The sequence below is a fragment of the Lentzea sp. NPDC051213 genome (assembly GCF_044455585.1).
In the GTDB taxonomy this organism is placed as follows: domain Bacteria; phylum Actinomycetota; class Actinomycetes; order Mycobacteriales; family Pseudonocardiaceae; genus Lentzea.
In genome coordinates this window covers 1,434,668-1,545,330 of the sequence record NZ_JBITEX010000001.1, presented here as the reverse complement: position 1 = coordinate 1,545,330, position 110,663 = coordinate 1,434,668, and the positions used below count along the sequence as shown (strand labels likewise).

The following is a 110,663-nucleotide window of genomic DNA, read 5'->3' as shown; positions in this document are numbered from 1 at the left end:
GGTTCCAGTACTCGGCCGCGGTCACCTCGCCACGGTCGTAGGCGGGCCGGTGAGCCCAGTACGCGTCCCAGAACTCGGGCGAGTCGCTCATGGAGGCCATGACCGAGGGGGACTGATCGCGGGCGATCACGCCGAACATGTCGAACAGCACGATCATGCGGTCACCACCGTCACGCCGGCCTCCTCCAGGTCCGCGGTGTCCTCCGCGTCGGTCACCACGGCGTCCAAAGAGGACACCGGCGCGACGAACGCCAGGGCGGTGCGGGTGAGTTTCGAGGCGTCGACGGCGGCGATGACCCGCCGGGCCGACGCGATGGCGGCGCGTTTCACGGAGGCGTCCTCCAGGTCGAACGCCGTCATGCCGTGTTCGGCCGACAGGCCGCAGCACCCGATCACCGCGGTGTCGAAGCGCAGTGCGGTGATCGACGCCAGGGTCAGCGGGCCGGTCAACGCCAGTTCGCCGGCGCGTGGGCGGCCGCCGGGTACCAGCAGGGTCAGCGACGGGCTCGACGACAGGGCGTTCACCGAGTGCAGGGACAGCGGCATCACGGTCATGCGGCGGTCGTGCAGCAGGCGGGCGATCTCCAGGCAGGTGGTGCCGCTGTCCAGGACGACCGATTCGCCGTCCGCGAGCAGGCTGGCGACTGCGGTGGCGATGCGGCGCTTGGCGGTGAGGTTCTCGTCGGTGCGCAGGGCGAACGGGGGTTCGGAGCCGCGCAGCAGCAGGCTGCGGGCGCCGCCGCGGAAGCGTTCCAGGACGCCCTGGGCTGCCAGGGTCTCCAGGTCGCGGCGGATGGTCATCTCGGACGCGCCGGTGAGCGACGCCAGTTCCGCCACGCCCAGGGAGCCGGCGTCGCGGACGGCCTCGGTGATCTGCCTCAGTCGGGTCACGGCCGTGATTGAACAACAGTTGTGTTCGTTACTCAAGCTTTCAAACACGGAAGTTGTTCGTTAGCGTGCAGCGTGTGAACGCTCTCAGGGCCGCGCGGGTGGCCACCTTCACGTACTTCGCGCTCAACGGGTTCCTGCTCGGGCTGTGGCTCGTGCACATCCCGACGGTCGAGCAGCGCACCGGCATCAGCCACGCCGAGCTCGGCCGGCTGCTCCTGCTGCTCGGGCTGGGCGCGTTCATCGGCATGCGGATCGGCGGCAGGATCACCGATCGCGTGGGCGTGAAGCTGGTGGTCCCGCTCGCGGGAGTGCTGTGCAGCGTCACGGCGGTGCTTCCTGGCCTCGCCACGAACCAGTGGACGCTCGGCGGCGCGCTACTCCTCTTCGGCATTGGCAACGGACTGATCGACGTCAGCATGAACGCGCACGCCGTGGTGGTGGAACGGCACTACAAGCGTCCGGTGATGTCGGCGTTCCACGCGACGTGGTCGCTCGGTGGTGTCGCGGCGGCGTTGACTGGCGCACGGACGTTGAGCTGGGAGCTCTCCCCCGCCATCACACTCGCCGTGGCGGGAGCGCTCGGCATCGTGGTCAGCCTCGTCACGGCGCGGGCGCTGCTCAACGAGAAGGAAGAGCACCACGCCGTGCAGCAGACCGGCAAGCGCAAGGTGCCGCGGCGGATCTGGGTGATGGCGGCGCTCGCGGGCATGGTGATGCTGAGCGAGGGCGCGGCGAACGACTGGAGCGTGCTGCACCTGCAGGACATCCTCGACGCGTCACCTGAGATCGCGGCGCTGGGGTATGGCGCGTTCGCCACGACGATGACGGCCGGACGGCTGCTGGCGGACCGGATCACGGCGAAGGCCGGGCCGATGGCGGTGTTGCGCTGGGGTTCGGCGATCGGTGCGGCCGGCATCCTGACCGCGGCGCTCTCGCCGTGGATCTGGCTCGCGCTGGTGGGCTGGGCGATCGCGGGCGCCGGACTGTCCGGCACGGTGCCGCAGCTGTTCAGCGCTGCCGGGCACGCGGAACCCGGTGCCGCGGCGGCCAACGTCTCGCGGGTCGCGGGGCTCGGCTACCTCGGCGTGCTGGCGGGACCTGCGGTGATCGGCTGGATGACGCACATCATGCCGCTCAACATCGCGTTCCTGCTGCCGGTGGTGTTCTGCGTGGCGACGGCGTTCGCGGCGGGCGTTCTGCGGACCGAATCCGCCGAGGAGCGCGTGTCGGCGTAAGACTGTCGGCATGGATCTGACCGAACTGGATCTCACCACCGCACACCTGGCCGACGCCTGCATCCGGGCGAACATCCCGGTCCGCACGGCCACCCTCGCGCCGGTCGTCCCCGGCACGAAGACCGCGGGCCGCGTCCTGCCCGCCCGGCACGCGGGCAGCGTCGACATCTTCCTGGAGGCCATCGACCGCAGCGAGCCCGGTGACGTGCTCGTCGTCGACAACGACGGCCGCACCGACGAGGCCTGCGTCGGCGACCTGATCGTGCTGGAGGCCAAAGCCGCTGGCCTGGCCGGCGTCGTGGTCTGGGGCCTGCACCGCGACACTCACGACATCCGCACGATCGGCCTGCCGGTGTTCAGCCTCGGCGCCAACCCGACCGGCCCGTTGAGCCTGCGCGACCGTGCGCCGGAAGCTCTCTCGACGGCCGAGGTCGGCCAGTGGACCCTCACCACTGACGACGTGGTGTTCGGCGACGACGACGGCGTGCTGTTCGTGCCCGCCGCGGAAGCCGAGGCTCTGCTCGCCAAGGCGGCGGGCATCCGCGATGTCGAACGAGCGCAGGCCGAGCGCGTCAGGCAGGGTGAGTCGTTGCGCGACCAGCTCCGGTTCAGCGAGTACCTGGCGAGCGGGCTCACCTTCCGCGAGCATCTGCGCAAGATCGGCGGCGCCGTCGAGGAGTGAAGCCATGATTGCCGAGAGATACCGAGCAAGGGCCGACGCGTTCGAGGCGAAGGTCGCGAACGTGCGGAGCGACCAGTGGGACAACCCGTCGCCGTGCGCCAAGTGGACCGCGCGAGGAGTGGTGGACCACGTCATCGACATGCACGGCGTGATGCTCGGCCATCAGATCCCACGCACCGATGACCCGCTCACGGACTTCCGTGAAGCACGACGCCAGGTCCAGGAGGCGCTCGCGTCCGACCGGGCCAAGGCCGAGGTAGCCACACCGGGTGGCGCGATGACGCTGGAGGACCACATCGACCAGGTGGTGAGCGACGACATCGTGCTGCACGGCTGGGACCTCGCCCGCGCCACCGGCCAGGACGAGACGATCTCGCAGGCCGACCTCGACCGTCTCTGGGCAGCGGCAACGTCCGTACCGCCTGAACTGATGGAACGCTTCCGCACGCCCGGCGCGTTCGGTCCCGGCATCGAGGTCTACGGCCGGGAGATCCCGGTGGCCGAGGACGCCCCGCTGCAGGACCGGCTGCTCGGGTATGTGGGCAGAGACCCCGTGTCGAAAAGTTCCTGAGGCCTTCGACGGGTCCGTAGACAAGGCAGCCGTGGAGAGGAACACAAGATGGACTGGACCCTGGAAGTCATCGTGGTGCCGGTGTCGGACCTGGACCGGGCGAAGCTCTTCTACTCCGAGCAGCTCGGCTTCAAGGTCGACCACGACACGACGTTCAACGAGGACACCCGCGTCCTGCAGCTCACCCCGCCCGGTTCCGGGTGCTCGATCGTCCTGGGCAAGGGCATCGTGAAGGGTGAGCCCGGCACGTTGAAGGGTGTCCAGCTGGTGGTGTCGGACCTCGAGAAGGCCCGCGCGCAGCTGATCGAGCGCGGCGTCGAGGTCGGCGAGATCGTGCGGATGAACGAGGCGGACGGAGGGTCGTTCATCTTCTTCGACGACCCGGACGGCAACAGCTGGGCCGTGCAGGAGATCAAGGCCCGCGCGACCGGTGGGGAGTGGAAATGAAGTACATGCTGGTGACCTTCGGCGGCGACCAGGAGGCCTGGGAGGGCGTCGCCGCGTGGTCGGACGAGGACATGCACCGCATGGTCGACCACATGAGTGCGCTGAACGCCGAGCTCGAGGCCAATGGTGAGCTGCTGCAGGCCGAGGGACTGAGCGGCCCGGCGCGGGCATTCGTGGTGCGCGGCGGTGACGACGGCAAGCCGATCGTGGTCGACGGGCCGTTCGCGGAATCCAAGGAGGTCATCGCCGGCTACTGGGTGGTGGACGTCGACAGCCACGAGCGGGTGGTGGAGATCGCCCGCAGGGCCTCGGCGTGCCCCGGTCCCGGCGGGAAGATCCTCAACGCGCCGATCGAGGTGCACCCGATCATGGGCGCACCCACCGAGGACCCGGAAACCTTGGCACCGTACAAGAAGTAGCGGTGAGGGGCCGGGCGGGCCCGGCCCCTCACGCCGTCACTTCAGGTCGTACGCGCGGATGATGGTCTGCTGGACCTCCCCGCCCGCGTCCGCCGCCTTCGCCTTGAATGACACGTTCTTGGCTCCGTGCGGGTGGAACAGCGTGACCTGCCAGCCGGTCCTGGTCTCGCGGGCCGACGTCGGCTTCCACGTCTTGCCTTCGTCGTAGGACACCTGCACCGCGGGGTCCTTGATGTCGGTGACGTTGCCGCCTCCGTTGCGCTGCACCGTGATCGGCACGGTCAGCACCCGACCGGCCCGGTTGTACTCGTCCAGCTTCGGTTCGAGCCGCACCGCCAGCAGCGGCACCGACTTGTGCACCTCGCCCGCGACGTGCTCGGACGTGAACGACCAGTCGGCGGTGATCTGCGAACCGACCGAGTCGCGATTGCCCTCGATGTGCAGCTGATAACGGCGCTTCTCCGCTGGCACGTCCAGGAAGCCCGTGTGACCCGCCTGGGCGTCGTCGAAGATCACCTTGCCGTCGAGGCTCAGGACGGTCCTGCCCGTGTGCTCGCTGCTGCCGACGGCACCGATCGGGCTGAACATCCCAATGCCCATCCACAGCTCGTTGCCCAGACGTACGGCGTTCATCGCCTGCGCCGGATCCGTTGGCAGGGACGGGCCGTAGACGGCACTGTTCCAGTGCTCGGTGGTGTGGCCGCGTTTGAACCTGCGCGGCACGGTGGTGCTGTAGTAGCCGAGTTCTGGCCCCTCGCCGAGCTTCTCGACCTCCCTCAGGTAGCCGTCCCACGGCACGCCGGGCGTGTAGAACTCCTTGAGCCGCAACGGCAGCGGACCCGAAGCACCGAAGTCGAGCTGGGCGATCGTGCCCGGTACGCGGGCGTGCGTCACGGAGTCGACCTGAGCGAGTTCGGAATCGCGCACCGACTGCTGGACGTTGGCGGGCGCGCGCCCCTTCCCCGTGATCCGGACGTGGTACTGGTACGGGCTCAGGTGGAAACGGCCGTTGCCGTCGGGCTTGGCCTGCACGCTCGACAGCTCGTACGTCAGCGTCGGCGACGAGGTCTTCGACGGGCGGACCAACAGGCCCTCGAAGTCGCCTCGCCGGTAGTAGTAGACAGACATCAAGCCCCAGTCGGTCGTCCTCTCCATTTCCAGCTCGGAGCTCACGGACTCGGCATCCGGGCGTTCGACCTTCATCGACGGCTGGGTGCCGTCCCGCGCGTCGAGGACGAGTTCGGACGGACCGGTGACGACGATGCTGGGCTCGGTCACCTGGGTGACCCTGCCCGGGTCCGGCGTGTAGATCAGGCCGTCCAGGTGGTACGTGCCCTTCGGCAGACGCTGGACGAATGTGCCCGACGGGTCGGCCCCGCTGTACAACACGGGCTTGACGACGTCGACGAGCCGGTGGGCGTATTCGGACGTCGGCTCGCCGTGGTGGTTGAGGAACGTGAACTTGACGTCGTAGCTCTCGATCTCCTTGACCACACCGATCGCCGCACGGGTGCCGTCCGAGGCGGTGATCATCGCGCCGTAGGTCGCGTCCGGCACCGGCGCGCGGGTGTCGGCGGTGATGCCGGCGTCGGCGGTGCCCCCGGCCGGAACCGTCAGCCTGGCCGGCGACACGCTGAACAGATCCGCCCCTGCCGGCTTCACGTCCGTGACGCTGAGGTCGATCGTCACGTCAGACGAACCGTTGTTGCGGTAGGTCAGCTTCTTCGTGATCGGCTTGTCGTCGTTGTGCGGCCACAGCGCCGTACCGAACGAGAGGCTGCCGCGGGTCGTGGACACGCCCGCGGCCACCGCGCGGCCGACGTCGAGGCGTCCGGCGCCCTGCTCGTAGACGGTCAACGACGGGTTGGGCTTGGCGCTGTTCATCAACGCCGCCTTGATGTCCCCGGCCTTCCACCGCGGGTTCTTCGAGGCGAGGATCGCCGCCGCTCCAGCGACGTGCGGCGTGGCCATCGACGTGCCCGACAACGAGACGTGCCCGTCACCCACGGGCGTGCCGATCCGGCCGTTCTTCGCCTTCGCCGCCACGATCCCGACGCCCGGCGCGGTGATGTCGGGCTTGACCGCACTGTCGCCCAGACGCGGACCGCGCGAGGAGAACGGAGCCAGCGCGTCGGCTCGGTCCACGGCGCCGACGGTGAGGGCCGCGTCCGCGGACGCGGGTGAGCCGATCGTGGTACCGGAGTTGCCGGCCGCCACCACGAACAGGGCGCCGGTCTGCTCGGTGAGGGCGTTGACCGCCAGCGACATCGGGTCGCTGCCGTCGTCCGGCAACGAGCTGCCCAGGCTCATGTTGATGACCTGGGCCTTGGCCGCGGCCCACTCCATGCCGGCGATGATGTCGCTCTCGGTGCCGGTGCCGTTGTCCGCCATCACCTTGCCGTTGATGATCTTGGAGTCGGGGGCGATGCCCTGGTACTTGCCACCACCGGTGACCGTCGCCGCCACGTGCGTGCCGTGGCCGAGCCGGTCGTCGGTCGTGTCGCTGGAGCTGAAGTTCTTGGACTCCACGACCGCGCCCGCGAGGTCCGGGTGCGTCTCGTCGACACCGGTGTCCAGGACCGCGACCGTCACGCCGGACCCGGTGAAGCCCTTCTCCCACGCCTGGGGTGCGCCGACCTGTGCGGCACTGCGGTCCAACGTCGCGGTGACCTTGCCGTCCAGCCAGATCTTTCCGGTGCCCGCCGCCCGAGCACCGGAGAAGAACCCGCTGTCCTTGCCGATCGTGAGGGCATGAGCGTTGATGCTCGGCAACGATTCCGCGTGCTGAACGCTGGCCGGCTGCCCCTGCACGATCAGCGGAATGGTCTTCGTGGACGCGTCGTCGTAGCCCGATCTGGCGAGCAGCGAGACGTCGAACAGCCGCTCGTCCAGCAGACCCGAGTTCAGGCTTCCCTGGACGTCGAACGGGACGACGTGCAGGTCACCCCTGAGGTCGTTGAACGAGCGGAACCCGATGTCCTCTCGTCCCTTCCCGCCTCTGGCGTGGACCCTGCCGTTGACGACGGTGACCTCGTCACCGGTGATGAGCGTGACCTTGGTGGTCAGCCCATCGGCACGTGCCGATGGTTCCGGTGCCGCAAAAGCAGGAACGGCTGCCGTGGCGGCAACCACGACAGCCGTCAGTCCTGCGGCGACATGTGATCGTTTCAACGCGATCCCCTCAGTTCGTGGGGCCAATAGCCACGAGTAGCTATACCGCGCAAAACGAGAACAGCGTTCTAGTTTGAGCCCTTCAACGTTTCACAGAACCGTCATTTCAGGTCGTACGCGCGGATGATGGTCTGCTGGACCTCACCACCCGCGTCCGCCGCCCGCGCCTTGAACGACACGTTCTTGGCGCCGTACGGGTGGACCAGCGTGACCTGCCAGCCCGCCCTGGTCTTGCGCAGCGGCAGCGGCTTCCACGTCGTGCCTTCGTCGTAGGACACGTGCACCGCCGGGTCCTTGATGTCGGTGACGTTGCCCGTTCCGTTGCGCTGCACCGTGATCGGCACGGTCACGACGCGGCCGGCCCGGTTCTGGTCGTCGAGCTTCGGGTCGAACCGCACCGCGAGCAGCGGAACCGACTTGTACTCCTCACCCGCGACGAACTCCGACGTGAACGACCAGTCGGCGATGATCTTCGACGACGTCGTGTCACGGGTCGCCTCGACGTGCGCCTGGTAGCGGCGCTTCTCCGCCGGCACGTCCGGCACGCGCGCCGAACCCGCGTAGGCGTTCTCGAAGAGCACCTTGCCGTCCATGGTCACGACGGTCTTGCCGGTGCTCGCGGTGTTGCCGATGGCACCGGTCGCGCTGAACATCGGCACGTCCAGCCGCAGCAGGTTGCCCACGCGGCCGGCGAACCGCACGTAGTTCGGGTTGTGCGGCAGTGCTGGGCCGAACGCGGCGCTGTTCCAGTGTTCCTCGGTGGTCCTGCCGAGTTTGAACGACCGCGTCGTGCCGGACGCCTGGTAGCCGAGGCTCGGGTACTCACCGAGCTTCGTGAACTCGGTCAGGAAACCGGACCACCCCACGTTCGGCGTGTAGAACTCCTTGAGCCGCAACGGCAGCGGGCCGGAGGCACCGTTGTCGCGCTGGCCGATCGAGCCCGGCACGCGGGCGTGCGTCACCGAGTCGACGCGGGCCAGCTCGCGGTCCTTGACCGAGCGCTGGAGGTTCTCCGGCACGCGGTCCTTCTCGCTGATCCGCACGTGGTACTGGTACGGGCTCAGGTGGAACGCGCCGTTGCCGTCCGGCTTGGCCAGCACGCTGGACGCCGAGAACTCGAACTTCGGCCACGAGGTCTTCGACGGACGGACGAAGAGGCCCTCGAAGTCGCGCATGCTCCAGCTGCCGCCGCTCGGACCCCAGTTGGTCTGCATGTCGAAGACCAGCTCCGAGCTCGCCGGTGCGGCGTCCTTCTGCTCGACGGCGATCGCCGGCTGGATGGCCTGCCGTGCGTCGAACACCAGCTCGGACGTACCGCTGACGACGTAGGCCGGCTCGGTGAGGATCGCCGTCCGCCAGCGCTTCTTCGGGTCGGGGTCGGGCGTCTGGACGTGGCCGTCCAGGAAGAACGTGCCCTTCGGCAGGCGCTGGACGAGCGTGCCCGACGGGTCGAAGCGGAAGTGCGCCACGGGCTGGTTGACGTCGACGAACCGGTAGAAGTAGTTCGGCGACGGCTTGCCGTCGTGGTCGAGGAACGTGAGCTTCACGTCGTAGCTCTCGACCTCCTTCACCACACCGACCGGCACGCGGGTGCCGTCGGACGCGACGACCGCCGCCCCGTAGGTGGCGTCCGGCACCGACGCGCGGGTGTCCGCGGTGACGGTGGCATCTGCGGTGCCGCCGGCCGGGATGGTCAGCTTGGCCGGTGACACGGAGAACAGGCCGGTCGCCGCGGGCTTCACGTCCGTGACGCTCAGGTCGAGCGTGACCGGCTCGGTGCCGGTGTTGCGGTAGGTCAGCTTCTGCGTGATGGCCTTGTCGTCGTCGTGCGGCCACAACGCGGTGCCCAGCGAGAAACTGCCGTGGTTCGTGCTGACCGCGGCCGAGGCGGCGCGGCCCACGTCGAGTCGTCCCGCGCCCTGCTCGTAGATGCTCAGCGACGGGTTGGGCTTGGCGCTGTTCATCAGCGCGGCCTTGATGTCCTCCGCCTTCCACGCCGGGTTCTTGGCCGCGAGGATCGCCGCGGCTCCCGCGACGTGCGGCGTCGCCATCGACGTGCCGGACAGCGAGACGTGCGCGTCACCGACGGGCGTGCCGATCTGGCCGTTCTTGGCCTTGGCCGCCACGATGCCGACGCCCGGCGCGGTGATGTCGGGCTTGACCGCGTTGTTCGACCAGCGCGGGCCGCGCGAGGAGAACTCGGCGAGCGTGTCGTCCCGGTTCACGGCGCCGACGGTGAGGGCCGCGTCGGCCGATCCCGGCGAGCCGATCGGGCCACCGGAGTTGCCGGCCGCGACGACGAACAGGGCACCGGTCTGCTTGGTGATCCGGTTGAGCGCCAACGACATCGGGTCGGTGCCGTCGTCGGGCCACGAGCTGCCCAGGCTCATGTTGATGACCTTGGCCTTGGCCGCGGCCCACTCCATGCCGGCGATGATGTCGCTCTCCCGGCCGCCGCCGAAGTCGCCGAGCACCTTGCCGTTGATGATCTTCGAGTCGGGCGCGATGCCCTTGTACTTGCCGTCACCGGTGACGGTCGACGCGACGTGCGTGCCGTGGCCGACGCGGTCGTCGGTGGTGTCGCTGTCGCTGAAGTTCTTCGACTCGAGCACCGCTCCCGCGAGGTCCGGGTGCGTCTCGTCGACGCCGGTGTCGAGGATGGCGACGGTGACGTCCTTGCCGGTGAAGCCCTTCTCCCACGCCTGGGGCGCGCCGACCTGCGCGGCGCTGCGGTCCAGTGACGCGGTCACCTTGCCGTCCAGCCAGATCTTGCCGGTGCCCGCCGCCCGAGCACCGGACCAGAAACCGCTGTTCTTGTCGACCGTGATGGCACGGGCGTTGATGCTCGGCAACGCCTCGGCGCCCGCTGCGCTGATCCCCTGCCCCTGCACGATCAGCGGAATGGACTTGCTCGACGCGTCGTCGTAGCCGGATCTGGCGAGCAGCGAGACGTCGAACAGCCGCTCGTCGAGCTCACCGGAGTTGAGTCCGGCCTGGACGTCGAGCGGGACGACGTGCAGGTCACCGCGCGTGTCCTTGAACGTGCGGAACCCGACGGATTCTCGGCCCGCTGCCCCTCTGGCGTGGACCTTGCCGTCGGCGACGGTGACCTCGTCACCGGTGATGAGCGTGACCTTCGTGGTCAGCCCGTCGGCACGGACCCCTTGTTGTTCCTGCGGTGCCGCTGAAACAGGAACGGCTGCCGTGGCGGCAACCACGACAGCCGTCAGCCCTGCGGCGAGATGCGATCGTTTCAATGCGAACTCCCCTGGTTCACGTGGAGGTAGCCCTCGGTGACTAGGACACTTCCCAGGGTGGCCGCGTTGTACGGCCGATCACATCAACGGTTCACAGAATGGCCCGCTCAACGGCAGCCTCGACGTGCAGCCGGGTCGTCGGGAACACCGGCAGCGGCACGTCGGCCTGGCCGATCAGGAGCTCGATCTCGGTGCAGCCCAGGATGATCCCCTCGGCGCCGTCGAACCGGGCGATCACGTCCTGGTAGGCGCGGCGCGACTCGTCGCGGACGATCCCGAGGCACAGCTCGTCGTAGATGATCCGGTGCACGGTCGCTCTGTCCTCAGTGGACGGCAGCAGCACCTTCAACCCGTGCGACTCCAGGCGTTCGCGGTAGAACGGCTGGTCCATGGTGAACCCGGTGCCGAGCAGGCCGACGGTGGTCAGGCCGGCGGCCCTGATGGCGATCGCGGTGGTGTCGCCGAGGTGGATGATCGGGATGTCGAGGGCGGCCTGGACCTGGTCGAACACCTTGTGCATGGTGTTGGTGCAGATCAGCAGGAAGTCCGCGCCGCCTGCCTGCACCTGTGCGGCGGCGTCCGCCAGCGCTTTGCCGGCGTCGTCCCACCTGCCCTCGACCTGCATGCGTTCGATCTCGGCGAAGTCCACGGAGTGCAGCACGATCTTCGCGGAGTGCAGGCCGCCCAGGCGTTCCCGCACGATGGTGTTCGCGAGCCGGTAGTACTCCGCGCTGCTCTCCCAGCTCATCCCGCCGAGCATCCCGATCGTCAGCATGCCGCCCAGTCAAGCACTTCGGCGCGGGTCACGTCCCGTGGCCGCCAGGAGCTCCTCGAACGCCGACGCGTCCTGCGGTGCCTCGACGGGTTCCTTGAACACGTTCATCTCGATGGCCATGGGACCCATCTGGGTCACGAGGTTCGAGACCTCGGTGAACACCTCGGGGTCGGGCTCGAAGCTCTGCCCCGTCGCCTGCGCGAGGTCCCAGGCGTGGACGGTCAGGTCGAGCAGCACCAGCCCGCCGACGACGGTCGCGGGCATCTTCATGCTGCCGGCGATGCCCTCGTCCGCGCCGGGCTGTGCCCACGCCTCGACGAGCTTCGCGGTCTCGCCGGGGTACTGGGCGCGCCAGTCCGGATAGGACGGTGTGTGGCTGAAGTCGGCGTCCTGCTTGGCCGCGAGCTTCTGGAACTCCACGACGACGTGCAGCAGGTGGTCGAGCAGGGCGCGGACGTCGTAGTCCGAGCACGGGGTGGGCCTCGTCAGGTCGTCGTCGGCGATGTTCTCGATGACGGGCAACGCGTGGTCGCGGGCGCGGTCGAGCAGGACGCTGAGCTTCATGACGCCGACGCTATGCGCCACCCGATTCGGCGTTCTTGAAGAAACGCGCCAACCTAGGATCTGCGGTGTGCATGGGCCACGCCGCGACACTCGGGGGATCGTCGACGCACGCGAGCTGTTCGCCCGCGTGCGGTTCCGCCGCCGCCTGCCCGCACCCGAGTTGCAGCCCTATCTGGAGCACTACTGGCTGATCGACGGCTCGCTCGACGCGCCGTACACCTCACACGTCGTGCCGCATCCGTCCGTGAACGTCGTCTTCGAACACGGGTACGCGCACCCGGAGATCGCCGGGGTGGGGCTCGGGTTGTTCAGCCGCGTGCTGGACGGGACCGTGCGCGTCGCGGGGGTGCAGTTCCGGCCGGGCGGGTTCCGGCCGTTCCGCGCGGAGCCGGTGTCGCGCTGGACCGGGCGGCACGTGCGGCTCACCGACGTGCCGGCCGCTCTCGTGCTGGACGTGGAGGACGAGGACGAACGGGTCGCCGCGCTCGACACGTTCCTGCAGTCGTGGGGACCGACGCCCGATCCGCAGGCCACGTCGGCGATGGAACTGGTGCAGCGCATCCGCGACGACAGGGAGATCCGCAGGGTCTCGGACTTCGCGCGGTCCGAGGGTGTCGCGGTGCGGACGATGCAACGGCTGTTCGCGGACTACGTCGGGGTGAGCCCGAAGTGGGTCATCCTGCGGTACCGCATCCACGAGGCGTTGGAACGCGCCGAATCGGAGGTGGAGTGGGCGCGGCTGGCCGCTGATCTCGGCTACAGCGACCAGGCCCATCTCGTGCGGGACTTCACGCAGACCGTGGGCGTGTCTCCGACGGCCTACGCGAAGGCGCTCACCTGAGCTCTTCGGCCAGCTCGACGAGGATGCCCTCGGGACCGCGGACGTAGCAGAGCCGGAAGATGTCCTCGTACTGCTCGAGGTGGCCGACGATCTCGGCGCCGTGCGGCGCGAGGCGGGCGAGGGTGTCGTCGAGGTCGTCCACGATGAACGCGACGTGCCGCAGGCCCAGGGCGTGCACCAGAGCGTGTGAGCTGCCGTCGATGCTCTGCGGAGCCTCGAACTGACTGAACTCGATCTTGTACTGGCCGTCCGGGGTGCGCATCATCGCGATCTCGCTGCGGGAACCCTCGATTCCGATCACCCGGTCGACGAGGTCGCCCTCCATGTGCATCTTGCCTTCGAGCTCCATGCCGAGCTCCTCGAAGAACGCGATGGCGGCCGCGAGGTCGGTGACGGTGATGCCGAGGTGGTCCATGCGCTTGATGCTCATGCTCCAGGGACGGTGCCACCGGCGGATTCTCGACGTCAAAGGTGGACCAACTTCGAGGGCGAGTTGTGGCTCTGTTGGGTGGACCGCTTCGGTGGCAGGGTGAGGGGTATGAGCCTTGCATTCCTGGTCACGACGTTGATCGCGGTCGCGACACCCGGCACCGGTGTGCTCTACACGTTGTCCGCGGGGCTGGCACACGGGCGGAAGGCGAGCGTGATCGCCGCGTTCGGCTGCACGCTGGGGATCGTGCCGCACGTGCTGGCCACCGTCACCGGGCTCGCGGCGTTGCTGCACGCCAGCGCGCTGGCGTTCGAGATCGTGAAGTACCTGGGTGTCGCGTACCTGGTGTACCTGGCGTGGATCACGTTGCGGGACAAGAGCGAGCTGGTGGTCGACGCCGAGGCCGCTCCGGCGTCGGCGCGCAGGATCGTGGTGTCGGCGGTGCTGATCAACCTGCTCAACCCGAAGCTGACGATCTTCTTCGTGGCGTTCCTGCCGCAGTTCGCGACCGGTTTCGGGCCGATGGTCCAGCTCAGCGCGGTGTTCATGGCGCTGACGTTCCTGGTGTTCGCGGTCTACGGCGTGTTCGCGGCGTCGATGCGCGACCGCGTGCTGGCCCGGCCGCGCGTGATGGTGTGGCTGCGCCGGTTCTTCGCGGCCTCGTTCGCCGCACTGGGCGTGAAGCTCGCGCTCACCTAGCAATTGGAGGCGCGCTCCAGCAGCAGTGCCTTCTCACGTTCGTTGCGGGTGAGCGAGGCGGCCTTCTCGAACTCGGCCTTCGCCTCCTCGGTGCGGCCGAGCTTGGCCAGGAAGTCGCCGCGCACGCTCGGCAGCAGGTGGTAGCCCTGCAACGCCTTCGCGCCGGCGATCTCGTCGACCAGGGCGAGGCCGGCGGCCGGTCCGTAGGCCATCGACAGCGCGACCGCGCGGTTCAGCTCGACGATCGGGGACGGCGAGATCTGCGCCAGCACCTGGTAGAGCGTGGCGATGCGCTGCCAGTCGGTGTCCTCGGGCCGGCGGGCCCGGCCGTGGCAGGCGGCCAGCGCGGCCTGCACGTAGTAGGGGCCGGGCGGCTGGTTCAACGCCTCGGCGCGTTCGAGGGCCGCCAGGCCGCGGCCGATGAGCAGCCAGTCCCACTTGCCGCGGTCCTGTTCCAGCAACAGCACCGGTTCGCCGCCGGGGCCGGTGCGGGCCTTGGAGCGGGAGGCCTGGATCTCCATCAACGCCACCAGGCCGTGGACCTCGGCCTCCTTGGGCGCGAGCTCGGCCAGCACCCGGCCGAGCCGCAACGCCTCCACGCACAGTTCGGGGCGCATCCAGTGGTCGCCCTGGGTGGCGGAGTAGCCCTCGTTGAAGATCAGGTAGAGCACTTCGAGCACCGACGCCAGCCGTGGGGCGAGCTCGGGGCCTTCGGGGACCTCGAACGGCACGCCCGCGTCGGCCAGGGCCTTCTTGGCGCGCACGATGCGCTGGGCCACGGTCGAGTCGCTGACCAGGAACGCGCGCGCGATCTCCTCGGTCTTGAGACCGCCGAGCATCTTCAACGTCAGCGCGACGCGGGCCTCGGTGCCGAGCACCGGGTGGCAGGCGGTGAAGATGAGGCTCAGCAGGTCGTCGCCGATCTCGTCGTCGATGCCCTCGCTCGCGTCCGGCGTCGTCTCCTGGACGTCGCGGCCGATCTCCTCGACCTTGCGGTTGAAGTTCTCGCGGCGGCGGATCTGGTCGATGGCGCGGCGCTTGGCGGTGGTCATCAGCCAGGCGCCGGGGTTCTTCGGCACGCCTTCGGCCGGCCACTGTTCCAGGGCGGCGACCAGCGCGTCCTGGGCCATCTCCTCGGCGAGGCCGACGTCGCGCACGTACCGGGCGAGCGCGGCGATGACCTTCGCCGACTCCATCCGCCAGACCGCGTCGATGGTGCGATGCACCGAGGTGGTTGCCCCCATGGGGGCATCAGACCACAGCCACCTGACGTATTTCCACGACGCACGCCGAGAGGGGAATGCGCCGCACCCGTTCGACGGCTTCCTCGTGGTTGCGCACGTCGATCAGCCAGTACCCGGAGACGCCGCAGACGTTCACGCACAGATCGCCCGCGTCGAGCAGGACGCCTCCGCGCAGCAGCACGTCGCTGTGCTGTGCCGCCAACGCCTTCGGACTTCGCAAGAACACCATGAACCGCACCGCGGCCTCCTTCACGTCCCCTTGCAGAGACGTCGAACGAGGTACCGCCTAAATCGACGCGAGGAGATCTTCGAGTGCGACGGCGACGCCGTCCTGCTCGTTCGTCAGCGTCCGGCGGTCCGCGGCGGCGAGCACCGCCTCGTGCGCGTTGCCCATGGCGTAGCCGAGCCCGGCCCACTGCAGGATCGTCAGGTCGTTGGGCATGTCACCGAACGCCACGACGTCGTGAGCCGTGATGCCCCGCCCGGCGCACAGCTTCGCGAGCGTCCCGGCCTTGCTCACGCCCAGCGCGCTGACCTCCAGCAGGCCGTGGCCACCGGAGTGCGTGAACTCGGCCTCGCCCGCGGCGACCGCCTCCGCCGCGGCCACCATGAAGTCCGCGGTGTGCTCCGCCGAGTACGCCAGCAGCTTGACGAACGGCACCTCCCACAGCGCGTCCATCGACTCGACCGGCAGCTCACCGGCGGCGTCCTCGGGCATGCGCAGCACGTAGGAGGGCTCGTACCGCAGGTTCCGGCCGGTCTCCACGCCGAACCCGACCGACGGCACCGCCGCCCGCAGCGAGGCCGCCACCTTCCGGGCGGCGGCCACCGCCAGCGGTCGGATCTCGACGACCTCACGTGCCCCGATGTCGTAGACGATCGCGCCGTTGCTGCACACCGCGGTGCCGACGAGACCGAGCGCGTCGACGAACCGCGGTGGCCGGGCCGTCATGAGCACGACCTCGGCGCCGGCCTCGGTGGCTGCGCGCAGCGCGTCGAGGGTGCGGCGCGACACCGTCCTGTCGTTGCGCAGGAGCGTGCCGTCGAGGTCGGTCGCGATCAGCTTCACCCGGTCATTGTGCGGTGAAGTGGGTGCAGGCCCGGTCAGGGTGAGCAAGACTGCTTCGATGGTTTCGGAATACGCCCAGAGCGATCAGTTCCGCGGTGCTCGTATCCACCTGTGCGACCTCGCCGGCCTCGAGATCCGCGATTGCGAGGTGACCGGTCTGAAGATCGTCGACAGTTACGGCAGCGACGTCTACCTCGGTGGCGACTTCAAGCGCCTCGTCGTCAACGACGTCGACGTGACCGCCTACGTCGAGGCTGAGCTCGACCGCCGGCACCCCGTGCGGGCGCTGGCGCGGGAGGCGGAGTCTCCCGAAGACTACCGGGCTGCTTGGGACGCCATCGAGACTCTGTGGGGCGCGACGCTCGACCGGGCGAGGCTGTTGCCCGACGCGAAACTGCACGAGCAGGTCGACGGCGAGTGGTCCTTGGTCGAGACACAACGGCATCTGCTGTTCGCCTGCGATGCCTGGCTGGGCAACGCGGTGCTGGAGGAGGAAGCGCCCTACCACCCGTTGGGCTTCCCCGCCGGCGGGATGCCGCCCGACGAGGCGGCGAAGCTAGGCCTCACCCTCGACGCCACCCCGACGCTCGACGAGGTGCTCGCGCCGCGGCTCGCCCGCATGACCGCGATGCGGCGTGTCGTCGACGGGCTCACCGCGGCCGAGCTCGACCGGGTGTGCGGTCGCAAGCCGGCGGACCCGTATCCCGACCAGGAGTACGTCGTGCGCCGCTGCCTCAAGGTGGTGCTGAAGGAAGAAGCCGAGCACCACCGTTACGCGGTGCGCGATCTCGCGGTGCTCGAGGCAGGCGTGCCTGAACCGCACCCGGTCATCGTGCGGTGAAGTCGGCGACGTGATCGCGGGCCCACCGCGCGAACGTCCGATACGGCTTGCCGGTGACGGCCTCGTAGTCAGGCGAGACCGCGAACTCGTAGTCGGCGAAGTCGTCCGCGTCGCCACCCTCGTAGCCGCCGATCCCGAGGATGTAGCGGGCGATCTCCTCCGGCCAGCCGAGGCTCACGTAGTACGCGAGCGCCTCGGCCACGGTGACGTCGACGAACCGCAGGTCGCGGCCGATCACCTCACCGATGGCCGCGGCCATCTCGCGCTGGGTGAGCTGCGGCGGCCCGGTCAGCGTGTAGGCCCGGCCGGCGTGCCCGTCCTCCAGCAGCACCTTGATCGCCACGTCCGCGATGTCGGCCTCGTGGATCGGCTGGCCGAACTCGTCCGGGTGGGGGTGCACGATCGTGCCGTCCGCGCGGATCGACGGTCCCCACAGGTCGATCTTGTTCGCGGCGAACTCGCCGGGCCGCACGTGCGTCCACTCGGCCCCGGACGCCTCGACGGCCTGCTCGACCGGCAGGTGGTGGGTGTGGTCGTAGCCGTGGGTCACCGCGCCCGAGGACAGCGTCACGATCCTGCGCACGCCGGCTTTCACCGCCCGTTCCACGACCTCCTGCGCGGTCGGCGGGTGCACGAACAGGTACAGCTTCTCCACGCCGTCGAACGGGATGCTCTCCGGATCGTCGAGGTCGCCCTGAACGACCTCGACGTGCGCCGGGAAGTCCGCCTTCGACGGCGTGCGGGTCATCGCCCGCACCTCGCCCGTGAGTCCTCGCACCACCAGCCGGCCGACGTTGCCCGTCGCACCGGTCACCAGGATCGTCATCTCAAGCCCCCTTCGATTCCGTCCAGCAACTTGTCCAGCCCGTAGTCCCACGACCCGCGTTCCCGTTCCGCGAGCGTGCCCTCGGTGTCGTAGGCGCCCGCGTTCCACAGGTTCGTCATCGTGGGATACCGCTCCACGTCGAAGTAGTCGTCCCAGAACAGCTGCCGCGCGTGCCACCACGAGTCGCCGGACTCGCCGGTCGCCGCCTCCAGCTGTTGATCGTCCACTTCGGACGCGGCCGCGCCGTGCACGAATCCCTCGACCGCGATGTGCGCGACCGTGACGTGCCTCGGCTCCAGTCCGGAGTCGGCCAGCGCGGCCAGCACGAACTCCTGGCCGTCCATCAGGCCGGGTCCGAGCGGCGGCCGCACCATCGACACGTCCCGCATCCACGGATGCGCCTGGTACACCGCCCGCGTGCGGTCCGCGTAGTGCTTGATGCGCGCGCGCCACGCGCCCTCGGGCACCAGTTCGCGTTCCTGCAGCACGATGTCGGCCATCAGGTCGATCAGCTCGGCCTTGCCGGGCACGTGCGTGTAGAGCGACATCGTGCCGACGCCCAGCTCCTGTGCGACGCGAGCCATCGACATGGCGCCGAGTCCTTCGCGGTCGGCCACCGCGATCGCCGCGACGACGATCTGGTCGACGCTCACCTTCGGCTTCCTGCCGACCGCCTTGGGTTCCTGCGGCTTGCGCCAGAGCAACGCGAGCGTCCTGGCCGGGTCTCCCCCGCCGCTGCGTTCGGCGGCCATCCGCCCACCTCATTTCCGTAGGCCATACGGAAACAATACCGTACGTCGTACGGAAATGGCCAGCGCGTGGTTCCCAGCAGGTGAAACGCTCGTCCGAATCGATCACGGCGAGAGGTACCGTCCGTCGCCTAGGGGGAAGACCAGGGAGGAGACGAGCCGTGCGCCGTCATATGCGTGGCACCGCTGTAGCCGCGATCGCGCTGAGCAGCCTCATGGTGGTGAGTGCCTGTGCGAAGGATTCCGGTGGTGGCACCACCGGGTCGACCAGCGCCGCCGGTGCCGGGTGCGAGTTCGCGTCGCCGCCCAGCGTGCCCGCCACCTCGAGCACCAGTGCCGTCAACGGCGAGAAGGTCGACGGCAGTGCGTTGAAGATCGGTCTGGCCTACGACATCGGTGGCCGTGGTGACGCGTCGTTCAACGACCTCGCCGCCGCCGGGTTCGACCAGGCGATCAAGGAGATGGGGGTGAAGAAGGAGAACACCCGCGAGCTCTCCGCCGCCCCGAACGAGGACGAGTCGGTCAAGCAGGGCCGCCTGCGCCAGCTCGCGTCCGAGGGCTTCAACCCGATCGTCGGTGTCGGGTTCGCCTACACCGAGTCGTTGAAGGTCGTGGCGCCGGAGTTCCCGAACGTCAAGTTCGGCCTGGTCGACTCGGCCGTCGAGGGCGCGGCCAACGTGACGCCGCTGGTCTTCGCCGAGCAGGAGGGGTCGTTCCTGGCCGGTGTGGTCGCCGCGTACCAGAGCAAGAACTGCCACGTCGGGTTCGTCGGTGGGGTCGACATCCCGTTGATCCAGAAGTTCGAGGCCGGCTTCGTCCAGGGCGCGAAGACCGCGGCGCCGAAGATCGAGGTCGAGAAGAAGTACATCACCCCGGCCGGTGACTTCACGGGCTTCCAGGATCCGTCGAAGGGTCAGGAGGCGGCGAAGGGCCTGATCGACAAGGGTGCGGACGTCGTCTACCCCGCCGCCGGCGCGTCCGGCATCGGCGTCTTCGCCGCGGTGAAGCAGGCGGGCGTGCTGGCGATCGGGTGCGACGCCGACCAGTACAACCAGCCGGCGCTCGTGAACACCAGGGACGTCATCGTCGCGTCGAGCCTCAAGCGGGTCGACGTCGCGGTGTTCGACTTCTACCGGGCGGCCGCGAAGAACGACCTCGCGTCACTGCCGAAGGTCTTCGACCTCAAGGTGAACGGCGTCGGGTACGCCACCTCGGGCGGCAAGATCGACGCGAAGCTGCAGGGCATCCTCGAGGGCTACAAGGCCCAGATCATCGAGGGCAAGATCAAGGTCGCCGACAAGCCGTAACCCCCGAGATGCGGAAACGCCGCCCCGGAGGACGGCGTTTCCGCATGTGGTGGGAGCTGGTGTCAGGCTGCCGAGCGCCACGCCAGGGTGGTCAGCATCTCCTTGCCGCGCTCGGCGTTGCGCGGCTGGCTGAGCACGTCGTAGCGACCGGCCACGAGCTGGGTGGTCGAGGCGAAGTCACGACGGCCGCGCTGGCCCGAGTAACGGATGGCCGCGGACGTGAGGCCGAAGATCGTGCCCATGACCAGGCCCGTGATGATCGGCACGAGGGCGCCGCCGGTGGAGAACAGGCCCAGCAGCAGACCGACGAACAGACCGAACCAGGCACCCGACGCGGCTCCGGCGCCGAGGACGCGGCCCCAGGTCAGGCGGCCGGTGACGCGTTCGACGATCATCGCGTCGACGCCGACGATGGTGACGTCGGCGACCGGGAAGTCGTTGTCCGCCAGGTGGTCGACGGCGCGCTGCGCCTCTTCGTAGGTCCCGTAGGAACCGATCGGCCAGCCCGTGGGCAGTGTGGGCAGTGCGTTGACGCCAGTGGAGCCGGCTCCTGTGGCGAACGGAGTCGCGGTGGTCATTTCCAACACCTCCGGAAAAGCGATCCCCTGTATCCGCTACTACGAACGGGCGCCCACCGGTGTTCCCAAAGTTGAGCGGATGTGACTCAGCTCCCCCTCGGTAAGTGCGATGTCCAGCGATTCCAGCGTCGCGGCCAGATCGCCGACCTCCGACACCTCCGGCTCTTCACCGGCGCGGTCGATCGTGAGCTTCGAGCCGACGAGGCGGCGGCTCAGGCCCGGTTCCAGGCGCATGACGACGAGCTGGCGGCTGAACGGCGAACGCTCGTGCGTGGCGACGTAGTAGTTGGCCATCGTGTAGTCGATGGGCTGTTGCTCGACGGCGTCCTCGAACGCGTGCATGCGCTCCCAGTCATCGGCGGTGTGCTTCTCCAGCACCCAGCGCGTCCTCTCGCGCCGCAGCCGGTGCGGCCAGCCGGCCTGGTCCACGATCGCGCCCTCGGCCAGCGGCATCGGGTGCAGCATCCCGGCGCCGAAACCGACGTCGACGAGGTGGCCGTCGACGATCGACATCATGTGCGTGCGCGGCCCGGTCTTCACCCGGCTCATCCGCCGCGCCACCGTGTACCCGAGGCGTTCCAGCACAGCCGTGAACAGCAGCTGGTGCTCGTAGCAGTAGCCGCCACGACGGCGTGCGACCAGCTTGTCCTGGATGTCGACGAGGTCCAGCGACGGCACGCGGCCCAGCATCACGTCGATGTTCTCGAACGGGATGGCGCGCACATGTGCCTCGTGCAGCTCCGTCAGCGAACTGGACGCGGACGCTCCGGTGCGCGCGAAGTACGCGTCCAGATCGACGAGGTCTGCCTGCCACATGTGTTCCCCCTAAGCTCACCGGCCATGACGACCGAGCTGACCAAAGTCCTCTACACCGCCACCGCGCACGCGCAGGGCGGTCGCAGCGGCACGGTCGCCACCGACGACGGCAGGCTCGACGTGCGTCTGGCCCCGCCGCGCAAGAAGACTCCCGGCACCACCAATCCCGAACAGCTCTTCGCCGCCGGTTATGCCGCGTGCTTCACCAGCGCGCTCGCGGAGGTCGCCGCCGAGCACGGCGTGGACGCCACCGCGGCCCAGGTGACCTGCGAGGTCGATCTCGGCACCACCGAGCACGACTACGGGCTGGCCGTGCGGCTGACCGTGGGCGTGCCGGGCGTGGACGCCGATCGGCTGCAGAAGCTGCTGCACGCCGCGGACGCGACCTGCCCGTACTCGGCGGCGGTGCGCGGCAACATCCCGGTCACGCTGACCGCCACTGTTCTCTAGTCAGCGCGTACTCGACCTCGCCGTGCTCGGAGCCGGGCAACGGGTCCGGCCAGTCGACGTGGAACGTGCGGACGTGGATCAGGCCGCACTTCTCCATGACGCGGCGGGAGCCGGCGTTGACGAACATCGTCGTGGCGACGACGCGCTGCACCCCGCCGGTGGTGAAACCGCGTTCGATCAGGGCTTTCCCGCCCTCGGAGGCGTACCCGCGGCCCCAGAACTCGCGGTGCAGCCGGTAGCCGAGCTCGACCTCGCCGGTGCCCTTGAACTCGAACCAGCCGAGGAACCGGCCGTCCTCGCGGCGGATCGCCGCGTAGAAGCTCTCGCCGAGGTAGTCCTCGATCGGGCCGGGGTCGAGGAACCGCATCACCTCGGGGTCGGCGTGCAGCTTCTCCAGTTCGTCCACATCGGACGCCGTCATCGGACGCAGCGTCAGGCGTTCGGTCTCCACACCCGAAATCCTGACGCTGCTGTCCAGCCGATTACCGGGTCGGCGTGATGGTCTCCAGCACCGCACCGGCGGCGTCCCGCACGACCACACGGCCCTCGGGGTGCGGCTCGTTGAGCGGCCCGGCCAGCACGAACGTGCCGTTGCCGAGCGCGGCGGGCACGTCGGCCGCGCCGGGCGCGGTGTAGGTGATCGACGCGACGCGCGGGTCGCGCACCAGGCCCACCGCGGCGAGGTTCGAACTGCTGGAGGCGCCGTCGGGCCGCGTGGTGAAGTCGTAGAACGCGCGGACCGCCCCCACCGTCTTGCCGTACACGACGTCCATGCCGTCCGGGTCCTGGATGTCGTAGACCCGGCCGCGCAGCGGGCCACCGTCGTCGAGGCAGTAGATCATCAGGTCGCCGAAGCGGCCGAGCATGATCGTGCTGGTGGGGCTGACCTTGGCCGTGACGCCGAGGGCGAACTGGTCTGCGTCCGGGATCGGCCGGTCCTTCAGGCACTGGGCGAACCGCTGCGCCTCGGGCGTGCTGCGATCGGCGGCCGCCAGCGGGCGGTCGACCACGGGCGCGGTCGGCCTGGGCACGCCCCGCACGGCGAACTCGTTGCCGTTGGCCAGCGCCATCGTGCCGTTCTCGGCCTGCGTGTAGCCGCTCGGTGCGAGCAGGAGTCCCTCCACGAGCGCGGGCATGGTGTTGTTCCAGCCCTGGTCACCGATCCGGGACAGGCTGAGGAACTTCACGTCCGGCGAGACCAGACCGGCCAGCGCGCCGCTCGGCGTGGTGAAGAGGATCTTCACCTGGCGCCGCTCCGCCTCGACCTTGGTGTCGTCCGGCGCGGAGATCGTGGTCGTCGTGGCGGTGTTCGCGCAGAAGAACAGGCCGGTCGGGGCCCGGAACGCGGTCAGCACCGTGCCGTCCTTGTGGCTGGTGGCGAGGGGCTGCCACTGCGCGGCCGGCGGATGGGCTTTCGCCGCGGCGACGCAGCGGGCCAGCGCGTCCGGGTCGACCTTGCCGAGCTCGACGTGGTTGACGACCGCGCGGTCCTTGCCGACGAACTGGTTCGGCGGCGCCTGCGACGGCGCCGCGACTTCGGCGTTTCCGCCGTAGAGCAGCTGGGCGCCGAACACGGCTCCGGCGGCGAGCAGGCTGACGCCGGCGGCGATCAGCGCGGGTGTGCGGTTGCCGGCGCCGGGGTTCATGCCCTCGGAGAGACGGCGGCGTGCCCGCATGCGGACGTCGGCGGGCAGCGGGCGGTGCTCGGGCAGCTGGTCGATCATCGCGGGTCCTCTGAGGTCAGGGCGCGCAGCCGGGCGCGGGTGCGGGCGACGCGGGCGCGGACGCTCGACTCGGCGATCCCGAGGAGCGCCGCGGCGTCGGCGGTCGAGACGTCGCCGAGCAGGCACAGCTGGGCGATCTCGCGTTCGGACGGCGGCAGTTTCACGAGGGCCTCGACCACGACGGCCAGGCGGCGCTGGGCGTCGGTGCGGGCGGCGACCTCGTCGGCGTGGTCGCGTTCGTGCTGCGGGGCGAGCCTGGCCACCAGCCGCAGCGCTCTGCGCGAGGCGCGCCATTCGGTGCGGGCGCGGTTCGCGGTCACGGTGTAGAGCCACGGCAGCGCCGAGTCGCGCACCAGCTGGGCCTCGCCGCGTTTGCGCCACGCGGTCAGGAAGGTCGCCGAGAGCAGGTCCTCCGCCTGCGACCAGGAGGCGGTCAACCGGTAGGCGTAGTTCCACACCGCCTCGGCGTGGCGTTCGAACAGCTCGGTGAACGCGGCGTGGTCGCCGTCGGCGATGCGCTTCCACAACAGCGTGTCCGGCGGCGGCCCCACGTCCGCGCGCTCGGTCGTTTCAGTCATCACACTCCGCCTGGGGCCGTCATGGCCCAGTGTGCTGCGTGACCCGCATCACGATGCACGCGGAGGCGCCCCTCGCTGGAGGCGTGGAGGGCAGCGATGGCAAGATCTTCGCGTGCCGATCGAGCAGCCCGGCAGTGTCGAGCCGGAAACCCAGGTGTTCTCGAAGATCACGACCGAAGAATCGGAAGCAGCGACTGTTCCCGCGGTCGTCCCCGCGGTTCCCAAGCCCGCTCCCGCGAGCAAGTCGCTCACCCGGCGGCTCGCCCGCAGAATCCTCGGCCCCACTCTGATGACGAGGAAATAGCCTCAGTCAGGGCTAGCGATCGGGGACCTGGCCGATCCCACCGCACACCCGGCAGGCGGTCCGGTCCTCGTTGAGCCCTGAGCCAAGGCAACGGCTGCACTCTTTCACGAAAGAACAGTGTCCGCTTCTACTTTCAGTGGACGCAGCCGCCAAGCAGGGACCCTCCCGGCAATAATGGGTGACCCCCATCGTTCACGCTCGGTGATCACACCGGGGTGGACGGTCCGGCTGGAATCTCGTTGGCACGTGCGACATTGCCTGCGACGATCCCTTTGCGTTCGGCGTTCGGGAGGCGCCACCAACCCGAGCAACCACGCGGGCACGGATGCGACATCTCGTGCAGCACAAGGCCTTCCGGTCCGGGAACGGGTTGCTGCCACGACATTGTTCCGGACCCCTCGCACAGCAGGCAGGTGTCCTCTTCGCACTCCACGCACAGTAAGTACTCCACACGGGACACTGAGGGCAATCGCTGGATCGAGGGGAGAACACCGATGTCGGTCGCGGTCGTGACGGGAGCGGGTTCGGGGGTGGGTCGCGCCGCGGCGCGAACCCTGCTGGCTGCGGGATTCCAGGTGGCGTTGGCTGGCCGCCGCGAGGACGCGTTGCGGGAGACCGCGGACGGTTTTCCCGACGCCACGGTGGTCGTACCGACCGATGTGTCGCGTGAGGACTCCGTCGTCGCGCTGTTCGACGCCGTGGTCTCCCGGTGGGGCCGTGTGGACGTGTTGTTCAACAACGCGGGCACGAACGTGCGGGCCACGCCGATCGAGGACTTCTCGCTCGGGCAGTGGGAGAAGGTCGTGGGCGTGAACCTCACCGGCGCGTTCCTGTGCGCCCGCGAGGCGTTCCGGGTGATGAAGACGCACGGCGGCGGCCGGATCATCAACAACGGCTCGATCTCGGCGTCGGTGCCGCGCCCCCACGCGGTGGCGTACAACGCGACCAAGCACGCGATGACCGGGCTGACCAAGTCGTTGTCGCTGGAAGGCCGTGCGCACAACATCGCGTGCGGGCAGATCGACATCGGCAACGCCGCGACGGCACTGACCGAGCGGATGGGTCAGGGCGTGCTGCAGGCGAACTTCGAGACGGCTCCGGAGCCGACGTTCGACGTGCAGCACGTGGCCGACGCGGTGCTGTACCAGGCTCAGCTGCCGCTCAACGCGAACGTGCAGTTCATGACCGTGATGGCGACAGCCATGCCGTTCATAGGCCGCGGGTAGCGCCCTACATCGGGAGAGGAGGGGACTGCTTGGCCTGGTAGAGGCCGCCACCGCGTTCCAGCAGACCGAGGTCCACCAGGTAGCGGCGGATGGTCACGTGGTCGAGCTCTCCCCCGTCGCACCACGCCCGCAGCCGCTCGTTGATCTCCTTCTCCTCGTAGTACGTCTGCGCGACGAACGCCTTCGACGCGACGTGTTCGAGGATCTTGCGGCGGCGGTCGGCCGCGACCGGTAGCGAGACGAGCTTGTCGCCGCGCACGAACGGCGCGAGGCCGTCGGCGGGCATCCGCTCGGTGAGCGTGGCGGCCAGCGCCTTGAGGTCGGCCGGCCGGGCCGGCTCCCCCTCGACCAGCCCGGCCTCGCGGAGCTTGCGCAGCGCGGTGCCGGCGTCCTTGACCGTCAGCCCGGACGCGGCCGCGATGTCGGCCAGCGTTCCCGCGCCGAGGACCACGGCGGCATAGGCCCGCAGCCTCGTCGGTTCGGCCAGCACGCGCACCACGGTCTCGGGAGAGGTCATGCCAGCGACCGTAACTCCGCAGTCCACTTGTTTTCAGCGTGACGGGGCTCCCTGCCACTCGCTCATGCCGCGCCCACCAGCCCTTCCGGAAGGGTGTCCGCGAGGTAGGCGGCGAAGTCCGGCTCGTCGGGCGTGAGGACGTGCCGCACCCACGCGTCGCGTTCGTGCGACAGCGGCGGCAGCTCCCACACGCAGCCGATGAGGTCCTTCGGGATGACGCTGAAGTGTGTGAGGTCGGGGTCGGTGGAGCCGAGGAACGGCTGGTCGCCGGACACCGCGGTGCGGCAGTGCAGGACGTTGTCCCAGACCCAGTTGTAGGCGTTGAGGTACATGCCCGCGGCGCTGCGGTGCAGCACGGTCACCGTGGCGGGCGGGGTGGGGTCGGCGAAGTCCGGGTAGATCTTGGGCAGGAACTCGTAGGCGGCCGCGCGGATGTCGTCGGTGATCTCCAGCCCCGGCGTGACGACCTCGTAGCGCTTGACGTGCCTGCCCGCGATGACCAGCGGTTCCCGCACCGCCAGCTCCTTCTCGTAGAAAGCCATGTGTCGAACATATGAGCTATCACTGACACCCTGTGTCAGTGGTTTCGCCTAAGGTTCTCGCATGCGCGCGAGCCGGTTGGTGTCCCTGCTGCTCCTCCTGCAGACCAAGGGGCGGATGACCGCGCAGGCGCTGGCCGACGAGCTGGAGGTGTCGGTCCGCACGATCTACCGGGACGTGGAGTCGCTGCACACGGCCGGGGTGCCGCTCTACGGCGACGCGGGCCCTCAGGGCGGCTATCAGCTGCTCGCCGGCTACCGCACGAAGCTGACCGGGCTGACCGAGCAGGAGGCGGAGTCGCTGTTTCTGGCCGGGTTGCCGGGGGCGGCGGCCGATCTGGGGCTCGGGGACGCGGTGTCGGCGGCGCAGCTCAAGCTGATGGCGGCGTTGCCGTCGTCGATGCGGGACCGGGCCGAGCGGATGGCGACGCGGTTCCACCTGGACGCGCCCGCCTGGTACGCCGATCCGGAGCGCTCGCCGTTCCTGGAGGTGGTGGCGGACGCGGTGTGGCGCGACCGGTGCCTGGAGGTCAGCTACCGGCGGTGGCGGGCGCCGGAGGAGGTGACGCGCGTGCTGCGGCCGTTGGGTCTCGTGCTCAAGGCGGGGCGCTGGTACCTGGTCGCGCAGGGCTCGACGCGCATCTCGACCTACCGGATAACGCAGATCCAGGCGGTGACCGTGCTGGACGAGTCGTTCGAGCGGCCGCCGGGCTTCGACCTGGCGGCGCACTGGGCGGAGTCGCTGGAGGACTTCCAGTCGCGGCAGTACACCGGCGAGGCGGTGATCAGGGTGTCGGCGCGCGGGTGGGAGTCGTTCGCCTCGCACGTGCTGCCCCTGGTGGCACGTGCGGCGGAGGAGTCCGCCGTGGACGACGGCGAGTGGGTGCGGGCGACGATCCCGATCGAGTCGATCGCGCACGCGGCGGGCATGGTGCTGCGGATGGGCGGCGAGATCGAGGTGCTGGAGCCGGACGAGTTGCGCTCGCGGGTGACGTCGGAGGTGCGGCGGCTGGCGTCGATCTACGGCGTGACCGGTGGGGCTCTTCCGGTGAGTCCGGAAAAGCCCCACCACGAATCTACTTGGCCTTCTTGATGGCCGTTGCGAGATCGTCGAGCGTGTTCGGCTTCCCCCACGCGGGCGCGAAATCCTCGCGGTGCGCGGCGCTGTTCACCATCGCGTTGTCATTCGCGCCCTGCATCCACAGGCCGTCGGTGAACGCGAAGTAGAGCGGAACGTTGCCCGGAATACGATCCGGACGTGTCACGGTCGCGTTCGGCGCGGGTTTCCAGTCGGAGATGTCGTCCAGAATCAGCACCGCCTGCGCCTTCGGATTCGCTTTCGCGAGATCCCCGGTCGAGGTGGTGCGGCTCTTCGACACCTGGACGTACACGGTGCGATCCTTGACCGCGTCCGCGGGCCCGTCCAGGACTTCGCTCACCGAGACCCGGAATGTGACGTGGGAACCCTGAGCCCGTTCGGTGCTCATCTTGTCCGGGTAGGTGGTGGAAATGCCGTCGAACACTTCCTCGACGGTGCCGCGCACGATCAGGTCGCTGAGGTCGAGTGCCTGGCGCGGTGACGCCAGCGGGTCGTAGTCCGCGTGGTAGTCGGCGCCCAGCCGGGCGGCGAAGGCCTCGGCCGAGCCGCCTTGCGGAGCGTCGGCGGGCTGGGTGGTGCCGCACGCGGACAGCAGGAGGCCTGCCGCCGCGATCACGGTCACGATGGTGGTTCGTCGCATGTCAGGCTCCTCTCAGTACTGGGCGTTGAGGTGGGCGAGGTCGTGGGCGCTGTAGCGGCGCCACTGCAGTGCGGTGCTGGGGACCTCGCCGGAGATCATGGCGCTGATCGTGTCGTGGCCGAGCCCGACGCTGTGCCCCAGTTCGTGCACGGAGGTCTTGCGGCGGTCCTCCCAGTCGTTGCCGCCGATGTCGAGCTGCGCGTAGTCGAGCTTGACGTCGGAGGAGTCGCACACCCCAGGACTGCTGTGCGAGAAGCAGGAACGTTCACCGCGCAATGTGCCGGGGAGGTCTTGCTGCCACCACCACACGTCGGTCGAGACACTCGAACAACCGCCCAGATCGGAATCCGTCATGTCGGTCGTGATGTCGAGGACCGACATCGCGTAAGTGGCGACGGTGCGGTCGGTCGTGAATCCCGTGGTGGTGCAGAAGGTGTGCAGCGAACTGTCCGCCACCGCGCTGTCGTAGTTGTTCGGGAACGGGTTGGCCTGGCTCACCCCGGTGGTGACGAGTGGCAGTGCCGCCACCAATGGCAACAGCCAGAATCTTCGGAATTGTTTCATTCTGAAATTCCCTCCCCTGTTTGAGCGGTCGAACTCCCGCACACCCCTAAGTCGTCGACCGGACCGACTCCGTAACTGGGCCGATCGGGTGACAACGAAGAAATTGATCTCCTTGTGTGTGATCGACATTCGGCCACTTGGCTTAGGTGTGCGTGATCCCAAAACGGGCGAGGTGGTGCCACAGGTGCTTCACGACCTGTGGTGCCGCTTCGGCGCCGGCGAGCATCCGCGGGTCGAGGAAGCCGTCCTCGGCGATCGCGAGTCCGAGCGCGACCGCCTCCGGGGTGCGGTAGGCGGCGTTGCGCTGGAGGTCCTGTGTGGACAGCCGGAATCCGCCGTGCCACTCGACCTTCGTGCCGAGGCGGGCGGCGAGCTCGTCGACCTCGGTGCCGCGGAAGGACGGGTCGAGGACGAGTGCTTCGACGTCGTGCAGCGTGACGGGGCCGTGGACGTGGGCCTCGACGTAGTCGTCGAGGGGGTCGCGGTCGTCGGCGTCGGCTAGCTCGGTCAGCGCCATTTTTGCGGCGGTGCCGAAGTCGGCGGGGTCGAAGACGCTGTCCGGGTAGCAGAACGTGGTGCGGTCCAGCACGTCCTCGGTGAGCCGCAGGTGCGCCGAGCCGAACCTCGGTGCGCCGCCGCAGGGCCGCCGGCGGTGGTTGAGGGCGCCGTATTTTGGCCGGTCGGCGGGGCCGGCGCGGTCGTAGGCGCCGTCGAAGAGGCGGCTCTCCCACTCCCAGCGGGCGCCGCCGGGGTGGGCGGTGAGGCCGCCGTTGCTGGTGCCGGTCTCGAACTGGGATCGGTAGACGCCGTCTTTGGCTAGGCGCGCGAGGACGCCGCGGCCGGGGTGGAAGTTGAGCGTTACCCGCAGGTCGCGGGGCATTGGGCCGCCGGTTGAGCGGGCGGCGACGTGGGCGAGGGCGCGCTCAGAGCTCACGGACCACCCGGCACGGGTTGCCGACAGCCAGCACGCGAGGCGGGATGTCACGGGTGACAACACTGCCCGCGCCGATCACGCAGTCATCCCCAATGGTGACCCCGGCACACACGATCACCCCACCACCAAGCCACGCGTTGTTCCCGATGGTGATAGGAGCGGCCGTCTCGAACCGCTGCCGCCGAGCCTCGTGGTCCAAAAGAGGGTGCAGCGCGGTGAGCAACTGAACGCGCGGCCCGATGGACACGTCGTCGCCGATGGTGATCGCGGCGCAGTCCATCAGGATGGCGTCGTAGTTGAGGAAGCTGTTGGAGCCCATCCGGATCTGGTAGCCGTAGTCGCACTGGAACCGCGGCATGACCCACGAGCCCTCGCCGATGGCACCGAACAGCTCCTTGATGACCGCGTCGGAACGGGTGGCGTTGAACTCGTCGACGAGCTGCTGCGCGCGGCGGCGTTCCGCGACCAGTTCGGGGTCGGAGTCCTTGTACAGCTCGCCGGTCATCATCTTCTGCTTCTCGGTGATCACCCCTCGAGAGTGCCCGAACGCAGCAACGCGCGCGCCCGGTCAGCGGCGATCTCCATCAACGCGGCGAGTTCCGCGGCGTCGTACCCAGGCGGCGGTTCGACCGCGAGCACCACAGGTGTGGTGGCCGGGAGCCCTGGTTTGGCAGGCAGTTGACCTGCGGGTTCGTCCAGGACCACCACAGGTGTTCTGGTTCCGACCGGGCCTGCGACGCGTTGTTTGAGGGCGTCGAGGAGTTCCTGTTCCGGTTTGCCCTTGAGCAGCAGGAGCACGAACGGGTCGGCGTCGAGCAGCCAGCCGACCTGGAACGCGAGTGCGGCGGCGTGGCGGCACGGCAGTTCCCAGCCCTCGCAGTCGCATTCGGGTTCGAGGTCGCCGATGCCGGGTAGTAGGTCCACACCGGACTCTTCCGCGGCCGCGACGAGATCGCGTGGCATGTCGTTGTCCAGCAACGCGGCGATGTGGCCCGGCTGTTCGGCGACGCGGTCGAGGAACTGTCCCCATTGGACCTCGGTCAGTTCCGGCACGCGCACGGTGGTGCTGTGGACGGTGTCGTCGTCGTGCACCTGTGCGTGGAGCAGTCCGGGGCTGACGGTGATCGGGCCGACGACGCCGGCGTGGGCGTAGCGGCGGCCCAGTTTGAGCATGCCGAGGTCGAGGGCGGTGTCCTTCAACGCCCTGTCCCACGCCTTGCCCCACCACGTGGTGGCGATGCGGCGTTTCACCTTGGGGAACGCGGCGAATCCGCGTGCGGTCATCCGGCGCTCCTGAGCTGGACGAGCTCCGCGAGCTCGGCGTCGGTCAGTTCGGTGAAGGCGGCCTCTCCCCCGTGCAGCACGGCGTCGGCGAGGTCGCGTTTGTCCTGCAGGAGCGCGGCGATGCGTTCCTCGACGGTGCCTTCGGTGACGAGTTTGTGCACCTGCACGGGCCTGGTCTGGCCGATGCGGTAGGCGCGGTCGGTGGCCTGGTCCTCGACGGCGGGGTTCCACCAGCGGTCGAAGTGGATGACGTGGTCGGCGCGGGTGAGGTTGAGGCCGGTGCCGGCGGCCTTGAGCGACAGCAGGAACACCGGTGCCTTGCCGCTCTGGAAGTCGTCGACCATCTGCTCGCGCCGGGGCACGGGGGTGCCGCCGTGCAGGAAGCGGGTGGGTTGCTTGATGTGCTGTTCGAGCAGCCTGGCCATGCCGACGTACTGGGTGAAGATCAGCGCCGACCCGTCCTCGGCGACGATCGTGTCGAGCAGTTCGTCGAGCAGCTCGAGCTTGCCGGACGTGCCCTGCAGCGTGGGGTGGCCGAGGTAGTGCGACGGGTGGTTGCAGATCTGCTTGAGGCCGGTGAGGAGTTTGAGCACGAGGCCGCGCCGTGCCATGCCGTCGCTGTGCGCGATCTGGTCGAGGGTCTCCCTGGTCAGGGCCTCGTACAGGGCCGCCTGCTCGGTGGTGAGCGAGACGGGCAGGTCGGTCTCGGTCTTGGCGGGCAGCTCGGGTGCGACGCCGGGGTCGGACTTGCGGCGGCGCAGCAGGAACGGTCTGACCACCTTGGCGAGGGTGTCGTCGGGGTGCGGCCAGCGAGTGCGGAACGCGCGGTGCGTGCCGAGCAGGCCCGGTGTCGTCCAGTCCAGGATGGACCACAGCTCCGACAGCGAGTTCTCCACGGGCGTGCCGGACAGGGCGACGCGGGCACCGGCGGGCAGCGAGCGCAGTGCTTTGGCGGTGCCGGAGTGCGGGTTCTTGATGTGCTGGGCCTCGTCGGCGACGACCATGCCCCACGTGTGGCCGCGCAGCGCTTCGGCGTCCAGGCGCATGGTGCCGTAGGTCGTGAGCACGATGCCCTCGGCCGGGAGGGTCCGTTGTGGACCGTGGTAGCGGGTGACGGCGGTGCCGGGGGCGAAGCGGTGGATCTCGCGTTCCCAGTTGCCCAGCAGCGAGGCCGGGCATACCACCAGGGTGGGGTGCTCGGCGGCCTTGTGCAGGTGCAGGGCGATGAGCGTGATGGTCTTGCCGAGGCCCATGTCGTCGGCCAGGCAGGCGCCGAGCCCGAGTCCGGTCATGTGGGCGAGCCACCGCAGGCCGTGCAGCTGGTAGTCGCGCAGGTGGGCCTTGAGGGCGGCCGGCTGCGGGAACTCCGGGATGGCCGTGATGGCGGTGGTGAGGCTGTGCGGGGCGACCTCGACGTGTTCGCCGTCGATGAGCACGGTTCCGGTGAGGGCGGCGGTGACGGCCTGCACGGCGGTGATGCCGGTGAGCTGCTGGCGGGCCTTCTTCCGGAACCTCGGGTCGACGAGCACCCACTGGTCGCGCAGCCGCACGACCGGGCGGCTGGCCTCGGCGATGACGTCCATCTCGGCGTCGGTCAGCGGGTCGGTGCCGAGGGCGAGCTGCCAGCGGAACGTGAGCAGGTCGTCGGCCCGGAACTTGCCGCTGGGTTCGCCGATGACGGCCTTCGCGGTGAGGCCGGTGGTGAAGTTCTTGGGCCAGTGGACCTCGATGCCGGTGTCGAGGAGTTCCACGACCTCGCCGTCGGTGAGATCGCCCCCGTCGAGCAGGCGCTCCAGGGGTGGCCAGGTGGCGCGGCCGATCGCGCGGATCGCGTCGAGCTCACGGCCGGAGCCCCGCACATCGCGCGGGTAGGGGTCGGTGATGCCGCGAACCTGGACGATCGCGCGGAACCGCATGTCCTCGGTGGTGTCGACGCGCAGGGACAACGTGACCTGCTCGTCGGCCCACGCCTTGAGCTCCGGCACGTGGTGGGGCGTCACGCTCGAGAACGCGCCCTCACCTCCGCGTGGCAGCACGTCGGCGACGGCGTCGAGGAACTGGCGCAGCTCGTCGTAGTCGCCGTGTGCGGCGAGCCGCCGCAGGTGCAGCTCGTCGGCGTGGTCGAGCGGGCCGATCCGCCAGGTGTCGTGGTGGCCCTGCGACACGCCGGGCACGATGCGGCCGCGGGCGATGAGGTTGAGCGCGGTCGCGGTGGCCACTCCCCAGTAATCGTCGTCCTTCAACGCGTCCGGCAGGGCGTCCAGCAGGGGCCTTCCGTGGAGCTGGCCGAGTCGGGGCGGGTCGGCAGGCACGAACATACTCTGTACCGTACACCATACGGTACGGTAGTGTCGCGGGCGTGATCGAACACACGGGCAGCGGTGACCCGGCGCGCACCCTGGCGTTGCTGTGGCGGACCCAGGAGCGGGCGAGCCGCAAGGGCAAGCCGGACCTGAGCGTGGACCGCATCGTGCAGGCCGGCATCGCGCTGGCCGACGCCGACGGGCTCAAGGCGCTGTCGATGCGCCGCGTCGCGGAGGCATTGGGTGTGGGGACGATGTCGCTCTACACCTATGTGCCCGGCAAGGGCGAGCTGATCGACGTCATGGTCGACACGGTGCAGGCCGCGACCGGACGGCAGGCGGCCGAGGGCTGGCGCGAGCACCTGACGTACGTGGCGCGGGAGAACCTGGCGCTCTACCGGCGGCACCCGTGGTTGCTGCAGGTGGCGCCGTCGCGCACGGTGCTGGGGCCGCAGGTGGCGGCGAAGTACGACTTCGAGCTGTCCGGTCTGGAGGGCGTCGGGCTGTCCGACGTGGAGATGGACTCGGTGCTGAACCTGGTGCTCGGGCACGTGCAGAACTCGGCGCGGAGCCTGACCGCGGCGGCGGTGACCGAGCAGGAGACCGGGCTGACCGACCAGCAGTGGTGGGACGCGGCCGTGCCGGTCCTGATGACGGTGTTCGACCCGGCGCGGTACCCGGTGGCGGCACGGGTCGGCAACGCCGTCGGGGAGGCGCACCAGAGCGCGTTCAGCCCGGAGCACTCGTTCGAGTTCGGCCTGGAGATGATCCTCGACGGCGTCAATCGCCTGATCGCGGCACGCCGGTAGTTGCACGCGGGTGACACCTCGCGGGGATGCGTCGTTAATTCCCACGCGGTGTCCTTCGGGTGCCTACAGTTACGCCACGCATCGTGACGATCAACCGCCACAGGGAGGGCCGCACGTGGTGATCGACTCGCAGCCCCGGCAGGCGCTGGTGCGCCGGGTCACCGGTCTCGCGCGGTCGACACCGGGGCGGTTGAGCCTGATCATCCTGGTGCTGGCCCTGGCGAGCCTCGCGAGCGGATCGCTCACGACGTGGAGCGTGATCCGGCAGGGACAGTCACTCGACGAGCTGGCGACGCGGTCCGAGCCGCTCGCGCACGCGGCGCAGGAGGTCTACCGGGCGCTGCAGGACGCGGACGCGACGGCGTCGAGCGCGTTCCTGTCCGGCGGACTGGAGCCGGCGAAGCTGCGGGAACGCTACGAGGCGGACATCGCGCAGGCGCAGGCGGCGCTGTCGGTGGCGACGGCCTCCTCCCCCGACCTCACCGCGACGCTGGCCGCGCAGCTGCCGGTCTACACCGGACTGATCGAGACGGCGCGCACGAACAACCGGCAGGGTTTCCCGGTGGGCGCGGCGTACCTGCGCGAGGCGTCCGGGTTGATGCGCACGCAACTGCTGCCCGCGGCGCAGGAGCTGTACCGGGCGGAGACCGACCGGGTCGCGCGGGCCCAGGACGACGCGTCCTTCCCGATCGCCGAGATCCTGGTGGCGCTGGCGTTCGTGATCGCGCTGGTGCTGGTGCAGCGGTATCTGACCCGCAAGACGAACCGGCTGCTCAACGTCGGGCTGCTGGTGGCGACCGGGGCGGCGGTGGTGTCGCTGCTGTGGGTGACGACGGTGTCGGTGCTGGTGATGCGCGACGTCTCGGACAGCAGAGCGGCCTCGCAGAAGGTCGACGTGCTGGCGCAGGCGCGGATCGCGACCCTGACGGCGCGGGGCGAGGAGACGCTGACGCTGGTCGCGCGCGGGGCGGGCCAGGCTTACGAGAAGAACTTCGTCGAGGTGTCCGAGCGGCTGGAGGGGCAGCTGGACCAGGCGCAGCGGCTGGAGCACACCGAGGCGATCGACCAGGCGATGCGGCACTTCCGGCAGTGGCAGCAGGTGCACCAGCGCATCCGGGAGGCCGACGACGCCGGCCAGTACAACGACGCGGTCGCGTTGATCGACAACCCGTACTTCGACTCGCTGGACCAGGACCTGGTGCGGGCGATCGGGGAGGCGCGGCAGGGGTTCAGCGACGAGGTCGCGGTGGCGCGGGCGTCGCTGGCGGGCACGGTCGTGGGTGTGCTGGTGCTCGCGCTGATCAGCGCGGCCGGGTCGACAATGGGGTTGTGGCGGCGGCTCAAGGAGTACCGATGAGGCGACTCGCACTGGTGGCCCTGATGTTCGTGTCGGCCTGCTCGGCGGGCCCGGCGCCGAGCGAGGTCGTGCCGCGCAGCGCCCCGGTCCCGCAGCCGGCGAACGCCAGCACGGTCACCGCGGCACCGAGCGGCACGGCGGGTCCCGCGCCGTCGTGCGACGCGACGGCGAGCCTGCGGCCGGGCCCGCTGCCACCGGCGGGGCAGATGCCGGCGGGTTCGAACATGGAGCGGATCCTCAAGCGCGGCCGGTTGATCGCCGGTGTGGACCAGAACTCGTTCCTGATGGGGTTCCGCAACTCGTTCACCGGCGAGATCGAGGGTTTCGACGTCGATGTGGCGCGGCAGATCGCGCGGGCGGTGTTCGGTGACGAGAAGAAGGTGCAGTTCAAGGTCGTCACCGCGGCGGAACGGATCGGGATGCTGCAGCGCGGCGAGGTCGACGTCGTGGTGCGCACGATGACGATCACCTGCGAGCGGCTCAAGGACGTGGACTTCTCGTCGGTCTACTACCAGGCGGGGCAGCGGGTGCTGGTGCGCCGCAACTCCGGCATCACCGGGGTGGAGAGCCTGGCCGAGAAGACGGTGTGCGTGGCGTCGGGGTCGACGTCGCTGGGCAACGTCGTGAGCAGGGTGAAGACGACGGTGAGCGTGCCGAACTGGACGGACTGCCTGGTGATGCTGCAGCAGGGGCAGGCGGACGCGATCTCCACCGACGACACGATCCTGGCGGGGCTCGCGGCGCAGGACCCGTACACCGAGGTGGTGGGGTCGCGGTTCACCGAGGAGCCCTACGGCGTGGGGATCCCCAAGGGGCAGGAAGACCTGGTGCGGTTCGTCAACGGCGTGCTGGAGCGGATGCGCGCCGACGGGTCGTGGAGCGGGATCTACCAGCGGTGGCTCAACACGCTGGGTCAGGCACCAGCGCCGCCCGCCGCGCGTTATCGGGACTAGGGAGGGGGTCGCGATGAGTGAGGAGCTGGATCTGCCCGCGACCGGGCCCGCGACGTCGCCGGGCACGGCGCCGTGGTCGGTGTCGCAGGAGGGGTCGCGGTCGAGTTCGGGGCGGTCGCGGCGGGGCAGCGCGCGGTCGATGAGCCGTGGCCGGTTGGGGGCGGGCCTGGTCGAGGTGCCGCGGGTGCCGTACCGGGATCCGAAGACCGCGGTGCTGGAGCACCCGGAGGTCCCCGAGGCGAAGCGGTTCTGCTCGAAGTGCGGCAAGAAGGTCGGGCGGCGCAAGGACGGCAAGCCGGGCCGGGTGGAGGGGTTCTGCCCGCAGTGCGGGCACGCGTACTCGTTCACGCCGAAGCTCGATCCGGGCGAGGTGCTGCACGACCAGTACGAGGTGCTGGGGTGCCTGGCTCACGGCGGTCTGGGCTGGCTGTACCTGGCGCTGGACCACGCGGTGAGCGACCGGTGGGTGGTGCTCAAGGGCCTGCTGGACTCCGGTGACGCGGACGCGATGGCGGCGGCGCTGGCCGAACGGCGGTTCCTCGCCGAGGTCGAGCACCCGAACATCGTGAAGATCCACAACTTCATCCGGCACGAGGGCCGGCAGAGCGACAAGCTCGTCGAGTACATCGTCATGGAGTACGTCGGCGGCGAGTCGATCAAGGACATGATCACGCACCGGCGCCGGGAGGGCCGCGGCGACGAGGCGTTGCCGCTGGCGCAGGCCATCGCCTACGTGCTGGAGATCCTGCCCGCGGTCGGCTACCTGCACGGGGTCGGGCTGTTGTACTGCGACTTCAAGCCGGACAACATGATCCACACCGAGGAGCAGCTCAAGCTGATCGACCTGGGCGCGGTGCGGCGCATCGACGACCACCACTCCCCCATCTACGGCACGATCGGCTACCAGGCGCCGGAGATCGGCACGATCGGGCCGTCGGTGTTCTCCGACGTCTACACCGTGGGCCGGGCGCTGGCGGTGATGAGCTTCCCGTTCGACTTTCGCGGCCGCTGCAAGGACCGGCTGCCCACGGTGGACGAGGAACCGCTGCTGGGACGCTTCGAGTCGTTCCACCGGTTGCTGCTGCGCGCCACGAACCCGAACCCCGAGCTGCGCTTCTCCAGTGCCGAGGACATGGCCGAGCAGCTCACGGGGGTGCTGCGCGAGGTGCTGGCGATCGAGGACGGCGTGGCGCGGCCGGGCCTGTCGCGGCAGTTCACGCCGGAACGCCGCCGTTTCGGCGTGGAGGGCGCGCTGGACCTGGCCGAGGTGGCGCTGGCGTTGCCGGCACCGTCCGTGAGCACGTCGGACGCGGCGGCGTCCTGGCTGGCGACGGCGACGACGTCGGATCCGGCCGGGCTGCGCAAGGCGCCGGAGTTCACCGTCGAGGTGCGGTTGCGGATCGTGCGGGTGCTGATCGAGTCCGGGGACACCGAGGCGGCGCTGAGCGAGCTGGAGGCGGTGACGGCGCCGTCGTTGTTCGACGAGTCCGAGCTCGATCCGGAGGACTGGCGGCCCGACTGGTACCGGGGTCTCGCGGCGGTGCGCGACGGGCGCGCGCAGGACGCGCTGGGGTTCTTCGACGCGGTGTGCTCGGCGGTGCCGGGCGAGGCGGCGCCGAAGCTGGCGCTGGGCGTGTGCACGGAGGCGACCGGGGATCTGAAGGCGGCGGCGGGCTGGTACGAGCTGGTGTGGCGGACCGACCACGCGTACGTGTCGGCGGCGTTCGGGCTGGCGCGGGTGCTGCTGGCGTCCGGTGACCGGGCGCGGGCGGTCGAGGTGCTGCTGTCGGTGCCCGACACGTCGTCGCAGCACCTGGCGGCGCAGATCGCGGCGGTGCGCGCGCAGCTGGGCGACTGCGGTGCGGAGGAGCTCGTCGCGGCCGGGGAACGGTTGCACGCCTTGGACATCGACGTGCACTCGCACACGCAGCTGTCGGCGGAGGTGCTGGAGGCGGCGTACGACTACGTGACCCGCAATCAGGCCGCCGAGGGCAAGGTGCTGGACTGTGCACTCTCCGAACACGAGCTTCGGCTGGGTCTCGAGCGGCGCTACCGCACGCTGGCCCGGTTCGCGGCCACGCCGGAGGAACGGATCGCATTGGTGGACCGCGCGAACGCGGTAAGGCCTAGGACGTTGGTTTGATGGACACCCTGAAGTGCCCGGAGTGCTTCGCGCCTGTCGCGCCCGAGGACCGGTTCTGCGAGGCGTGCGGCCGCAACCTGCTGGTCAGGCGCACGCCGCTGGGCGGACCGACCGGTCCCGCGCAGGCCTCGTGCATCCTGTGCGGGTCGCCGGACATCGATGACGAGGACTACTGCACCCAGTGCGGCCGCCACCAGCCTTCGGCGCGTGACCGCGTGGAGTACACGCTGGGCACGGTGTCCGGGGTGAGCGACCGGGGCAAGCGGCGGGCGCGCAACGAGGACTCGATGGCGTTCGGGCAGGTGGCGGGCAAGGGTGTCGCCGCGGTCGTGTGCGACGGCGTGGCCTCCTCCGAGCGCGCCGAGCAGGCGTCGCAGGCCGCGGCCGACGCGGCGGTGGACGTGCTGCTCAACGCCCTGATCGACACCGCGGACCCGGAGCAGGCGATGGTCGACGCCGTGGCGGCCTCGTGCTTCGCGGTCGAGCAGCTCGTGGAGGCCGAACCGCTCGAGGCGGGCGGCCGGGGCGTGGCGCCGTCGTGCACGTTCGTGTCGGCGCTGGTCACGGAGTCGTCGGTGACGATCGGGTGGGTCGGTGACAGCCGCGCGTACTGGTTGTCGGAGGAGGGCTCGAAGCAGCTCACGACCGACGACACGTGGGCGGCGCAGCTGGTCGCCGAGGGTGTGCTGACCGAGGAGCAGGCGCGCACGGACCGCCGCGCGCACGTGCTGTCGCGGTGGATCGGCGCCGACGCCGGCCGGGTGGTGCCGCAGGTCGTGACGCTGCAGCCGACGTCGCCGGGCCTGTTCCTGCTGTGCTCGGACGGGCTGCACAACTACCGGCCGCAGCCGGAGGACCTGCAGCCGCTGCTGCCGTGCGGGCCGGAGGAGTTCGTGAAGGTCGCCCTGGAGGCGGGCGGCCACGACAACATCACCGTGGTGCTGGTGCCGTTCGGGCCTGCGGACTGACGCCTCGGCACTTCGCCACCACGGGCGAACGCTGCTGAAATGAGCGGATGTGGAGGCCGGTGTTGGTCGTGCTGGCGGTGGTTGTCACCATCGTCGCCGTGGTCTTCGCCTTTCAGCGCAAGCTGGTCTACTTCCCCTCGCCCGGTCCGCTGCCGTCCGCCGACGACGTTCTGCCTGGTGGGCGGGACGTCCGCCTGGTGACGGCGGACGGTCTGATGCTGGAGGGCTGGCACTTCGAGCTGCCGGACGCGCTCGCGACGGTGGTGGTGTTCCCCGGCAATGGCGGCAACCGGATGGGGCGGGTGCCGCTGGCGCGGGAGCTGACCTCGCGCGGGTTGTCGGTCCTGCTGTTCGACTACCGCGGGTACGGCGACAACCCCGGCAAGCCGACCGAGGAGGGCTTGACCTACGACGCGCGGGCGGCGCTGGACCTGATCGACGGTCCGGTGATCTATTTCGGTGAGTCGCTGGGCGCCGCGGTGGCGGTGGAGCTGGCGACCTATCGCGCGCCGAAGGGCATGGTGCTGCGCTCGCCGTTCTCGTCGCTGGCGGCGGCCGGGTCGCACCACTACCCGTGGCTGCCGGTGAAGATGTTGTTGCAGGACAAGTACCCGGTGCTCGAGCGGGTGTCCGCTGTGGACGTTCCGACCGTCGTGGTGCTGGGCACCGCGGACTCGGTCGTGCCGCCCGCACAGAGCCGTGAGGTGGCCACAGCGGCTCGGGCGCGGCTGGTCGAGGTCGAGGGCGCCGATCACAACGACGAGGTGCTGCTGTCCGGGCCGCAGGTCGTCGACGCGGTGGTGTCGGTCAGCTGACCGGCGGGGTGATCTCGCCTGAGCCGCGGCGCACGAGGGCGGCGGGGACGACGGCGTGCACCGGGGGTGAGGTGTCGCCGCCGATGCGGGCGAAGATCAGTTCGGCGGCTTTGCGGCCCAGGCCGGGGACGTCCTGGCGGACGACGGTGACGGCGGGTTCGAGCATGTCGGCGAGCGGGAAGTCGTCGAACCCGATGAGCGCGACCCGGTGCTGCAGGCCGTGGTCGCGCAGCACGCGCATGGCGCCGACGGTGACGAGGTTCTGCGCGGTGAACAGCGCCGTGGGTGGCCGGTCGAGGCCGAGCAGTGTGGTCGTGGCGGTCGCGGCGAGGTCGGCGCCGTGCAGGCCGGTGCACACGAGTTCCTCGCGCAGGGTGAGTCCGGCCTGGGCGAGGCCTTCGAGGTAGCCGGTGTAGCGCTCCTGGCTGGTCCACAGGGTGCTGCGGTCGCCGAGGAACGCGATGTCGCGATGGCCAAGGGAGGCGAGCTGCAGGACGGCCTCGCGGGAGCTGTCGCGGTTGGTGGTGGTGACGCAGTCGGTGCCGCCGAAGGTGGGCGGCCGGTCGACCAGCACCATCGGGGTGCCGCGTTCGCGTTCCTGCTGCAACGCGTCCTGGTGGCCGCCGGCGGCCATGACGACGACACCGTCGACGCGGCGCGCGGACAGCGAGACGAGTAACTCGTGTTGCAGGGCGGGGTCGTCCTCGCTGCTGCCGGCGAGCACGAGCACGCCGCTGTGGCGGGCGCGGTCCTCGACGGCGCGCAGCAGGGCGGAGTCGAACGGGTTCGAGAGGTCTTCGAACAGCACGCCGATGGTGGCGCTGCGGCGGTCGGAGCGGCGCAGGCTGCTGGCGGTGAGGTTGGGGCGGTAGCCCAGGGTGCGGGCGGCGGCGCGGACGCGGTCGACGACCTCGGTGCCGGCACCGGGCAGTCCGTTGATCACGCGGGAGACGGTCTTGGTGCTGACCTTGGCCAGTGCCGCGACGTCGCGCATCGTGGGCTCGCGTCTTGTGCCTGCTTCATCCATGACCCGGCGCGCCCACTTCCTAGGACTCTTGCGTCAACGATGACGTAAGGGTATACCCGTTTGGTAGCTCGCGTAGCCGCTCCCCCGTTCAAGACTCAGGGACTTAGGACGGGCGGTTACGTCAACGTTGACGTAGGAGTTGTCATGCGTAGAACGGTCGGGGTCACCGCGGCGGCGTTGCTCACCTTGGTCACCGCGTGCGGGGGTGGTGGGTCGTCGGGTGGCACGACGCTGGTCGGCCTGGTGACGAAGACGGACACGAACCCGTTCTTCGTGAAGATGAAGGAGGGCGCGCAGCAGGCGGCCTCGTCCTCGGGGGCGACGGTGCAGTCGTTCGCCGGCAAGCAGGACGGCGACAACCAGTCGCAGGTCGACGCGATCGAGAACCTGATCGCCTCGGGCGCGAAGGGCATCCTGATCACGCCGAGCGACTCGAAGGCGATCGTGCCGTCGGTGGACAAGGCGCGGGCGGCGGGGCTGCTGGTGATCGCGCTGGACACGCAGCTGGAGCCGGCGAGCGCCGCCGACGCGACGTTCGCGACCGACAACTACAAGGCGGGGCTGCTGATCGGGCAGTGGGCGAAGGCGAAGTTCGCCAAGGAGGGCAAGCAGGCCAAGATCGCGCTGCTGGACCTCAACCCGAACCAGGTGTCCGTGGACGTGCAGCGCGACCAGGGTTTCCTGGAGGGCTTCGGCGTCGACGTGAAGGACAAGGCCCGCATCGGTGACGAGGCCGATCCGCGGATCGTCGGGCACGACGTGACCAACGGCGATCCGTCCGGTGGCCGCACGGCGATGGAGAACCTGCTGCAGAAGGACCCCGGCGTCAACCTGGTCTACACGATCAACGAGCCCGCGGCGGCCGGTGCGTACGAGGCGTTGAAGGCGGCGGGCAAGGAGAAGGACGTCGTGATCGTCTCCGTCGACGGCGGATGTCCTGGCGTGAACAACGTCAAGGCAGGGGTGATCGGGGCGACGTCGCAGCAGTACCCGCTGAAGATGGCGCAGCTGGGCGTGGAGGCGGTCACGAAGTTCGCCAAGGACGGCTCCAAGCCGAAGGACACCGACACGGGCGTCACGTTGATCACCGATCAGCCCGCGGACGGGGTCGAGTCGAAGGACTCGGCGTTCGGCCTGCAGAACTGCTGGGGCTGAGCGATGACCGCGGTGGTGGAGGAGCGGGACAGTTCGGTGTTGACGCGCGTGCAGCACCTGCTGCACGCGCAGGCCACGATCGGTCCGGCGGTGGTGCTGCTGGCCTCGGTGGTCGTGTTCGCGTTGCTGTCGGAGCGGTTCCTGACGCCCGGCAACATCTCGCTGATCCTGCAGCAGGTCGCGGTCGTGGGCACGCTCGCGGTGGGGCAGACGATCGTGATCCTGACGGCGGGCATCGACCTGTCGTGCGGCGCGATCATGGTGCTGACGTCGATCGTGATGGCGAAGGTGGCGTCGGAGACCGGCCTGCCGGGGTTGCCGGCGCTGCTGCTGGGGTTCCTGGTGGGCACGGTGTGCGGGCTGCTCAACGGGATGCTGGTGACGCGGCTGAAGTTGCCGCCGTTCATCGTCACGCTGGGCACGTTGAACGTGTTCTTCGCGCTGAACCTCTGGTACTCGGGCAGCGCCACGATCCGCGGCACGGACATGCCGTCGTTGCTGCTGTTCACCGGTCAGACGTTCACGATCGGCGGCACGCGCATCACCTACGGCTCGATCATGCTGGTGCTGCTGGTGGCGGCGATGGCGTTCGTCTTGAAGAACACGGCGTGGGGCCGGCACGTCTACGCCACCGGTGACGATCTGGAGGCCTCGCGCCTGTCGGGCATCCGGACCGCGCGGGTGCTGCTGTCGGTCTACGCGACGGCGGGGCTGATCTACGCGGTGGCGGCGTGGACGTTGATCGGCCGGATCGCCTCGGCCAGCCCGCAGGCCGGGCAGACCGACAACCTCGACTCGATCACCGCTGTGGTGATCGGCGGGACGTCGTTGTTCGGCGGCCGCGGTGCGGTGGTGGGGTCGCTGATCGGGGCGTTGATCGTCGGTGTGTTCCGCAACGGCCTGGCGCTCGCGGGCGTGGACGTGCTGTGGCAGACGATGGCGGTCGGTGTGCTGATCATCGTGGCGGTGTCGCTGGACCAGTGGATCAGGAAGGTGAAGGCATGACCACGCCGGTGCTGCAGGCCCGTGGCCTGGTCAAGCGGTACGGGAAGGTGACCGCGCTGGCGGGCTCGGACCTGGAGTTGCTGCCCGGTGAGATCCTCGCGGTGATCGGCGACAACGGCGCGGGCAAGTCGTCGCTGATCAAGGCCCTGTCGGGGGCGGTCATCCCGGACGAGGGTTCGGTGTTCCTCGACGGCTCCCCTGTGTCGTTCTCGACGCCGATCGACGCGCGCGAGGCCGGCATCGAGACGGTGCACCAGTCGCTGGCGGTGGCGCCGTCACTGGACATCGCCGCGAACCTGTTCCTGGGCCGCGAACGACGCCGTTCCGGTGTGCTGGGGTCGGTGTTCCGGATGCTCGACCGCAACGGCATGCGCGACGAGGCGCGCCGCCAGCTCGACGCGCTGGGGATCATGACGATCCAGAATCCGGGCCAGGCCGTGGAGACCCTCTCGGGTGGCCAGCGCCAGGCCGTGGCGGTGGCACGCGCGGCGGCGTTCGGCAGCCGGGTCGTGATCATGGACGAGCCGACGGCGGCGCTGGGTGTGCGGGAGTCACGCGCGGTGCTGGACCTGATCCTGCAGGTCCGCGACCGGGGTCTGCCGGTGATCCTGATCAGTCACAACATGCCGCACGTGTTCGAGGTGGCCGACCGCATCCACATCCAGCGCCTCGGGCGGCGCAAGGCGGTGGTGGACCCGAAGTCGGTGTCGATGTCGGACGCGGTGGCGATCATGACCGGGGCGATGGAGCCGCCCGCGGCTTAGCGCGTGTGGACCCGCAGTGCGTGGGTGTTGTACTCGTACTGCGGGTCCACGGCGTGATAATCAGTGCATGAGCTCGCGGACAACTGACTCCAGCGGCGCGATGACATAACGGGAACCCATCAGTTCCTCGGACACGAGCACCCGGTCCCGCGTGAGCCGACGCCAGAACTGCCCTTCGACCGGGACCTGGACCACGTCGAGCGTGAAGATCGGCCGGTGCCCCAGTTCCTGCTCGAGTTCGATGACCAGTTCGCGCAGCGAGTTCGAGAAGGTGCCGCGCAGCTCGTCGCGCCGGCGGGTGGCTTCCGGCGTCGAGAAACCCTGCCAGCGCGTGTAGGCCTCGCGCAGCTGTTCGGGCAGGCCGACCGGCTCACGGCCGTGGCCTCCCGAGCAGGACTCGAGCCACCAGCGGTCCCAGTCCCGCGGGAACTCCTGGGGCACCAGGACACCGGTCAGCCGCTCGACCGGTGGGGTCAGGCGCGGCACGGAGTCCGCCGCCGGTGTGCTGATGCCGAGCGCGTCACGCACGAACAGGGCGAAGGTGCCGCCGTCGCCGCTCGAGATCACCCACGTGGAATCCCCCTGGAAGTCCATGCTCCACGGTAGCTCCTCACAGCGGCACGGCGTCGAGCGCTTTGAAGATGCGTTTGTCGCTGACCGTGTAGCGGGTCCCGATGGTCTGGGCGAAGTACGACAGCCGCAGTTCCTCGATCATCCAGCGGATCTCGTCGAGCTCGGGCGCGGGTTCGTCGGCCGGGCTCTGAGCGCGCAGGTCGCGGTACTCGGCGTGGACCTGGTGGACCTTGTCGGTCCAGTCGAGGTCGCGGCGCGGGTTCTCGGGCAGTTTCTCGATGCGCCGCGAGATGCCTTTGAGGTAGCGCACGAGGTCCGGGAGCCGGTCGTAGCCGGTGCGGGTGACGAATCCCTTGTACACCAACGAGTTGAGCTGGCCGCGGATGTCGTTGACCGAGTCCGGCGCCCCCTTGAGGCCGCTGAGCTTCAGTTCGGCCTCGTGGGCGGCTTCGAGGACCTTGCGGACCTCCTGGACGACGACCCACGTCGTCTCGTTGAGCGCGGCCTGCACCTTGCGCAGCTGTGCCTCGTAGGACTTGGCGTCCCACGCCGGTTCGCCCATGAGCCGGTCGACGGCGGCCATGATGCAGTCGGCGAGCAGGTTCGCGACGCCGCCGTGCGGGTTGCGTGTCAGGGCGAGCTTCGCGGCGTTGTCGAGGTGGCGCTGCAGGTGCTTGACGGGCGAGTTGATGCCCAGCAGCAGCAACCTGCGCACGCCGCGGCGGTGGGCGTAGTCCTGCCGGCCGGGGGTGTCGAGGACCTTGATCGCGACGGCGCTGCTCTGATCGACCAGTGACGGGTAGGCGGTGACGGTGATGCCGGACTGCCGTTGCTCGATGGTGCGGGGCAACGCGTCGAAGTCCCAGGTCGTGAGGCCGGTGCGTTCGAGGTGGCCGGCGGCCTGGGACAAGGACTCGCGGACCTCGTCGCGCAGCTTCTCCTTGAGCGCGGCGATGTCCTTGCCTTCGGCGAGCGTGCGGTTCTGGTCGTCGACGACCTGGAAGGTGAGCTTGAGGTGGTCGGGGACGGCGTCGAACTGCCAGTCTTCGCGGTGCACGGTGACGCCGGTCAGCGCCTTGAGTTCGCGTTCGACGCCGTTGAGCAGGCTGGTCTCGGCGGGTTTGATGCGGGCCAGGACGGCGGTGGCGACGTCGGGCACGGGCACGAAGTTGCGGCGGATCTGCTTGGGCAGTGAGCGGATGAGCGCGACGACGAGGTCGTGGCGCAGGCCGGGGATCTGCCAGGAGAACGCGTCGTCGTCCAGCGTGGTCAGCGCCGGGAGCGGGAGTTGGACGGTGACGCCGTCGTTCTTGGTGCCGGGTTCGAAGTGGTAGCTCAGGGGGAGGGTGAGCTCGCCCTGGCTCCACTGGTCGGGGTACTGCTCGGGGCTCACGTCGGCGCGGTCGTTGACCAGCATGTCCTTCGTGAAAGTGAGCAGGTTCTTGTCATTCTGCTTCTTCCACCAGGAGTCGAAGTGCCGTGCGGAGACGACCTCGGGGGCGACGCGCTTGTCGTAGAACTCGAAGAGGGTCTCCTCGTCGACGACGATGTCGCGGCGCCGCGCGCGGTTCTCGAGTTCCTCGACCTCGTCGAGCAGGGCGCGGTTGGTGTGGAAGAACCGGTGGTGGGTCGTCCACTCCCCCTGCACGAGGGCGTGGCGGATGAACAGCTCGCGGGACAGTTCCGGGTCGATGCGGCCGTAGCTGACCTTGCGGCCGGCGACGATCGGCACGCCGTAGAGCGTGACCTTCTCCAGGGCGACGACGGAGCCGCGTTTGGCTTCCCAGTGCGGTTCGGAGTACTGGCGTTTGACGACGTGCTCGCCGAGCCGTTCTGCCCATTCGGGTTCGATCTTGGCGGCGATGCGGCCCCACAGGCGGCTGGTCTCGACGAGTTCGGCGGCCATGACCCACTGCGGCGGCTTCTTCGCGAGCACGGAGCCGGGGAAGATCGCGAACTTGGCGTTGCGGGCACCGAGGAACTCCGTCAGGGGGCGGCGTTTGTCGCCCGGTGCCTGCTTTTTGAGGATGTCCTTGACGCCGACGTGGCTGAGCAGGCCCGACAGCAGGGCGATGTGGATGTTGCGGGCGTCGCCGGGCTGGTCGCTCAGGTGCATGCCGAGCTGTTTGGCGACCTGGCGCAGCTGCAGGTAGATGTCCTGCCACTCGCGCACGCGCAGGTAGTTGAGGAACTCGTTCTTGCACAGCTTGCGGAACTGGTTGCCGCTCAGGGCCTTCTGCTGCTCTTTGAGGTACTGCCAGAGGTTGAGGAACGTGACGAAGTCGGATTCCTTGTCCACGAACCTGGCGTGCTGCTGGGTCGCCGCTTCCTGGTGGTCCGCGGGGCGTTCGCGGGGGTCCTGGATGGACAGTGCCGCGGCGATGATCATGACCTCTTTGAGGCAGCCGGTGGTGTCGGCTTCGAGGACCATGCGGCCCAGGCGCGGGTCGACGGGCAGCTGGGCGAGCTTGCGGCCGGTCGCGGTGAGCTTCTTCTCGGCGGCGTTGATGGCGCCGAGCTCCTGGAGCAGGCCGATGCCGTCGTTGATGTTGCGCGAGTCCGGCGGGTCGATGAACGGGAACCGCGCGACGTCGCCCAGGCCGATGGCGGTCATCTGCAGGATGACGCTGGCGAGGTTGGTGCGCAGGATCTCGGCGTCGGTGAACTCGGGGCGGGCCTCGAAGTCCTCCTCGGAGTACAGCCGGATGCAGATGCCCTCGCTGACGCGGCCGCAGCGGCCTTTGCGCTGGTTCGCGCTCGCCTGGGAGATCGCCTCGATGGGCAGGCGCTGGACTTTGAGGCGGTGGCTGTAGCGGGAGATGCGGGCGTTGCCGGGGTCGATGACGTATTTGATGCCCGGCACGGTGAGGCTGGTCTCGGCGACGTTGGTGGCGAGCACGACGCGCCGGCCGGTGTGGCGCTGGAAGACCCGGTGCTGCTCGCCGACGCTCAGGCGGGCGTAGAGCGGGAGGATCTCGGTGTTTCTGAGGTCCTCGGATTTGAGGGCCTCGGCGGTGTCGCGGATCTCGCGTTCGCCGGACAGGAACACCAGGACGTCGCCGGGGCCCTCGGCCTGCAGTTCGTGGACGGCGTTGATGATGCCCTGGGTCTGGTCGTCGTCCTCGTCGAGCGGCCGGTAGCGGGTCTCGACGGGGTAGGTGCGGCCGGAGACCTCGATGACCGGGGCGTCGCCGAAGTGCTGGCTGAAGCGCTGCGGGTCGATCGTCGCGGAGGTGATGACGATCTTGAGGTCGGGCCGCTGCGGCAGCAGCTGCTTGAGGTAGCCGAGCAGGAAGTCGACGTTGAGGCTGCGTTCGTGGGCCTCGTCGATGATGATCGTGTCGTAGCGGCTCAGCGTCCTGTCGGTCTGGATCTCGGCGAGCAGGATGCCGTCGGTCATGAGCTTGACCAGGGTGTCGTCGCCGGACTGGTCGGTGAACCGGACCTTGTAGCCGACGGTGTCGCCGAGCTTGGTGCTCAGCTCCTCGGCGACGCGTTCGGCGACGGTGCGCGCGGCGATGCGGCGCGGCTGGGTGTGGCCGATCTGGCCGATGACGCCGCGGCCGAGCTCCAGGCAGATCTTGGGCAGCTGCGTGGTCTTCCCGGACCCGGTCTCACCGGCGACGATCACGACCTGGTGGTGCGCGATCAGCTCTTTGATCTCGTCCTTGTGCTGGCTGACCGGCAGCTCTTCGGGATAGGTGATCTTGGGAACGGACTCCCGGCGCAGCGCGACCTTGAGGGCGGCCTCGTCGATCAGCGCGGCGATCTCGTCGGTGATCTTGCGGCGCGCCAGGGGGTCTTTGACCTTGCGTGCGCCGTCGAGGCGCCTGGCGAGCCGGCGTTGATCACGCGGCATGAGCTCGGGCAGGCGTTTGTGCAGTTCAGCGAGCGGGGTGTCCATTTGGGCTCAAGGATATCCAGACGGCCGCGATCGCTCGTGTCAATAACCGTCGGACCCCGTCGCTAGCGTTGCCGGTATGGACGCTGGGGGCTTTTGGAAGCTGGTCGACCACCCCGTCGCGGCGACGCCTGACCTGGAGCAACGCCGGGTGTGGCTGTCCGGCCGGCTGGCGTTGCTGCCGGCGGGTGAGATCGCCGACTTCGCGGCGCTGCTGGACGCGCAGCGGCGCCGGGTGGACACGTGGGCGCATTGGCAGGCGGCGACGTTGATCTGTTCCGGGTTGTGCGGGATGGACTCGTTCTTCTACTTCCAGGCGTGGCTGGTCGGTCAGGGTCGCGCGGCGTTCGAGGCGGTCGCCGCGTCACCGGACGCGTTGGCCGACGTGGCGGCTGTTCGGCGCTTGGCTGCGCTGAACGACTGGTCGGATGCCGACTGGCCGGACTGGGAGGCGTTGTACCGGGTGCCGGACGACGCCTACGCCGCGGTGTTCGGCGGCGAGCTGGAGGACCTGCTGGAGTCGCGGGGGCAGGTGCGGGCGTGGGACGTGTCGCCCGGCGGTGAGGATGTGGAGATGGAGGATCCGGCCGACATCGCGCGCCGGATTCCGCGGTTGTGGGCGTTGTTCGGTAAATCGGCGTGATGCCCCGATCGGCTCAGCCCGAAAATTGTCAGACCCCTCCGATAACGTCGCGGGTATGGACCTCGACCTCTTCTGGGGACTTCTCGACCGATCTGCCTCTGTCGCCTCTGACCAGCCGGAACGTTCTTCGTGGCTGACTACGCAGCTGGCTTCGCTGCCGCCTGCTGACATTTGTGGTTTCGAGACGCTGTTAAACGCCTCACGTGGTCGCGTGAACACGTACTCACACTTCCACGCGGCTTATGTCGTGTGTGACGGTTTGTGTTCCGCGGAGCAATTCCTGGCGTTTCAGTCGTGGGTGGTGGGCCTGGGCCGGTCGGTGCTGGCGTCGGTGGCGGCGTGCCCGGACGCGCTGGCCGAGGTGCCGGCGGTGCGGACGTTGCTGGCGGTCGGCGCCGAGTCGTGGCCCGATGGCGCGTGGCCGTTGTGGGAGGGCCTCGGGCAGGTGGCGCACGACGCGTTCTTCACCGCGACAGGCCGGTCGCTGGAGAACGCGCTGGCGGTGCTGGGCCGGGTCCGGGTGACGGACGCGGATCCGTTCACCGGCGCGGTGTGGGACTTGGACTCGCCGCTGGAGGCCGCGGTGCGGTTGCCTCGGCTGTGGGAGCTGGCTGGCGGGTTGGAGGAGGCGGCCTGATCCGCGGCGGCTGCGAGAGCCGGTCCTCAGCCGAGGCGGCCAGTGCCTCCGGAAACCGTGCACCGGCCTGCCTCCGCCGACGATGGTCCGGGAGCTGCCCGCAGCCCACTAGCGGCGGCCTGACCTGCGCCGATGCGTGGGCGTCAAAAATTGTCAGACCCCCTCGCTAGCGTGCTGTGCATGGACCTGAACGCGTTCTGGGCCCTGGTCGAGAGGTCGGCTGCCGAGACTTCTGACCAGGACGAACGGCTGGAGTGGCTGGCCGCCGCCCTGGCTGCTCTGCCACCTGCCGATGTGGTCGACTTCGCGGTGCGACTGGACGAGCTGCGGCGTCGTGTCGACACGTGGGAGCACTGGCACGCGGGGTGGCTGATCTGGGACGGGCTGTGCTCGGACGACGGGTTTTTCTACTTCCAGGCCTGGCTGGTAGGGCTTGGACGGTCGGTGTTCGAGTCCGTTGTCACCTCACCCGACGCGTTGGCGGACGTGCCGCAGATCCAGACCCTGGCTTCGCGGGGCATGTCCGCGTGGACCCGCGATGACGAGCCGGACTGGGAGTGCCTCGACTACGTGGCGGTCGACGCGTTCGACGGTGACCTCGCCGAGGTGCTGGCGTCGCGTGGGCTGGAGGTACTCGTGTCGCCGGATCCGGCGGGTGCGCACTGGGATTTCGCCGATCCGGTGGAGATCGTGGCGCGGCTTCCGAGGTTGGGTGCGTTGTTCGGGAAGGTGGCGTGATGGACGTCCCGATCGATGTGGTGCTGTGGCGTGCCCCCGGCCCGCTGTCGTCCGCGGAGGCGGCGGCCCGGTACGCGGAGCTGCGCGCCTCGCCGCTGGGTGCGTTCGATCCGGCGGTGGCGGCGTTCGTGCGCGAGTTGCGGCAGACCTCACCCGATCCGGCGTCGCCGGTGTCGTGGAACGAGGCGCTGACGGTCGGCACGGACGCGGTGATCGTCCACGTGGTCTGGCCGGGCCGCGGCCTGCTCGACCTGGTGGCGTTGCTGGCCGAGCGGCACGGCCTGGTGTCCTACGAGCCGGCGCGCCAGGTGGCGATGTCCTGACGCAGCTTCACCTTCGTGTCTTCCGGCGCGAAGGAGGCGTCGACGGCGTTGGTCGCGATCGAGGCCACGGTGTCGTCGTCGAAGCCGAACGTGTCGCGGACCATCCGGTACTCGCCGGTCAGCGTGGCGCCGGTCGAGGAAGGGATGTCGGTGCTGAGGGTCACGATCAGCCCGGCGTCCACGAGTTGTGGCAACGGATGAGAGGAGACGGATTCGACCAGTCCTAGTGCGACGTTGGACGACGGACACACTTCGAGCGGAACTGCACGGTCTTTGAGCAGCGCGACGACCCCGGGGTCGTCGAGTGCCCGGAAGCCGTGCCCGATCCGGTCCGCGAGCCCGACGGTCACCGCTTCAGCGACGCTCGGCGCCCCGCAGGTCTCACCGGCGTGGTGCACGAGCCCGATCCCAGACTCTCGCGCGGCACGAAACACAGCGGCGAACGGGGTGAGGGGGTAGTCCTCCGCACCGGCCGTCCCGATCGCGACAACCTGTGGGTGCACAACCGCGAGCCGAAGCGAGTCCGCGAACCGCTCGACCGACCGTTTCCTCGGGTGGTCCACGATCACACGGCATTCGATGCCGTGGGCGGCCTGTCCTGCGGCGAGCCCGGAAAGCACCGCCTCGAGCGGCATGTCCGGATCACCGAGCCGTTCTCCGTGCGCAGCCGCGGTGAACGTGACCTCGGCGTAGCGGGTTCCCTGCGCTGCTTCCTCGGCGCAGAACTCGTACGCGATCCGGGTGAAGTCCTCGGCTCGCCGCAGGCAGTCCCGCACGAGCCCGTTGTGGGCGGCGAACTGCCGGAAGTCGCTGAACGGCCCGGTGTTCGCGGTCACCTCGACGCCGTGGTCGTCCGCGAGGTCGCGCAGGGTGTCCGCCCGCACGGTGCTCTCCAGGTGCACGTGCAGGTGTGCCTTGGGCAACGTCGCAAGATCGCGCATGGGCGCGACGCTACCCATGCCCGCCGCGGTCCCGCCCGGCATTTTCCGGGCGGTCACTCGGTGCGGTAGCGGGTCGGTTGCGGTATTCGCCGCGACAGCGTGAGCGGGCCGCCGTTATGTTGCGCTGCATGCCTGATGTTGTGCAGACGCGCCATGGCGCGAGGGTCCTGATGTGCGCGCCGGACGGTCCGCCGATCGCCGACGAACAGTCCGCTGTGGACCTGATGGCCACGTTGTGGGGTCAGGACGTGCAGTGGCTGGTGCTGCCGGCCGCGCGGTTGACCGACGACTTCTTCCGGCTGCGCACGCGGGTGGCTGGCGGGATCGTGCAGAAGTTCCAGCAGTACGGGTTCAAGGCCGTGGTGGTCGGTGACATCGCCGAGCACGTGGCGGCGAGCACCGCGTTGCGCGACTTCGTCTACGAGTCGAACCGGGGCCGGCAGTTGTGGTTCGTCACGGATGAGGCGGAGCTGGACGCGCGGTTGAGCGCGGCCGCCTGAGTACTATTGCAAGTTATTTGCAACACGTAGGCTCGTGGGATGGACATCCGCCGCTCGCTGTCGAATCACGCCGGTCCGCGCCGGTCGCCGCACGAGGTCCTGCGCCGTCTCGCTGAGCGGGTCGCGCCGGGCACGAGGCCGGAGGATCCGGTGCGGGAGCTGGAGGAACGGGTCGCGGGCCTGCTCGGGAAGGACAGCGCGCTGTTCTTCCCGTCGGGGACGATGGCGCAGCAGGTGGCGTTGCGGGTGCATGCCGAGCGGACCGGGCGGCACGCGTTCGCGGGGCATCCGCAGTCGCATCTGCACGTGTGGGAGAACCAGGGGTACAGCGCGGTGCACGGGCTGAGGTTTCACCCTGCCGGTGACCGCAACGCGCTGCTGGGTCTCGAGGACCTCGAGGCGGTGCGGGAGCCGCTGGCGGCGGTCGTGATCGAGTTGCCGCAGCGCGACATCGGCGGTCAGTTGCCTTCGCTGGAGGATCTCGCCGCCCAGACCCGCTGGGCCAGGGAGAACGGTGCGAGGGCGCATTGTGACGGTGCGCGGCTCTGGGAGGCGCAGACCGGGTTCGACGTGACGCTCGCGGAGATCGCGGGTCTTTTCGACACGGTGTACGTGTCGCTCTACAAAGGACTCGAAGGTGCCAGGGGTGCTGTCCTCGCGGGTGATGGCGCCACGATCGAGCACGCGGCGGTGTGGCGGCGCCGGTTGGGCGGGTCGATCGCGGACGCGTGGCCGCTGGCGGCGATCGCGTTGATGGGCATGGACGAGAACCTGCCGCGGATGGTCGAGTTCCGCGACCACGCCCGTGCGCTGGCCGAGGCGATCAACGCCGGCGGGTTCGCTCACACGGTGCCAGAAAGCCCGGCCACTCCCCTGTTCCACGTGCATCTGCCGATGTCGCGGGAGCAGGCGCAGCGGGCCGCGCGCAACCTCGAGGAGCAGGCGGGGATCACGCTGTTCCTGTACGCGCGGTCCAACCCGGATCCCCGGCGGTGCAGCTTCGAGATCAGCGTGGGGATCAACGCGCTGGAGTTCACGCCGCGGGAGGTCGCGGAGTTGATCAGAGGGCTACCATCGCGGGTGTGAGCCTGCCCGAACCTGTCCAGCACGCGCTGGCGCGGGTCTCGCACTCGGTGCTGATCGATCTTGAGGCGCTCGCGCGGGTGCGCGAGCGGTTCGACGACGAGCAGGCGGCTTCGCTCACGAGTTATCTGCGCAACGCGCAGTCGCCCAACACGGTCAGGGCGTACCGGTCGGACTGGATCGCGTGGGCGGGCTGGTGTCAGGCGGAGCGGCGGCAGGCGTTGCCGGCGGATCCGCTGGACGTGGCGGTGTACCTGGCGGCCGCAGCGGACACGCGCAAGCCGGACGGGTCGCCGGCGTTCGGTGCCTCGACGTTGGAGCGCAAGTCGGCGGCGATCTCGGCGGTGCACGCGGCGAACGGGGTGCCGAGCCCGACCCGCAGTGATGTCGTGCGGCTGACGTTGCGCGGTATCCGCCGCAGCAGGAAGTCGCAGCCCCACCGCAAACGGCCGGTGCTGCTCGACACTCTGGAAGCACTCCTTCACGAGCGTCCCGAGGAGGGTCCGGCGCGGGCCCGGGACGCGGTGCTGCTCCTGGTGGGGTTCGCCGGGGCGCTGCGGCGCAGTGAGCTCGCGGGCATCGAGTTCGAGGACGTCACCGTCGACGTGGATCCGCGCACGCACGAGCCGTTGCTGCTGATCAGGCTGGGGACGACGAAGACGGATCAGACGGGCAAGCACCAGCAGACGGTGGTGCTGCCGCGCGGGAGCCGCCGGCCGACGTGCCCGGTGTGCGCGTTCGCGGACTGGTCGGACGTTCTCGACGGCACGCCGGTCAGCGAGACGGGCCTGCATCGCTGTCACGGCTACCAGAAGACGCGGCACGCCGGTGCGGTGTTCCCGGTGATCAACCGGCACGGCGGCATCGGCGGGAAGGCGATGTCGGGGCGTGCGGTGGCGGAGCTGGTGAAGCGGTACGCGGTGAGGGCGGGGCTGGATCCGGCGTTGTTCGGCGGGCATTCGCTGCGGGCGGGGTTCGCGACGCAGGCGGCGCTGGGCGGGGCGAGTGATCGGGAGATCATGCGGCAGGGGCGGTGGACCAACCCGCGGACCGTGCACCGGTACATCCGGACCGCGAACCCGCTCGAGGACAACGCAGTCACCCGTTTGGGCCTGTGAATTTGTGACCCAGGTCTCAGGCAACTGAGTTAACAGTAAACAAGATCCCCTCCAGTAGGGCTGTGCCAGTCAGGGCATTGGACTAGTCCATCCGCATCAGCGACGCCTCGTGTTTCCGCCGCGTTTCCACGCCGTTTGAGCTGCTCTTTTGTTCCACCATTCGGACAAAAGGCGATCTCCTGACCAGCGAAGCAGCTCAATTCGTGAAGCAATCTCGCATCCTGGGAGTGGCGCGTCCCATGCACTCTGCGCAATACGATCACCACGCCCGGTCATCGAGACGAAGGTCGGGCTGTTCCACGGTGTTCGATCCGGCACCCCTGTAACGCCGGAGCGAACGCCCCCTGCACCGGAACAAGGAGCGTTCATGAAGCGCAAGACCCTGGGCATCACCACCGCCCTGGTGTCCGCGGCGGCATTGGCCGGCGCGGGCACGATCGGCGCCCACGCGGCACCCGAGCCGGCGAATCCGCTGCTCGCCAAGCAGGAAGCACTGCACTCGGCAGCCGAGCAGGCGGGGACGATCTCCTCCGCCCTCGGCCTGTCCGGCGGCGAGCAGCTCGTACCGCGCGACGTCCTGCGCGACGCCGACGGCACGCACCACCTCCGGTTCGACCGGACCCTCAACGGCCTGAAGGTCATCGGCGGCGACATCGTCGTCGCGCAGAAGGCCGGCCAGGTCACGGGCGTCACGAAGGCATCCGAGGCCTCCCTCGCCGGCCTCGACACCTCGGCACCCGCCATCCAGGCCGCGGACGCGAAGCTCGTCGTGTTCGCACTCGACCGCGCACCCGTGCTCGCCTGGGAGACGGTCAAGAACAGCGTCAAGGACGACCAGACGCCCAGCGAGCTGCACACGTTCACCGACGCCAAGACCGGTGAGACGCTGATGACCTACGACGGCATCCACGTCGCCGAGGGCACCGGCCAGTCCACCTACAGCGGCACCGTCGGCCTGAGCACCACCCAGTCGGGCACCACGTTCCAGCTCAAGGACGGTGCGCGCGGCAACCAGGCCGTGAACAACCTCAACAACGGCTCGGGCACCGGCACCCTGTTCACCGACGCCGACAACAAGTGGGGCAACGGCACCTACACCGACAAGGCCACCGCGGGCGTCGACGCCGCCTTCGGCGCGGCCAAGACGTGGGACTACTACAAGAACGTCCACGGCCGCAGCGGCATCAAGAACAACGGTGTCGGCGCGCTGAGCAAGGTCCACTACGGCAACGCCTACGTCAACGCGTTCTGGTCGGACTCCTGCTTCTGCATGACCTACGGCGACGGCGCGCAGAACCGCAACCCGCTGACCTCGATCGACGTCGCGGCGCACGAGATGTCGCACGGCGTCACCTCCGCGACCGCGGGCCTGGTCTACTCCGGCGAGTCCGGCGGTCTCAACGAGGCCACCAGCGACATCTTCGGCTCGACCACGGAGTTCTACGCCGGCACCACCGCCGACGTCGGCGACTACCTGATCGGCGAGAAGATCAACATCCGCGGCGACGGCAAGCCGTTGCGCTACATGGACAAGCCCTCCAAGGACGGCAAGAGCCTGGACTACTGGTCCTCCACCGCGGGCAACGTCGACGTGCACTACTCCTCCGGCATCGCCAACCACTTCTTCTACCTGCTGTCCGAGGGCAGCGGCCAGAAGACGATCAACGGCGTCGCCTACGACTCCCCCACCTTCGACAGCCAGCCCGTCACCGGCATCGGCCGCGACAAGGCCGAGAAGATCTGGTACCGCGCGCTGACCACCAAGTTCACCTCCAGCACCAAGTACGCGGCGGCCCGCACGGGCACGCTCGCGGCGGCGACCGACCTGTACGGCGCGAACAGCGTCGAATACGCGGCGGTCAACCGGGCCTGGGCCGCGGTGAACGTCAAGTAACGCGCCGCCCCTAGCGCCGAGGCCCGGACCGCACCCCTGCACGGTCCGGGCCTCGGCATATTTCTGTCGCGGCATCCCCATGGCGCTGGTTTCCTGTGCGCCATGGGGATGTTCAGCTATGTGAAGGTCACCGCCTCGTCGTGACACCTGGGTACGACAGCGCCTGCCGCAGCTGCGGTGGCCCCTATGACCCCGCCGAGGTCGAAACCGAGCTGTTCGACGTCTACATCGAGAACGACCCGAAGACCCAGTTCATCGTCCTCGACGCTTGGCCGCCCGGCCGCGAACCCACCGCTCAGGGCTCCAGATCGGTAGCCGCGAGGAACGACCCGTCCATGTAGAACGGCACCGACTGGTGCTCATGCGTGACCAACCACCGCCCGCCACGGCGCCGCAGCCCCACGGTCGTGCGCATCCACATGGAGAACCCCTCGGGGTAGCCGACCGGCACCGCCGCCATCCGAGCCAGCCCATGCACGAACGCCACATCACCCGACACGGCCACCGACAGGTCCCGGTGCTCGACGGTGATCGGCCCGGTGAACCCCGCCATCCACCCCGCCAAAGCCTCCGGGTCACGCGCGTCCAGCCCGGTGTTGCGCAGCGGCGGCGCCAGCGTGAACGTCACCGCGTCCTCGGCGTACCGGGCGACGATGCGAGCAGGCTCCCGCAGCCGCATGCCTTCCTCGAACTCGGTGAACAGCGCCAGGATCGCGGTCTCGTCCTGCACCAGCGTGCTCGTCATCGCAAACCTCCAACTCGAAGTGACACTCCGGTGTCGAGGCACGGCCGACGGTCTCGACATGGCGGTGAGAAGATTTTTCGAGCCAGCCGACGAGCATGGAGGCCGGAAGTGAAGTACCTGATCCTGATCTACAGCAACCCGAAGTCGCGCGCCGCGTGGGAGAAGCTGACCGACGAGCAGCAGATGCAGTTCGGGCAGGACCACTACGACCTGACCGACAAACTGCGCGCCTCCGGTGAGCTGGTCGTCAGCGAGGGTCTCGCGGGGCCGGAGACCGGTAAGGGTGTCAGCATCCGAAACGGCGAGGTCGTCGTCACCGACGGGCCGTTCGCCGAGGCCAAGGAGTACCTGGCCGGGTTCTACCTGGTCGAGGCCGACACGATCGACCAGGTCATCGCCCACGCGGCGACGTTGCCTGACGCGCACAACGACGGCATCGAGATCCGGCCCATCTTCGACATGAGCATGCTGGACCTGTGAGAAGCACGCCGGAGATCGACGGCCTGCTGCGCGAGCTCGCGCCGCAGGTCCTCGGCGTGCTCGTCCGCCGGCACGGCCAGTTCGACGTGTGCGAGGACGCCGTGCAGGAGGCGCTGCTCGGTGCCGCCCAGCAGTGGCCGGTGGAAGGCGTGCCTGCCAACCCCAAGGGGTGGCTGATCACGGCGGGGAGCCGGAGGTGGATCGAGCAGTACCGGTCGGACACGGCACGGCGTCAGCGCGAGGAGAAGGTCGTCGCGCTCACGCCCGCCCCGCCGGATCCGGTGCCGGCGCAGGACGACACGCTCACGATCCTCGCGCTGTGCTGCCACGAGAGCCTCACCACGGCCTCGCAGATCGCCCTGACGCTCCGCGCGGTCGGGGGCCTGACGACGGCGGAGATCGCGCGGGCGTTCCTCGTGCCGGAAGCGACGGTGGCGCAACGGATCAGCCGCGCCAAGCAGAAGATCAAGGGAGCCGGATTCCGGCCACCGCGGGACCTGACCGCGGTGCTGCACGTGCTGTACCTGATCTTCACCGAGGGCTCCACCGCGAGCTCCGGCGACGACCTGGTCCGCGTCGACCTCACCGCGGAGGCCATCCGCCTGACCAGACAGCTCCACCGCAGGCGCCCCGGCGACGGCGAACTCACCGGGCTGCTCGCGTTGATGCTGCTCACCGACGCCCGCCGGCCCGCCCGCACCGACGAGCAGGGCGCCCTGATCCCGCTCGCCGAGCAGGACCGCCGGAAATGGGACGAGCACGCCATCGCGGAAGGCACCGAACTCATCCGCCACGCGCTGCAAACCACGACAGTCGGCCCGTACCAGCTGCAGGCGGCGATCGCCGCCGTCCACGCGGACGCGAAAGCCGCCGACGACACCGACTGGCCCGAGATCCTGGGCCTCTACGACCTGCTCACCGTCACCGCGCCCGGCCCGATGGTGGCGCTGAACCGCATCGTCGCGGTGGCCATGGTCCACGGCCCGCAACAAGCGCTCGACGAACTGTCCACACTGGACCTTGAGCACTACCGCGTGCACGCTGTCAAGGCACATCTCCTTGACCTGCAAGGAGAACACGAAGCAGCCCGGCAGAAGTACGAGCAGGCGGCGAAGCTGACGCTGAGCGCGCCGGAGAAGCGCTACCTCAGCTCCCGGTCGCGCCGCCCACGGTAGCGTCCGACGACGGCTCCTCCTGCGGCGGCGCCTTCGGCACCACACCCGCCAGATCCCCGCCGTTGTCGTTGGTCCGCAACACGAACGGCCGCGTCAGCGTGTACTGCACCACCGAGATCGAACACGGATCCACCACGATGCGCTGAAACCCGTCCAAATGCACGCCCAGAGCATCGGCCAGCACCGACTTGATCACATCGCCGTGCGAGCACAACACCCACACCGCACCAGGACCGTGCTCCTCGGTGATCCGGGCGTCGTGCGCACGCACCGCCGCGACCGCGCGCGCCTGCACGTGCGCCAGACCCTCACCCTCGGGGAACACCGCGGCGGAAGGATGCTGCTGCACAACAGCCCACAACGGCTCGTTGTACAGATCCTTCAACGCCTTACCGGTCCACGCGCCGTAGTCCACTTCGGACAGATCCGGCTCCGCGACCGCCTCCAGCGAACGATCCGCCAGCAACGGCGCCAGCGTCTCCTCACACCGCTGCAGAGGAGACGACACCACCGCCGCGACCGGGATGTCCTTCAACCGCGACACCAACGCCGCGGCCTGCGCCTGCCCGCGCTCGTCCAGCCCGACACCCAGGGAACGCCCGGCGAGCACACCGGAACCATTGGCGGTCGAACGCGCATGTCGAAGCAGGATCACCGTGGCCACGGCACCCACCTTAGATCGGCTGCAGCAACCCCATCGACAGCAGCCCCATCAGCACGAGACCCAGCATCAACCGGTACCACACGAACGCCGAGTAAGAGTGCTTCGAAACGTACTTCAGCAACCACGCGATCGTCGCGTACCCGACCACGAACGAGATCACCGTCGCCACGATCATCTGCGGAATCGACGCCTGCACACCCGTGCCCGACCGCTCCAGCACGTCCGGGATCGAGAACAACCCCGCCCCGAACACCGCCGGAATCGCCAGCAGGAACGAGTACCGCGCCGCCGCCTCCCGGTTCAACCCCAGGAACAGACCCGCGGTCAGCGTGCCACCGGAACGGGACACGCCCGGGATGAGCGCCAGCGCCTGCGCCAGCCCCATCCCGATCGCGTCCTTCATCCGCAGCTCGTCACGCTGGTGCTTGGCCAGCTGGTCCGCCAGACCCAGCAACAGACCGAACACCACCAGCATCGTCGCGGTGATCCACAGGTTCCGCGCCGACGTCCGGATCTCGTCCTTCAGCAGATAGCCGAGAACCGAGATCGGCACGGAACCGATGATCACGTACCACGCCAGCTTGTAGTCCTTCTCCTTGCGCGCCTCCGCGCTGAACAACCCGCGGAACCAGGCGGAGATGAACCGCCCGATGTCCTTCGCGAAGTAGATCAGCACCGCCACCTCGGTACCCAGCTGGATGACCGCGGTGAACGACGCACCCGCATCGTTGCCGAAGAACAGCGTCGACGTGATGCGCAGGTGCGCCGAGGAAGAAATGGGCAGGAATTCCGTCAGTCCTTGGACAAGTCCGAGAACCAGAGCCTGCAACCAGCTCAACTACCCACTCCTGCCAGATCCAGAGCTTCGGCCGCGGTACGAAGACCCGCGATCCCCTGCTCCAGATCTTGCAGCATCGGCGAAACGGACAGCGTGGTGACCCCCGCGGCAGCGAGAGCCTTCATCTTGTCTGCTATGCGCTCCTTCGGACCCAGAAGCGACGTCGCGTCCAGGAACTCCAGCGGGATCGCCGCCATCGCACCCGCGTAGTCACGGGCCAGGTACTTGTCCTGGATCTCCTCCGCCTGAGCGGGGAAACCCATCCGCACCATCAGGTTGTTGTAGAAGTTCTGCTTACGAGAACCCATGCCACCGACGTACAGCGCCGTGTACGCGCGCACCGGGTCCGCACACGCCTTCCAGTCGTCACCGACGATCAACGGCACCGTCGCCGCCACGTCGAAGCCGTCCAGTGTCTTGCCGACCATCTCCCGACCGGCCTTCACACTCGCCAGCGACTCGCTCGAGTGATCCGGCGAGAAGAAGATCGCCAGCCACCCGTCCGCGATCTCACCCGTGAGCTCCAGGTTCTTCGGACCCACAGCCGCCAGGTAGATCGGAATCTGCTCCCGCACCGGGTGCACCGTCAGCTGCAACGCCTTACCGGGACCATCCGGCAGCGGCAACGTGTAGTGCTCACCCTCGTACCGCAGCTTCTCGCGGGTCAGCGCCTTCTTCACGATCTCGACGTACTCACGCGTCCTGGCCAGCGGCTTGTCGAACCGCACACCGTGCCAGCCCTCAGACACCTGAGGACCCGACACACCCAGGCCCATCCGGAACCGCCCACCGGACAACGTGTCCAAAGTGGCCCCGGTCATCGCGGCCATCGCCGGCGTCCTCGCCGGAATCTGGAAGATCGCGCTACCGACGTCGATGCGTTCGGTCTGCGCGGCCACCCACGCGAGCACCGTCGGCGCATCGGAGCCGTAGGCCTCCGCGGCCCACACCACCGAAAAGCCGAGGCGGTCGGCCTCTTTGGCCAGCTCAAGGTTCGCGGCGTCGTTGCCGGCGCCCCAGTATCCGAGGTTCAGTCCGAGCTTCACACGGCGAGACCCTACCGGTCAGTAACACCGATTGCCAGGCTCAGCCGATGATCACCCCTTAGCATCGCGCACGTGGAACAGCGATACCTCGGCCGCAGCGGCCTCCGCGTGTCCAGGACGGCACTGGGCACGATGACGTGGGGCCGCGACACCGACGCGGACGAGGCCGCCACCCAACTCATGGCCTTCGCCGACGCCGGCGGCACCCTCATCGACACCGCCGACGTGTACACCGACGGCGAAGCCGAACGCATCCTCGGCAGCCTGCTCAGCGAAGTCGTCCCCCGCGAAGAACTCGTCATCGCCACCAAAGCCGTCGCGCGCCGCACCGAAGGCCCCTTCGGCGGCGGCGCCTCCCGCGGCGCACTCCTCACCGCCCTCGACGGCTCACTTCGCCGCATCGGCGTCGACCACATCGACCTCTGGCAACTCCACGCCTGGGACGCAGGCGTCCCCGTCGAAGAGACCCTGTCCGCCGTCGACCACGCCATCACCTCCGGCAAAGTCCGCTACGCCGGCGTCTCCAACTACAGCGGCTGGCAACTGGCCACCGCCGCCATGACCCCCACGACCTACCCGATCATCTCCACCCAGGTCGAATACTCCCTGCTCGAACGCGGCATCGAACGCGAAGTCGCCCCCGCGGCGCTGCACCACGGCATCGGACTGCTGCCCTGGGCACCCCTCGGCCGCGGCGTCCTCACCGGCAAATACCGCAACGGCACCCCACCCGACTCCCGCGGCGCCTCCGCCCACTTCGCCGGCTACGTCGAACAGCACCGCACCGAGCGAGCCGCCCGAATCGTGCAAGCCGTGACCACCGCAGCCGACGGCCTGGGCTCCTCCGCACTGTGCGTCTCCCTGGCCTGGGTGCGGGATCGGCCCGGAGTCATCGCACCGGTCGTCGGTGCACGCGACACCAACCAGCTCATCGCCTCGCTCGAGGCCGAACAACTGACGTTGCCGCCCGCGATCAGGGCGGCATTGGACGACGTCAGCGCCATCGAACTGGCCTACCCCGAACGCCCCATGCCCTGAAAACGACCGTGGGGCACAGGCCGAAACCCGTGCCCCACAACCTCGAACTCACTCAGTCACCCGGACAAACCGGGATCGCGGACTCGCAGTGAATCCGCCAGTACTGGTCCAGGGTCTTGTGACCGTGGAAGTGGTACAGCATCACCCGAGAACCCGCGGTGTCGGTCGGCGCGTGAACCGACAACACGAAGTTGCTGTCGAACGAGCGCACAACCTTCGCGTGATCCTCCTTGTAGATCTGCCACCGCTGGGCAGAGTGCGTCGGAAGACAGTCCCACTGCTCCACGTACTGCACATCCCTCACCCTGCCCTCGTTGGGCCAGAGGCACAGCTGACTGTTCAGGTTGACCAGCGCGTTCGGGTCTTCCCTCGGCGCGACGCCCCAACGCCAGAACTGAGCGGGATCATCCAGGCAGTACGTCTGGATCGCTCGGCCCTTCCTGGTCGTCTGATTCCCGGAGATGTCCAGGCACATGTTGCTGAACGTGTTCTGGATCTTGAAGTAGCCAGGTGGTGCCGCGAACGCGGCCGGGCTGACCGCCACCACCGCACCGGCGGCGAGCACCGTCGACACGGCCACGCCGCAAAGCTTCCGAATGAATCCCATGACGAACACCATTCAGTCACGGTGAGTAGTCCGCCAAAACGAGTTCCACTGTTCAGCGACCACGGAACGAACAATCCCAAACGATTGACACCGCCACCCCGAACAGTGATCAACACGGCACTTTGACCACCCCGAGACATTAGGCCGAACGGAGTAGGTCTACCTTGCGCGCCGTGCCCGAATTAACACGCCGCGCATTCGTCGGCCTCTCCGCAACCGCCCTGGTCAGCGCACCCGCCGCCAGCGCCCACCCCCGCGCGGCCGACGACGCCTGGAACCGCCTCCTCGAAGGCAACGCCCGGTTCGTCGAAGGCCGCCAGATCCACCCCCACGCCACCGGCCACTGGCGCGAAACGCTCGTCGACGGCCAGCACCCCTTCGCCTGCGTGCTCGGCTGCGCCGACTCCCGCGTCCCACCCGAGATCGTCTTCGACGACGGCCTCGGCGACATCTTCACCATCCGCGCCGCCGGCGAGGTCCTCGACTCCAGCGTCATCGGCAGCATCGAGTACGCCGTCGAACACCTCCACGTACCGCTCGTCGTCGTGCTCGGCCACGCCAGCTGCGGCGCCGTCAGCGCCACCATCGACGTAGTACGCGGAAAAGGCCACGTCACCGGCGACATCAGCACACTGGTCCGCACCATCGAACCCGCCGTCCGCGCCACCGCTCCGCACGCCGACGAACGCTCCTTCCTCGCCGCGTGCGTCGCCGAACAGGCCCTCCGCACCGCCGCGATCCTGCAAGAACGAAGCGTGATCATCCGATCCGCCATCAGCCGAGGCGCCCTCGGTCTCGTTGCGGCTTCGTACGACTTGAGCTCGGGCCGGGTAGTACGACTCGACAAACCTTAGTTTTAGCCTGCACTGAAGCAATAAAGATAACTGCATCGAGGCGTCCGAACGGGGTTTCACACCACCCCTTACGTGACCTATGACCGCCTGTCAGGGATGCTGGAGGGCCAGTACCTCGGGAAGGGAACCGATCTTGCGCCGGCTCGTAGCTCTGATCTTGACCACCGCCACGCTGGCAGCGTGCGGCCAGAGCGAGGGGTCACAGGATCCGCTGCAGGTCGCCGAGACGCTCGAGGCGGCCAAACCCGCCCACTCCCCCGCCCAGAACGGCACCCCGCCCGGCGACATCACGCCGGGCGGAAGCTTCACCGAGGGCGACACCACGCTGAAGTTCCAGGTCAACGGCCGCAACGTCCAGCTCGACCGGCTGCGCAGCGCGGTGTTCGAGATGACCACAGACGACAAGGGCGCCGAGGTCCGCGGCCCCGGCCTGCGTGCGGGCGACGGCGCCACCAACGGCGTCCCCGACCGCTTCGGCCGCCTGCTCGTCGTCGACACGCGCGGCGGGGAGTTCATCGCGTTCTCGATCAACCCGCTGATCATGCGCCAGCGCTTCCCCATGCCCGGCACGCCGTACGGCATCGCCTACGACGCCAAGCGCGACATCGCGTGGATCACCCTCACCGAGCGCAACGAGGTCGTAGGACTCAACGTCGCCGCTGGAGAACCCACCGAGAAGCACCGGTTCTCCACCGTGCGTCAGCCGAACACGGTCAGCGTCGACCAGGAATCCGGACGGGTCACGGTCACGTCCGGCGACAACGGAGGGATACAGGTGATCTCACCATGAACGAAGGGGTGATCGACGGGGACTGGGAGTACCGGCCGCTGCGTCTGCCGCCCGGTGTCTCCCGCCGCACCGCGACCACGCAGTTGGCCATCCAAGCCGAGTTCGCGGGCTGGGAACTGTCCCGCACGCTGCTCTTCGGCGACGGCTCCCGCAAAGTCTGGCTCCGCCGCAAAGTCCAGCCCGCGTTGCTGCCAGGCCTGATCACATAACCACGCCGGAACCGAACGCGAACGGGCTCGCCTCGCACTCCGCGATGAAGTCCGCCGGAAAGCCCCGCTCGAACGGGGCCGCCGCCTCCAGGCGTGCGACCGATTCCGGCGGCAGAACAAGATCCAGCGCGCCCAGGCAGTCGCTCAGCTGCTCCGGCGTGCGCGCCCCCACCAGCGGCAACACCCCATCACGCCGCACCCACGCCAGCGCTACCTGCGCCGGAGTCGAGCCCAGCTCCTCCGCCACCGCCCGCACCGCCGACGCCACGCTCCCCTCCCGCTCGGTCAGCTGATCGAACCGCTGCGTGCCACCGGACAACTTCCCCGCGGCCAGCGGCGCCCACGCCGCCACGCTCAGCCCCAGCGCGTCCGCCATCGGCAACAGCTCCCGCTCGACATCGCGCTGCAGCAGGTTGTACGGCACCTGCAACCCCGAGAACGGCGTCCAGTCCCGCCACTCCGCCAGCGTGTTCGCCCGCGCCACGAACCACGCCGGCGCGTCCGACACCCCGACGTAGAGCACCTTCCCCGCCCGCACCACGTCGTCCAGCGCCCGCATCGTCTCCTCCGCCGGCGTGTGGCGATCCCACAGATGCACCCACAACACGTCCACGTAGTCCGTGCGCAGCCGCCGCAGGCTCTGCTCCAGCGACAGCACCAGGTTCTTGCGATGGTTGCCGCCCGCGTTCGGATCAGCGGCGTCCCTGGTCAACGTGTACTTCGTCGCCACCACGAACCGGTCCCGCCCGCGCAGCACCGCACCCAGGACCTCCTCGCTCTCCCCGTACGCCGACGCCGTGTCGACGAAGTTCCCGCCCGCGTCGGCGTACACGTCGAGCACGCGCCGCGCGGTCTCCTCCGAGCGCAACGTCATGGTGCCCAGCAGCAACTCGGAGACGCGCAGGCCGGTCCGGCCGAACAGTCGGTATCGCATGATCCACAGCATCACCCGGGACCGCGCGACGAAGGGAGTCCCGCTCAGGGCCCCTCTAGACTCGCCGATCATGGCCGACAACGCCCTGGGCCGGTTCCTGCGCGCCCGCCGCGAAGCCACCACACCACCGGACACCCACCGCCGCCGCACCCCCGGCCTGCGCCGCGGTGAGCTCGCCGACCGCGCGGGCATCAGCGTCGAGTACCTCACCCGCCTCGAACGCGGCACCGACCGCTCCCCCTCCGGCCAGGTCCTCGCCTCCCTCGCCGACGCACTGGACCTCAGCCCGGACGAGCGCGTGCACCTGTACCGCCTCATCAAGGCGGACAGCACTTGTGGCGCACCACCGCCGTCGCGGCTGCGACCGACCGTCACGGCCGTCCTGGACGCGCTCGAACCGACTCCCGCGTGCGTCCTCTCCCCCGCGGGCGACGTCCTCGCGTGCACCACCGGGTTCCGCGAGATCGCGGGACCGCTCATGGACGACGAACCCAACCTCGTCCGCTTCGCGTTCAGCCCCGAGGCCAAGGCCTACCACCCGGACTGGGAGCAGATCGCGAACGACCGCGCCGCCGGGCTCCGCGCGGCCGCGGACCTCGGAGACCACGCCGCCACCGTGCTCGCGTTCGAGCTCTCCATCACCGCCGGCGCCACCTTCACCGACCGCTACAACGCCGCCGCGGCCCTGCCACCGGCGCACGGGACCGAACTCTGGGGCCCCTTCCTCGTGGCGTTCGAGACGCTTTTCCTGCCAGGTGAGGACGAGCATCGGGTGATGATTTACTTCATTCAACACTGAAGCTATAGAGAGTGACGAGCCGAAGACGGATGGAACAATCTTCGTCATGCCTCGCCCGGAACGACCGCTCGACCCCTTCGCCGGGCCTGTCGAACAATTCGCCTTCGACCTCCGCAAGCTCCGCGAGAAGGCCGGCTCCCCCGGCTACCGCGACCTCGGCAAACTCAGCCACTACTCCGCCAGCACCCTCGCCGACGCCGCCCGCGGCCAGCGGCTGCCGAGCCTCGCCGTCACCCTCGCGTTCGTCCGGGCCTGCGGCGGCGACGAGGAGCAGTGGGAACAGCGCTGGCGCGAGATCAGCGAGACCGACACGGAGCTACCGGCCGGCGACTCCCCCTACGTGGGCCTCAAGGCGTTCACCGAGCAGGACGCCGACCGCTTCTTCGGGCGTGAGCGGCTCGTCGGCAAGCTGCTGGGCAAGCTCGAGCACCACGACACGGTGCTGGTCATCGGTGCGTCAGGGTCAGGCAAGTCCTCGCTGCTGCGGGCCGGGCTGCTGGCGCGCAAGGACGGCGAGCTGATCACCCCCGGCACGCACACCGACGTCCCCCAGACCGGCGGACTGCTGGTCGTCGACCAGTTCGAGGAGATCTTCGCGCTGCCGGACCGCGACCGGTTCATCGACGACCTCACCGGCCGCGAGGGCCAGACCGTCATCGGCCTGCGCGCCGACTTCTACGGCCACGTCGCCCGCTACCCCGCCCTGGTCACCGCGCTCGAGGACGCCCAGGTCGTGGTCGGCCCGATGACCACCGACGAGCTGCGCAAGGCCATCACGCAGCCCGCCGTCGAGGTCGGCTGCGCGCTCGAGACCGGTCTGGTCGCCCGGCTCATCGCGGACGCCACCGGCGAACCGGGCGTCCTGCCCCACGTCAGCCACGCGCTGCTCGAAACGTGGCAACGCAAGCGCGGCAACACCCTCACCCTCACCAGCTACCACGAGAGCGGCGGCATCGCCCGCGCCGTCGCGAACACCGCCGAGAACGCCTACACCGGCCTCGGCGAGCCCGAGCAGGCCAAGGCCCGCCAGGTGTTCCTGCGGCTGGTCAACCCCGGCGAAGGCACCGAGGACACCAAACGCCGCGTCCAGCGCTCCGAACTCGCGGCCGACGACGTCGTCGAACACCTGGCGAACGCCCGCATCCTCACCGTCGACGACGACGGCGTCGAGATCAGCCACGAGGCCGTCATCCGCAGCTGGCCCCGGCTGCGCGACTGGCTCGCCGAGGCACGCGACGACCTGCGCGTGCACCGCAGGCTCACCGCCGCGGCCGCGGACTGGGAAGCGCACCACCGCGACCCCGGCTCGCTCTACCGCGGCGTGCCGCTCGAACAGTCCACCGACTGGGCCCAGCGCGAGCCCGGCGCCCTCAACCCCCAGGAGCAGGCGTTCCTCGACGCCAGCACCGCCGCCGCCGAACACGAACGGGCCGCCGAGAAACGCCGCACCACCAACCTGCGCCGCGTGGTGGCCCTCCTGGCCGTGCTGCTGCTCGTCGCCACCACCGCGACCGTGTTCGCCGTGCGCGCGCAGCGTCAGACCGACGAACAGCAGGTCCTCGCCCTCGCACAGAAGGCCATCGCAGAGGCCAACGGACTGCAGGACAGCGACCCCGGCCTCGCCTCCCAGCTCCGCCTCGCCGCCTACCGCCTCACCGGTCTCCCGGCCGCCCGCGACGCGCTGCTCAGCACGTTCGCCGCTCCCCAGGTCACCCTCGTCAAGGGCCACACCGACGCCACCTCGTACGCGTTGTTCCGGCCGGACGGCAAGGTCATGGCCACGGCAGGCGACGACAAGGTCGTGATCCTGTGGGACTTCGCCGACCCCCACCACCCCGCCGAGCTCGGCCGCGTCCCCGCGGGTGACGACGCCACCCACCACATGGTGTTCAGCACCGACGGCAAAACGCTGGTCACCGCGAACTGGGACGGCATCGTCCGCCTCTACGACGTCGCCGATCCCCGCAAACCGGCGGAGAAGGCCAAGCTCAGCGGCCACATCGGCCAGGTCCAGGCCATCGCGCTGACGACGGACGGCCGCACCCTCATCAGCAGCGGCGACGACAAGACGGTCCGGATGTGGGACCTCTCCGCCTCCCCCGCGACCCTCGTCCGCACGATCCAGGCCCACGACGACAACGTCCACGGCCTCGCCCTGAACCCCGCGGGCACCACCGTCGCCACCGCGTCCTGGGACGGCTCCGCCAAGCTCTGGGACCTCGCCACCGGCGAGCACCTCAGCACCGTCGATCCCAACAACGGCGACTTCTCCTCCGACTCCGTCGGCTTCTCCCCCGACGGCCGCGTCATGGCCACCGGTTACGACAACGGCGAGGTCCGGCTCTGGGACGTCACCAACCCGCGTCAGCCGAACCAGATCGGCACGGCCACCGGCCACGTCTTCTCCGTGCACACCTTGGCCTTCTCCCCCGACGGGCGGTTCCTCGCGACCGCGGGCGGTGACAAGAGCACCCGGCTGTGGGACGTCACCGACCCCGCGAAAGTCCGGCTCGCCGCCCAGCTGTTCGGTCACACCGACACCCTGTGGTCGCTGACCTTCAGCCCCGACTCCAAGCACCTGGCCACCACCAGCACCGACACGAACATCCGCGTGCTCGACCTCGCCAACCTCACCTACGGCCACCACTCGTGGACGGTGTGGGAGGTGAGGTACGACCCGCGCGGCCGGTTCTTCGCCACGGTGTCCTCCGACGGCACCCTGCGGCTCTGGAAGCCGGAGGACCTGCACGCCCAGGAGGTGGCCAGCATCCCCCCGGAGGCACCGGGGCGCGAGGCGGTCACCGTCGCCGTCCACCCCCAGCGCGACATCATCTTCGGGGGCAGGTTCGGGGCGACCCCAGGACAGGGCGAGAACGCGCTCTGGGACGTCAGCGACATCACCAAACCCCGCCAGCTCGCACCGGTGCCGACCCAGGCCGACTGGACCGCCGCCAGCACCTTCAGCCACGACGGCAGGCTGCTCGCCCTCGCCGAGCACACCGGCATCATCCAGCTCTGGAACGTCGCCGACCCGGCCGTGCCGACGAAGATCGGCCAGTTCACCATCCCCTCCGCCGAGACGATCCAGCAGATCGCGTTCAAGGACGACGACAGCACGCTCGCCATCGCGAGCGGCGGCCGTGAGCTCCAGCTGTGGGACGTCGCCGATCCCACCAAGCCGCGCGCCTATCCCGCGTTGCGCACCGACGACAACTCCCGCCCCATCCAGCGCGGCGGCCAGTCAGGCCGCTCGGAGGTCCTGGGGGTCGTGATGCACGGCAACATCATGGCGTTCTCGAACATGGACGGGACCGCCGTGGTCTACGACATCAGCGACCCGGCTCAGCCGCGCAGGCTCAGCAGCCTGCCGAACAGCGGCGCGCCGTTGCAGCGCCTCACCTTCTCCCCCGACGGCACGTTGATCGCCGCCGGCACGACCGACGACGTGGTGCGGATCTGGGACGTCCGCGACCCTCGCAACCCGGTCGAGCACGCTGTGCTGAGCGGCCACGCGGACCGGGTCTGGGGCGTCGACTTCGGACCGGACAGCCGCAGCCTGGCGACCACCGGCGCCGACCGGACCGTGCGCGTCTGGGACATCGACGTGGAGGCGACCGCCTCCCGCGTCTGCAGGATTACGACGGCGCGCCTGTCCACTCAACGCTGGGAGCACTACTTCCCCGGTGTCGACCCGAGGCCTCTCTGCTGAACAACATCCTCACCGTTCCTCTCTCGACCCCATTTGTAGTGCGAAAACGTTGTGTGGTGTCGATGCGCCGGTGTCGTACAACAACCTTTGTTCAACTGAGGCGGGCAACCGGGTGAAGGTGAGTCTTCAGTCAACACTGAAGCAATAAAATGCACCGGAATGGTTGCAGATATGATCAGATTCTCTGTCATGGAGCTCGTGCCGCATGAAGTCGGGGTTGCGCACAGCGCACTGCCGCACGACGAAACGTCCGCCCGCGCCCTCCTCGCCGAGGCCGCGGCGCAGGGCCTGCACACCGTGGTCGTCACCGCCGAGGAAGGCGACGCGCAGGCCCTCGCCGTGCTGCGTGAGTTGCGTGCCGAGTGGCACACAGAAGGCGGGCGGGTGACCGCCCAGCTCGACACGGACGCGCAGGGTCAGCTCGCGCACCTGTGGGGCCTGTCGGCGGAGCAGCGGGCCGCGTGGCTCGCCGCGTTCCCCCGCCACGACGATCCGAACTGGTGGATGCACCGCCTCCTGGTGCTCAACCACCACCCGGAGTGGGCGCCGTTGAAGGAGTGGCTGATCGAGGAGCACGTGCGGCTCTTCGGCAGGCCACCCGGCCGGCGGCGGGCTACCGCGGCAGACCGCTGAAATCGGGCTGATGTAGCCGCTGGATCCACGGGATCGGGTCTTCCTTCGGGGTGTCCCGATCCTTTTGCACCGCGGCGAACGTCAGCACGGGCACCCTCGGCACACCCACCGCGATCACGTCCCCGTGGGTGCCGGCGACCCACATGACGCCGGTGTCGGCGATGTTCGCGATCACGTCCAGGTTCGAGATGACGAACTGGACCAGCGCGAGCCCGCCCGGCAGCTGCGCGAGCCCGGCGACGTGCTGGTTGGGCCGCCACGGGAACAGCGTGATCGGCACCGGCGTCCACTGCCACGAGTTCTCGACGGCGGCGACCGCGTCGCGGTACCAGCGACCGATCTCGATCGTCGCCGGGATGCCGAGCAGTGCCGGGACCAGCAGCAGTCCGCCGACGAGCAGACCTGTCGGTGCGAGCGGGAAGAGGCTGAGCAGGATCAGCACTCCCCCGAGGCCGGCGGGCACGGCGGACCACAGCCACGCCTTGACACCCCAGCGCAGACCCTTGTGGGCGCGCAGCACCGCCTCGTCGTCCAACGGGCGCATGAGCGGGCGCTCGACTCGTTCCCTGGCCGAATACTCCCCTGTGCAAGCCTTCGCGTTGTGCCACTTGGCGAACCCGGCGGCACGGACCACGGCCCTGCCCTTCGCGTCCGGGCCGCAGACGAAGACCTCCTGCCGCTCCAGCACCATGTCCGGCAGGTCGTAGAACCAGCCCTTCAGCACCAGCCCGTCGAGCAGCAGCCGGTCCGTCGTGCTGTCGTTGTCCTCGTGTTCCGCGACCGTGGCCGGGAGGCGCCGCCACGGCTGGTCGAGCAGGCCGCGCCGGCGAGGACGGGTCTCCACCCGGTAGATCAACGGTGACAGCGCGAACGTCAGCGTGACCAGGCACAGCACGACCAGCGCACCCACGTTGCCGGGCGTCATCGGCAGGAAGAGGCACGCCGCCGCGGCGGCACCGGTCACGAGCGCGATGCCACCGAGCGTGCGGGCACCCCAGCGCAGGTCCTGGATGATCAGGCCGGTCGACCAGTCGTCCTTCGCGGGCACGTCCGTCCGCGGTTCGAGGTACTGCACGCGCTCCCCCAAGCTACGTCTTGGCCACCTCGCGGATCAGGTTCGCGAGCTCGGCCGGTCGTTCCAGGGGCAGCATATGTCCGGCGTCGGCCAGGACGACCGAGGTTCCGCCGAACTTCACCGCGTCCGACTCGGGCACCAGGCGATCTTCGTCGCCCACCACCGCGACCACGGCCTTCTCCTTGGCCACGGTCAGCCCCGCCTCCCGGTCGTAGCGGTCGACGGCGGGCCGGAACAACGCGACCGTCTCCGGCCAGTGCCCCCACACCATGTCCGCCGTCAGCTCCACGTCCGCGGGATCGGGCTGGTCACCGAAGAGCCACCACCGCAGCCCGGCGGTCTTCGTCGGCTCGATCTTCTCCCGCACCGCCCGCACGATCGGCCCGAACGCCCGCTCCAGTTCCCGCACGAGCTTCCCGACCGCCTTGGGCCACGCCAGCGACGTCTCGGACATCCCGCTCGCCGCCGTGGACACGAACACGTTGCCCAGTACCCGTTGCCGGAAGAGCCGCGGCCTGCGCTCGGCCATCGCCAGCGCCGCCATACCGCCCATCGAGTGCCCGGCGATCACGACGCTGCCGCTCGGCACGGCTCGTTCGATCAGCTCCCCCAGGTCCTCGCCGAGCTGTTCGATCGTGGCGGTCTCCTTGGTGGCACTCGCCGACCGGCCGTGCCCGCGGTGGTCGTAGGAGATGACCTGGAAGTCCTGCGCGAGCTGCTCGACGACCTTGTGCCAGCTGCGGTGGTCGAGCGCGTAGCCGTGCGCCAGCACGATCGTGATGTCCGCGTCGGGATTGCCCGCCCGCACCACGTGGAGCTCGGTCCCGTCCTCCAGCCGCACCATGGGTTTCCTTTCGCCGTGCCGTCTCATTGTCCTAACGAGACGGCACGGCGAAAGGACACGCACTAATGGCTGCCCAGCACCACATCGGGTGGCACCTTGCCGCCGGCGCCGGGCACACCGCGGAACTGGTACACCGATGCCTGCCCGCCCGGCTGCATGATCCAGGCTTCTCCCGGCGCACCCTCGCCGAGCACCGTCTGCAGCGCCTCCGCGATGTCGTCGGGCGTGAGCAACGGGAACCCGGCCGCCGCGAACTCCTCCTTCGCCCCGCCCAGCAGCAGGGTGTCCACGAAGCCGGGACACAGCGCGGTGACCGTGATGTTGTCCTTGGCCACCGCCTTGCCCGCCGCCCGCGCGTACCCGACCACGGCGTGCTTGGTCAGCGTGTACAGCGGATCCGCCGGCATCGCCGCGATGCCCGCCAGCGAGGCGGTGATCACGATCTTGCCGCCGCCCTGGCGCCGCAACGCCGGGACGGCCGCGCACAGCCCGTAGACCACGTGGTCGACGTTGACCCCGACGAGCTTGCGGTACCGGTCGACGTTCAACGCGTCGTCGATCCCCGCCTGCCCGCCGCCGATACCGGCGTTGAGGTGCACGACGTCGAGCCGGCCGAGCTCCTTCTCCACCTGTGCCACCACTGCCGGCATGGTCTCGGGATCGGTCACGTCGCCGGCGATGGCGATCCCGCCGACTTCCGAGGCGATCCGCTGCGCACCGGCGGCGTCGAGGTCGAGCACCGCCACGCGGGCGCCGAGCTTCGTGAGCCGGCGGGCGACGGCGGATCCGATGCCGCCCGCGCCGCCGGTGACCAACGCGACCTGACCGGTCAAGTCCACAGTGGACACGACTTTCTCCTCAGCTGTTGCGCAGGAAACGGTCCAGAACGCGGACGCCGAACTTGAGCGCGTCCACCGGCACGCGCTCGTCCACGCCGTGGAAGAGGCCGGAGAAGTCGAGGTCCGGCGGCAGCTTCAGCGGTGAGAAGCCGAAGTTGCGGATGCCGAGCCGCTGGAACGACTTGGCATCCGTGCCGCCGGAGAGCATGTACGGCAGCACTCGGGAACCGGGGTCCTCGGCGATGATCGACGCGGTCATCGCGTCCACCAGGGCGCCGTCGAACGTCGTCTCCACCGGGGGCAGGCCGACCCACTCGCGTTCGACGTCCGGGCCGAGGAGCTCCGCGAGCTCGCGGTCGAACGCCTCCTCGCGGCCGGGCAGGATGCGGCAGTCGACGGTGGCCTCGGCGCTCGACGGGATGACGTTCGCCTTGTACCCGGCCGAGAGCATCGTCGGGTTCGCGGTGTCGCGGATCGTGGCGCCGATCATGCGGGAGAGGGCACCGAGCTTGCCGATCGAGCCCTCGATGTCGTCGTCCGGGAAGTCGAGGCCGGTGATCTCGCTGACGCCGTCCAGGAACTCCCGCACGCTCGGCCGGATGATCATCGGCCACTTGTGCTGGTCGAGCTTGGTGACGGCGGCGGCGAGCTTCGCGACCGCGTTGTCGTGGTGGATCATGCTGCCGTGTCCGGCGGTGCCCTTGACCCGCAGCGTGAGCCAGCGGATGCCCTTCTCGGCGGTCTCGATCAGGTACGCGCGGACGTCGTCCTTGAGCGTGATCGAGAAGCCGCCGACCTCGCCGATCGACTCGGTGACGCCCTCGAACAGCTCCGGCCGGTTCTCGACCAGCCACTTCGCGCCGAAGAGACCGCCGGCCTCCTCGTCCGCGACGAACGCGAAGACGATGTCGCGCGGCGGCACGATGTTGTTGCGCTTGAAGTGCCTGGCCAGCGCGAGCGTCATGCCGACCATGTCCTTCATGTCGACCGCGCCGCGTCCCCACACGTACCCGTCCTGCACCGCGCCCGAGAACGGGTGCACCGACCACTCCGAAGCGTCGGCGGGCACCACGTCGAGGTGGCCGTGCACGAGCAGCGCGCCCCGCGACGGATCCGAGCCTGCCAAGCGTGCGATGACGTTGCCGCGGCCTTTGGCACCCGACTCGACGTACGTGGTCTCGTAGCCGACCTCGGACAGCTTCTCCGCCACCCACTCGGCGGCCTCGCGCTCCCCCACCACCGTCGCGGGATCACCCGTGTTCGTGGTGTCGATCCTGATCAGCTCGCTGACCAGCGTGACCGCCTCGTCCTCTGCCAGCGTCAACGCGTTCCCCAATGTGCTCACCCAGTCTTCCTACCACCAGTCAGAAGACAGACCACCCCGTGAGAGTGGTGAATCTGTCGAGCGCGTCGACACCCGCCACGGAGTTGCCGCGTGCGTCCAAGGCTGGACTCCACACGCAGATCGCGCACTTTCCGGGGACGACGGCGATGATCCCGCCGCCGACGCCGCTCTTGCCGGGCAGGCCGACCCGGTAGGCGAACTGGCCGGCGGCGTCGTAGGTGCCGCAGGTGAGCATCACGGCGTTGACCCGCTTCGCGCCGCTCACGCCGAGCAGGCGCGTGCCGTCGTTGCGGACGCCGTGGCGGGCGAGGAACAGCGTCGCGCGAGCAAGATCCGCGCAGCTCATCGCGATCGAGCACTGGCGGACGTACTCGTGCAGCACCACGTCCACGGAGTTGTGGATGTTGCCGTAGGAGGCCATGAAGTGGGCCAGCGCGCGGTTGCGGTCGCTGTGGTCCAGTTCGGACTTGACGACCTCGCGGTCGATCGCGATCCGCTCGTTGCCGCTCTCCTGGCGCAGGAAGTCGAGGAGCCGGTCGGAGGCGCCGAGCCCCAGGTGGTCGGTGACGACGAGCGCGCCGGCGTTGATGAACGGGTTGCGCGGGATGCCCTGCTCGGTCTCCAGCTGGACCAGCGAGTTGAACCGCGACCCGGACGGCTCACGGCCGACGCGGCTCCAGACGTCGTCGTTCTCGGCGAGGGCCAGAGCCAGGGTGAACGCTTTGGAGATGCTCTGGATCGAGAACGGTGTGCGGTACTCCCGCGCGCCGTGGACCTCGCCGTCCAGTGTGGCGACGGCGAGGCCGAAGGCGTGCGGGTCGATCCTGGCGAGAGCCGGGATGTAGTCGGCTACTGCGCCTCCTGGCGTGACTTGCTCGGCGATGCGGTCCACCAGCTCCTGGAGCTCCATGGCCGCCATCCCATCATGGGACTGGGCCGTACTTTCAGGCGCCGAGGACCTGGAACTCGTAGAGCTTCGTGTTCTGACCGGGCTTGACCGAGCAAGGAACCTTGAAGGTGCCCAGGAACGTCTCGGTGCCGTCCGAACGGCGCGGCGTGAGCGTCAGCTCCGCGGCGCCCAGCGAGATCGACGTCGTGCCGGCGTTGGCCAGCGTCATCGACGGCAGCGTGCCCGCGGCGGTCACGTCGAACGTGCCGCTCGGGGCCACCGGCGTGACCGGGATGGTCAGGTTCGACGTGAGCTGCTGCACCGTTCCCGCGTTGTCCACGGGCACCTTGGTGGTCATCGTGCCCTCGACCGTGGTGGCGCCGAGCCAGTTCAGGACGTTCGCGGCCGTCTCCGACACGGTGGTGGTGACGGTCGTGTCGGCCACCGCGGTCGGCACGCCGACGGTCGCGGAGTCCGGCAGGTTCGGCGACGTGACCTTCGACGGCTGGTCCTGAGCTCCGATCAGCGTGAACGTGCAGGAGTAGGTGATGTTCAGCTCGGCGGTCGCGGCCGAGCTGGTGCCGGCCGTCGCCACGCTCATCGTTCCGGCGAGCAGAACGCAGGCAGCGGCGCGTGCGAGAACTCCGGTCTTCATGTGCAGGGACCTCCTGAGTACGACATTGAACTGCAAGAAGGTGGTTTTGCTTTACTCGCGAGTAAAGTAGCGAGACCGGATTCCGCAAAGCAAGGGAAACCGCGCTTTTATCACCCGCGTACGAATTGACGCGGAGTGATTTATCAGTCGCGATCCAATAAATAGTGCGCGCGCAGGGCCAGTTCGAGGGTGAAGCGCTCCTCGGCGTCGTGCATTCGGTCGCCGAACAGTTCGTCCAATTGGTTCACCCGGTAGCGCACGGTCTGCGGATGCACCTGCAGCCGGGCGGCGACCTCGGGCGCCCCGCCGCGGGCGGACAGCCACACGAGCAACGTCTCGGCGAGCTTCGTGCGCTGACGGTCGGTCAGCCCGGCCAGCGGCGCCAGCGCCCGTTCGGCCAGCTGCCGGGCCAGGAACTCGTCCGCGAGCATCGTCAGTTCGACCAGATGATCGGCGCAGTCGAGGACCGGCCGGTCGGGCAGCACGCCCTCGCGCACCAGCGTGAGCACGCGGCGGGCGCTGGCCAGCGACTTGCGGGCCTCGGCGGGGGCCACGGACAGCCCGACCGCGGCACGCCAGCCGGGCAACGCCCTGCGCAGCCAGCGCGACACCGCCACCGGGTTCGGCACCAGCAGGTACGGCGTGGCGTCCTCGAAGTTCACCAGCACGTCCGGCGGCAGGTCGTCCGCTGGTGCTTTCGACGGCTCCAGGGCGACGGCGCACAGCCGGTCCGGCATCGGCCAGACCGCCGCGTCGGCCGCGTCCGACACGACCTGCCAGTTGCCGGCGGGATCGCCGACCAGCAGCTCCATCAGCTTGCGCCGCTTGCGTTCCAGCGTGCCCGCCGCGCTGGCCTGTGCGGCCGCGTAACCCTCGACCGACAGGCTCACCAGCTCGTCGACGTGGGCGATCATCGCCTCGCCCAGCACGGACATCAGGTGCAGCGACAGCTCCCGCCGTTCGGCGAACGCGCACACGTGCCGCCAGGCGACCCTGGCACCGATCCGGTAGGCCGCCTGGAGGCTGTCGAGGCTGCGGCCGGACCGGAACTCCCACGAGCCGAGCTTGCGGTGGATGTCGTCGTGCGGATCCGGCGTGGAATCCGGCGCGGCGATCCGGTCGACGAACTTGACCAGAGCCTGCCGGATTCCGTCGACAACGTTGTCCCGGAATAGGCTGTATTCCGGAATCGATTTCTCGATCGCCTCGAAGATGTCGACCGAAAGCGGCGCGACTTCCATTCTGAGCAGCGGGGCGAGCTCACGCGGGACCGATCTGCGCGGATCGTCCAGCTGAGTCATCCTCGCGAGTGTAGGGGGATAACGAAACCTGGTCGTTCAGCCAACCGGACGAAGTGGTTCACACGAAGAACAGGCGCACGACGGCGTCGCGTGCCACCAGGAACCCGGCGATGCCGAGGATCCAGCCGGTGGTGCTCGCGCCCTTCTCCGCGAACCAGGTGCTGACCCGGTTGAGGAACGGCTCGATCCTGCTCCGCACCGCGAGCCGCCCGCCGAGCAGCAGCACCGCCGGCACGATCATGACCAGGCAGTACCCGGCGAGCAGCAACCCGATCTGACCGGGGTCGAGGTCGGCGGCGCTCATCATGCCGATCGCACCGAGATACGGCAGCATCGTCGCGAGCTCGACGACCCCCGCGAGCACGGCGAGGCCCGCCAGCGTTGCGACCGACCCGTTGGCGTTGATCCGGTCCTGCCACTTGCCGGTGTCGGTCTTCTTCTTGCTGTCGAACCGGAAACTCACGGCGAACAGGATCACGCCGATCACCAGCTGGATCCACAGCGCGATCTTGGTGTCGAGATGGTCGATCACCTGCGAGGCCCCGAGCACGATCAGCACGCCGACGACGAAGTAGAAGACCGTGATCGTGCCGAGGTAGACGCCGAACCTGCCGAGTTTCAGGCGGCCCGGCGTGAGCATCAGCCAGATCGGGATGAACAGCGTCCCGATGCTCGTCGAGTCCAGCAACGCCAGTCCGGCGAGCGCCGCGACCAGTCCCAGTGTCATTCGTTCCCCCAAATCATGGCGAGATGGCCGGCGATCACCTGTTTCGCCACCTCGGCTGTCATCACGTCCGGCTCCAGGGCGCGTTGTGCCGTCACCCCGTCGACCAGGGCGGCGAGTCCGACGGCCTCCCCGCCGTCACGCCCCGCCGCCTCCAGCACGTGCCGGCACAGTTCCCTGATCTCCCGTGCACCCTCGACGTGCCGTTTGAGCAGCACGGGATTCGCCGCCGCACGGGCAGCGAACGCGAGCCACACCCGTGCGCGCGCCGCGTCGTCGACGAGCGCGATGGCGCACAACGCCTGATGCAGGCGGTCCTGGAGGCTCCCCTCTTGCCCCAGGACCTCCCGCACTCGCGCGGTGAGCTCCTCCACGAGCTGGTCCTGCGCGAACAGCAGCAGCTCGTCCTTGCTGCGGAAGTACTTCTGCAGCAGGCCCGTGGTGGCGTTCAGCTCCCTGGCGATCCTGGGCAGGCTCGCCGCGTCGAGCCCCTCGGCGTCGACCACCCGGTAGAGGGCGGCGACCACCTGCTGGCGGCGCTCGACGGGATCCGCGTGTCTTGGCACGGCCGTAAGATTACGATCTTAATCTAACGCGCGCAACTCGATCCGGTATTCATGTGGGTCATGGATCTCACGGCGGTTCCGCTGGTGGCTCTGCGGGTGTTCCAGGAGGTGGCCGAGCGCGGCACGCTCAGCTCGGCCGCGGAGGCGCTGGGCTACCCGCAATCCGCGGTGTCCCGGCAGATCGCGGCGCTGGAACGGGTCGTGCGCGCGCCGTTGCTCGACCGGCAGCGCGACGGCGTGCAGCTCACCGACACCGGGCACGTGCTGCTACGGCACGCGGGTCTTGTGCTCGCGCAGCTGGATGCGGCGAGCCGGGAGCTGTCCGGGCTGCCGGCCACGGCGGGCACCGTGCGCCTCGGGTGGTTCACGAGCGCGGGCGGCACGCTGGTCCCCGGCGCGCTCGCCGCGTTGCGGCGCAGTCATCCGGCGTTGACGGTGACCACGCGCGAGGGCACTACCGCGTCGCTGGTACGTGCGTTGCGCGCTCGGACCGTTGACCTCGCCGTGCTGGAGTCGGCACCGCCGTTCCGAGCGTTGGATGCCGAGACGCCGGCCCTGCGGACCAAGGTGCTGGACGAACGCGAGCTGCTGCTGGCCGTACCGTTGACGCATCCGTTGGCACACAAGGACTTCGTCGATGTCGCGGATCTGCGCGGCTGGGCGTGGATCGCGAGCCCGCCGCCGGGCCTCGGCGTGTGGCCGGGGCTGGACGAACGGCAGGCGGTCGCCCACATGGCTCGTGACTGGATGGCGAAGCTTCAGCTCGTGGCGTCCGGTGCGGGCATCACGACGGTGCCCGAGTCGTTGAGCGGGTCGGTTCCTTCTGGCGTGCAGATGCTTCGGGTGCGTGGCGGTTCACAAGAGAGACGCCGGGTCGTCGTGGCGTGGCTGAACCTGTCAGAACCAGCGTCCGTGGTGGTGGACGCCCTCGTCAGTGGTACTCACCCGTGAGCATCGCCGTCGCCAGCTCCACCCTCGACCGGTAACCGGTGCGCTGGAACAGCCGCGTCAGCTTCGCCTCCACGCTCTTCTCCGTCGTGCGCAGGACGCCGGCGAGCTCGCGGTTGGTGAGACCTTCCGCGACCAGCGAGGCGAGCAGTCGTTCCTGCTCGGCCGTCGTCACGGCACGGCCGGGTACCGCGACGCCGCGCTCGCGCATCAGGTGCCGGAGCAAAGCCCTGGGCAGCAACGCGTCCAGCGTCCCGAACAGCTCATAGGCATCGCGCAGGGTCTGCGCGTCACCGAGTCCGTGGGAGGCCAGCGCGGTCAGCGTCAGCGCCGTCTCGTGCGGCTGGCCACGTTCGGCCACCAGCCTGCGCACCTCCGCGGCCGCCGCCCGGTCGTACCAGGTCACGGCACGGGCGAGCAGGTGGTTGCGGTGCGCGCGGCCGGTGTCCATCGTCGCGGCGATGTCGGCCAGCCGTTCCACCCTGGCCTCGGCGTCCTCACGGTCGCCGTCGTCCAGCGACATCACCGCCAGGCGCATCTCCAGCTCGTCGGTGGCGATCACGATCGCGTGCTGGGCGGCGTACGCCAGGCCCCGCAGCAGCACCCGCCGTGACTTGTCCCGTGCGCCGAGCACGAGCTCGAGGTCGGATTCCGGCACGTCCAGCACGTGCTGCAACACGTTCTGCCCGGCGCGCGCGTCGGCGATCACCTCGCGCGCACGGGTCAGCTTCGCCCGTGTGACGAGCATCGTGGCGAGGTCGCGTCCCAGCGCCGTGTGTGCCGCGACCTGACCGAGCGTCGATCCGGTGGCCAGCGCCTTGCGCGCGTTGCCGAGCGCGGCGTCCCAGCGTCCGTCGGCGACCTCGAGCAATGCGCGATCGGCCACCGCCGTCGCCTGGTCCGCGAGCATTCGTGCGGCCCGCTTCGACTCGCCCATCAGCAACAGGCACCGGGCCATCGCCGACTGCAGTGCCGGCCGGTGCCGGTCGACCGCGTAGAGCGGGCACAAGGAAGGGTCGCTGGCGACCCGTTCGAACTCGGCCATCCGCCCGGTCATCAGCGCCGCGCTCATCCCGAACAGCTCGCCGAACGTGACCGAGGCGGCGTTGCCCAGCCGCCACATGCCGCGCGTGCTCGCGAGCAACGTCGCCGCCTCGTCCCAACGGTCCGTGTAGCACATCGCGACCGCACGGCCGATGAACCGCGCGGCGGTGCCGCCCGGCAACGAACGCCAGCTGCCGTCGGCGACCTTGCGCAGCGCTCCCCTGTCCCCCGCCGCGCACATGCCCACCAGCCGGATCAGGTACAGCTCCTGCAACTGATCGGCGGTGAAGTCGTCCGGGAGCTCCAGCGCCGCGTCCACGCTGGCCATCGCGGAGATGAAGTCGTTGTGGCAGGCGCAGGCGACGGCGTGCATGAACAGGGCTTCCGCCCGTTGCTCCTGGCTCGCGGCCCGGTCGGCGGCCGCGCGCAGCCAGCGCCGGGCGGCCGGGTCGTGCAGCACGGCGGCCCGTCCGGCGGCGAGGAGCTGGGTAGCCGCCTTCCCCGCGTCGGCGAACCCGCCCGCGTCGATCAGCCGGTCCGGCAGGTAGCCGGGGTTCGCGCAGAACGCCCTGCCCTCCCAGATCGCGCTCACGGCGCGCCATCCGAGGTCGTGGCGCTCGTACGGGCCGAGGCTGGCCGCGAGCGCGTTGGCCAGCACCGGCGCGCGGAACCGCCAGCCGTCCTCGTGCCGCACCAGCACACCTTCGGCTTCGAGTTCCGGCAACGCGCGGGTGTCCCCCAGCAGTTGTTCAGCGGCCGGTCCGAGGGGATGCAGGATCGCCATCGCCTTCGCGGACTGCCACGCCGCCTCGCCGAGCAGCCGGATCCGTTCCACCGCAGGGTGCCGATGGCTGGTGCCGCGCGGTTCGTCCACCAGGTACGCGGTGCGGTCGATGATCCTCATCGCGCCACCCCGCAGGTAACCGTCGACCGCGAGGTCGATCAGCCCCGGCACGCCGCGGCTGTCCTGGTGCAGCCGGCGCACCAGCTCGGGGTCGGCTGAGACGTTCAGCACTGAGGTGAACATGTGGCTGACCTCGGCCCGGTTCAGCGGCGCCAGCGGCACGATCTCGGTGAGCGGGCTGGTCTTCAGCACGTCGGCGAGGTCGGTGTGTTCGAGGCGCACGGGCGTGCGGTAGCTCCCGACGACGCAGGTCGCGAACTGCGGGAAGGCGTTGAGCAGTGCGCGCAGCACGTCGGTGTTGAGGCGGTGCAGATCGTCGAGGAACAGCACGGGTGGCCGTGACCAGCGGGCCAGCTCCTCTCGGACACGGGCGACCACAACCTGGGGGCGGTTGCGGTCGGCGCGCAGCAGTGGCACGTCTGCTGTGCGCACACGCTGCTGTTCGAGCGTGTCCCGCACGTCGTCGAGCAAAGCGGTGCGGCCGATGCCCGCGGGTCCGGTGACCAGCACCAGCCGCGTGGCCCCCGACAACAGTGGCCACACCACGCTTGTGTGTGCGTCGTCTCTGGCGATCAGGTTCTTCGAGCCGCGCGGATCGGTGTGACTCAGCGTTCCGGTCATCCGGTGGCTCCTCGGTCGTCGAGCCTGCCCGCCAGGCTCGCGGCCGCCAGCTCCACGCGCGACCGGACGCCGGTGCGCAGGAACAGGCGGGTGAGGTGGTGCTCGACGGCCTTCTCGCTGACCTCGAGCTCGGCGGCGATCTGGCGGTTCGTCTGGCCGGCGCGCACGAGCTCCACGATGCGAAGCTCCGTCCCGGTGAGCTCGCCCGGCGTCGCGGAGGCGCGCGGTGCCGTTACCCCGAACCGGCGCATCAGCGCGGAAACCCTGGCGGGCAACAGGAACGACGCTCCGCCCTCCTTCGCGATGGCGTGCAGCTCCCGCACGACGGGCTGCGGATCGTCGCAGAACTGGGCGAGGATGGCGCACGCCCACAGCAGGTCCGGCCGGTGTCCCCGGCGCCGGACGACGTCCGCGCCGCGGGCCGCCTCCGCCGGGTCGTGGTACATCAAACCCTTGGCCAGCAACAGGATCTGCAACGTGCAGCGGCAGTCGTCCTGCCGGTGCAGTTCGCTGATCTCGGTCATCAGCGCGCGGGCGATGGTCGTGTCGTTGCTGCGCAACGCGATCTGCAGTGCCTGCAGCATCAGCCGGCCGATGCCGGGCCGGACGCCCGCCTGCCTGGCCCTGCGCAGCGTGCGCCAGGCCAGGTTGACCGCGCTCTGTGAGTCGCCGGCGCGGTGCAGCAGGCCGCACTCGACCATGGCCCTGATCGGGGCGTACCTCGTGGCGCGGCTGACCTTGGCGAGCCACGCGAAGGCCTGGCGGTGCTCGCCGCGGGCGGAGTGGATGGCGGCCGCGAACACGCGGCCTAGGTGGTGGGCGGGCATCGGGCGTTTGGTGAGTTCGAGCTGCCGCACCGCTTGGAGCGCGGCCGTCCAGTCGGCTTTCGCGTATTCGCGGACCACTCGCTGGAAGAACTTCAACGGGCCGTGGTCCGGTGTGCGGTAGCGCGGGCCGAGCACGAGTTCCAGCACCGTGGCGACGTCACCGGCCGTGCCGGCTTCGGTCAGCTCGTCGAAGCGTTCGCGTGCTTGGTCATCACGGACGTACCTCAGTGCGGTGCGGCAGGCTTGGGCGTCGAAGCGCAACGCGTGGTAGATCGCGTTCAGCTCGGCGTTGGTGATGACCACTTCGTCGTCGTGCGTGTTCATCGGCAGTGGCGTCCAGTCGGGACGTTCGCCCAGCCACCACCGTGCGAGTGCTACCGCGGGGCCGCCTTTGATCTGCGGCTCTTCACCGTTGAGTAGCAACAGCATGGCGGCGGCGTCGGTGTTCGGGTCTTCTCTGGTCTGTTCGCTCAGCACCGTGCGCATCAGCTCGTCCTGGCCGGTGCTGACGAGCACGGCCAGCGCGGTGAGGAAGAGCCTTCCGCTCGGCTCGGCGGTCATCCTGACCGCGGCGGCGAGCCAGCGACCGGCGCGTTCCGGATCGGTGGCCTCGATCTCGACGGCGCGGTCCGCGAGCCAGCGCGCTTTCCGCGGCGCGTCGGGCAGGTCTGGGCCGGCCAGCGCGACCAGGTCCGGGTCGGCGGTGTCGACCGCGAGCGCGACGTGCATCCGGCGGACCTCGTCCTGGCCGCTCTGGTCGATGATCGCGGTGGCCAGAGCCGGGCAGAGGACCTTGAGGTCGTCGTTGATGACGCCGTTTTCGACGAGTTCGTCGAGGGCGCGGCCGCAGTCGGCCAGGTCGTCGTGGAGCAGTCGGAGATCGCTGACCTCGATGCCCTGGCGCACGACGCAGAGCAGCGCGACCCGGTGGGCGAGGCCGCGGACGTGGTCCAGCAGCGGGTGGTGCTTCGGCAGGCTGATCTTGTCGCCGGCCAGGAACATCCTGTCGCCGACCCAGGTCAGGCTGGTCCCGCTGAGCGTCGCGAGGACGGTGCCGGGGTTGCCATACAGCGGACCGAGCGCGGTGCGGAGCGCCTCGACGACGCTGACGTCGAGCGGGTTCCGTTCGGTGATCATCGCGGTCACGACGTCCGGTGACAACGTTGGCAGGTCGATGACGACGTCCGCGGCCTCGGCCAGTTCGGCGTGGTCCGCGCAGACCGCGACGACCAGGCAGCCGGGCATTCTCATGGCGGTCGCGGTGAGCACCGGGTCAGGGAGCCGGTCGGCGTCGTCGATCAGCACGACGGCCCGCGAGCGCGGCCGGTGAGTGACGACGGCGACGCCCTCCGCGCGCCACGTCGCCGCGGCGTGACGCAGCAGTTCCGACCGTCCGCTTCCTGGCTCACCGCGTACCACCGCGAGACGTCCGCGTGAGGCAGCGGCCTCGAACGCGGCCCGCAACGCGGCGAGCTCCCCGTGGCGTCCGCGCAGTTCTTCCTGCACGTGACGACTCCCCTCGGCTGGACGAGATCCGGCGGGCCCCTGCCGCCCGCCGGATCCCGGTGGTGGCCGCGCCCCGGCTCGGGCGGCGGCAAGCTGGACCGGGTCGGCCACTGGCTCGAGATTAGGTGAGAGCGCGACCGTCGCGAGTGGACGCGGGGAAACCCCTCAGGTAGCCGGCATGACATCTGTCATGGCGAACTGGTGTGCCGCCGCACTGCCGGAACCGGGTGTTTGCCGAGATCGTGGACCTATGACAGCGATCGAGGTGAAGGACCTGACCCGGCGCTACCACGGGGGGTTCGAGGCGGTTCGGGGCGTCTCATTTGAGGTCGAGCGTGGCGAGATGTTCGCGTTGCTGGGCACGAACGGTGCGGGGAAGACCTCGACGGTGGAGGTGGTGGAAGGGCTCTCACGTCCTGCGTCGGGGTCTGTTTCCGTGCTGGGGCACGATCCGCTCCGCGAGCGTTCCCTGGTCCGGCCCCGGATCGGCGTGATGCTGCAGGAAGGCGGCTTCCCGCCCGACCTGACTGTGACCGAGGCCACAAAGATGTGGGCGGGCACGCTGTCTCAATCGCGCCCCGTCGCGGAGGCGTTATCTCTTGTTGACCTGGCGCATCGGGCTTCCGTGCGGGTGAAACAACTTTCCGGCGGCGAGCGGCGGCGGCTCGACCTGGCACTGGCACTGCTGGGCAAGCCCGAGGTGCTCTTCCTGGACGAGCCCACGACCGGACTCGATCCAGAAAGCCGCCGCAACACGTGGGAACTGATTCGGACCCTGCTGCGCGAGGGCGTGACCGTGCTGCTGACGACGCACTACCTGGAGGAAGCGCAGGCGTTGGCCGACCGGTTGGCGATCATGCACCGCGGCCGGATCGTCGCGCAGGGAACGGTTTCCTCGGTGGTGGACGCGTATCCGTCTCGCGTTTCGTTCTTCGTGCCGCGCGACGTCTCGCTGCCCGTCGTCGCGGACTTCGGTGCCGACGGCCGTGCGACCGTGCGCACCAACAACCTGCAGGAGACCCTGCACGAGCTTCTTGCGTGGGCTCATGTCAACGAGGTGGAACTGTCCGGTTTGGACGCCAGGTCGGCGTCACTCGAGGAGGCGTTCCTGGCGATCGCGGAGGAGGCGGCATGAGGGCAGTGGCTGTCGGGCAGGCTGAGCTGAAGTTGTTCTGGCGCAACCGGACCGCGCTGTTCAACTCGTTCGCGCTGCCGTTGCTGGTGGTGCCGTTGCTGATGTCGTCCGACGCCGACGGCGTGCCGATCGTGGTCGGCCTGATGGGGTTCGTGCTGCTGATGGCGGTCTACTACAACCTCGTGACCACCTTCGTGGCGCGGCGCGAGGAGCTGGTGCTGAAACGGCTTCGCGTCGGCGAGCTGACCGATCCGGAGATCCTGCTGGGCGCCTCGCTGCCGTCCATCGTGGTGGCGTTGGGGCAGATGGTCCTGTTCGCGGTGATCGTCGGCCTGATGACCGGCGTCCAGCTGCCGACGAGGCCATGGTTCCTGGTACTGGGAGTGGTCGGCGGAGTCGCCGTGTTCGTGCTGCTGGCGGCGGCGTCCTCGGCGTTCACCCGCACCGTCGAGATGGCGCAGGTGACGTCGTTGCCGGTGCTCATGGCGTGCGTGCTCGGCTCCGGCCTGATGATCCCGCTGTCCTATCTGCCCGAGACCGTGGCGGCGGTGCTGCGCCTGCTGCCGTTGACCCCGGTGCTCGACCTGCTGCGAGCCGGCTGGGAAGGCGGCCCGGTGCTGCGGCCGTTGATCGTCCTGGCGGTGTGGATCGCCCTGGGCACCTACGCTGTACGACGTTGGTTCCGCTGGGATCCCCGGAGGTGAGCTTGCTCGGCTGGTGGCGGTCACGCAGCAGCGCGGCGCGGTTCGACCTGTTCGTGCGGGCCACGTTCTACCTGAACTACGTGACGCTGCCACCGCTGATGGTGCTCAGCCTGACCGACGAGATCAGCGCGGGCGCCCTGCTAGCGCTCTCCGCGGCGGCGCTCCTGCACATCGCACTGAGCGTCCCGCTAGTCCACTTCGGCATCGAGCACCACCTCGGCAAGGTCCCGTTCCCCCGCCGCCTGCTGGTCACCTACGTGCTGGTCTCCTGCGCGCTCTTGGCAGCCGGCAGACTCGCGTTCCCGTCGGCGTCGCCAGGCCAGCCCGACGGCCCCGCGGACGGCATCACGTTGTTCCTCCTGGCACTGACCTTCATGGCGCTGTCCGCGGTGCTAACGCCCCGCAGCCTGCTCCTGGCGATCGCCGTCGCCAGCGTGTACCTGCTCCTGACCGCCCCACTGGACCGAGCGGTGCCGTTCATCCTCCTGCTGCACATCCTGGCTTTCGGCTTCCGCACCACGCTCTGGATGGTGGGCGTCGTCTGGGAACTGGACCGCTCCCGAGAGGTCCGCGCGAACCTGGCCGTGGCGGAAGAACGCCTCCGCTTCGCCCGCGACCTGCACGACGTGGTGGGCCGCAACCTCTCCGTGGTGGCCCTGAAAGCCGACCTGGCCGCCCAACTAGCGCGCCGCGGCCGCCCGAACGCAATCGACGAAATGCTGGAAGTCCGCCAAATCGCCCAAGACTCCCTGGACGAACTCCGCGCCGTCGTCTCGGGCTACCGCACCGCCGACCTCTCCGTAGAACTGGCAGGCGCCCGCTCCCTGCTGGACTCCGCAGGCATCGACTGCCGCGTGATCGGCGAGGTGGGCGTAGAGGGCGACCAGGCCGGCGCCCTGGGCTGGGCAGTCCGCGAAGGCGTGACCAACGTGCTACGCCACAGCGAGGCCAGCTCGTGCACGATCACGTTGCGCGGCAAGGTACTCACCATGTCCAACGACGGCGCTCCCCCGTCCGGCTTCCGCTTCGGCAGCGGCCTAACGGGCCTGCACGAACGTGTAGCGGCCTTAGGCGGTTCGGTAACCGCAACGCCCGAACCCCCGAACCGCTTCGTGCTGACCGTGGAGCTCCCGTGATCCGCATCCTCCTGGCCGACGACGAACACCTGATCCGCGGAGCAATGGCAGCGTTGCTATCGCTAGAAGACGACCTAGAAGTGGTAGCCCAAGCAGCCACCGGCGCCGAAGCCCTGGCGACAGCCCGAGTAGTCCGCCCAGACGTAGCCGTGATCGACCTGCAAATGCCAGACCTGGACGGCGTCTCCGTAGCCCGAGCCCTGGCCGCAGAACTCCCCACCTGCTCAACCATGATCGTCACCAGCCACGGCCGCCCAGGCCACCTCAAACGAGCACTGGCCGCCGGCGTCCGAGGCTTCCTCCCGAAAACGGTCTCGTCCGACGTCCTGGCCACAGTCGTCCGTACAGTCCACACCGGCGGCCGCTACGTGGACCCAGCCCTGGCCGCAGAAGCCATCAGCGCTGGCGACAGCCCCCTAACCCCACGCGAAGCCGACGTCCTGGAACTGGCCGCAGAAGGCGCCCCGATCGACGAAATAGCCCGCCGCGCCTCCCTCTCCCCAGGCACAGTCCGCAACTACCTCTCCTCAGCGGTAGGCAAAACCGGCGCCTCAAACCGCCACGAGGCCGCCCGCTTCGCCCGAGCCCGAGGCTGGATCTAGCGGTCCCACCACTTGAGTGTCCGCATCCCGAACAGCGTCAACCACTTGGACGGCTCCCCCGCCGCCACGTCAACCTCAAACCAAACCCGCCCAGGATGCCGCCCCTCCTGCACCCAAACCCCACCTTCGCCGGCCGCACGGATCATCTCCATCGCCTCAACCATCCGCGGATCCCTGACGTTCGCGAGCCGGAAGTACTCAGCCGCGTTCAACACGCTGTACCCCCCACCGGAACGGCGACCGGAACTCCGCAACCCACCCGGCCACCGGCGCCCCCGTCGACAGCCGCCTGAACAGGTGCCGCGTCAGCAGGTACTCCTCGCCCGCGGCACGTGCAGCCGTGATCGCCGCCGACCCGCCACACGCCCGTTCATAAGCCAGCAGCCCCTTCAGCGAGTTGAGCGTCGAGTGAAACGACGACCTCGTAGCCCCCTCAACCCACTCGCAGTTCCACCCACCGTCCGCGAGCTGGTGCCGCACAAACCACTCGGCGATGCCCTCGACATCCGCCTGCAGCCACACCCCGTTGGCCAACGTCCACGAGTTGATACAGCAGTCGACCTCGCCACCCCAATAGGTCAGCTCGTCGTACTCCCACCGACAGTGCTCGGCCAACAACTCCACGGTCCCTCGAAGGACCGCAGCGTCAAGCCCCCACTCCCGCAGGTCGTTCAACGCCCAGGTGGTAGCTGTCCAAGGCTGCCCCTCCTCCTTCCCGTCGTACCCGCGCGGGAAGAAGGCCCCACCGGCCCACATGCCGTCGTCGCCTTGCGCTTTGACGAGCCGTGCCCCAAACCCCTCCCTCGCAACCCGAGCCCTTGTCGCCTCCCAGACCTGTTGGGGCGCACCCGCAAGGTCCCGCTCGACCTGCCACCGCAGGGCTGGATCGGAGTCGAGCAACCACTCGATCAAGTCACTCACGCCGGCGACTGTAGCGCCGCTGGCCCGTTGATCTCGCGGGCTGCAGTTGCATGCCGACATGATCCGTTTTGCCGTTGCAGCTGCGCGTCTATGACGGCCTTTCCGGCGCCCCTACCTGCGCGAACCTCACCGCGGGGGGTCGATTTTGGCGTCGGGCGACGATCATGTAATCTAGGCACAGGCCACGGCGCGAGTCGTGGGAGAACTAAATACGTCCGGGTGGCGGAATGGCAGACGCGCTAGCTTGAGGTGCTAGTCCCCGAAAGGGGGTGGGGGTTCAAGTCCCCCCTCGGACACCAGCATTATTCACCCCCACGGGGTTGATGGAGACATCAGCTTCGTGGGGGTTTTGCTTGTACCGAACCTGCAGGTCTATCTCGTCGTACAACTCCTCCAGCCTTTTCGGCGCTCGGCCGTTCAACGCCGCGCTTACGTCGCCCATCGAGTCGAGCCGTGCGTGAAGCTCTGCGGCGCTTCGCTCTGCCGGTGGTGTGACGTTGTCCAGCGCCGCGCGTGACGCGACCCTCTCCGCCTGCGCCTCATTGATCGCCTCGACCAGCGCCCCAGGGTCGATACCTGCCTTGATGGCGTCCTGGAACCTGGTCAGCTTCGCTTCCGCGGCCGCGAGCCGCTTCTTGGCAGTCTCACGCCCCATCGGGTTCTCAGGCTCTTGCGAGTCCATCAACGCCAAGACCGTTCGATCCCGGTTCTTACGATCGAACAGAAACCCGAGCCAACCATTGATCGCGTCCTGAAGAGCGTCCTCTCGCAAATAGACAGCTCCGGGATGGGACGCCAGCACCGGAGAGCCCGGCGCCAATGTCCGAGCAGGGCACCGGTAATACATTGCGCGCTTACGAGGACTGCCTTCCATCTTCCGGCCGCAGATGTCACACCGGATGCGGCCGCGGAACAGGTACCGGTGTTTCACCGCTCGCCCCGCCCGCTCGGTCTTCCGCGCGGTGCGCAGCCCTCCCGCTCCCTTCGACCGCCGGAGCACCTGCGCGTCCGTGAACACGTCGATCTCTACAACCTTCGGATGCGCCGGCTTCCGTGACCGCACGACTCGATCCGGACTCGCCTTGCGGAACCGCACCACGTGACCGGCTGCCACGTCCTCCGGATCGAGCAGCGTCTCGAACTTCGTCGACCGCCCGAAGAACGCATAGCCGGTGTACCGCGGGTTCTCCAGAATCGCCCGCACCGTGCCGCCCTGCCATCCGTCCGCGAGCCGATGCCGGTTCTGATCCGGCCGCCGCGCAGACGGACACGGAACCAGGTCACGGTTGAGCCCGTTGGCGATCGCCCGATCTCCCTTGCCGCTCAAGTACTCGGCAAAGATCCGCCGCACGACCACCGCCGACTCCTCCTCAACCGCCAGCACCCTCAACCGGTAACCCTCCGCCGCTTTCCTCGGGTTCGGGTGCGGTCCCGCGTCCACCGTGACGTACCCGTACGGCGCTCGGCCTCCCTGATGCCGTCCTTCGTTGAGCACCTGCGCGTCCATCGCCGCGCGGACACGCGCCTGCACGTGCTGACGCTCGGACTCGCTCATGCCGCCGAGCACGCTCATGAGCATCTTGTGCGACGGATTGCGCGCGTCGTACTTCCCGCCCAACTCCGGCACCCACAACTCCACGCCGTACGCCTCGAACCGCGGAGCGATCAACGAGAACTGGTTGCCAAACCAGCACCTCGTCCCTTCCCCGACCACAACGGCGTTCCAGCCGCGGTGAGGATCCTTCAGCGCCGCGAGCAACCGCGACGCCTCGTTCCGCCGCTCCCACGGCACCGAGCGTGACTTGCCGATGTCGAAGAACTCCTCGACGATTCGCCCGCCCAACGGCCCGACGAACTTGTCCGCGTTGCCGAACTGCCAGCCGCGCGACGTCTCCGGATCCTGATTGTCCTCGGTCGAGCACCGACCGTAGGCAGCAACCGGACCGATGCCGTGCTCGACCGGCTCACCGACCTCGATCCCCCACAGGTCATCGAGCGTCGCCCACGGGTCTCGGCTGATTTCAACAGTCATCGCACCTCCTCTCCCGAGGCCCCTTCGAGGGCCTCGACCTCACTCAGCTCGATCAGGATATCCAGCAGTATGCGACTAACTCTCCTCGTAAGAACAGGTAGCTCCGCCGGTAGGTTGACCTTCAGCTCTCGTTCGTCCCGCTCGTCGCTGGTCACGGCAGCTCCACTGCCGAGACGCTGGACGAGCCGATTTCAACAATCGCAGCTCTGATGTCCGCAGTGAGGTAACCGCGCACACGGCGCGTGCCCTCTTCCTCCTGGACGTACTGCCTGGTGGGCCGACATCCAAGGTCGCCCATGTCCTTCCCGAAGGTCGTGGGCTCGACGTCCAGCGCTTCCACCAACTCGGCCGTGGGCACGAACTCCCGCTCGCCCAACCCGTCACCGAGGTAGTCCACGACCGCCGCGAGAGGCTCCGGCAGCTCAATCTCGTCCCTGCTCGGTCCACCGATCGCCTTCACGACAGCCGCCCGATCGAGCACCGGCGCGGCATCCTGCCCGGCAGCGTGACCGGAGAGCGTGCCTTCGGCCTCCCGCAGCGCACGGCCGCGCTCGCAGATCTCCCGCCAGTCTTCGTTCGGCATGTAGAAGGTCCGAACCGTCAGCGCGAGGAGATCGGCGCCAGCCTGCGTCTCGCCGTCCGGCCGCAGGATGCCGACGCCCTTGTGAGACGGAAGCAACCGGCTGCTGTCGTAGCCACGGGTGTTCATCTGCTCGCCAAGCACGATGTTGCTGTCCCGCCAGTCCATGACCCGCAGTGCGAACCGCGACCCGAGCACGGCCCGAAGCTTCGACGGAATCGTGTTGCTGTCCGGGCGCTGCGTAGCCAGCACCAGGACCAGTCCAGCAGCCGGCGCCTTCTTCGCCAGCCACGTCAGCAACTCGCCGATCTGCTCCCCTGCAGTGAGCTTCTTCCCTTGCACCACAACAGGAGTGCGATCCTCCAGTGCAATGTGGACCTCATCCACGACGAGTGCAGTGATCGGCATATCCAGCGACGCATCACGTGACATCGCCGGCGTCACCTTCGACTCAGGACACGTGATGTCGTCAAGGTCCTGCATCCGCCGATACCGCAGCTGAACATCCGCAACCAGCTCAACAAGCCAGTCCAGGAACGCCAGCACGTGTTCGCTGTCGTCGCCGGCCATGAACCGGTGAGCCACCTGTTCCGCTGCCTGCCAGTCCTTCCCGTTCTTGAAGTCGGCGACGTACAGCCGTGCGTGCGGATCGAGGATGAGCCCGGCCGCGGCTAGCCGTTCGGCCATCGTCTTGCCCTGCCGCGGAATCGCGCCGATCAGCAGCGATGTCCACACCAGCGGCAGATCGATACGGCGTCCACGCGCATCGGTACCGAACGGCACTGCGCGCCACGCGTCCCACCGCTCGACCGCGAGCAACGGCGTGCGAATCGGCGGTGAGGCGTAAGGGTCCTCATCGGCCACCCACATCGCCACGCGGCCCGCGTGACCACCGTTGCCACGAACGCGCTCCACGCTGAGTTGGATCTCGTCCACCGCCAGCGCCGACGCCAGGTCCTCCCGATGCTTCACAACATCGGCCGCCTTGCGCGTGGCAGGAAGGTCCACTGTGATCGCCCAACCTGCACCCTGCCGAGAGGCTCGTTCGACTAGGCGCAGCGACTCGTCCTTGCCGATCAGCTTGGCGTCTCGGAACGCGTCGACCAGCACCTGTGGGTCCATCGTCCACGTCAGCGAGCGGGGCCCAGCGAGCACCGCCTTCCGACCCGGTGAACCATCCTTCGCTCGTCCGACGATCGCCAGCACGGCAGCGCCAACGCCTCCAGCGCCCCACAACACAACACCGCCGTAGACGGCCCACCCGGCAATGAGCGCCGCTCCGCTCGCAAGCAGCACGGCCCCGGTGACCTTCCATCGGAACAGCGTCAGCGCACGAATCTCAACGAACTTGTCCGCCAGCTTTTCCGATTGCTCGGCTGCTTCGCGGTAGTCCCGCACCCGGACCCAGTTCCGCCAGCCACGCGCCGCGACAACGAGCCCGCGACCAACCGCGCTCACACACCGGAGCGGAGCACGAAGCAGCCACGCAAGCGCGTCTTTCGTCGCAATCTTCAAGGTCTGCTTGGATTTCAGTGCAGCGGGGACCGCCCGCGAGTAGCGCCAGGTGCTCTCGATCCGCCGCACCACCGCCGCGCGCTCGTCGACCAGCTCCCCTTCGTAGACCTGCTCGGCAGCCACCAGTTCGCCGCTCACGACTGGTCCCCGTTCAACGAGGCAGCGAGCTTCGAGGAAAGCCCCCGCGAGCACCCCGTGACTTCACGAACCCACGCCGGCGAAACCTTGGCGCTCGACTTGCGCGCCTTGCGAGCGACCGCCAGGTACTCCGCGAACGATGTCCGCGGCGCGGGTGCCACGGCCTCAACCGTGGCACCCGCAGACGCAGCGGTCCCCAGCTTGTCCCGCAGCTCCGTCACCGCTTCCGCCGCAACGAACACGACCAGCGGCGGCACCGAGTGCAACACCACGAGCGCCGCGGACCCGGCCACGAACGCACTCCAGGTGTTCATGACGTACGTAGCCCCGAGCGTGAACCACTTCGCCGTCCGCACCCATCCACCGAGCCGCACGCCGTGCCGAGCAGTCACCTGCTCGGCACGCAGAATCGCCAGCAACACCAGCGACACCATCGGATCGAGCAGCCAAGCCGCGAACCAGGCGAGCGACCACACCGGCGCACCAGCCGCAGCGAACTGCTGAACGTTCGTCATCGTGAACGCGAGCCCGAGCAGAATCCCGGTCCAGCACAACCGGTCAACCTGCACAGCTACCCGCTCGATCGGCTCGCTCACTTCCGATCACCACCACGGCGGTGAGGCTCGTACGTGGTGACCGTGAGCGCCTTCGTCAGCGTGTACGACGCAAGCACCGCCGGCACCCCAAGTACCGCGAGCAGCAACCATCCGTTCCCACCGTGCGTGATGACCACCCACTGGACGATCACGATCAGCACGGCGTTCACGACCACCCGGCCGCCAAGCGACATCAGCCGAACGCTCGTCCGAGCCGCGTTCGCCGCAGCCTTCGCCCGACGAGAACCAGCCCGCCAGACCAACACCAGAACGAGAAGCACACCGACCGCTGCCAGCACCTGCGTAGGCGTGACACTGATGGCGTTCATGAACGCGGCCCCCTCTCGGCCCGTTCACCGCGCTGAAGCCAGTGCCGATGCACCTCGCGCCGCTCGTCCTCAGGCAACGCGCCCCAGACACCAACGGTCTCAGCGCCGGCCGTGCGCAACTCCAGCTCCAAGCACTCGTCCCGCACGGGGCATCCCGAGCACTGCCGCTCGGCTAACTCCCGATCGGTGAGTTCCTCGGCCGCCCACGGCGGTTCGTCCGTGAACGCCCACATGCACAACCCGTCGCTCTCAACGACGTCGGTCAACTCGTCCGTCGGCACCCACCGCAGCCGGTCCAGCGACCAAGCGATGCCGACCAGCCGCCGATCAGTCACGAAGCACCCCCGGCTCTGAGAGCAGTCGCCGAAGCGCACTGCCGGGGACGACGAGACGCCCGTACTGACGCTCAGCGGTTAGAAGCCCGAGCCGGATCGCCCGGAACACCGCGGACTGGCTGACACCGAGCGCCCAAGCGGTCTCGCGAATGGAATGAACAGAAGTCACAGAAGTACGCATAGGAATAGCCCTTCAAGACTTGAGCTGATGATTTCAGCTCTAGATTGTTGATTTCAGCGCATCCGAAGGCGCGGTCGATCGCACACAGCGCCGAATGCGCCGTGTCACGTCACCAATGAAGGAAAAACGGCTAATCTCAGCGCTGAGGCGGAGCGCGGAGGAATACGTGTCGGAGGATTGGGCGGCAGTCGCCAAAGCCATCAACGAGCGCGTGAACGAGCTCGGCTGGCGTCAACGCGAGCTCGCGGAGCGCTCGAACGTCTCCCAAGCGATCGTCCGCGAGATCCAGCACCACACAGTCGAACGCCGGCGGGGGCCGCGGACGCTGGAGTCCTTGTCTACAGCCATGGGCTGGCACCCACTGCACCTCGACGCGGTGCTGCACGGCCGCCGCCCGCCAGAGCGAGACGAGCCGATCACCGACCCCGGCGACTCGCTTTGGTCGCGTTTGGACAGTGTCGAACAGCGCCTGATCGACATCACCGAACGCCTTGATGACCTGAAGTCGGACCTCGCATCCGTAGCGAAGCAAGTCCGCGAGAACCGGTAGCGCGGTGCGTTTCTGCTGGTTGAGCGCCTTGATTTCCATGCATCAATTCCACCGCGCAGCGCCGTGCAATCCCATGCATGAGCGATGCATGTTCAATGCAAGTTCTGCGCTCCGGGGGTAGCGCACACATGAGCGTGGACTGGACCGGAGAAACGGCGAACGCCCTGCAATACGCTATGCGGCTGACTCACGAGGCGTTCGCCGATCGCCTCGGCATCGGTGTCCGCACAGTCGCCTCCTGGCACCAGAAGCCAGACACCAAACCACGCTCGGACGTGCAAGGCATCCTCGACACCGCGCTGGAGCAAGCTCCCGGCGACGTCAAAGCCCGCTTCAAGAAGCTGATCAGCGGCGGCCCGCTCGACCTCCCGACGGGAGCGTCCGAAGACGCCGAACGACGGCTCACCGCAGACGCAACGATCGTCGCGGCCCTGAATTGGCTCGATACCCACGCAGGCTGGGACCCCGGCACGGCTCGCCGCGAGGTAGCCGCCCGTCTCGTAGCTCTCGACATCCGCGACCTGCACGACCGCGGCGTCCGGCGCGGCAGGGTGAACCAACGCGACACCGCCCGCGCACTCTCGGACTACTACGGCACGTCAAGCACAGGCCACGGCCGCTACACGGCAACGTTCGGCCCGAACACAGCCGCCTCCACGACGGTGCTGACCCACGCAGACTGGCTGGACCTCGACTGCCCGCTGTTCCCCAAGCACGACAAGCTCAAGCTCGCCGGAGTAACCCCGGCGGACAACATCACGATGGACGAGGCGAGCGCAGACCGCGCCGCGCAACGGCTAGCCGAAACGCTGGCTCTCGGACACCGCATGGTGAACATGCCGCTGTTTCGGTTGCTCGACGCGGACATGCGGAAGCACCAGCTCGCGGGCACCGTGGGCGTGACAGACTTCGTGGGGTACGTGGTGACGATGGACCTGCTCGAAGGAGAGCTGGTCGACGCGCTCACCACCGACAAGCCGACGAACGTCGGCTCACTCCCCCTCCGCGACACCTACATGCCGAATCTCTCGGCTGCCCTGAATGTCGGAGATCGGCTGTGCGCCGGCGGAGCCCTTGCGCTCACCGCCATCGCTCGCCCGGCCGACGCGTTCCGCGGCGAACCGGACTACCTCCTACTCGTCCAGGAACGCTCCGGTCACGTGATCAACGCCGCGCGTCGGCTAGCCGTGATCCCGAAGGGATTCCACCAGCCACTCACGGACTTCCGCGCCGACGCTCAAGTAGGCGCGACCCTCCGCCGCGAGATCGAAGAGGAACTGTTCGGCCGCGACGATGTGGACAACACGGTCGGCGAGCAGCGCTACGCGGACCCCATGCACCCAAGCCGGCTGTCCGAGCCGATGCGCTGGCTTCAGGCCGAACCCGGCCGACTGCGCATGGAGTGCACGGGCTTTGGCCTGAACCTCGTGAGCGGCAACTTCGAGTTCGCCAGCCTCATCGTGATCGAGGATGAGGACTTCTGGACCAGGTTCGGTGGCGACGTTCAAGCCAACTGGGAAGCGTCACGCCTGCACCAGTACTCCAGCCGCGATGCGGAACTGCTGGACGAACTCGTCAACGATGTAGCTTGGAGCAACGAAGGGCTTTTCGCCCTTCTGCAGGGCCTGCGCCGCCTCCGCGAGATCGGCGGCAACCGCGTAGACCTGCCAGAAATCGAATGGGAGATCAGGTGACCGCCAACTGGCAAGCCGGCAACGCCGCGGACGACAGCACGGAGACCCGCGGCTGGCTAGTAGGCCACTTCATCGACCCATCGATCGGCATCCGCTCCCAGAAGGATGTCGAAGTGAAGTGGGGCACCCACCCCGCCGGTGACAAACGTCCGGATTGGACCGCCGACGACCAGCGCACGACGCTGGTTCTGTTGGTAGAAGGCAACTTCCGCGTGGACACCACCGACGGCAGCAAGACCATGAGCCGCCAGGGCGACTACATCATGTGGGGTCCAGGCGTCGACCACTCGTGGGAAGCACTCGCGGACTCCGTCGTCATGACCGTCCGCTGGCCCTCACAGACCTGACAGCTCGAAGTTCGGCAGGCTCACACGCAAGCCACCGATCTCCCTCAAGCGCCGGAGTCCTTGGAGCAACGCGAACAACCCCTCGTTGCTCCAAGCCTCCTGCTGCACCAGATCCGTGATGAGTTCGCCGTCCAGGCTTGAGTACAACGTCAGCCCGGACGCCTCCCAGTTCGCCTCAAGCTGCCCGCCGAACCGCGGCCAGAACTCTTCGTCCTCGATCACGACGAGCGTCGCGAACTCGTAGTTGCCACTGACGAGGTTCAGCCCGAACCCGGTGCACTCCATCCGCATCCGGCCCGGCTCGTCTTCCAGCCACCTCAACGGCTCGGACCAACGTTCTCGGTGCATCGGCGATACCGCCCGCACCGCACCCGCGGTCGCGTCCACATCGCTTCGCCCGAACAACTCTTCCTCCAGCTCTCGCCGAAGCGTGGCGCCGATGCGAACCTCGGCGCGAGGATCGGTAAGCGGCTGGTGGAACCCCTTCGGGATGACCGCCAACTTGCCGCCTGCGTTCACCACCTGATCTGACCGCGTCTGCACGATCAAGGCATAGTCCGCAACACCACGGAACGGGTCCGCTGGCCGCGCAATGGCCACAAGCGACAGAACCCCGCCCGCACAGACTCGCCCGGCGACGTCGAGCACAGCGCCCATGTTCGGCAAGTACTTGTCCCGCAACGGATTCAGCGCACCCGAGCCGCTCGTCACCGAATCCGCCAACTCCGCTTCGAGCAGGTCCATCGTCAGCGCGTACTCGACGAAGGACCTCACGTCGAGAGTCCCACCGATACCCCGTGCACTGACGTCGATCTCCACCAGCCGGTACAGCGGCAGGTTCGCGAATCGCACACCGAGCGCCGCGGCCACCACAAGCCGCTGGACGGCCGCCTCCGCACATTCTTCGTCCAACGCGGGTGTCACCCCGGCTCTCTGAACGAGGGCCAACCGCTTGTTGTCCGCGTCGAGCGGTAGTCCAAGGTCAAGCCATTCGGGCCTCGTGAACACGCTGGTCCGGACATCCAAGCCCGGACCGCAGACGCCGAACGTGCCATGGGTTCCGTAGTACCGCTCTACCGCATCCGCGACCTGACGCCGGCCGACCCTGCCCCGCCGCGCACGCTCGGCTTGAAGTCCTCCTATGTCGGCGAGTTTCAGCCCTGAACCTACGTTCACCGCGGCTGAACCTGGCACCCAGCCAGCCGCGTCATCAAGCCACTCGAACGCACCCACTAGGCCGGGATCAACGGGAACACCAGCTACACCTACCGCGGGACTGCGCTCCATCGGCGGAGACAGCAACTCCTCGACCGGCGCACCGAGCATGCTCTCCAGCAACCGGGCGGTACTCGCTTTCACCTGGCCAAGAGACTCGCCGGTCGACCGACGACCAGCGACCAGCCTCTGCAGGTGACGGAGTCCGAGCGTGCCAGGTTCCCGATGCTCTCTCGCGTGCAGCTCGGCTTCATGGACAAACTCCTCCAGCGTGAGCCGGCGTTCCCATATCCGCTGCTCAAGCACGGTGCGAAACGTCCGCATCGCTCCTCCTCGCTCCCCAGGTCGCAGCAGGTCGTCCCATGTCGCCCACAGGCCGTACCGCTGATCGAGCGCTGATGAAATCTTGATTTCAGTCTGACACGCCTGCTCCGCAGCCGTCAGACCGTCCGGTGACGTGAGGACTCCGCGTCCGCCTCAAACACGTCACCGGACACCTCAAGCACACGTCGGCCAGGAAGGAGCCGCGATGACCACGCTCGCGGCAAGCGCGCAGCTCTGCGTCTGTGGGCTTTCGACCATCCTCGTGCTGATCATCAGCGTCCTCATCGCAGTCGCGTACGGCGAATTGCTCGCTCGTTCCGCCGTCAAGCGCGCACTCCCGCGCGACGGCCGCCACCGCGCTCCTACCGCACCAGGCGGAGACGAGCCATGACCGCGATCACGATCATCTTCGGCCTCGTCGCCGCATCGACGTGGACATGGATCGTCGGCGACCACTTCGACTGGTGGCAACGAGCAGCCGCGCGCCGCCGTCACCAGCGATACGGCAGCTAGGCGGGCGCTCGGATGAACGACCTCACGCCCGAAGCCATCGCCGAACAGTGGCTGTCACTCACCAACGAACAGCGGTCCGAACTACTGGCACTGCGACGCGAGAACCAGCTGAACGAGAAGGCGCTCGACGACGCGCCCGCCAGCCACGACGAGACTGAATAGCCCCAGAACAGAGAACCGCACACCGATGCCGAAAGACTTCCGCGCAACGATGCAAGAGCGCGCAATCGGACGACAGCTCGCGCACTGGCGCAACGAATTGGAGCTGAGCCTCGCCGAGGCCAGCCAACGCGTCGGCTTCTCCAGCGCCAAACTCAGCATGATCGAGAACGCGCTCCAGCCGTGCAGTACGTACGACATCATGGCGCTCGGCTATGCCTACAGGGTGCGCTCAGACGAATGGCAGGCTGTCGCGAAGCGGACCGATCTTGCCGCAAGGCTTCGCCACGAAGAGCCTCTGCTGGAGCCTTTCGATGCCAGTACGGATTTCACCGCAGCCGGACGCGATGCGCTCTACCTGCAAAGTTTGTCAGGTTACCCGCTCGCGACGGTCCTCCAGTGCGACCAGTCCGCGCGCGCCGTCGCCAAGCCCGACACATCGCCCTATCCACCAGAGGCGGCATCACGCCACCTCCAAGCACACCGCGATTGGACGAGCCGCATACACCGCAACAACCCCATCGTGGTCGAAGGCATCATCCCAGAGGCAGCTCTCGAGCACGTGGTTGGCGGCGCACAGGTCATGAAGGCAGAGCTGCTACACCTCGCACAGCTATCCGAACTTCGGCACATCACCATCCGGGTTATGCCCGCGGACAAGGGTGCGTATGGGTTGGCGATGTCGTCCACGACCCTCTTGACGTTCGCCCACAAGCAACACAATACCGTCGTACACATCGAGGACTCGGCCGGCGGACGCTACGTCGAAGACCCTACGGCCGTCGAGCGCATGACCGCGCGATTCGAACAGGCCTTCAACTCCGCCCTTTCCGAACGTCTGTCGCGCGAACTCTTAGCTGAACTCGCCCAGCAAACTCTGCTCGTAATGAACGTCTGCGCGCACCACGCTCTGCCGACCGCCTTCTGCCGCGCGGACGCTAGGCCGTTTCGAACGGTTGCAAGTCTTCTATCGTATGAACCTCGCTGTCCCCTACTATTCCCGATCTCAGGAGACCATCAGCAGCGAGCTTTACGTCAGCAGAGTAGATGAGAACCGCCAGTGCCTTCGTAGCGCGCGAGGCACAGACGTAGAGCAGCCTGCGGGTGCGCTCTACAATAGTTTCGTCACCAGCCGCTTCACGCTCCAAGTCATTCTTCGACAACTGCCTTATACCCAAGAGCTTGTCATAAGAGAACTGCCGATGGTTCCCCTCCTCGTCATCTAGAACAACCAGAACGTTGGGATATTCGGCCCCCTTCACGCCCTGATGAGTCGAATATGGCGACTCGCCATCAAGGTACTTTTGATATCCCTTCAACTCATGAACGTCGCATTGCAGGAGATTGCAGCAGATCTCGACGACGTCATCTCGCACTCCCATCATCGCGGGATCTGCAATGTCTCTCTCCAAGACGGACACCCATCGCCCATCAATTTCAACGAGACCGACGCCTCTAGCAATCTCCAACGCTTTACCCACCGAGGAAGCGCCACCATCTTCTACCGTGGCAACCAAATCTGATACGCCAGCAGAAAGTGTCGCTAGAAGTTCACTCACTTTCACGCCCTCCAAGCGCTCATTGCGGAGGGCCGGACTGGTCTTCCTGAGCAGTTGCACGAGCTTTGCACGGTCACCTGAAGCGGCGTCGACGATCGGAAGCAACGTCGATATAAAGGGCACAAGCGGCCATGCTCGCCCCTCATTAAAGGCGTCTCGAAGTGCATCATTCACATGAAATACATCGTATAGCTTCTCGAACCCGAGGCGACGAGCCGCCATTCGATGGGCTATAACAAGTATTTTGTCGAATTGAGCCTCCGAACCTGCCTCCCACGCACCGATACGGGAGTTATTCGAAAGCCATGACCGAACGCGCACCAGGGAATCAAGGCGCGTCTCATCCGCGGGTAACACAAAGAAGTTGACCTCCCCGCGAGTCTTCATCTTCTCAGGTAGTCCCGAAACTTGCTCTAGACCATCACCGTTCGACCGGATTCGGTTGATCAGATCAAGAACCTTTAGCGGAGAGCGAAAGTTCTCAGGCTTCTTAACCGTCACCCAGCCGCTTTCTGGCGGAACTGCACCAATTCCGCGAACATAAATCTTTTGCATCGGATCGCCGAAGAATCCTAGGCAAAATCGATCGCTGGCCCCACGCGCCACGCACTTCAGGCACTCAACAACTTCAGGAAGCGTGTCTTGGCTTTCATCGACAAAGATGGCCGGATACTGACGAGCAATCAGCAAAGGAAGCAATGGTTTCTCGCCAATCAACTCCGGCACCATCGTTGTTATGTCCTCATGACCGAGGACACCTCGCCCGTAGTCACTGCCCACTCCATAGGTGAAGTTCTCGACGTGATCAATGCGCGGCAATGCAAGCTTGAGTTTAAGTATGCGAGCCTCAGATGCCTCTCTGCGCTTCTGCCCAACACGGCTACTGAAGCCAGCCACCTCAGACTCTAGATCGCAGAGTCGCTGCTCGACTCGCCTCCTCACCCACTTGCGAATGTCTACTTGAAACGGCTTTGCGACCTTCCAGAGGAAGCTGTGAATAGTCGAAACATGAACCAACGGGTTATCGGCGAGATCGTCGAGTATCTCTCGGGAGGCAACCTCGGTATAGGTTATACATGCTACTTGCTGACCAGCTGCACGAAGTGCAGGTCCGCGGCTGCTGACGACATGCGCCAACGCCTTTATCAGCGAGGTTGTCTTTCCTGATCCTGCGCCAGCAATCATCAAAAAGCCCGTGGAGCCACCACCATCCAGGATGCGCCGAAGTTCGATATCTGCCGCCGTGTCCGGACTGTGAATTCGGCGGCTCACTCTGACTCTCCCTGCAGACTCGCGGTGCCAACCGCAACCTTTGACTCGACTACACCGAGCCTACTCGCGAGCCATTCAAGGCCCTCGACGATATAGGCTGGCGCCATCCAAGTCTCGTCCTTCGAGTCCATGAGGGCCAGCGCAAACCTTGTCTTATCGAAGGCACGAACTCGCATGAAGATCGCGTCGATAATCCCATCGATCCCCTTCTGACGCACCTTGAGACTGACTCGGAGGCCAATGTGTTGATTCTCAGCCTCCTGACACCACGCCAGGTTCGAAAAGGCAAACGACTCTTCGAACGTGCGCCCTGCAATCTCACGTGTACATCCAGACCACGAAACAGTTTGCCTCGTCTGGAATGCTACCCGAACCGCTGCACCAAGTGCCCCAGGCGAGTCAATTACCTTCGACTCCGGAGGGAGATCCAGCAGATCCTCGATCATCTCGAGCTTCGGAATCCACTGTTTGAGAGTCTCATTCGAAGTGTATGCACCGGGCACGTCAGTCAAACATGCCTTGGCATTTGGCTTCCTCTTAACTGGGGGCGCGGAAGCCGACTCAACCTCAGGATCTGTATCAAATTCTGCATCCTCGAGACATTCCTCATCCACATCCTGATCACCCTGCAAAGGCAAAGCCATACTGTCAATATCAGTGATGATGAGGCACGGTATACCGAGGAACTCGATGAGCTGCCGGAACTTGTGCGCGAAGGCGCCACCGACTTCCAGAATAGTCAGGTGACTTCCAGTAAGGACCTTCGAGGACCTTGCGATGATCAACGGAAGCAGGAGCCGCTCCACATTTCCTTCGACCAAGATAGCCGCATCCGCAAAAAAGAGATCACAATGCGTTAGCTTCAGATACTGCAAGAGAAAGTCTCTTGTTGCCGGCTCCTCTAGCTCATAGAAGTTCGAGAGGTTCTTCACGTCTGTGTAGTGCAGGTCATCGTCACGCTTCAAACGGCAGAAGTACCGAATGAAGCGGAAGTCCTCGTAGACGACGTGCGAGGAATGCGTCGTGATAATGAGCTGCGTCCCGCAGCCATCGACTTCTCCTAGAATTTCGCGGACATGCCGAACAAATACTTGCTGGAGCTGGGCGTGCAGATGGGTCTCAGGCTCTTCAATCATCACAATGTGCACCGGCGGACGCTTCTCGTCCATGTCTATCCACGCGTGGTGAAAATCTACAAGTTCGACGACCATGTAGATAAGATTCTTGAACCCAAGCCCATTATACCGGTCAGGCAGCGTAATCTGCGCACTACTTTCCGCATCCGGCACGATTCCAGCAACAGCGTAATGGACCTGAGCACTGTTGCCGCTGAGCAGGCTATCTGCCTTAATATTTGCCCTCACCACAAGCTTTGGATTTGCAAGGCCGGGGTATCCGAGTTTCTCCAGCCTGCCAAGCATTGGGGCAAATACACCTGCGTAGTGTTCATTTAGCCGGTTCTCTGATTCGGCTAGCGCACGAAGCGCGTCCACATCAGGGTCACGCTTTTGCAGATTGCGCAAGTAGAACCTGCTCAAACGCCTCGACAGGTCCTCGGAACGCCCGCGGACCTCGTTGTCAGATAGATAGCGTTGCGCGTCAAGGAAGTCTACTTTGATGACTGAGTTCACGATACGTGCACCCTCAGCCAGCTTCAGAGGGACGTACGCCTCCGGAAGTTCGTTCGTCTCGTTGAGCTTGTCGGCATCTAGCTTGTAGTAGGCCACCTGATACTCGGCGTCTAGCCGCTTCGAGAGGTAGTCGAACAAGTTTCGCGGCCACGGCTTATAGGTGTCATCCCTTGTCTCAGGCTGACCACTCTTGTCACCTGCCGTTGGCCGAGCTTCAAGATAGTTGGTGAATAGCGCAGCCGCGTCCTTCGGTTCAAAAGATATCCGGACACCGACAGGCTTTCCTTTCCAATCCAAGTCAGGAAGTAGATCGATGACGCGATGAAGGTTACTTTCGTCGACGTCAAACCAGAGATCCAGGTCAATCGAAGGCAGGATCGCCTCTCCGTCTCGGGCTCCAGCTTCAAAAGCATTGAATGCGATCCAGCAGTCTGCGCTGAAATCGTGGATCGTGAACTTCCCCGCCTCCGCCATGAACAGCTGAAAGATCTGCGTTGCTGAAGTCTTGCCGCTGTTGTTGGCGCCAACGAAGATCGTCGTCTCACCGGAAAGGTCGACCCAGACCTTCTTCAGTCGCCTGAAGTTCCTAACAACGAACGACTTGAGCTGCATCCCGTGAGTCCTGACTAGTTGAGACGGTCCCGTCTGTTCCGCACGTTCACTACGCCGAACGACGTAGGATCCTGCGGATGTGTGGCTAGTCGAACCAAGGCCCTGTGCCGTTACGGCTGTTCGGCCTTTCGGGTGAACCACGCAAGTTCGTGTAACCGATTCTGGGGTTCTCGACGATTTAGCACGTCCCGGACCCATTCAGCTGGGTCCGCGCTTGTCCGCCACAGTCAATTGGTGAGCGCGACCGTCCTGTGCCACATCGAGGTCACCCGACTGTCGGCCTCGTCGAGATGATCGGAAGCGCACAAGGACGACTGACCAGGATGCCGGCCCACCGCCCCCTGCTCAGGTCGGAGTCGCCCGGCGTCGGCACCGGGATCGGACTGGCGCTTTCGGCGGGCGAGTTCTGCTCGTCGCTGAAGCTGAGCACCCTGTTCGTGCTCTCGGCCGCCGAACCCCACTGGGTCCGGCACGACGAGATCGAACGCCGGCGGGCGCTCGCCATGGGGGGTCGTGCTCGGCGAGGCCGGCTCCTCGACCATCGGCAAGCTCGCTGATCTCACCGGCCAACGCTGGGCGCTAACTCATGAGCAAGGTGCCCCACGGTGACCTTCCACCTGCGGCGATAGTGGTTCACGCGGGATGGTTCGACCACGCCTCGAGTAGGCCCAACACGCCGCTCCTCGTGGCGGATACCTCAGGCGCTCCGAGCCGACGAGCCATGCGGCCCCGGCTCCACGAGCTCATCATCGGTCACGATCTCGTAGACGTCGGCAAGCAGGCAGAACGCCACGCGCGGAGGATGGGTGAAAGCAGCTGGTTCGGGATGCCGGGTGGCCATGAGCCCAACTACGGTCCAGGGCCGTTCCGAATCCCGCACCTTCAGCGCAGCCGCCACCGCCGTAGAGCTGGTGGCGACATCGCGAACCTTGTTGAGGAGCCTGTCGACGTACTTGTCCTCGTTGTTGAAGCTCTTGATCAAGCTGCGTATCTGGTACGACGAGTACGGCGTGTAGGGGTCCTTGACCTCCACGACCCAGATCCGTGACCGGTCGGGGTCGATGCAGAGTGCGTCGATCTCTCCCCGGAGCTGAGGAATTCCGATCTTGGCTGCCTTCTGCGGCGTCAAAGATGGCCGAACCACCAAACCATCGCGGCTCAGCGCAGCAGCGCACTCCTTCTCGGCTTCACGGTTCTGTCGTTGCCGATACTGATTGAGCACTTTGGAGAGCTTCTCCGGCAACGCCTTGTCGGGCCACGGCAGCCTTCCGTCGGACAGGTAGGCGCCAACGATTCGCCGCGTGTACTCAGCCGCCCACGGCAGCACCCAGAGTCCACCTGCGCACTCAACGAAAGGACTTGTCGCGATGCGCTTGTCGCGCCGTTCAGTCTCCCAGTGCGGAATCGTCTCAGCTTGGAGATCACCTGCGCGCAACGTCAACCAGTCGAGGGCTGCCGCGAGCTCCGCCTGGTCCGCTCCAGCTACCAGGTCCACACACTCGTCAACGACACTCAACGGCGACACCAACGTTGCGGACGTTGCCGGATCTGCTTCCCACTGAGCAGCAACGTTCAGCACGCCCACGAGCGCATCAATGCCAAACCCAAGTGTCGTGCGCATCTCTCTGTCGATAGGAGCCAGCTGCGGAAGCTTGTCCAGCACGGCCCTCGGACCTTCCTCCTCGGCCTCCTCCTCGTCAGATCCTCGCCCTGAACCAGTGGAGATCGGGATCCCTTCCGGCATCGTGTGATGGTCCCTGAGGTCGTGGTACGCCGCGATATCGATGTCTGTGGGCTCGTCCGAATCGATGATGTCGACCTCGTAGTTGCCGGTCAGTTCGACGGCAGTACGGGTGAGCTGATGATGCAAGGCGTCGCTGCGGAAGCACGACTCGACGCACAACTCGGCGACGGTGATCACCTCGATCCACGCCAGATCGTCGATCTCCCGATCCCCATCCGGTGGATGGGCCAGGACTTCCTCAACTGCCAAGGAAACCGTGCGAGTCAACTTTGAGACCTTCTGCCTCTTCGCCGACCAGTCGCCATAGCCCCGAACAGGAAACCCTCGCTCCCATTGGGACTTCTGGTCAAACACCAGCGCCGCACTGTGCACACGTTCCAGCTGGCCGACGGCGAACTTGAGCAAGCCATCACCGGAAAGGCCGCTGATCGTGCGATGGAACTCCTGCAGCAACCATGGAAAGACCGTGCGGCTCTCGAACCGTACGGCTTCCTGGCCCTCACGTACGCCTGGCACAGCACCAGTCTGAGCTAGAGCCCCACCGAGTCGACGCAGGACATCGCTTCGAACCGCGACGTGCGGAGCCAACGGGTCCGGAAGCCGCCGCGCGCGTTGTCGCGCCAGAACGGCGTCAATCCGGATGCCAGGCGGAGCCGCACACCACGCGGCAACCAACGCGTGCCGAACCTCGGCAGCAAAGACGCTGGACACGATCTCAGCCAGAAGTCGCTCGACCGCGAACGAGTCCTCCGCAAGCGCATCCTGCAGCCCCATGTCCCAGCCAATCGACAGGACGTCGCCAACAAGCGTGTCGACGGTCAGCGGCGAACCGCGGCGGTCCGCGTGGAAGTCGAACGTGATCCGGAGCGACTTCCGGCCACTTGAGATAGCTGCCGTTGTGAACTCCTCCTTCACTTGAGTCAACTTCCACGCAACGCCTGCTGCAAGGTTCCACAGCAACGACACGTCGACTGCAGCGGGCGCACCGGGATCCGAGGATGCGATCGCAACGGGCACCACCCACGGCAGCACCCGGTATGGCCGATCTTTCTTGAGATCTGCCACCTCCGTGCTGCCTTGGCGGTTCGTCTCCACCATCGGCCAGTCCCGGAGGGGCGGAAGGGCGAGTCTGTGAAGCGCCCGTTCGACGGGTGCGTTCTCGGCTGCGGCGAGCCACTCGGCAATCGACTCGTGCGGAGCGAACGGCATGTACGTCACCGGTCTGCCGCCACGGTAGAAGCTCTTCTCAGTGCGCCACACCTCGAACTTGTCGATCAGGTCCCACGCGAACGAGTGCTGCACGCCTGGGGTGCTGTCGAGGTCCCTGACGAAGTACCACAGATCATCCTTTGTGGACTGTATCGATCGCAGGATCCACTCGAGGTCCCCGATCGGCACGATCGGGTGATCGGATTGAAGCGGAACGCCCAGCTGCGGCCCAGAGGTGATCTGAGCACGCACGATTTTGGCATCGGGTGGTAGCGCGAGCGTCCCGCCTGCCAACTGCAGCTCCATACCCGCACGAACTTCGTGCAAACTCGCCTCGCCCTCAGCAAGACGAGCCTGAATCGCCGCCGGGGTGAGCCCGGCGGCAACATGCAGGGCCAGATACTGCCGTTCGCGATACCTCACAATGGAATGGAACTCCCGCCCTGCTGGCGTTCGAACGGGACCACCGATCCGATGCCCAGCGCCCTGCAGCAGGTTGGCAACGCGACGCATGACGGCTCTGGCGTACACAGCATCGGCCCTTGGATGCGCTTGTGCAGCAGTCCCTGCGAGTTCTGCGCTGATCGCCAGTAACGACTCGACCAGCATCGACGCAGGAATTGGCACCGTGGCACCACGAACCCTCACCGCTACCGCCGTTCCAAACATCGAGATGCCGGCGAACGGGCTGCACTGCAGGTCCCGAGCGTCGATGGTGTAGTTACGCGCAGCGGCGACGGCGCGGTCCGGATACGAGCACTCCGCGATCAAATTGCCGAAATGTGGCAGCTCTGCAACGGCGTCGAGCTCTGCCTGGGTAATCCGAGCTTCATCGCCGACGTCCGCAGGTTCGCCATCTGGCCACTGACTCGCAAGGCCCCGTGCTACTTGGTCGACTCGCCGAAGCACCAGCTCGCCAACGTCAGCCAGTCCGAATCCCAGGCGGCGCACGAGCACAGGGTCAATGACTGTCGCAAGCAGCGAGAGCTCGTTCACCATCGACACCGGACGTTCCAGGGCGCCTGCGAGGAGTCGGTACAGCTCCGGCCCCCAACGCACCAACACTTCCAGCCGATTGTCAAACGGCACGCAGTCCTCGTACCTGTCCACACCTGGAACCGCTTCACCCACTTCTGCTACGAGGCGAGCCAGGCCGCTGGGGTCGATCATCTTTGGCGAGGTCGCTGGTCCCTTTCGACCTCTGCGCTGCACGACGGCGTGGAACAGCAAGGCGAGTGAGATGTTCCGGTGCGATGCTGTGGGCGAAGCAGACGCGGCCTCCACCATCGCCAGCAGCGAGCGCGGCTCGACCTCACCGATCAATGAAGTCACCAGATCCGCAGGAGTTCCGCGCCGTTCCCGCTTCTCTCTGCTCTTCCGCCCCACCTGATCACCTGCTTCGCGCGCTGACGAGTCTGCAGCCTAGGCGTAGGCGGAGATCAAATGATGGACCTAGAACTCGACACATGTGGCGCGTGCTCCTCCTCGAGTCGAGCCTGCTGCACGAGCAGGCAACTTCCACAAAGGTCGCAAGACGAACACGGCTCAGAGAGGCTGTTGAACAGTCCGTACACCAGCAAAGTATTCGTCGACGTCGTCCGGCCACAGGTTCGCGACCATCCAGTTGTCGACGAGCTCCTTGAACCCAGGTAGGACCGGCTTCGCCGTCGAGTCCCTCAGCAAGGTCACCGCGTACCGGCGGACGGTCGCCGCCACCCAGTCGGCAACCTGGATCTGCGGCGTCACCGTGCTGTCCGCGAACTCCAGCGCCGTGATCGGCGTCGGAGGCAGGTAGGTGCCCGGGTTCGCCAAGTCCACGACGGAGCCGACGTTCATCACCAACGACACGTGGCGCTCGATCACCGCCGACTCGTCACACACCGCCTTGAACGGCCCCACCCGCCGGCCGATCTCTTCACAGAACTTGGCGAACAAGGCGAGGGCGGGGTCGAGGACGTCCTTCTGCGTGCCGTCACGACGATCGGCCCACAACCTCCAACTCTCGGAGGCGACCGTCCGGAGCATGTCGAACGGGTGGTCGTCGAGCTGCACAGTGGCCAAATAGCCCTCGACCGCTTGGAAGAACACCAGGGGTGACGC

The 110,663-nt window shown here is 68.1% G+C and carries 111 protein-coding genes and 1 tRNA gene (2 of these 112 running past the window's edge); 53 read left to right on the top strand and 59 right to left on the bottom strand.

Annotated features, from left to right (window positions below; all coding sequences use genetic code 11):
- Both ACIA8G_RS06775 and ACIA8G_RS06770 read right to left on the bottom strand, forming a co-directional pair.
- Positions 1–157: the 5' portion of an HAD-IA family hydrolase gene (locus tag ACIA8G_RS06775; protein ID WP_396417273.1), read on the bottom strand. It extends 389 nt beyond the left edge of the window; only the first 157 of its 546 coding nucleotides appear in the window; the start codon lies at positions 155–157; its stop codon lies off the left edge, out of view.
- The gene (locus tag ACIA8G_RS06770; protein ID WP_396417272.1) at positions 154–891 is read right to left on the bottom strand and encodes a DeoR/GlpR family DNA-binding transcription regulator; all 738 of its coding nucleotides are present in this window, start codon (positions 889–891) and stop codon (positions 154–156) included. Before ACIA8G_RS06770 ends, ACIA8G_RS06775 begins: the two co-directional genes overlap by 4 nt.
- Positions 892–965: 74 nt before the next feature.
- Between ACIA8G_RS06770 and ACIA8G_RS06765 the strand changes: the two genes are divergently transcribed.
- The 5 genes from ACIA8G_RS06765 to ACIA8G_RS06745 are packed head-to-tail and all read left to right on the top strand — an operon-like array spanning position 966 to position 4,245.
- The gene (locus tag ACIA8G_RS06765; RefSeq protein ID WP_396417271.1) at positions 966–2,126 is read left to right on the top strand and encodes an MFS transporter; all 1,161 of its coding nucleotides are present in this window, start codon (positions 966–968) and stop codon (positions 2,124–2,126) included.
- Positions 2,127–2,136: 10 nt separating this feature from the next.
- Complete coding sequence (locus ACIA8G_RS06760; protein WP_396417270.1) at positions 2,137–2,808, top strand: RraA family protein; 672 nt, start codon at positions 2,137–2,139, stop codon at positions 2,806–2,808.
- 4 nt (positions 2,809–2,812) lie between these two features.
- Entirely contained in the window at positions 2,813–3,379 is a 567-nt protein-coding gene (locus ACIA8G_RS06755; RefSeq protein ID WP_396417269.1) for a TIGR03086 family metal-binding protein, read from the top strand.
- Between the two features lie 48 nt (positions 3,380–3,427).
- A complete protein-coding gene (locus tag ACIA8G_RS06750; RefSeq protein WP_396417268.1) occupies positions 3,428–3,826 on the top strand; it encodes a VOC family protein in 399 nt (132 codons plus the stop codon).
- Positions 3,823–4,245, top strand: coding sequence for a YciI family protein (locus ACIA8G_RS06745; RefSeq protein ID WP_396417267.1), 423 nt, complete (start codon positions 3,823–3,825; stop codon positions 4,243–4,245). Before ACIA8G_RS06750 ends, ACIA8G_RS06745 begins: the two co-directional genes overlap by 4 nt.
- Before the next feature lie 36 nt (positions 4,246–4,281).
- Here ACIA8G_RS06745 and ACIA8G_RS06740 read toward each other — a convergent pair whose 3' ends face one another.
- The 4 genes from ACIA8G_RS06740 to ACIA8G_RS06725 form a co-directional block, all read right to left on the bottom strand.
- Positions 4,282–7,416, bottom strand: a complete 3,135-nt coding sequence (locus tag ACIA8G_RS06740; protein WP_396417266.1) for a S8 family peptidase — start codon at positions 7,414–7,416, stop codon at positions 4,282–4,284.
- Positions 7,417–7,517: 101 nt separating this feature from the next.
- Positions 7,518–10,673, bottom strand: coding sequence for a S8 family serine peptidase (locus ACIA8G_RS06735; protein WP_396417265.1), 3,156 nt, complete (start codon positions 10,671–10,673; stop codon positions 7,518–7,520).
- 91 nt (positions 10,674–10,764) lie between these two features.
- Positions 10,765–11,448: an aspartate/glutamate racemase family protein gene (locus ACIA8G_RS06730; RefSeq protein ID WP_396417264.1), complete on the bottom strand. Its 684-nt coding sequence runs from the start codon at positions 11,446–11,448 to the stop codon at positions 10,765–10,767.
- Between the two features lie 9 nt (positions 11,449–11,457).
- Positions 11,458–12,012 (bottom strand): TIGR03086 family metal-binding protein, encoded by a 555-nt coding sequence (locus tag ACIA8G_RS06725; RefSeq protein WP_396417263.1) that lies wholly within the window; start codon positions 12,010–12,012, stop codon positions 11,458–11,460.
- A gap of 67 nt (positions 12,013–12,079) precedes the next feature.
- Here ACIA8G_RS06725 and ACIA8G_RS06720 point away from each other — a divergent pair, with 67 nt between their 5' ends.
- The gene (locus ACIA8G_RS06720) at positions 12,080–12,853 is read left to right on the top strand and encodes a DUF6597 domain-containing transcriptional factor (protein WP_396417262.1); all 774 of its coding nucleotides are present in this window, start codon (positions 12,080–12,082) and stop codon (positions 12,851–12,853) included.
- Here ACIA8G_RS06720 and ACIA8G_RS06715 read toward each other — a convergent pair.
- Entirely contained in the window at positions 12,846–13,283 is a 438-nt protein-coding gene (locus tag ACIA8G_RS06715; protein ID WP_396417261.1) for a VOC family protein, read from the bottom strand. The genes ACIA8G_RS06720 and ACIA8G_RS06715 overlap by 8 nt on opposite strands.
- A 108-nt stretch (positions 13,284–13,391) precedes the next feature.
- On the opposite strand from ACIA8G_RS06715, the gene ACIA8G_RS06710 reads away from it, so the two are divergent.
- Positions 13,392–13,982: a LysE family translocator gene (locus ACIA8G_RS06710; protein ID WP_396417260.1), complete on the top strand. Its 591-nt coding sequence runs from the start codon at positions 13,392–13,394 to the stop codon at positions 13,980–13,982.
- On the opposite strand, the gene ACIA8G_RS06705 is transcribed toward ACIA8G_RS06710, so the two are convergent.
- Genes ACIA8G_RS06705 through ACIA8G_RS06695 form a run of 3 tightly spaced genes read right to left on the bottom strand, consistent with a single transcriptional unit; the run spans position 13,979 to position 16,295 of the window.
- Complete coding sequence (locus ACIA8G_RS06705; protein ID WP_396417259.1) at positions 13,979–15,226, bottom strand: RNA polymerase sigma factor; 1,248 nt, start codon at positions 15,224–15,226, stop codon at positions 13,979–13,981. The genes ACIA8G_RS06710 and ACIA8G_RS06705 overlap by 4 nt on opposite strands.
- Positions 15,227–15,233: 7 nt before the next feature.
- A complete protein-coding gene (locus ACIA8G_RS06700) occupies positions 15,234–15,479 on the bottom strand; it encodes a hypothetical protein (protein WP_396417258.1) in 246 nt (81 codons plus the stop codon).
- A gap of 33 nt (positions 15,480–15,512) precedes the next feature.
- Positions 15,513–16,295 carry an HAD family hydrolase gene (locus tag ACIA8G_RS06695; protein WP_396417257.1) on the bottom strand — a complete coding sequence of 261 codons (783 nt, stop codon included), beginning with the start codon at positions 16,293–16,295 and terminating at the stop codon, positions 15,513–15,515.
- A 58-nt stretch (positions 16,296–16,353) separates the two neighbouring features.
- Here ACIA8G_RS06695 and ACIA8G_RS06690 point away from each other — a divergent pair, with 58 nt between their 5' ends.
- Positions 16,354–17,136: a DinB family protein gene (locus ACIA8G_RS06690; protein WP_396417256.1), complete on the top strand. Its 783-nt coding sequence runs from the start codon at positions 16,354–16,356 to the stop codon at positions 17,134–17,136.
- On the opposite strand, the gene ACIA8G_RS06685 is transcribed toward ACIA8G_RS06690, so the two are convergent.
- Together ACIA8G_RS06685 and ACIA8G_RS06680 are read right to left on the bottom strand one after the other, a co-directional pair.
- Complete coding sequence (locus ACIA8G_RS06685; protein WP_396417255.1) at positions 17,123–17,962, bottom strand: NAD(P)H-binding protein; 840 nt, start codon at positions 17,960–17,962, stop codon at positions 17,123–17,125. The genes ACIA8G_RS06690 and ACIA8G_RS06685 overlap by 14 nt on opposite strands.
- Complete coding sequence (locus ACIA8G_RS06680; RefSeq protein WP_396417254.1) at positions 17,959–18,714, bottom strand: TetR/AcrR family transcriptional regulator; 756 nt, start codon at positions 18,712–18,714, stop codon at positions 17,959–17,961. The genes ACIA8G_RS06685 and ACIA8G_RS06680 overlap by 4 nt, the downstream gene beginning before the upstream one ends.
- A 170-nt stretch (positions 18,715–18,884) precedes the next feature.
- Between ACIA8G_RS06680 and ACIA8G_RS06675 the strand changes: the two genes are divergently transcribed.
- Positions 18,885–20,018, top strand: coding sequence for a BMP family protein (locus ACIA8G_RS06675; RefSeq protein WP_396417330.1), 1,134 nt, complete (start codon positions 18,885–18,887; stop codon positions 20,016–20,018).
- A gap of 62 nt (positions 20,019–20,080) precedes the next feature.
- Here the strand turns inward: ACIA8G_RS06675 and ACIA8G_RS06670 are convergent, their stop codons facing one another.
- Together ACIA8G_RS06670 and ACIA8G_RS06665 are read right to left on the bottom strand one after the other, a co-directional pair.
- The gene (locus ACIA8G_RS06670; protein ID WP_396417253.1) at positions 20,081–20,596 is read right to left on the bottom strand and encodes a general stress protein; all 516 of its coding nucleotides are present in this window, start codon (positions 20,594–20,596) and stop codon (positions 20,081–20,083) included.
- 39 nt (positions 20,597–20,635) lie between these two features.
- Positions 20,636–21,412: an arylamine N-acetyltransferase gene (locus tag ACIA8G_RS06665; protein ID WP_396417252.1), complete on the bottom strand. Its 777-nt coding sequence runs from the start codon at positions 21,410–21,412 to the stop codon at positions 20,636–20,638.
- 24 nt (positions 21,413–21,436) lie between these two features.
- On the opposite strand from ACIA8G_RS06665, the gene ACIA8G_RS06660 reads away from it, so the two are divergent.
- Positions 21,437–21,862 carry an Ohr family peroxiredoxin gene (locus tag ACIA8G_RS06660; RefSeq protein WP_396417251.1) on the top strand — a complete coding sequence of 142 codons (426 nt, stop codon included), beginning with the start codon at positions 21,437–21,439 and terminating at the stop codon, positions 21,860–21,862.
- Here ACIA8G_RS06660 and ACIA8G_RS06655 read toward each other — a convergent pair.
- The 3 genes from ACIA8G_RS06655 to ACIA8G_RS06645 are packed head-to-tail and all read right to left on the bottom strand — an operon-like array spanning position 21,837 to position 24,164.
- A complete protein-coding gene (locus ACIA8G_RS06655; protein WP_396417250.1) occupies positions 21,837–22,313 on the bottom strand; it encodes a GNAT family N-acetyltransferase in 477 nt (158 codons plus the stop codon). The two genes, ACIA8G_RS06660 and ACIA8G_RS06655, sit on opposite strands and share 26 nt — an antisense overlap.
- Positions 22,314–22,344: 31 nt before the next feature.
- Entirely contained in the window at positions 22,345–23,586 is a 1,242-nt protein-coding gene (locus ACIA8G_RS06650; RefSeq protein ID WP_396417249.1) for a hypothetical protein, read from the bottom strand.
- A complete protein-coding gene (locus ACIA8G_RS06645; RefSeq protein WP_396417248.1) occupies positions 23,583–24,164 on the bottom strand; it encodes an RNA polymerase sigma factor in 582 nt (193 codons plus the stop codon). Before ACIA8G_RS06645 ends, ACIA8G_RS06650 begins: the two co-directional genes overlap by 4 nt.
- Before the next feature lie 112 nt (positions 24,165–24,276).
- Between ACIA8G_RS06645 and ACIA8G_RS06640 the strand changes: the two genes are divergently transcribed.
- Entirely contained in the window at positions 24,277–24,468 is a 192-nt protein-coding gene (locus ACIA8G_RS06640; RefSeq protein WP_396417247.1) for a hypothetical protein, read from the top strand.
- Positions 24,469–24,962: 494 nt separating this feature from the next.
- A complete protein-coding gene (locus ACIA8G_RS06635; RefSeq protein WP_396417246.1) occupies positions 24,963–25,694 on the top strand; it encodes an SDR family oxidoreductase in 732 nt (243 codons plus the stop codon).
- 4 nt (positions 25,695–25,698) lie between these two features.
- On the opposite strand, the gene ACIA8G_RS06630 is transcribed toward ACIA8G_RS06635, so the two are convergent.
- Positions 25,699–26,211: a DUF2087 domain-containing protein gene (locus tag ACIA8G_RS06630; RefSeq protein ID WP_396417245.1), complete on the bottom strand. Its 513-nt coding sequence runs from the start codon at positions 26,209–26,211 to the stop codon at positions 25,699–25,701.
- A gap of 62 nt (positions 26,212–26,273) precedes the next feature.
- Complete coding sequence (locus ACIA8G_RS06625) at positions 26,274–26,753, bottom strand: hypothetical protein (RefSeq protein WP_396417244.1); 480 nt, start codon at positions 26,751–26,753, stop codon at positions 26,274–26,276.
- Between the two features lie 61 nt (positions 26,754–26,814).
- On the opposite strand from ACIA8G_RS06625, the gene ACIA8G_RS06620 reads away from it, so the two are divergent.
- A complete protein-coding gene (locus ACIA8G_RS06620; protein ID WP_396417243.1) occupies positions 26,815–27,843 on the top strand; it encodes a helix-turn-helix transcriptional regulator in 1,029 nt (342 codons plus the stop codon).
- Here the strand turns inward: ACIA8G_RS06620 and ACIA8G_RS06615 are convergent.
- From ACIA8G_RS06615 to ACIA8G_RS06590, 6 genes are all read right to left on the bottom strand, one after another.
- Positions 27,827–28,489: a hypothetical protein gene (locus tag ACIA8G_RS06615; RefSeq protein ID WP_396417242.1), complete on the bottom strand. Its 663-nt coding sequence runs from the start codon at positions 28,487–28,489 to the stop codon at positions 27,827–27,829. The two genes, ACIA8G_RS06620 and ACIA8G_RS06615, sit on opposite strands and share 17 nt — an antisense overlap.
- Before the next feature lie 12 nt (positions 28,490–28,501).
- Positions 28,502–29,053 carry a hypothetical protein gene (locus ACIA8G_RS06610; protein WP_396417241.1) on the bottom strand — a complete coding sequence of 184 codons (552 nt, stop codon included), beginning with the start codon at positions 29,051–29,053 and terminating at the stop codon, positions 28,502–28,504.
- A 142-nt stretch (positions 29,054–29,195) separates the two neighbouring features.
- Positions 29,196–29,933, bottom strand: coding sequence for a DUF3626 domain-containing protein (locus ACIA8G_RS06605; protein ID WP_396417329.1), 738 nt, complete (start codon positions 29,931–29,933; stop codon positions 29,196–29,198).
- 43 nt (positions 29,934–29,976) lie between these two features.
- The gene (locus ACIA8G_RS06600) at positions 29,977–30,495 is read right to left on the bottom strand and encodes a sugar O-acetyltransferase (protein WP_396417328.1); all 519 of its coding nucleotides are present in this window, start codon (positions 30,493–30,495) and stop codon (positions 29,977–29,979) included.
- Positions 30,496–30,512: 17 nt separating this feature from the next.
- On the bottom strand, positions 30,513–31,271 hold the full coding sequence (locus tag ACIA8G_RS06595) for an SWIM zinc finger family protein (RefSeq protein ID WP_396417240.1): 759 nt from the start codon (positions 31,269–31,271) through the stop codon (positions 30,513–30,515).
- Positions 31,268–33,589, bottom strand: coding sequence for a DEAD/DEAH box helicase (locus ACIA8G_RS06590; RefSeq protein ID WP_396417239.1), 2,322 nt, complete (start codon positions 33,587–33,589; stop codon positions 31,268–31,270). The genes ACIA8G_RS06595 and ACIA8G_RS06590 overlap by 4 nt, the downstream gene beginning before the upstream one ends.
- Before the next feature lie 41 nt (positions 33,590–33,630).
- On the opposite strand from ACIA8G_RS06590, the gene ACIA8G_RS06585 reads away from it, so the two are divergent.
- Both ACIA8G_RS06585 and ACIA8G_RS06580 read left to right on the top strand, forming a co-directional pair.
- The gene (locus ACIA8G_RS06585; protein WP_396417238.1) at positions 33,631–34,383 is read left to right on the top strand and encodes a TetR/AcrR family transcriptional regulator; all 753 of its coding nucleotides are present in this window, start codon (positions 33,631–33,633) and stop codon (positions 34,381–34,383) included.
- Positions 34,384–34,498: 115 nt separating this feature from the next.
- Positions 34,499–35,740, top strand: coding sequence for a hypothetical protein (locus tag ACIA8G_RS06580; RefSeq protein ID WP_396417237.1), 1,242 nt, complete (start codon positions 34,499–34,501; stop codon positions 35,738–35,740).
- Here the strand turns inward: ACIA8G_RS06580 and ACIA8G_RS06575 are convergent.
- Positions 35,724–35,966, bottom strand: a complete 243-nt coding sequence (locus ACIA8G_RS06575; RefSeq protein WP_396417236.1) for a hypothetical protein — start codon at positions 35,964–35,966, stop codon at positions 35,724–35,726. The genes ACIA8G_RS06580 and ACIA8G_RS06575 overlap by 17 nt on opposite strands.
- Here ACIA8G_RS06575 and ACIA8G_RS06570 point away from each other — a divergent pair.
- From ACIA8G_RS06570 to ACIA8G_RS06555, 4 genes are read left to right on the top strand one after another with little or no spacing between them, the layout of a single operon-like run.
- Positions 35,965–36,693, top strand: a complete 729-nt coding sequence (locus ACIA8G_RS06570; protein WP_396417235.1) for a glutamate ABC transporter substrate-binding protein — start codon at positions 35,965–35,967, stop codon at positions 36,691–36,693. The genes ACIA8G_RS06575 and ACIA8G_RS06570 overlap by 2 nt on opposite strands.
- Before the next feature lie 13 nt (positions 36,694–36,706).
- Positions 36,707–38,836, top strand: coding sequence for a tetratricopeptide repeat protein (locus tag ACIA8G_RS06565; RefSeq protein ID WP_396417234.1), 2,130 nt, complete (start codon positions 36,707–36,709; stop codon positions 38,834–38,836).
- Positions 38,836–39,804 (top strand): PP2C family serine/threonine-protein phosphatase, encoded by a 969-nt coding sequence (locus tag ACIA8G_RS06560; protein ID WP_396417233.1) that lies wholly within the window; start codon positions 38,836–38,838, stop codon positions 39,802–39,804. The genes ACIA8G_RS06565 and ACIA8G_RS06560 overlap by 1 nt, the downstream gene beginning before the upstream one ends.
- 59 nt (positions 39,805–39,863) lie before the next feature.
- Complete coding sequence (locus ACIA8G_RS06555) at positions 39,864–40,619, top strand: alpha/beta hydrolase (RefSeq protein WP_396417232.1); 756 nt, start codon at positions 39,864–39,866, stop codon at positions 40,617–40,619.
- Here ACIA8G_RS06555 and ACIA8G_RS06550 read toward each other — a convergent pair.
- Positions 40,612–41,613 carry a LacI family DNA-binding transcriptional regulator gene (locus tag ACIA8G_RS06550; protein WP_396417231.1) on the bottom strand — a complete coding sequence of 334 codons (1,002 nt, stop codon included), beginning with the start codon at positions 41,611–41,613 and terminating at the stop codon, positions 40,612–40,614. The two genes, ACIA8G_RS06555 and ACIA8G_RS06550, sit on opposite strands and share 8 nt — an antisense overlap.
- A 177-nt stretch (positions 41,614–41,790) precedes the next feature.
- On the opposite strand from ACIA8G_RS06550, the gene ACIA8G_RS06545 reads away from it, so the two are divergent.
- Genes ACIA8G_RS06545 through ACIA8G_RS06535 form a run of 3 tightly spaced genes read left to right on the top strand, consistent with a single transcriptional unit; the run spans position 41,791 to position 44,570 of the window.
- Entirely contained in the window at positions 41,791–42,801 is a 1,011-nt protein-coding gene (locus ACIA8G_RS06545; RefSeq protein WP_396417230.1) for a sugar ABC transporter substrate-binding protein, read from the top strand.
- A 3-nt stretch (positions 42,802–42,804) separates the two neighbouring features.
- Positions 42,805–43,806 (top strand): ABC transporter permease, encoded by a 1,002-nt coding sequence (locus tag ACIA8G_RS06540; protein ID WP_396417229.1) that lies wholly within the window; start codon positions 42,805–42,807, stop codon positions 43,804–43,806.
- A complete protein-coding gene (locus ACIA8G_RS06535) occupies positions 43,803–44,570 on the top strand; it encodes an ATP-binding cassette domain-containing protein (RefSeq protein WP_396417228.1) in 768 nt (255 codons plus the stop codon). Before ACIA8G_RS06540 ends, ACIA8G_RS06535 begins: the two co-directional genes overlap by 4 nt.
- A gap of 60 nt (positions 44,571–44,630) precedes the next feature.
- On the opposite strand, the gene ACIA8G_RS06530 is transcribed toward ACIA8G_RS06535, so the two are convergent.
- Positions 44,631–45,164 (bottom strand): hypothetical protein, encoded by a 534-nt coding sequence (locus ACIA8G_RS06530; RefSeq protein WP_396417227.1) that lies wholly within the window; start codon positions 45,162–45,164, stop codon positions 44,631–44,633.
- A gap of 16 nt (positions 45,165–45,180) precedes the next feature.
- Entirely contained in the window at positions 45,181–49,047 is a 3,867-nt protein-coding gene (hrpA, locus tag ACIA8G_RS06525) for an ATP-dependent RNA helicase HrpA (RefSeq protein ID WP_396417226.1), read from the bottom strand.
- A gap of 76 nt (positions 49,048–49,123) precedes the next feature.
- Here hrpA and ACIA8G_RS06520 point away from each other — a divergent pair, with 76 nt between their 5' ends.
- The 4 genes from ACIA8G_RS06520 (at position 49,124) to ACIA8G_RS06505 (ending at position 51,385) form a co-directional block, all read left to right on the top strand.
- Positions 49,124–49,687, top strand: a complete 564-nt coding sequence (locus tag ACIA8G_RS06520; protein ID WP_396417225.1) for a DUF4240 domain-containing protein — start codon at positions 49,124–49,126, stop codon at positions 49,685–49,687.
- Positions 49,611–50,324, top strand: a complete 714-nt coding sequence (locus ACIA8G_RS06515; protein ID WP_396417224.1) for a DUF4240 domain-containing protein — start codon at positions 49,611–49,613, stop codon at positions 50,322–50,324. The genes ACIA8G_RS06520 and ACIA8G_RS06515 overlap by 77 nt, the downstream gene beginning before the upstream one ends.
- A gap of 180 nt (positions 50,325–50,504) precedes the next feature.
- Positions 50,505–51,062, top strand: coding sequence for a DUF4240 domain-containing protein (locus ACIA8G_RS06510; protein ID WP_396417223.1), 558 nt, complete (start codon positions 50,505–50,507; stop codon positions 51,060–51,062).
- Positions 51,062–51,385 carry a hypothetical protein gene (locus tag ACIA8G_RS06505; protein ID WP_396417222.1) on the top strand — a complete coding sequence of 108 codons (324 nt, stop codon included), beginning with the start codon at positions 51,062–51,064 and terminating at the stop codon, positions 51,383–51,385. The genes ACIA8G_RS06510 and ACIA8G_RS06505 overlap by 1 nt, the downstream gene beginning before the upstream one ends.
- Here ACIA8G_RS06505 and add read toward each other — a convergent pair.
- Positions 51,352–52,326, bottom strand: coding sequence for an adenosine deaminase (gene add / locus ACIA8G_RS06500; RefSeq protein WP_396417221.1), 975 nt, complete (start codon positions 52,324–52,326; stop codon positions 51,352–51,354). The genes ACIA8G_RS06505 and add overlap by 34 nt on opposite strands.
- A gap of 128 nt (positions 52,327–52,454) precedes the next feature.
- Here add and ACIA8G_RS06495 point away from each other — a divergent pair, with 128 nt between their 5' ends.
- The 4 genes from ACIA8G_RS06495 to ACIA8G_RS06480 all read left to right on the top strand — a co-directional run bounded on the left by ACIA8G_RS06495 (position 52,455) and on the right by ACIA8G_RS06480 (position 56,921).
- Positions 52,455–52,826, top strand: coding sequence for a DUF4180 domain-containing protein (locus ACIA8G_RS06495; RefSeq protein ID WP_396417220.1), 372 nt, complete (start codon positions 52,455–52,457; stop codon positions 52,824–52,826).
- A 39-nt stretch (positions 52,827–52,865) separates the two neighbouring features.
- Positions 52,866–53,912: a threonine aldolase family protein gene (locus ACIA8G_RS06490; RefSeq protein WP_396417219.1), complete on the top strand. Its 1,047-nt coding sequence runs from the start codon at positions 52,866–52,868 to the stop codon at positions 53,910–53,912.
- Positions 53,909–55,027 carry a site-specific integrase gene (locus ACIA8G_RS06485; protein ID WP_396417218.1) on the top strand — a complete coding sequence of 373 codons (1,119 nt, stop codon included), beginning with the start codon at positions 53,909–53,911 and terminating at the stop codon, positions 55,025–55,027. The genes ACIA8G_RS06490 and ACIA8G_RS06485 overlap by 4 nt, the downstream gene beginning before the upstream one ends.
- Positions 55,028–55,394: 367 nt before the next feature.
- Entirely contained in the window at positions 55,395–56,921 is a 1,527-nt protein-coding gene (locus ACIA8G_RS06480) for a M4 family metallopeptidase (RefSeq protein ID WP_396417217.1), read from the top strand.
- 295 nt (positions 56,922–57,216) lie between these two features.
- Here ACIA8G_RS06480 and ACIA8G_RS06475 read toward each other — a convergent pair whose 3' ends face one another.
- Entirely contained in the window at positions 57,217–57,666 is a 450-nt protein-coding gene (locus ACIA8G_RS06475; protein WP_396417216.1) for a YybH family protein, read from the bottom strand.
- 108 nt (positions 57,667–57,774) lie between these two features.
- Between ACIA8G_RS06475 and ACIA8G_RS06470 the strand changes: the two genes are divergently transcribed.
- On the top strand, positions 57,775–58,146 hold the full coding sequence (locus tag ACIA8G_RS06470; RefSeq protein ID WP_396417215.1) for a YciI family protein: 372 nt from the start codon (positions 57,775–57,777) through the stop codon (positions 58,144–58,146).
- Positions 58,143–59,321, top strand: coding sequence for an RNA polymerase sigma factor (locus ACIA8G_RS06465; protein ID WP_396417214.1), 1,179 nt, complete (start codon positions 58,143–58,145; stop codon positions 59,319–59,321). The genes ACIA8G_RS06470 and ACIA8G_RS06465 overlap by 4 nt, the downstream gene beginning before the upstream one ends.
- On the opposite strand, the gene ACIA8G_RS06460 is transcribed toward ACIA8G_RS06465, so the two are convergent.
- Genes ACIA8G_RS06460 through ACIA8G_RS06450 form a run of 3 tightly spaced genes read right to left on the bottom strand, consistent with a single transcriptional unit; the run spans position 59,293 to position 61,869 of the window.
- Complete coding sequence (locus ACIA8G_RS06460; RefSeq protein ID WP_396417213.1) at positions 59,293–59,985, bottom strand: histidine phosphatase family protein; 693 nt, start codon at positions 59,983–59,985, stop codon at positions 59,293–59,295. The two genes, ACIA8G_RS06465 and ACIA8G_RS06460, sit on opposite strands and share 29 nt — an antisense overlap.
- Before the next feature lie 10 nt (positions 59,986–59,995).
- On the bottom strand, positions 59,996–60,823 hold the full coding sequence (locus tag ACIA8G_RS06455) for an undecaprenyl-diphosphate phosphatase (protein ID WP_396417212.1): 828 nt from the start codon (positions 60,821–60,823) through the stop codon (positions 59,996–59,998).
- Complete coding sequence (locus ACIA8G_RS06450) at positions 60,820–61,869, bottom strand: LLM class F420-dependent oxidoreductase (protein ID WP_396417211.1); 1,050 nt, start codon at positions 61,867–61,869, stop codon at positions 60,820–60,822. The genes ACIA8G_RS06455 and ACIA8G_RS06450 overlap by 4 nt, the downstream gene beginning before the upstream one ends.
- A 72-nt stretch (positions 61,870–61,941) precedes the next feature.
- Here ACIA8G_RS06450 and ACIA8G_RS06445 point away from each other — a divergent pair, with 72 nt between their 5' ends.
- On the top strand, positions 61,942–62,907 hold the full coding sequence (locus ACIA8G_RS06445) for an aldo/keto reductase (protein ID WP_396417210.1): 966 nt from the start codon (positions 61,942–61,944) through the stop codon (positions 62,905–62,907).
- Between the two features lie 52 nt (positions 62,908–62,959).
- On the opposite strand, the gene ACIA8G_RS06440 is transcribed toward ACIA8G_RS06445, so the two are convergent.
- Entirely contained in the window at positions 62,960–63,514 is a 555-nt protein-coding gene (locus tag ACIA8G_RS06440) for an RICIN domain-containing protein (RefSeq protein ID WP_396417209.1), read from the bottom strand.
- A gap of 173 nt (positions 63,515–63,687) precedes the next feature.
- Between ACIA8G_RS06440 and ACIA8G_RS06435 the strand changes: the two genes are divergently transcribed.
- The 3 genes from ACIA8G_RS06435 to ACIA8G_RS06425 all read left to right on the top strand — a co-directional run bounded on the left by ACIA8G_RS06435 (position 63,688) and on the right by ACIA8G_RS06425 (position 65,367).
- Positions 63,688–64,368 (top strand): carbonic anhydrase, encoded by a 681-nt coding sequence (locus ACIA8G_RS06435; RefSeq protein WP_396417327.1) that lies wholly within the window; start codon positions 63,688–63,690, stop codon positions 64,366–64,368.
- 133 nt (positions 64,369–64,501) lie between these two features.
- A complete protein-coding gene (locus ACIA8G_RS06430; RefSeq protein WP_396417208.1) occupies positions 64,502–65,158 on the top strand; it encodes a YncE family protein in 657 nt (218 codons plus the stop codon).
- A complete protein-coding gene (locus ACIA8G_RS06425; RefSeq protein WP_396417207.1) occupies positions 65,155–65,367 on the top strand; it encodes a DUF5703 family protein in 213 nt (70 codons plus the stop codon). Before ACIA8G_RS06430 ends, ACIA8G_RS06425 begins: the two co-directional genes overlap by 4 nt.
- On the opposite strand, the gene ACIA8G_RS06420 is transcribed toward ACIA8G_RS06425, so the two are convergent.
- Positions 65,360–66,301: an aldo/keto reductase gene (locus tag ACIA8G_RS06420; RefSeq protein WP_396417206.1), complete on the bottom strand. Its 942-nt coding sequence runs from the start codon at positions 66,299–66,301 to the stop codon at positions 65,360–65,362. The two genes, ACIA8G_RS06425 and ACIA8G_RS06420, sit on opposite strands and share 8 nt — an antisense overlap.
- Before the next feature lie 70 nt (positions 66,302–66,371).
- Between ACIA8G_RS06420 and ACIA8G_RS06415 the strand changes: the two genes are divergently transcribed.
- The 3 genes from ACIA8G_RS06415 to ACIA8G_RS06405 all read left to right on the top strand — a co-directional run bounded on the left by ACIA8G_RS06415 (position 66,372) and on the right by ACIA8G_RS06405 (position 71,442).
- Positions 66,372–67,100, top strand: coding sequence for a helix-turn-helix transcriptional regulator (locus ACIA8G_RS06415; protein WP_396417205.1), 729 nt, complete (start codon positions 66,372–66,374; stop codon positions 67,098–67,100).
- Between the two features lie 46 nt (positions 67,101–67,146).
- Positions 67,147–70,809 (top strand): hypothetical protein, encoded by a 3,663-nt coding sequence (locus ACIA8G_RS06410; RefSeq protein WP_396417204.1) that lies wholly within the window; start codon positions 67,147–67,149, stop codon positions 70,807–70,809.
- A 171-nt stretch (positions 70,810–70,980) separates the two neighbouring features.
- On the top strand, positions 70,981–71,442 hold the full coding sequence (locus ACIA8G_RS06405; protein WP_396417203.1) for a hypothetical protein: 462 nt from the start codon (positions 70,981–70,983) through the stop codon (positions 71,440–71,442).
- Here ACIA8G_RS06405 and ACIA8G_RS06400 read toward each other — a convergent pair.
- The 9 genes from ACIA8G_RS06400 to ACIA8G_RS06360 all read right to left on the bottom strand — a co-directional run bounded on the left by ACIA8G_RS06400 (position 71,423) and on the right by ACIA8G_RS06360 (position 79,680).
- Entirely contained in the window at positions 71,423–72,517 is a 1,095-nt protein-coding gene (locus tag ACIA8G_RS06400) for a hypothetical protein (protein WP_396417202.1), read from the bottom strand. The two genes, ACIA8G_RS06405 and ACIA8G_RS06400, sit on opposite strands and share 20 nt — an antisense overlap.
- A 13-nt stretch (positions 72,518–72,530) precedes the next feature.
- Entirely contained in the window at positions 72,531–73,361 is an 831-nt protein-coding gene (locus ACIA8G_RS06395; protein ID WP_396417201.1) for an alpha/beta fold hydrolase, read from the bottom strand.
- Positions 73,362–73,423: 62 nt separating this feature from the next.
- Complete coding sequence (locus tag ACIA8G_RS06390; RefSeq protein WP_396417200.1) at positions 73,424–74,209, bottom strand: SDR family oxidoreductase; 786 nt, start codon at positions 74,207–74,209, stop codon at positions 73,424–73,426.
- 10 nt (positions 74,210–74,219) lie between these two features.
- Positions 74,220–75,536 (bottom strand): M20/M25/M40 family metallo-hydrolase, encoded by a 1,317-nt coding sequence (locus ACIA8G_RS06385; protein ID WP_396417326.1) that lies wholly within the window; start codon positions 75,534–75,536, stop codon positions 74,220–74,222.
- Between the two features lie 28 nt (positions 75,537–75,564).
- Positions 75,565–76,455 (bottom strand): glutaminase, encoded by an 891-nt coding sequence (locus tag ACIA8G_RS06380; RefSeq protein WP_396417199.1) that lies wholly within the window; start codon positions 76,453–76,455, stop codon positions 75,565–75,567.
- A 34-nt stretch (positions 76,456–76,489) separates the two neighbouring features.
- The gene (locus tag ACIA8G_RS06375) at positions 76,490–77,089 is read right to left on the bottom strand and encodes a DUF6801 domain-containing protein (protein WP_396417198.1); all 600 of its coding nucleotides are present in this window, start codon (positions 77,087–77,089) and stop codon (positions 76,490–76,492) included.
- A 143-nt stretch (positions 77,090–77,232) separates the two neighbouring features.
- Complete coding sequence (locus tag ACIA8G_RS06370; RefSeq protein WP_396417197.1) at positions 77,233–78,390, bottom strand: PucR family transcriptional regulator; 1,158 nt, start codon at positions 78,388–78,390, stop codon at positions 77,233–77,235.
- A 58-nt stretch (positions 78,391–78,448) separates the two neighbouring features.
- A complete protein-coding gene (locus tag ACIA8G_RS06365; RefSeq protein WP_396417196.1) occupies positions 78,449–79,117 on the bottom strand; it encodes a GAP family protein in 669 nt (222 codons plus the stop codon).
- The gene (locus ACIA8G_RS06360) at positions 79,114–79,680 is read right to left on the bottom strand and encodes a TetR/AcrR family transcriptional regulator (RefSeq protein WP_396417195.1); all 567 of its coding nucleotides are present in this window, start codon (positions 79,678–79,680) and stop codon (positions 79,114–79,116) included. Before ACIA8G_RS06360 ends, ACIA8G_RS06365 begins: the two co-directional genes overlap by 4 nt.
- A gap of 60 nt (positions 79,681–79,740) precedes the next feature.
- Here ACIA8G_RS06360 and ACIA8G_RS06355 point away from each other — a divergent pair, with 60 nt between their 5' ends.
- The gene (locus ACIA8G_RS06355) at positions 79,741–80,631 is read left to right on the top strand and encodes a LysR family transcriptional regulator (protein ID WP_396417194.1); all 891 of its coding nucleotides are present in this window, start codon (positions 79,741–79,743) and stop codon (positions 80,629–80,631) included.
- Here the strand turns inward: ACIA8G_RS06355 and ACIA8G_RS06350 are convergent.
- Positions 80,612–83,197 (bottom strand): hypothetical protein, encoded by a 2,586-nt coding sequence (locus ACIA8G_RS06350; RefSeq protein WP_396417193.1) that lies wholly within the window; start codon positions 83,195–83,197, stop codon positions 80,612–80,614. The genes ACIA8G_RS06355 and ACIA8G_RS06350 overlap by 20 nt on opposite strands.
- A complete protein-coding gene (locus ACIA8G_RS06345; RefSeq protein ID WP_396417192.1) occupies positions 83,194–85,530 on the bottom strand; it encodes a LuxR C-terminal-related transcriptional regulator in 2,337 nt (778 codons plus the stop codon). The genes ACIA8G_RS06350 and ACIA8G_RS06345 overlap by 4 nt, the downstream gene beginning before the upstream one ends.
- Before the next feature lie 250 nt (positions 85,531–85,780).
- Between ACIA8G_RS06345 and ACIA8G_RS06340 the strand changes: the two genes are divergently transcribed.
- From ACIA8G_RS06340 to ACIA8G_RS06325, 4 genes are read left to right on the top strand one after another with little or no spacing between them, the layout of a single operon-like run.
- Entirely contained in the window at positions 85,781–86,665 is an 885-nt protein-coding gene (locus tag ACIA8G_RS06340; protein ID WP_396417191.1) for an ABC transporter ATP-binding protein, read from the top strand.
- Complete coding sequence (locus ACIA8G_RS06335; protein ID WP_396417190.1) at positions 86,662–87,369, top strand: ABC transporter permease; 708 nt, start codon at positions 86,662–86,664, stop codon at positions 87,367–87,369. Before ACIA8G_RS06340 ends, ACIA8G_RS06335 begins: the two co-directional genes overlap by 4 nt.
- Positions 87,366–88,505: a histidine kinase gene (locus tag ACIA8G_RS06330; RefSeq protein WP_396417189.1), complete on the top strand. Its 1,140-nt coding sequence runs from the start codon at positions 87,366–87,368 to the stop codon at positions 88,503–88,505. The genes ACIA8G_RS06335 and ACIA8G_RS06330 overlap by 4 nt, the downstream gene beginning before the upstream one ends.
- Complete coding sequence (locus tag ACIA8G_RS06325) at positions 88,502–89,107, top strand: response regulator (protein ID WP_396417188.1); 606 nt, start codon at positions 88,502–88,504, stop codon at positions 89,105–89,107. The genes ACIA8G_RS06330 and ACIA8G_RS06325 overlap by 4 nt, the downstream gene beginning before the upstream one ends.
- A gap of 198 nt (positions 89,108–89,305) precedes the next feature.
- On the opposite strand, the gene ACIA8G_RS06320 is transcribed toward ACIA8G_RS06325, so the two are convergent.
- Positions 89,306–90,028 carry a hypothetical protein gene (locus ACIA8G_RS06320; protein ID WP_396417187.1) on the bottom strand — a complete coding sequence of 241 codons (723 nt, stop codon included), beginning with the start codon at positions 90,026–90,028 and terminating at the stop codon, positions 89,306–89,308.
- A gap of 213 nt (positions 90,029–90,241) precedes the next feature.
- Between ACIA8G_RS06320 and ACIA8G_RS06315 the strand changes: the two genes are divergently transcribed.
- Positions 90,242–90,327: transfer RNA gene (locus tag ACIA8G_RS06315), tRNA-Leu, on the top strand.
- Here the strand turns inward: ACIA8G_RS06315 and ACIA8G_RS06310 are convergent.
- The 6 genes from ACIA8G_RS06310 to ACIA8G_RS06285 are packed head-to-tail and all read right to left on the bottom strand — an operon-like array spanning position 90,306 to position 95,553.
- The gene (locus ACIA8G_RS06310; RefSeq protein WP_396417186.1) at positions 90,306–92,060 is read right to left on the bottom strand and encodes a recombinase family protein; all 1,755 of its coding nucleotides are present in this window, start codon (positions 92,058–92,060) and stop codon (positions 90,306–90,308) included. The genes ACIA8G_RS06315 and ACIA8G_RS06310 overlap by 22 nt on opposite strands.
- The gene (locus ACIA8G_RS06305; protein WP_396417185.1) at positions 92,057–92,215 is read right to left on the bottom strand and encodes a hypothetical protein; all 159 of its coding nucleotides are present in this window, start codon (positions 92,213–92,215) and stop codon (positions 92,057–92,059) included. Before ACIA8G_RS06305 ends, ACIA8G_RS06310 begins: the two co-directional genes overlap by 4 nt.
- Entirely contained in the window at positions 92,212–94,293 is a 2,082-nt protein-coding gene (locus ACIA8G_RS06300; protein WP_396417184.1) for an FtsK/SpoIIIE domain-containing protein, read from the bottom strand. Before ACIA8G_RS06300 ends, ACIA8G_RS06305 begins: the two co-directional genes overlap by 4 nt.
- Positions 94,290–94,889 (bottom strand): hypothetical protein, encoded by a 600-nt coding sequence (locus tag ACIA8G_RS06295; RefSeq protein WP_396417183.1) that lies wholly within the window; start codon positions 94,887–94,889, stop codon positions 94,290–94,292. Before ACIA8G_RS06295 ends, ACIA8G_RS06300 begins: the two co-directional genes overlap by 4 nt.
- Entirely contained in the window at positions 94,886–95,218 is a 333-nt protein-coding gene (locus tag ACIA8G_RS06290; protein WP_396417182.1) for a hypothetical protein, read from the bottom strand. Before ACIA8G_RS06290 ends, ACIA8G_RS06295 begins: the two co-directional genes overlap by 4 nt.
- A complete protein-coding gene (locus tag ACIA8G_RS06285) occupies positions 95,215–95,553 on the bottom strand; it encodes a WhiB family transcriptional regulator (protein ID WP_396417181.1) in 339 nt (112 codons plus the stop codon). The genes ACIA8G_RS06290 and ACIA8G_RS06285 overlap by 4 nt, the downstream gene beginning before the upstream one ends.
- Positions 95,554–95,900: 347 nt before the next feature.
- Here ACIA8G_RS06285 and ACIA8G_RS06280 point away from each other — a divergent pair, with 347 nt between their 5' ends.
- From ACIA8G_RS06280 to ACIA8G_RS06270, 3 genes are all read left to right on the top strand, one after another.
- The gene (locus tag ACIA8G_RS06280) at positions 95,901–96,284 is read left to right on the top strand and encodes an XRE family transcriptional regulator (protein WP_396417180.1); all 384 of its coding nucleotides are present in this window, start codon (positions 95,901–95,903) and stop codon (positions 96,282–96,284) included.
- Positions 96,285–96,412: 128 nt separating this feature from the next.
- Positions 96,413–97,978, top strand: coding sequence for a transcriptional regulator (locus tag ACIA8G_RS06275; RefSeq protein ID WP_396417179.1), 1,566 nt, complete (start codon positions 96,413–96,415; stop codon positions 97,976–97,978).
- Positions 97,975–98,325: a signal peptidase I gene (locus ACIA8G_RS06270; RefSeq protein ID WP_396417178.1), complete on the top strand. Its 351-nt coding sequence runs from the start codon at positions 97,975–97,977 to the stop codon at positions 98,323–98,325. Before ACIA8G_RS06275 ends, ACIA8G_RS06270 begins: the two co-directional genes overlap by 4 nt.
- Here ACIA8G_RS06270 and ACIA8G_RS06265 read toward each other — a convergent pair.
- Positions 98,314–99,864, bottom strand: coding sequence for a transcriptional regulator (locus tag ACIA8G_RS06265; protein WP_396417177.1), 1,551 nt, complete (start codon positions 99,862–99,864; stop codon positions 98,314–98,316). The genes ACIA8G_RS06270 and ACIA8G_RS06265 overlap by 12 nt on opposite strands.
- A 205-nt stretch (positions 99,865–100,069) precedes the next feature.
- Here ACIA8G_RS06265 and ACIA8G_RS06260 point away from each other — a divergent pair, with 205 nt between their 5' ends.
- From ACIA8G_RS06260 to ACIA8G_RS06245, 4 genes are read left to right on the top strand one after another with little or no spacing between them, the layout of a single operon-like run.
- Positions 100,070–100,255 carry a hypothetical protein gene (locus tag ACIA8G_RS06260; RefSeq protein WP_396417176.1) on the top strand — a complete coding sequence of 62 codons (186 nt, stop codon included), beginning with the start codon at positions 100,070–100,072 and terminating at the stop codon, positions 100,253–100,255.
- Positions 100,252–100,377: a hypothetical protein gene (locus tag ACIA8G_RS06255; RefSeq protein WP_396417175.1), complete on the top strand. Its 126-nt coding sequence runs from the start codon at positions 100,252–100,254 to the stop codon at positions 100,375–100,377. The genes ACIA8G_RS06260 and ACIA8G_RS06255 overlap by 4 nt, the downstream gene beginning before the upstream one ends.
- A gap of 12 nt (positions 100,378–100,389) precedes the next feature.
- On the top strand, positions 100,390–100,539 hold the full coding sequence (locus ACIA8G_RS06250) for a hypothetical protein (protein ID WP_396417174.1): 150 nt from the start codon (positions 100,390–100,392) through the stop codon (positions 100,537–100,539).
- Between the two features lie 25 nt (positions 100,540–100,564).
- Entirely contained in the window at positions 100,565–101,587 is a 1,023-nt protein-coding gene (locus ACIA8G_RS06245; RefSeq protein ID WP_396417173.1) for a helix-turn-helix domain-containing protein, read from the top strand.
- Here the strand turns inward: ACIA8G_RS06245 and ACIA8G_RS06240 are convergent.
- Both ACIA8G_RS06240 and ACIA8G_RS06235 read right to left on the bottom strand, forming a co-directional pair.
- Positions 101,475–103,367 carry a UvrD-helicase domain-containing protein gene (locus ACIA8G_RS06240; protein ID WP_396417172.1) on the bottom strand — a complete coding sequence of 631 codons (1,893 nt, stop codon included), beginning with the start codon at positions 103,365–103,367 and terminating at the stop codon, positions 101,475–101,477. The genes ACIA8G_RS06245 and ACIA8G_RS06240 overlap by 113 nt on opposite strands.
- Positions 103,364–105,610, bottom strand: coding sequence for an ATP-dependent endonuclease (locus tag ACIA8G_RS06235; protein ID WP_396417171.1), 2,247 nt, complete (start codon positions 105,608–105,610; stop codon positions 103,364–103,366). The genes ACIA8G_RS06240 and ACIA8G_RS06235 overlap by 4 nt, the downstream gene beginning before the upstream one ends.
- A gap of 290 nt (positions 105,611–105,900) precedes the next feature.
- Here ACIA8G_RS06235 and ACIA8G_RS06230 point away from each other — a divergent pair, with 290 nt between their 5' ends.
- Positions 105,901–106,167: a hypothetical protein gene (locus tag ACIA8G_RS06230; protein ID WP_396417170.1), complete on the top strand. Its 267-nt coding sequence runs from the start codon at positions 105,901–105,903 to the stop codon at positions 106,165–106,167.
- A gap of 140 nt (positions 106,168–106,307) precedes the next feature.
- On the opposite strand, the gene ACIA8G_RS06225 is transcribed toward ACIA8G_RS06230, so the two are convergent.
- Positions 106,308–109,886: a hypothetical protein gene (locus tag ACIA8G_RS06225; protein ID WP_396417169.1), complete on the bottom strand. Its 3,579-nt coding sequence runs from the start codon at positions 109,884–109,886 to the stop codon at positions 106,308–106,310.
- 222 nt (positions 109,887–110,108) lie between these two features.
- Positions 110,109–110,663: the 3' portion of a DUF3800 domain-containing protein gene (locus tag ACIA8G_RS06220; protein ID WP_396417168.1), read on the bottom strand. 480 nt of this gene lie beyond the right edge of the window; 555 of the gene's 1,035 nt are visible here — the last part of the coding sequence; its start codon lies beyond the right edge, outside the window; the stop codon is at positions 110,109–110,111.

Bases quoted from the DNA above. Each gene is read 5' to 3' on its own strand.
- ACIA8G_RS06235 (WP_396417171.1), bottom strand. From the start codon at position 105,610: ATGCAGCTCAAGTCGTTCGTTGTTAGGAACTTCAGGCGACTGAAGAAG.
- ACIA8G_RS06365 (WP_396417196.1), bottom strand. From the start codon at position 79,117: ATGACACTGGGACTGGTCGCGGCGCTCGCCGGACTGGCGTTGCTGGAC.
- ACIA8G_RS06480 (WP_396417217.1), top strand. From the start codon at position 55,395: ATGAAGCGCAAGACCCTGGGCATCACCACCGCCCTGGTGTCCGCGGCG.
- ACIA8G_RS06520 (WP_396417225.1), top strand. From the start codon at position 49,124: ATGGACGCTGGGGGCTTTTGGAAGCTGGTCGACCACCCCGTCGCGGCG.
- ACIA8G_RS06550 (WP_396417231.1), bottom strand. From the start codon at position 41,613: ATGCGCGACGTCGCGGCACTGGCCAAGGTCAGCACCAAGACCGTCTCC.
- ACIA8G_RS06690 (WP_396417256.1), top strand. From the start codon at position 16,354: ATGGTTTCGGAATACGCCCAGAGCGATCAGTTCCGCGGTGCTCGTATC.
- ACIA8G_RS06355 (WP_396417194.1), top strand. From the start codon at position 79,741: ATGGATCTCACGGCGGTTCCGCTGGTGGCTCTGCGGGTGTTCCAGGAG.
- ACIA8G_RS06375 (WP_396417198.1), bottom strand. From the start codon at position 77,089: ATGAAGACCGGAGTTCTCGCACGCGCCGCTGCCTGCGTTCTGCTCGCC.
- ACIA8G_RS06730 (WP_396417264.1), bottom strand. From the start codon at position 11,448: ATGCTGACGATCGGGATGCTCGGCGGGATGAGCTGGGAGAGCAGCGCG.
- ACIA8G_RS06575 (WP_396417236.1), bottom strand. From the start codon at position 35,966: ATGTTCGAACCCGCCGGCATCTGCCCCGCCGGTGGCAGCGGGCCCGGC.
- ACIA8G_RS06380 (WP_396417199.1), bottom strand. From the start codon at position 76,455: ATGGAGCTCCAGGAGCTGGTGGACCGCATCGCCGAGCAAGTCACGCCA.
- ACIA8G_RS06570 (WP_396417235.1), top strand. From the start codon at position 35,965: ATGGAGCGGATCCTCAAGCGCGGCCGGTTGATCGCCGGTGTGGACCAG.
- ACIA8G_RS06560 (WP_396417233.1), top strand. From the start codon at position 38,836: ATGGACACCCTGAAGTGCCCGGAGTGCTTCGCGCCTGTCGCGCCCGAG.
- ACIA8G_RS06475 (WP_396417216.1), bottom strand. From the start codon at position 57,666: ATGACGAGCACGCTGGTGCAGGACGAGACCGCGATCCTGGCGCTGTTC.
- ACIA8G_RS06625 (WP_396417244.1), bottom strand. From the start codon at position 26,753: ATGGCTTTCTACGAGAAGGAGCTGGCGGTGCGGGAACCGCTGGTCATC.
- ACIA8G_RS06350 (WP_396417193.1), bottom strand. From the start codon at position 83,197: ATGACCGGAACGCTGAGTCACACCGATCCGCGCGGCTCGAAGAACCTG.
- ACIA8G_RS06265 (WP_396417177.1), bottom strand. From the start codon at position 99,864: ATGCGGACGTTTCGCACCGTGCTTGAGCAGCGGATATGGGAACGCCGG.
- ACIA8G_RS06310 (WP_396417186.1), bottom strand. From the start codon at position 92,060: ATGACTGTTGAAATCAGCCGAGACCCGTGGGCGACGCTCGATGACCTG.
- ACIA8G_RS06255 (WP_396417175.1), top strand. From the start codon at position 100,252: ATGACCGCGATCACGATCATCTTCGGCCTCGTCGCCGCATCGACGTGG.
- ACIA8G_RS06440 (WP_396417209.1), bottom strand. From the start codon at position 63,514: ATGGGATTCATTCGGAAGCTTTGCGGCGTGGCCGTGTCGACGGTGCTC.
- ACIA8G_RS06565 (WP_396417234.1), top strand. From the start codon at position 36,707: ATGAGTGAGGAGCTGGATCTGCCCGCGACCGGGCCCGCGACGTCGCCG.
- ACIA8G_RS06540 (WP_396417229.1), top strand. From the start codon at position 42,805: ATGACCGCGGTGGTGGAGGAGCGGGACAGTTCGGTGTTGACGCGCGTG.
- ACIA8G_RS06760 (WP_396417270.1), top strand. From the start codon at position 2,137: ATGGATCTGACCGAACTGGATCTCACCACCGCACACCTGGCCGACGCC.
- ACIA8G_RS06660 (WP_396417251.1), top strand. From the start codon at position 21,437: ATGACGACCGAGCTGACCAAAGTCCTCTACACCGCCACCGCGCACGCG.
- ACIA8G_RS06715 (WP_396417261.1), bottom strand. From the start codon at position 13,283: ATGAGCATCAAGCGCATGGACCACCTCGGCATCACCGTCACCGACCTC.
- ACIA8G_RS06340 (WP_396417191.1), top strand. From the start codon at position 85,781: ATGACAGCGATCGAGGTGAAGGACCTGACCCGGCGCTACCACGGGGGG.
- ACIA8G_RS06610 (WP_396417241.1), bottom strand. From the start codon at position 29,053: ATGAAACAATTCCGAAGATTCTGGCTGTTGCCATTGGTGGCGGCACTG.
- ACIA8G_RS06680 (WP_396417254.1), bottom strand. From the start codon at position 18,714: ATGGCCGCCGAACGCAGCGGCGGGGGAGACCCGGCCAGGACGCTCGCG.
- ACIA8G_RS06530 (WP_396417227.1), bottom strand. From the start codon at position 45,164: ATGGACTTCCAGGGGGATTCCACGTGGGTGATCTCGAGCGGCGACGGC.
- ACIA8G_RS06620 (WP_396417243.1), top strand. From the start codon at position 26,815: ATGCGCGCGAGCCGGTTGGTGTCCCTGCTGCTCCTCCTGCAGACCAAG.
- ACIA8G_RS06590 (WP_396417239.1), bottom strand. From the start codon at position 33,589: ATGTTCGTGCCTGCCGACCCGCCCCGACTCGGCCAGCTCCACGGAAGG.
- ACIA8G_RS06490 (WP_396417219.1), top strand. From the start codon at position 52,866: ATGGACATCCGCCGCTCGCTGTCGAATCACGCCGGTCCGCGCCGGTCG.
- ACIA8G_RS06675 (WP_396417330.1), top strand. From the start codon at position 18,885: ATGCGTGGCACCGCTGTAGCCGCGATCGCGCTGAGCAGCCTCATGGTG.
- ACIA8G_RS06745 (WP_396417267.1), top strand. From the start codon at position 3,823: ATGAAGTACATGCTGGTGACCTTCGGCGGCGACCAGGAGGCCTGGGAG.
- ACIA8G_RS06685 (WP_396417255.1), bottom strand. From the start codon at position 17,962: ATGACGATCCTGGTGACCGGTGCGACGGGCAACGTCGGCCGGCTGGTG.
- ACIA8G_RS06545 (WP_396417230.1), top strand. From the start codon at position 41,791: ATGCGTAGAACGGTCGGGGTCACCGCGGCGGCGTTGCTCACCTTGGTC.
- ACIA8G_RS06415 (WP_396417205.1), top strand. From the start codon at position 66,372: ATGGCCGACAACGCCCTGGGCCGGTTCCTGCGCGCCCGCCGCGAAGCC.
- ACIA8G_RS06600 (WP_396417328.1), bottom strand. From the start codon at position 30,495: ATGATGACCGGCGAGCTGTACAAGGACTCCGACCCCGAACTGGTCGCG.
- ACIA8G_RS06250 (WP_396417174.1), top strand. From the start codon at position 100,390: ATGAACGACCTCACGCCCGAAGCCATCGCCGAACAGTGGCTGTCACTC.
- ACIA8G_RS06505 (WP_396417222.1), top strand. From the start codon at position 51,062: ATGGACGTCCCGATCGATGTGGTGCTGTGGCGTGCCCCCGGCCCGCTG.
- ACIA8G_RS06595 (WP_396417240.1), bottom strand. From the start codon at position 31,271: ATGACCGCACGCGGATTCGCCGCGTTCCCCAAGGTGAAACGCCGCATC.
- ACIA8G_RS06495 (WP_396417220.1), top strand. From the start codon at position 52,455: ATGCCTGATGTTGTGCAGACGCGCCATGGCGCGAGGGTCCTGATGTGC.
- ACIA8G_RS06510 (WP_396417223.1), top strand. From the start codon at position 50,505: ATGGACCTGAACGCGTTCTGGGCCCTGGTCGAGAGGTCGGCTGCCGAG.
- ACIA8G_RS06645 (WP_396417248.1), bottom strand. From the start codon at position 24,164: ATGACTGAAACGACCGAGCGCGCGGACGTGGGGCCGCCGCCGGACACG.
- ACIA8G_RS06420 (WP_396417206.1), bottom strand. From the start codon at position 66,301: ATGCGATACCGACTGTTCGGCCGGACCGGCCTGCGCGTCTCCGAGTTG.
- ACIA8G_RS06725 (WP_396417263.1), bottom strand. From the start codon at position 12,012: ATGAAGCTCAGCGTCCTGCTCGACCGCGCCCGCGACCACGCGTTGCCC.
- ACIA8G_RS06710 (WP_396417260.1), top strand. From the start codon at position 13,392: ATGAGCCTTGCATTCCTGGTCACGACGTTGATCGCGGTCGCGACACCC.
- ACIA8G_RS06705 (WP_396417259.1), bottom strand. From the start codon at position 15,226: ATGGGGGCAACCACCTCGGTGCATCGCACCATCGACGCGGTCTGGCGG.
- ACIA8G_RS06370 (WP_396417197.1), bottom strand. From the start codon at position 78,390: ATGACTCAGCTGGACGATCCGCGCAGATCGGTCCCGCGTGAGCTCGCC.
- ACIA8G_RS06425 (WP_396417207.1), top strand. From the start codon at position 65,155: ATGAACGAAGGGGTGATCGACGGGGACTGGGAGTACCGGCCGCTGCGT.
- ACIA8G_RS06260 (WP_396417176.1), top strand. From the start codon at position 100,070: ATGACCACGCTCGCGGCAAGCGCGCAGCTCTGCGTCTGTGGGCTTTCG.
- ACIA8G_RS06290 (WP_396417182.1), bottom strand. From the start codon at position 95,218: ATGAACGCCATCAGTGTCACGCCTACGCAGGTGCTGGCAGCGGTCGGT.
- ACIA8G_RS06755 (WP_396417269.1), top strand. From the start codon at position 2,813: ATGATTGCCGAGAGATACCGAGCAAGGGCCGACGCGTTCGAGGCGAAG.
- ACIA8G_RS06665 (WP_396417252.1), bottom strand. From the start codon at position 21,412: ATGTGGCAGGCAGACCTCGTCGATCTGGACGCGTACTTCGCGCGCACC.
- ACIA8G_RS06650 (WP_396417249.1), bottom strand. From the start codon at position 23,586: ATGATCGACCAGCTGCCCGAGCACCGCCCGCTGCCCGCCGACGTCCGC.
- ACIA8G_RS06615 (WP_396417242.1), bottom strand. From the start codon at position 28,489: ATGCGACGAACCACCATCGTGACCGTGATCGCGGCGGCAGGCCTCCTG.
- ACIA8G_RS06245 (WP_396417173.1), top strand. From the start codon at position 100,565: ATGCCGAAAGACTTCCGCGCAACGATGCAAGAGCGCGCAATCGGACGA.
- ACIA8G_RS06230 (WP_396417170.1), top strand. From the start codon at position 105,901: ATGATCGGAAGCGCACAAGGACGACTGACCAGGATGCCGGCCCACCGC.
- add (WP_396417221.1), bottom strand. From the start codon at position 52,326: ATGCGCGATCTTGCGACGTTGCCCAAGGCACACCTGCACGTGCACCTG.
- ACIA8G_RS06635 (WP_396417246.1), top strand. From the start codon at position 24,963: ATGTCGGTCGCGGTCGTGACGGGAGCGGGTTCGGGGGTGGGTCGCGCC.
- ACIA8G_RS06410 (WP_396417204.1), top strand. From the start codon at position 67,147: ATGCCTCGCCCGGAACGACCGCTCGACCCCTTCGCCGGGCCTGTCGAA.
- ACIA8G_RS06605 (WP_396417329.1), bottom strand. From the start codon at position 29,933: ATGCCCCGCGACCTGCGGGTAACGCTCAACTTCCACCCCGGCCGCGGC.
- ACIA8G_RS06275 (WP_396417179.1), top strand. From the start codon at position 96,413: ATGAGCGTGGACTGGACCGGAGAAACGGCGAACGCCCTGCAATACGCT.
- ACIA8G_RS06670 (WP_396417253.1), bottom strand. From the start codon at position 20,596: ATGACCACCGCGACTCCGTTCGCCACAGGAGCCGGCTCCACTGGCGTC.
- ACIA8G_RS06535 (WP_396417228.1), top strand. From the start codon at position 43,803: ATGACCACGCCGGTGCTGCAGGCCCGTGGCCTGGTCAAGCGGTACGGG.
- ACIA8G_RS06395 (WP_396417201.1), bottom strand. From the start codon at position 73,361: ATGGTGCGGCTGGAGGACGGGACCGAGCTCCACGTGGTGCGGGCGGGC.
- ACIA8G_RS06335 (WP_396417190.1), top strand. From the start codon at position 86,662: ATGAGGGCAGTGGCTGTCGGGCAGGCTGAGCTGAAGTTGTTCTGGCGC.
- ACIA8G_RS06515 (WP_396417224.1), top strand. From the start codon at position 49,611: ATGTGGAGATGGAGGATCCGGCCGACATCGCGCGCCGGATTCCGCGGT.
- hrpA (WP_396417226.1), bottom strand. From the start codon at position 49,047: ATGGACACCCCGCTCGCTGAACTGCACAAACGCCTGCCCGAGCTCATG.
- ACIA8G_RS06630 (WP_396417245.1), bottom strand. From the start codon at position 26,211: ATGACCTCTCCCGAGACCGTGGTGCGCGTGCTGGCCGAACCGACGAGG.
- ACIA8G_RS06405 (WP_396417203.1), top strand. From the start codon at position 70,981: ATGATCAGATTCTCTGTCATGGAGCTCGTGCCGCATGAAGTCGGGGTT.
- ACIA8G_RS06750 (WP_396417268.1), top strand. From the start codon at position 3,428: ATGGACTGGACCCTGGAAGTCATCGTGGTGCCGGTGTCGGACCTGGAC.